Genomic DNA, 115343 nt, shown 5'->3' with positions numbered 1-115343 from the left:
TCATGCCGAAGCCCGTGATTTCGGCGTAGATCTTCGCACCGCGCGCTTTCGCGTGCTCGTACTCTTCGACCATCATCACGCCCGCGCCCTCGCCCAGCACGAAGCCGTCGCGGTCGCGATCCCACGGACGGCTCGCCGTCACCGGGTCGTCGTTACGCGTGGACAGCGCGGTCATCGCGGCGAAACCGCCGATGCCCAGCGGCGACACCGTCGCTTCGGCACCGCCGGCGAGCACGGCGTCCGCGTCGCCATACTGGATCATGCGCGCGGCCTGGCCAATGCAGTGCAGACCGGTCGTGCACGCCGTGACGATCGCGAGGTTCGGGCCCTTCAGGCCGTACTTGATCGACAGATGGCCGGAGATCATGTTGATGATCGAACCGGGCACGAAGAAAGGGGAAATCTTGCGCGGTCCACCCTGGAGCAGATCGGTCTGGGTGTCTTCGATCATCGGCAGGCCGCCGATACCCGAGCCGACCAGCACGCCGATGCGTTCAGCGTTCTCTTCGGTGACTTGCAGGCCGCTGTCTTCAAAGGCCTGAATGCCGGCGGCGAGACCGTAATGGATGAACGTGTCCATGCGGCGCGCTTCTTTGGCCGACAGGTACTTCTCGGTCTCGAAGTTTTTGACTTCGCCCGCAAAGCGCACCTTGTGGGCGCTTGCATCGAACTTCGTGATGTTAGCGATGCCCGAACGGCCCGCGACCAGATTCTCCCAACCTTCGGCAACAGTGTTGCCGACCGGCGAGATCAGGCCCAGACCGGTAATGACGACGCGACGACGACTCACGATACTCCCCTTCTTCTGCTGGGTCATACAAAACAAAAGCCACAGAGGCGACAGGGTCCGACCCTGTGCTCCCTGCGGCTGACAGGCGTGCCTGGCACCGGGAAACCGGTCGGCACCCCGGCCGGCCAGTGATCCGTGGGCCCTTAGGCCTTCTGGGCGGCCTGGATGTAATCGATGGCTTGTTGCACCGTGGTGATCTTCTCGGCTTCCTCGTCCGGGATTTCCGTCTCGAACTCTTCTTCCAGGGCCATCACCAGCTCGACCGTATCGAGCGAATCGGCGCCCAGGTCGTTCACGAAGCTGGATTCGTTCTTGATTTCGGCCTCGGCAACGCCAAGTTGTTCCGCGACGATCTTCTTGACGCGTTGCTCAATGTTATCCATTCAAACCCTCCGGGGTAGTTAGTTCAGACAAGTGCGCGCATTTTAACAGGTTTGCCGTGCAAAGTTAGCCTGCGCCAAATAATGTTCAACGCCGCGCAAAATCGCGCAATTCTATCGCAATTTGCGCGAACAACCATCAATTCATGAACATGCCGCCGTTCACGTGGAGCGTCGTGCCGGTGATGTAGCCGGCCTGCGGCGACGCGAGGAACGCCACGGCGTTCGCGATATCTTCCGGTGCGCCGAGGCGTCCCAGGGGAATCCGCGCCTTGAGCGCTTCATGCTGCGCTTCGCCGAGCGCCTTGGTCATGTCGGTGTCGATGAAGCCCGGCGCCACGCAGTTGACCGTGATGTTTCGGCTGCCGATCTCGGCGGCGAGCGAGCGCGACATGCCGGCAACGCCGGCCTTGGCGGCGGCGTAGTTCGCCTGCCCCGGGTTGCCGGCCGACCCAACCACCGACGTGACGTTGATGATGCGGCCGCTGCGGGCCTTCATCATCGGCTTGATCACGGCACGCGAGAGGCGGAAGATCGCCTTCAGGTTGGTGTCGATCACGTCGTCCCACTCGTCGTCCTTCATGCGCATCGCGAGGTTATCGCGCGTGATGCCGGCATTATTGACGAGGATGTCGAGCTTGCCGTGCTGCTTGAGAATGTCGTCGAGCGCGGCGGCCACGCCTTCGGCGTCGGTCACGTTCAGGACGATGCCCTTGCCGGCGAGGCCGGCTTCGGCGAAGTAGGCATCGATGCCCCGGGCGCCGCTTTCGCTTGTAGCCGTGCCCACGACCGTGGCGCCCTGACGGGCGAGTTCGAGGGCGATGGCGCGGCCGATGCCGCGCGAGGCGCCCGTCACCAGCGCCACGAGGTTGTCGAGTTGCTTGCTCATGTCAGAAATATCCTGTCTGTGACTTACGCCAGCTGGCCGCGCACGTCGGCGAGCGAGGCCGGATCGGTAATCGCCAGGCCGGTCAGATTGCCGTCGATACGCTTGGTCAGACCGGTCAGCACCTTGCCCGGGCCGCACTCCACCACTTGACTCACGCCTTGCGCCGCGAGCCACTTGACCGACTCGACCCAGCGCACCGGCGCAGCAGCCTGACGCACGAGGGCGTCCTTGATGCGCGCCACGTCCGTCTCCACGGCCACGTCGACGTTGTTGACGAGCGGGATCTGCGGTGCGCTGAACGTCACGTTCGCGAGGTACTCGCGCAGACGATCCGACGCAGGCTTGAGCAGCGACGAGTGGAACGGCGCCGACACCGGCAGCACGAGCGCGCGCTTGGCACCCGCCGCCTTGGCCAGTTCGCAGGCCTTCTCGACGCCGGCTTTCGCCCCGGCGATCACGACCTGTGCCGGCGCATTGAAGTTGACGGCTTCGACCACGCCCGCCGCCGACGCTTCGGCGCAGACGTTGCGAACCGTGTCGTCATCGAGCCCCAGGACGGCGGCCATGCCGCCCTGCCCGACCGGCACGGCGTCCTGCATGGCCTGCGCGCGAAAGCGCACGAGCGGCACGGCGTCCTTGAACGCGATCACGCCCGCTGCGACCAGCGCGGTGTACTCGCCCAGGCTGTGACCGGCCACGAACGCCGGCTTGGCGCCGCCCTCGGCAAGCCACGCGCGATACATCGCGTAGGCGGCCGTGAGCATCACCGGCTGCGTGTTGGTCGTCAGATTGAGGGCCTCGGCCGGGCCTGCCGCGATCAGCTGGGCCACGTCCTGCCCGAGGGCGTCCGAAGCCTCGGCCAGCGTCTCGCGCACGATGGCGTTGTCCGCAAAGGCGTCGAGCATGCCGACCGATTGGGAACCTTGTCCCGGGAAAACGAAAGCGAATGTCATGGCGCTGGTTTTACAGTCAATTTTTCAGAAACATGGCGGCGTGGTATCGCGCGTCGGTGTGATGCACCGGGGAGCTCCCCCGACACGTGGGCCGCGCCGCCATGCGCGGCGGGCGCCGCGTGGCGCTCAGGCGCCGGAACGCTTACATGCGGAACAACACCGCGCCCCACGTAAAGCCGCCGCCCACGCCTTCGATCATGACGTTCTGGCCCGGCTTGACGCGCCCGTCCCGCACGGCGACGTCGAGCGCGAGCGGAATCGAGGCGGCGGAGGTGTTGCCATGCTGGTCGACGGTGACGACCATCTTGTCTTCGGACAGCCCGAGCTTGCGGGCCGTGCTCGACATGATGCGCAGATTGGCCTGGTGCGGAATCAGCCAGTCGATCGCCGACTGCTCCAGCCCGGCCTTATCCAGGGCCTCTTGGGCCACTTTTTCCAGCACTTTGACGGCCAGCTTGAACACGGCCTGACCATCCATATAGAGGAACGCCTCACCGCGCACGGCGCCGGCGTCCACGTTGCCCGGCACGCACAGGATGTTCGCGTAGCTGCCGTCGGCGTGCAGGGCGCTCGACAGAATGCCCGGCTCGCCCGACGCCTGCAGCACGACCGCACCCGCGCCGTCGCCGAAAAGCACGCACGTGGTGCGATCGTTGAAGTCGAGAATGCGGGAGAACGTTTCGGCGCCGATGACGAGCACGTTCTTGTACGCGCCCGAGCGGATGAAGTTGTCCGCCGTGGCCATCGCGTAGGCGAAACCCGAGCAGACGGCCTGCACGTCGAACGCGGCACAGCCGTTGGTGATGCCGAGCTTGTTCTGCACGAGGCAGGCCGTGCTCGGGAAGACGAAATCGGGCGTCGAGGTCGCGACGATGATCAGGTCGACCTGCCCGGCCTCCAGTCCGGCCATCTCGAGCGCACGCTTGGCGGCCCCCACGGCCATGTCGCTGGTCGTCTGTTCCGGCGCGGCGAAATGGCGGGCCTTGATGCCGGTACGGGCAACGATCCACTCGTCGCTCGTTTCGATGCCGCGCGTGGCGAGCTCGTCGGCCAACTGCTGATTGGTCACGCGTCGTGCCGGCAGGTAGCTGCCGGTACCGACGACACGGGAATGAATCGCGGACTGGGTCATCTTATGATCGGTTAGCGCGCCGGGACGGGGCCGCCTGGCTCAGAGCGCCGGGATGGCGCTCACGGGCTTGGTGTCCTGGAGCTGGGTCTGATTCTCTTGCATGGCGTGCGACAGGCGCTCGAGCACGCCGTTGCGAACTGCATCATAGCCGCGTTTGATAGCCCATTCAAACGAATAGGCGTCTGCCGAGCCATGGCTCTTGATGACGAGCGCCCGCAGTCCGAGCAGCGCCGCACCGTTGTAGCGGCGGTGATCGACGCGGTGTTTGAAGCGCGTGAGAATCGGCAGCGCAACGACGGCGATCAGCTTGGTCCACCACGTGCGGGTGAATTCTTCGCGGATCATGTCGCCGAGCATCTGGGCAAGCCCTTCGGAGGTCTTGAGCGCGACGTTGCCCACGAATCCGTCGCACACGACGATGTCGGTCGTGCCGCGATAGATGTCGTTGCCCTCCACGTTGCCGTAGAAGTTCAGCGTGGAGCCGCGCAGCAGCTCGCCCGCCTGCTTGATGACGTCGTTGCCCTTGATCACTTCCTCGCCGATGTTGAGCAGGCCGATCGACGGCCGCTCCTTGCCGTCGACCGCCGCAACGAGCGCATGGCCCATCTCGGCGAATTGCAGCAGGTGGGTCGGCTCGCAATCCACGTTGGCGCCCAGATCGAGCATGGTGGTGTAGCCGCCCTTCTGATTGGGCAGCACCGTGGCGATGGCCGGGCGCTCGATGCCGGGCAGCGTTTTGAGCACATAGCGCGAGACGGCCATCAGCGCGCCGGTGTTGCCGGCGGACACGCAAGCCTGCGCGCGCGCGTCCTTGACCAGATTGAGCGCCACACGCATCGAGGAGTCTTTCTTCTTGCGCAGGGCGGTCTCGACCGAGTCGTCCATGGCGACGACTTCGCTCGCATTGACCACGGACAGCCGCGGGTGATCCGCCACGCGCAGCTTCGCGAGCTGTGCGTTGATGATCTCCTGCTGCCCGACCAGCACAAGTTCGACGTCGTCGGTGGATTGCACGAAGCGCACCGCGGCCGGCACCGTCACCGATGGGCCGTGATCTCCGCCCATGCAATCGATCGTCAGGGTGACTGTCATGTCGACGTGATTGGCTTGCGGTACAGGTAACAAAAAAAGCGGCAGGATGAGTGCCGCTTTTGCCACATCGGACGATCAAACAGCGCCATGATGGGCGCGTATCGCCTGTTGGGCCGAGTTAGTCGTTCTTGGTCTTGATGACCTTGCGACCACGGTAGAAACCGTTCGGCGAGATGTGGTGACGCAGGTGCGTCTCACCCGACGTCGGCTCGACGGCGGTCGCCGGCGCGGTCAGGAAATCGTGCGAACGGTGCATGCCGCGCTTCGACGGCGACTTCTTGTTCTGTTGAACGGCCATGATAACTCCTCAAAATATCGCGAAATTTTAACACAGTTCGAGCGCCGCCCTACGGTGTCGGCCTGCCGGCCCGCCCTGTGCGACTAACGCAAACATGTACTTTGGTGAGCCGGAAATCCGGCCGCACATTACTTTCCGTCCTTGTCCGGCGAGCGCTTGAGCGCTGCCAGCGCCGCGAACGGAGACGGCTTATCCTCTTCTTCGGGCGCGGGTTCCGGTTCGGCCAACCCGTCGCTGCCCGTGGCCAGGCTATCGTGAACACTCGGACAAACCTCGTGCTTGGGAACGATCGGCAGGGCCAACAGCAATTCTTCCTCGATCAGCTCGCGCAGATCGAAATGTTTCGAGCCGACCAGCGCCTCGAGCTCGTCTTCGTCGAGCGGGCGGGCTTCGGCCGCAGCCTCGTCGCGCACGATCTCGAAGGTCGTCTGCGAGTCGAGCGGCTCCTGGTACGGCGTGAGGCAACGCTGGCACTCGAGCCACATCGGCCCTTTGACCGAGAGCGTCAGGAACTGCGCCACCGCCGGCTTGCCGTCTGCGCGCAGCACCTGCTCTTCAGCGCCTTCGGCGCGCCAGTGAAACACGCCCCTCGCACGGTCGGACGCCGAGACTTCGGCGGGCACTTCGGTTACCATGCGCGGCAACGCCGCAAGTTGCACGTCGCCTTCCGCCACCCGGCCGGTACGCGCGAATTCGAACAGATCGACGATATATTCGCTCATCACGCTCATCCTTGCCTTGGCGCATCTGGCCGCGAATTTCACGCCCCGACTGGCTCGCCGCGCCTTGATCCGACGCCGTTTTCCGGCATTCGAACCCGTATCGCGCGAACCGGCGGGACCGAGCGCCAGATTGCAAAAGCCGTGAATTCTAAATAGTTTTTCGTTTCTCGTCAAACACTTAAACCGATGACCGCACAGCCCCTGCCATCGCTGATCCTGGCCTCCGGATCGCGCTATCGCCGCGAACTGCTCGAGCGCCTGCGCCTGCCGTTTACCGTCGTCGCCCCGGACATCGACGAGGCGCCCGCCGCCGGCGAAACCCCGCACGACACGTCGCTGCGTCTGGCGCGCCAGAAGGCGCGGGCCGTGGCCGAGCACCATCCCGAGGCCATCGTCATCGGCGCCGACCAGGTCGCCACATTCGAAGGACGCCAGATCGGCAAACCCGGCAACTTCGAGAACGCCATGTCGCAACTGCGCGACATGCGCGGCAAAGTCGTCGAATTTCACTCCGCACTTTGCGTGCACGACGCCCGCAACGGCAAGAGCCAGGCAAAGGACGTGGTCACGCGCGTGAAGTTTCGCGACCTGCCCGACGACGTGCTCGCCGCCTACCTGCACGCCGAGACGCCTTACGACTGCGCCGGCAGCGCCAAGTCCGAAGGGCTGGGCATCATGCTGCTGGAAACCATCGAGAACGACGACCCGACGGCCCTCATCGGCCTGCCGCTCATCGCCCTCACGACGATGTTGATGCAGGCAGGGGTTCGCCTACCCGGGCCGGGGCTGCCGGGAGGCCGGGCATGAGCGGCACGCTGTACCTGATTCCCAACACGCTCGGCGCGAACACCCGCGGCGGGTTGCCGGCCGTGCTGCCCGAGGACGTCCGCGCCGTGGCCGCGGGCCTGAAGTACTTCGTCGGCGAACAGGCCAAGAGCACGCGCGCGTTCCTGAAACTGGTCGGGGCCAGCACGCCGATTCAGGAAATCGATATCCGCGAGCTGAACGTCAATACGCCGCAGGCGGCCGTCGACGCCCTGCTCGCCCCCATTCTGGCCGGCGCAGATGGCGGCCTCGTGTCGGAAGCGGGTTGCCCTGCCGTCGCGGACCCCGGCGCGCTGCTGGTGCGCCGCGCGCACGAGAAAGGCGTGCGCGTCGTGCCGTTCGTCGGGCCGAGCTCCATTCTGCTGGCCCTGATGGCCAGCGGGCTGAACGGCCAGAGCTTCGCGTTTCACGGCTATGTGCCGACGGATGCCGGCGAACGCGCCAAGCGCCTGCGCGACCTGGAACAGCGCTCGCGCAAGGAAAAACAGACGCAGATCTTCATCGAGACGCCCTACCGCAACAAGGCCATGCTCGATGCGTTGCTGCAGCACTGCGACGCCTCCACGCTCCTGTGCGTGGCCGTCGACGTGACGCAAGACGGCGAGCAGATCGTCACCCATCGCGTCAAAGGTTGGCCGCAGGCGCGCGTCGAACTTCACAAACGGCCCGCGATCTTCCTGTTTCTCGCGCAATAATCGGCCAACGCGCCACTGCGCCGCCCTTCCGTGCTCGCGGCGACCGCCGCAAAACGAGACAGCGCCCCACGAAAATCGGAATTTCCGTGGGGCGCTGTCGTAACGCCTGCCGGTCGTCGCGATGCGACGCCGGTTACTTGAGCGTCAGGGCCGATCCCATCATCATCGTCTTCATGGCGGCTTCCCCGACGGCCGCGCCGAACCGGCGCGCAACGCGCTCGGGGAGGTTTTCCTTGACGGTGTAGTCGACCAGATCGGGGGCCTTGAGCACATCGCGCGCGACCGAATCGACAGTGCCGAGCCCGTCGGCCAAGCCGAGATCGACGGCGCGCTGGCCCGTCCAGAACAGGCCGCTGAAGAGGTCCGGATCGTCCTTGAGGCGATTGCCACGCCCCTTCTTCACGGCGCCGATGAACTGTTGATGCACCTGCTCGAGCATGTCGAGCGCGTAGGTCTTTTGCTGTTCGGTCTGCGGCGAGAACGGATCGAGGAAACCCTTGTTGCGCCCCGCCGTCAGCAGGCGACGCTCGACGCCGAGTTTGTCCATCAGCCCGGTGAAGCCGAAGCCGTCCATCAGAACGCCGATGGAGCCGACGATGCTCGCCTTGTCGACGTAGATCTTGTCGGCCGCCGCCGCCACGTAGTAACCGCCGGAGGCGCAGATCTCCTCGACCACGACATACAGCGGCTTCTTCGGGTATTTCGCTCGCAACCGCGCGATGTCGTCGTAGATCATGCCGGCCTGCACCGGACTCCCGCCGGGACTGTTGATGCGCAGGATCACGCCGGCGGCCGACGAATCCTCGAAAGCCGATTCCAGCGCCGAGTTGATTTTCGACGCGCTGGCCTGTCCATCCGGAGAGATCTCGCCCGTCAGCGTGACGAGCGCCGTGTGTTTGCCCGACGCGGAGCCGGTCGAGGTCGACGCGCCGTCGAAGTCGAAAATCGACCAGACGATAAGGGCGAAGATCGCCAGCGTCAGCAGTCGGAAGAAAATCTTCCAGCGGCGCGCGGCCCGCTGCTCGCGGATGCCGGCCATCAATACCTTCTCGAGCATCTCGCGCTCCCAGGGCTTCACCGCGTGGGGATCGCGACCGGCGACACCACCATTGCCCGCGGGCGGACGCCCACCGGGCGGCGGGAAACCAGGTTCGGTGCGAGACGAGTCGGGCGGCAGGGAGTCGGCCATACGTTATCCAGAAATACTTCGATGAATACTTCGACGATGAGCGAGCGATACACGCAGTATGGTGAGCGAGCCGTCAGCGCGCGGGTGTCGCCGGGTCCGGCGCCTCGATATGGGCGTCGGGCCACCAGACGACCATGGTCCCCGCGGGCTGCCCGTCATCGGCTTCGGCGGGCCGCTCTTCGACCCGCACCGGCCGCAGCGCCCCGCCGCGGCACGGGCCGCCGACGCAATGACCGGTATCCGGCTCGTAGGTCGCACCATGCGTGGCGCACATCAAGTATAAGCCCGACGTCTCGAAGAACTGCCCCTCCGACCAGTCCAGCTCCATGGGCACGTGCGCACATTGATTGAGGTAGCCGTAAACGCGCCCTTCGTAACGAATCACGAACGCGGGCGTCGGGTGCCCGCCCACGAGCACCTCGAAGCGCACGCCGCGGCCGCCGTCCTCAAGCGCGGCGCCCGGGCAGATGGGCTGCGGCGTGGCGGCGTCGCTCACACGCGCTCCAGCAACCATTCGCGCAACTCTCCCACGCTGTTCGCACAGTACGCCGGCTCGAGCGCCACGAGTTGCTCGCGGGGATGCGCGCCGCCGTAGGCCACGGCCACGCCGGCAGCCCCGGCGCTGCGCGCCATCTGCAGATCGTGCGTCGTGTCGCCGATCATGACCGTGCGGCGCAGGTCCTGGCCGAGCTCGCGCGTCAGTTCCTGCAGCATGGCCGGGTGCGGCTTGGAGAACGTCTCGTCCGCGCAACGCGTCGCGTCGAACATTCGCATGAGCCCCGCCGATTCGAGGGCCCGGTTCAGGCCGACGCGCGACTTGCCCGTCGCGACGGCCAGAAAACGGCCGCGCGAGCGTAACTCTTCGAGCAACTCCCGAATGCCGGCGAACAGCACCGTCTCCTTGTCGCCTATCAGATAGTGAAAACGATAGCGCTCGGACAGGCGCGGATAGTGCGCCGGGTCGAGCGAGGGCACCGCCATCTGGAGGGCGTCGCGCAATCCGAGCCCGATCACATGGCTGGCCAGCTCGTCGGTCGGCACGGGCAGGCCGAGATCGCGGCAGGCCGCCTGGATGCAACGGGTAATGGTGGGCGTCGAATCCATCAACGTCCCATCCCAGTCGAACACGACCAGATCGAATTCAGTGCTTGGCATCGCCTCAGGCGCCTCGAAGTTGATTCAGGAATTGCTCACATTCTGGCGGCAACGCCGCTTCCAGCGCAATTGGCGTGTCCAGCACGGGGTGCGTGAACCGCAGTCGCCACGCATGCAGGAACATGCGCTTGATGCCGGGCTTCGCCCCAGGGCGGGCGAGCGACTTGTTCAGCGTGAAGTCGCCATACTTGTCATCGCCCACGATAGGCGTGCCGCAATGCGCCAGATGAACGCGAATCTGATGGGTCCGCCCCGTTTTCAGTTCCGCTTCCAGCAAGGTATAGGGCGGCAACGTTTCCACCATGCGAAATACCGTATGTGACGCCTGGCCGTCTTCCTGCACACGCACACGCCGCTCCCCTTGCGCGGTGACATATTTATATAGGGGCGCCTTGACCGAGCGCTGGCGCTCGCGCCATGCCCCACTCACGCACGCGAGGTAGCGCTTGTCCATTCGGTTGTGGCGAATCTGCTCGTGCATGCCGACCAGGGCGGCGCGCTTCTTGGCAAGCAGCAGAATGCCCGACGTTTCCCGGTCGAGCCGATGCACGAGTTCCAGGAACTTCTGTTGCGGCATGGCCCGGCGCAGTTGCTCGATCACGCCAAACGACACCCCGCTGCCTCCATGCACGGCCACGCCGGCCGGCTTGTCGACCGCCAGCAGGTAGTCGTCCTCGAACAACACGGGGAATGTGGCAGCCGGCACATGGGCCGGGGCGTCGTCGGCGGCGGACGCCGCGACACGGACCGGCGGAATGCGGACGATATCGCCTAGGGCAAGTCGATAGGCGGCGTCTACTCGCCCTTTGTTCACGCGGACTTCGCCGCTACGCAGAATGCGATAGACGTGGCTTTTTGGTACTCCCTTGCACTCGCGCAGGAGAAAATTATCGATACGTTGCCCGGCCGAGCCGTCGTCGACCTCGACGAGCCGAACCTGCGGCGCCGACGCCGGCACAACCATTTTCTGCCGACTTTTGCCTAACTCATTCATTATGAATATAATTTGCCCAACAGAGATGGCGGTAGCGGGAATCATGCCAAATCCCCACCTCTGTCGGTGCATACCCCAAAACGGTATTTTACTTGCACCCCGGGCAGGCTGCTCGTCCGGTGACCCTGGAGCAGCGAGCGCACGCACGTCACGCAGCGTCGGCAGGAAGTTGGCCCACAGGCCGCTTCGGTCGCAACGCGCGGGACGCGGATAGAGTCGGTGGTTATAGAATTTTTTGGCGATCAGCCCGAACTCCATTGTTCGAGCTGATCGCTTTGTGAATATCGTTCGCGTAATAGTCGAGATTGAGGCGCCGCCACAAGAAGAATAAGTGTCGGCAGGCGCCCCGAGAAAATGTTGATGAAGTTTCTCGTCCAGTTTCTCCTGGTACGGACTGCAAGCCCGAAGTGATCCGCGCCGCGCCGGAGTTTTCCGGCACGTCGGCGAATCGGGGTGAGCGCGAAGACATATTCGCAGGCGCCTTTGCGTCCGTTGGCCTCATCGCCCGGACCCCCCGGCAATTCTTCCACTCCCGGCTCGAACCTCGCGTGTTGGATAACTCGAGTGATACGTGCCCGACGCACTGCGCATTGGCAGCTGCGGCGGGTGGGAGTCGTTTTCATGAAACGCATGTTGTTCAACGCCACGCAGCAGGAAGAGCTGCGCGTGGCCATCGTCGATGGGCAAAAACTCATCGACATCGATATCGAGACGGCCGGACGCGAGCAGCGTAAAGGCAATATCTACAAGGGTGTCATCACCCGTATCGAACCCTCTCTCGAAGCCTGCTTCGTCAACTACGGCGAAGGCCGCCACGGCTTTCTGCCATTCAAGGAAGTCGCCCGCGCGTACTTCCGCGACGGCGCCGATGTGCGCAATGCGCGCATCCAGGACGCCCTCTCCGAAGGCCAGGAACTCATCGTTCAGGTCGAAAAGGAAGAGCGCGGCAACAAGGGTGCAGCACTCACCACCTTCATTTCGCTGGCCGGCCGCTATCTGGTCCTGATGCCGAACAACCCGCGCGGCGGTGGCGTGTCGCGCCGCATCGAGGGCGAAGATCGTCAGGAACTGCGCGAAACCATGGCGCAGCTCGAACTGCCGGAAGGCATGAGCATCATCGCCCGCACCGCGGGTATCGGCCGCTCGGCCGAAGAACTGCAGTGGGACCTGAACTATCTGCTGCAACTGTGGCGCGCCATCGAAGGCGCCGCCCACAACATCGAACTGCCGCGCGACTCGGCGCTGATCTATCTCGAGTCGAGCCTCGTCATCCGCGCCATCCGCGACTATTTCCAGCCGGATATCGGTGAAATCCTCATCGATACGGAGGAAATCGCCGAGCAGGCACGCAACTTCATGCAGGTGGTCATGCCCGATCACCTCAACCGCGTGAAGCAATATCGCGACGACGTGCCGCTGTTCTCGCGTTTCCAGATCGAACACCAGATCGAGACGGCGTATTCGCGCCAGGTGCCGCTGCCCTCGGGCGGCGCGATCGTGATCGACCACACGGAAGCGCTCGTGTCGATCGACGTGAACTCGGCGCGCGCCACCAAGGGCGCCGACATCGAGGAAACCGCCCTGCGCACCAATCTGGAAGCGGCCGACGAGGTGGCACGCCAGTTGCGCCTGCGCGACCTGGGCGGCCTGATCGTGATCGACTTCATCGACATGGAGTCGGCCAAGAGCCAGCGCGAAGTCGAACAACGTGTGAAGGACGCGCTCAAGCACGACCGGGCGCGCGTCCAGATGGGCAAGATCTCGCGCTTCGGCCTGATGGAGCTCTCGCGCCAGCGCCTGCGTCCGTCGCTCTCGGAAGGCACGCACGTGACCTGCCCGCGCTGCAATGGCACCGGCCACATCCGCGACGCCGAATCGTCGGCGCTGCAAGTCCTGCGCATCATCCAGGAAGAAGCGATGAAGGAGCACACGGCAGCGATCCACTGCCAGGTGCCGGTCGAAGTCGCCGCGTTCCTGCTCAACGAAAAGCGCCAGGAAATCAACAAGATCGAAGCCCGCTTCAAGGTTGGCGTGCTGCTGATCCCGAACAAGCACCTCGAGACGCCGCATTACAAGCTCGAACGCCTGCGCTTCGACGATCCGCGCCTCGACGCGCCGAAGGCCAGCTACGCGCTCGCCGAGGAAGCCGCGCGTGCTTCGGAAGACGATCCGGCCGGCTACAGCAAGAAGAAGGAAGACGTCCGCCCGCGCCAGGAAGCTGCTGTGAAGGGCATCACGCCCGAGCAGCCGGCGCCGGCCGCCCAGCCGCGCGCCGAAGCGATCGTGCCGGCTGCGCCGGTGGCCGCACCGGCTCGCAGCGGGGGCTTCCTCGGTTTCGTGAAGCGTCTGCTCGGCCTCGAGCCGGCCGCACCGGCGCCGGTCAAGACCGAAGCGCCGGCCAAGCCGGCAGCGCGCGCGCCGCGTGAGCGCCACGAGCGTCCGCATCAACAGAACCGCAACCGCCGCGGCAATGCGCGTGACGAAAACAAGTCCGGCAAGGACAACGCCGGCCAGACCGCCCGTGAAGGACGCGACGGTCGCGAAGGCCGTGGCGCTCGTCCGGAGCGCGCGGAGCGCAATGAACGCAACGAGCCCCGTCAGGAAGGCCGCGACAAGCGCGAGCGCGACGACGCCCAACGCCAGGCCGCACAAGACGTGCGCACGGAGGAAGGCCGCGAGCCGCGCGAAGGTCGTGAGCGCGGCAGCCGCCGCGATCGCAACGAGCGTCGCGAACGCCGTCAGGCGGAAGGCGCCGAGGGGCAACAGGCAGCCCCGCAGCGCGCGGCGCAGCCGAGCGCACCGGTAGCCCCGCCGGCAGCCGCCCAGGATGATGCCGAGCAACAGGATCGTCTGACCGCGCAAATCGAAGGCGCACCGGCGGTGGGCCCCGAAGGCGAGACCGGCGAACAAGGCAGCGAGCAAGGGGGCGAAGAGCGCCGCCGCAGCCGCCGTCGCGGCCGTCGCGGCGGTCGTCGCGAACGCGAAGCCAACGAACAGCAACTGCATGCGGACGGCGAGCAAGGTGAAGGCATCGCCGCGGAAGGTAACGCCGAAGGCGCACGCCCGGTGCTGAGCGACGAAGCCGCCGAGAACGCCGCCGCCGACGCCCTGGCCCGCGCCGCCGCGCCGCTCGCCGCCGTGGCGGCGGCGTCGGCTGCATCGTCTTCGACGTCCTCCGCGTCGCCGGCCCAAAAGGTCGAGCCGACGGCGGCACCAGCCCAGGCCCCGCAGGCCACGGCTCAGGCGGCGCCGGTCGCCAAGGTCGTGGAAACCGCGCCTGCCGCCACGCCGGAAGTGCCGGCGCCGGTCGTTGCCGAGCCCATCGCTGCGGCGGCACCGGCGGCCGCGGTCACGCCGGTCACGCCGGTCACGCCGGTCACGCCGGCCCCGCTGGCGGGCGCAGACACCAGCGCCGCCCCTGTCGTGCCGCCGGTGAACGCACCGCTGCCGGCCGCCGCGCCGGTCCCGGCCCAGCCGACGATTCCCGCCGAAGCGTTGACGGAGATCGCTGCCACGGCCGCATCGTCGAGCGCTGTCGACAACGCACCGATGCAAGCGCCTTCGGCTCCGGTGGAGACGGCACAGCCGGCCACTACGGGTGCTCCGGAGACTACGGACGCTCCGTCCCCGGCAGCTCAGCCGGTCGACGCGGCAACGGCGCAGATCGCACAAACGCCGATCACGCCGATAGCGCCGATAACGTCGACGACGCCGACGACGCAGGCAGTCACCGCAGTGCCTGAAGCGGCAGCGGCTGCGACGGAAGTCGTTACGCAAAAGCCAGCGGCCGTGGCCGTCGAGCCCACGCTGGAGCGCAGCGCGCTGGAATCGACGCTCGCGAGCGTCGGTCTGGTGTGGGTCCACACCGACGCCGACAAACTTCGCGCCGCCAGGGAAGCGGCAGCGAAGGTCGTGCCGGCGCCGCGCGTGCCGCGCGAGCGCCGACCGGTCGCGCCGCTCAACAACGGCCCGATGGAGCAGGTGGAAACGCGCGCACCGTCGAATCACGCGGTCTGAGCAAGCGGCCTGACCATGCGGTTTGCCCGCGTGGTCTGACGCCGCCGCAGCCCTGCGGCGCCGGCTTCACGGCCGGCGTCCGCGGGATGCGACGCAGGAACGGAAAAGGAGGCTTCGGCCTCCTTTTTTGCTGCCTTGCCGCCGGCTTTCGGTCTCACGTCGGTGCGTGCGCAGCGCTCTCCGGCCTGCGTCCGCGTTTCGTTCGCAGGGGCATTCCACTGCCCCTCCGTTGTCCCTTCGTTGTCCCTTTCGTTGCCCCTTTCGCCCCCGCTTTTCCATCGCCTCTTCGTTTCGTCGCGCCATTCCATCGCGCCTTTCCATTGTTTTCGAGACGGAAAAACCGTCTGTGCGCCCGGCAACCCGCGTTGTCCCGACTTGTGCGCGCAGCCGCCTGCCCTTATCTTGACGCAACCGCTGTGCAGTACAGGCTTGACGCTTCGCAACGAACACATGGCTTCTCCCCGTGACCGATGACCGCGCAGACAGCGCTCGTACCGCCACGCGGCCGGCCCCGAATTCCCACGTCGGCGGCCGGCGGGCCAATTCGTTAGAATGGAGTCGCAAGCCACGCTCCCCGACATGACTGAAACGATCATCCGACTCACCGATCTGCGAAACGACGTCCGCTATGTGACGCAAACCCCGCAGATTCCCGCACAAGTGCGCGCCGCGACCGGGCATCTCGAAGATGCGCTCGCGCGGCCGTTGCACGATCTGCGCATCTCGGTGACCGATCGTTGCAACTTCCGCTGCGTCTATTGCATGCCGAAGGACGTCTTCGACAAGGACTACGCCTTCCTGCCGCAGTCGTCGCTGCTGTCCTTCGAAGAGATCGAGCGCACTGCGCGGCTGTTCGTCGAACACGGCGTGGAAAAGCTGCGTCTGACCGGCGGCGAGCCGCTCCTTCGCAAGCACATCGAGCGCCTGATCGAAATGCTCGCACGGCTGCGCACGCCGTCGGGCAAGCCGCTCGACATCACGCTCACGACCAATGGCTCGCTGCTGGCGCGTCGCGCGCAGTCGCTCAGGGACGCCGGCCTGACGCGCGTGACCGTCAGCCTGGACAGTCTCGACGACGCGATCTTCCGCCGGATGAACGACGTCGGCTTCCCGGTGGCCAAGGTGCTTGAAGGCATTGCCGAGGCGCAGCGTGTCGGCCTGGGACCGGTCAAAGTCAACATGGTCGTCAAACGCGGCACGAACGACAGCGATATCGTGCCGATGGCGCGACATTTCCACGGCAGCGGCGTGGTGCTTCGTTTCATCGAATACATGGACGTCGGCACATCGAATGGCTGGTGCATGGACGAGGTGCTGCCCTCGGCCGACGTCATTGCCCGCCTGAACGACGCCCTGCCCGTCGAGCCGCTCGAACCGAACTATCCGGGCGAGACGGCGCAACGCTGGCGATATCGCGACGGCGGTGGCGAAGTCGGCGTCATTTCGTCGGTCACACGCGCGTTTTGCGGCACTTGTTCGCGGGCGCGCCTGTCTACGGAAGGCAAGTTGTATCTGTGCCTGTTTGCCAGCTCCGGCTACGACTTGCGCACGCTGTTGCGCAACGGCGCGAGCGACGCGCAGATCTCGACGGTCATCGGCGACATCTGGCGAGGCCGCACCGATCGATACTCGGCCTTGCGCACCGCGGCCACCGGTCTGCCCGAGAATGCCCCACCGAAAGTGGAGATGTCCTATATCGGTGGGTGAGCACCCCGGACGGACACCCCTGACGGACACTCGGATGGTCGCCCCGAACGTTCGCCCATTGCGCCCCGACATCGACCTGCTTTCGCCCTTTCGAATTTCTTCACGACACATGATTTTTGCTGCCCCGGGCGCCGGTCGCGCCCGAGACTCCATCGCTGCTCCCCGACGCCTCGCCGCCGCCGGCCTTGGCGCGCTCGTCCTGTTGCTCACGAGCGTGGCCGCGCCCTCGCACGCCCGGGCCGATTGCGACACGTCGAACCGCGACATTGCGAACCATCTCATGACATACAGCGGCCAGCTTGGCGAGCGCAATCCGTTGCGCCTCGTGCTGCGCCCGAGCGCCGGGGGCAAGCTCGAAGGCCGCTACGCCAACGCCTCGTCGCTGAGCGATACGTACCTCACCGGCAAGCTCGAAAACAAGTCGCGCCTGCATCTGACGGAATTCGACGCGGGCGGCATGCCGCGCGCCACGTTCGACGGTGAATTCGCATCGGCGGGCGACGTCAATCGTCAACGCGGCGAGTCCACGAGTTGCGAGGTCATTTCCGGCCAATGGAAGGACCTGCGCACCGGTCGCACGGTGCCGTTCGAGCTATCGCTCGCGAGCGTTCAGAGCGGCAAGATCGACCACCTCTACGGCGTGGCCGGCGTGAACGACGACGAGACAGTCAATCGCGCCGCCACGCAATTCCGCAAGGGCGTGCTCGACGACCGGCGCGACGTGGTCGCACAATCGATCCGTTACCCGTTGCACGTCTCGTTACGCGGGAAGACGATCGTGCTTCGCAACCCGAAGTCGCTCCTCGCGCGTTACAACGAAATCTTCACCGACGGCTACGTGCGCACCATCGGTGCGGCAGTCCCGCGGCTGATGTTCGCGCGCGACCAAGGGGTGATGCTCGGCGACGGCGCCGTCTGGTTCGACGCCGCCGGGCGCGTCATCGCCCTGAATCGTTCCTGAGACGGGTGCCACCCGTCGCAGAACCCGACATCGCCCACGCGCCCATGCCCGCCCCCCTCATCCCCCGCGAAGCCATCACCGGTCTGATCCTTGCCGGCGGACGCGGGCAGCGCATGGGCGGACGCGACAAGGGCTTGCAAACGTTTGCCGGCCAGCCGTTGGTCGCGCATGTCGTGGCGCGCCTGCGCCCGCAGGTCGGCGCACTGCTCATCAGCGCAAATCGGAACGGCGATGCCTATGGCGCCTTCGGCGCCCCGGTCGTCGCGGACGAGACACAGGACTTCGCCGGGCCGCTGGCAGGCATGCTGGCAGGGTTGCGCGCGGCGAGAACCGATTACGTACTGACCGTGCCGTGCGATTCGCCCTATCTGCCCGAGGACCTCGGCGAGCGCCTCGCCGCCGCCCTCGGTGCGTCGGCGCGCGACGGCAGCGCGGCGCCCCTGCCCTGCGCAGCGGCCGCCTATGCCGCCACGGCACAGGGCCCGCATCCGGTCTTCGCCTTGCTGCACCGGTCGCTGGCGGACGACCTTGCCGCGACGCTGACGGGCGGAGAGCGTCGCGTCCGGGCGTGGCTGGCACGCCACAACGCCCTACAAGTTCACTTCGGTGACGAGCGTCCGTTTTACAATGTCAACACGCTGGACGACCTCCATTCCGACACGCCGCGCGCCCACTGACGTCCCAGGCGTCGACGCGGCCTGATCCGTCGCCATCGCTTTTACGGGATTCACGCCCGGTACTGCCGGATGACGACGCCACACCGATGACAACACTAGACGACGCCCTGGCCGGCTTGCCGGACTACGACCCTAACCACATGACGGTCGAACTGGCGCGCGCGATCATCGCGCGCACCGCGCGTGCGGTGTCCGCGATCGAGCGCGTGGCCGTGCGCGACGCGCTGGGTCGCGTGCTGGGCCGCGACGTCATTTCCCCACTGAACGTTCCCGCCTTCGAAAACGCCGCCATGGACGGCTACGCCTTCGCCGGCAGCGCATTGGCCGCCGGCGGCGACGTGCGGCTGCGCGTGGCAGGCCGCTCACTGGCTGGCCGCCCGTTCGATGGCGTGGCGGCCGCGGGCGAATGCGTTCGCATCATGACGGGCGCGCTGATGCCGGCCGGGTGCGACACGGTGATCCCGCAGGAGCAGGTGCGGCGCGCAGACGGCCCGGAATTCGTGACGTTCCCCGCGAGCGCCGTCACGCCGGGGCGCCACGTGCGCCACATCGGCGAGGACCTCGCGGCCGGGCATCCGGCGCTGCACGCGGGCAAGCGGTTGCGCCCGGCCGCACTCGGACTGTTGGCCTCGCTCGGCATCGCCGAAGTGCCGGTGCGCCGCCGCATTCGCGTGGCGTTCTTCTCGACGGGCGACGAACTGCGCTCGGTGGGCGAGCCGCTCGCCCCGGGCAATCTCTACGACAGCAACCGTTACACGCTGTACGGCATGCTGCAACGGCTCGGCGTGGAAGTGCTCGATCTCGGTGTCGTGGCCGACGATCCGCAGGCGATTGAAGACACGCTGCGCATGGCGTGCCGCGACGCCGATGCGGTCATCACCTCGGGCGGCGTGTCGGTCGGCGAGGCCGACTTCACGCGCGAGATGATGACGCGTCTGGGCAACGTGGTGTTCTGGAAGATGGCCATGCGCCCGGGGCGCCCGTTCGCGTTCGGCGAGCTCGAGTGCGACGGCCACCGTGCGCTGCTCTTCGGGCTGCCCGGCAATCCGGCGGCCGTGATGGCGTCGTTCTATCATCTGGTGCGCGACGGGCTCTTCGCGCTCATGGGCGCCGAGCCGCAAGCGATGCCGCGTCTGCCGGTCCCGACGACCACCGCCATTGCCAAGCGCCCGGGCCGTACCGAGTTCCTGCGCGCAATTCTCGCCGCAGACGGGCAAGGCCGCTGGCAGGTCACCGTCGCCGACGCACAAAGCGCCGGCATCCTGCGCACGATGAGCGAAGCGAATTGCTTCGTCACGCTCGACACCGCCCGCGCTGACGTGGCGGCCGGCGAGCTCGTGGACGTCATCGTGTTCGACGGTCTTGTCTGAGTTCCCGATCAAGCGAAGCAACGAAACAGCAATAAATCGCCGGCGTCGGGGCTTCGACGACTTCGGCACCCCACACATCGAAAGCACACGTCAATGACAACGAAAAAACAGATCACGTACATCAGTCCCGGCCAGACGGCCAAAGCGCTGGTACTGGTCTACCTCACCTTCAGTATTCCGCTGGTGCTGCTCGCCTTTCTGGCCGCGTTCATCCGCTACGGGGAGTTGCCTGGCCTCGCGTTCATTTCCGCGCTGGTGCTCAACGCCATCGTGGGCTTCGTACTTCTCTGGATCGCCTGTCACGCCTATAACTGGGTGGCCGAGCGATTCGGCGGCATCGAAGTCGCGCTGAGCGACGTCCCCGACGACGAATACTGATTCGCCCGAGATCGAGAGCCCATTTGCCGCCATGTCCCTGACCCTGCGAGTTGCCACGCCCGACGACGTCGGTGCGATCCACGGCCTGATGCGAGAGCTGGCCGTCTTCGAAAAATTGCTGGATATCTTCGAGGCCACGCCATCGAGCGTGCATGAGGCGCTGTTCGGCGACAAACCCGCTGCCGAATGCCTGCTGGCCGAATGGGATGGCCAGGCCGTCGGCTACGCCGTGTACTTCCACAACTTCTCGACCTTCCTCGCACGCCGTGGGCTGTATCTGGAAGACGTCTACGTGCAGCCGTCGATGCGGGGCAAGGGCGTGGGGCAGGCGCTCATGCGCAAGCTCGCCGGCATTGCGGTGGAGCGCGGTTGTGGACGGTTCGAATGGACGGTGCTCGACTGGAACCAGCCGGCGATCGATTTCTATACGTCGCAAGGCGCGACGGTGCTGCCGGACTGGCGCGTCGTGCGCATGGCCGGCGATGCGCTCCAGCGATTCGCCGGGAGTGGCAGCGCCCCGCGCTGATCCGAGGCGGCGTGCCAGCCGCTCAGGCTCCGTCGTCGGGGTCCAGATCGACGCCGAGCAGTTCGATCGCCTGCTCGCCGGGCAACGCCTCCACCGCCTTGAGCTGGCGCGCCATCGCGCGCGTGCGCACCTCCGCCTTGTCGATCGAGCGCGCCACCGTCTCGAGTTGTGACTTGGTCTTGGCCAGCACGTCGCCGAACTTGGTGAATTCGGTCTTTACCGCGCCGAGCACCTGCCACACTTCGCTCGAGCGGCGTTCGATGGCCAGCGTGCGAAACCCCATCTGCAGACTGTTGAGCAATGCCGTCAGCGTAGTCGGTCCGGCCACCGTCACGCGGTACTCTCGCTGAAGCAGGTCGGAGAGTCCCGGTCGGCGCAACACCTCCGCATAGAGACCTTCCGTCGGCAGGAACAACAAGGCGAAGTCGGTGGTGTGCGGTGGTGCCAGGTACTTTTCCGCGATGGTCTTGGCCTCGAGACGAATGCGCGTCTCCAGCGCCTTCGACGCCTCTTCCACCGCCACCGGATCGGCGCGCTCCTGCGCATCGATCAAGCGCTCGTAATCTTCGCGAGGGAACTTCGCGTCGATCGGCAGCCAGACCGGCGTGGCGCTGTCGCCGCTCTGCCCCGGCAGCGCGATGGCAAACTCCACGCGCTCGGCGCTGCCCGGCCGGGTCGCCACGTTCTTCGCGAACTGCTCCGGCGTCAGCAGTTGTTCGAGCAGCGCCTGTAACTGCACTTCGCCCCAGATGCCGCGCGTCTTCACATTCGTCAGCACACGCTTGAGGTCGCCGACGCCGGCCGCCAGCGTCTGCATCTCGCCAAGGCCGCGATGCACCTGCTCGAGCCGGTCGGACACGAGCTTGAACGACTCGCCGAGCCGCTGCTCGAGCGTGGCGTGCAGCTTCTCGTCGACGGTGCGGCGCATCTCCTCGAGCTTCGCCGCGTTATTGACCTCGATGTCCTTGAGTTTGTGCTCCAGTGTGGCGCGCACTTCGGCCAGGCGACGCTCATTGCCCTCCGCCAGTTGCGTGAGCTGCTGGTGCTGCGCTTCACCGAAACGGCGCAGCGTCGACGCCTGCTCTTCACGCATCTGCTGACCATTGAGCACCAGACTCTGACGCACGGCGTCGAGTTGTGCGGCGTTGGTCTCGGTGAGCTTGGCAAGTTGCTGCGCGAAGCCATCGATCTGGTTGTTCTGCACCGTGGCCACGCTCGTCATCTGCGCGGCCAGCGTCTGCTGAAACTGCGCCATCTGCGCGCTCTGCTCGCCGCGCCCCGCCCGGGCGGTATCCGCGAACTCCTGACGCAGGCCACGCTCCGTGCGCTCGACCGAACGCAGCAGGTCGTCGCGCAGGCTGGCGAGCGCGCCGACGAGAACAGCGTCTTCACCGCGCTGCCACACCCTCACCGCAATCGCGATCATGACCAACAGATTCAGCGCCGCCAGCGCCACCAGCACCATCTCCATCATCGCGTTGCGACTCCCTTCGATTCCCTGACTTGCCTTCCACGCTTTCCGCCCGTGCAGGCGCGCATAGTCATGACTTGCGCACCTCGGGATTGAGCAGGCACGGCGGCTTGCCGGCGGCGGCGCCGAAGCCCAGCGCCGCAATGAGGTTGTCCGCCGCGAGGCTTGCCATGCCGCGACGCGTGGCCGCGGAAGCGCTCGCGATATGCGGCGTGAGCACCACGTTCTTCACTTCGAGCAGACCGGGGTGAACCTTGGGCTCGCCCTCGAACACGTCGAGACCTGCCGCGGCAATCCGCTTGTCGGCGAGCGCCTGGGCCAGCGCGGCGTCGTCCACGATGCCGCCGCGTGCGAGGTTCACGAGCGTGGCCGTCGGTTTCATCATGGCCAGTTGCGCGGCACCGATCGTGTGATGCGTCGCGGCCGAATATGGCAGCACGAGGATCACGTGATCAGCGGTGCGCAGCAGCGTTTCCTTGTCGACGTAGCTCGCGTTGCACGCCGCTTCAGTGCCGGCGTCAAGACGCGAGCGGTTGTGATACACCACCCGCATGTTGAAGCCCTGCGCACGGCGCGCGATGGCCTGCCCGATGCGCCCCATGCCGATGATCCCGAGCGTGCTGCCATGCACGTCGGCGCCGAGAAACATGTCGTAGGCCCACTTGTCCCAATGCCCCTCGCGCAGCCAGCGCTCCGACTCGGTGACGCGACGCGCGGTGGCCATCAGCAGCGCCCAGCCGAAGTCGGCCGTCGTCTCGTTGAGTACGTCGGGCGTGTTCGTCGCCATGACGCCGGCCGCGGTCATCGCCGCGATGTCGAAGTTGTTGTAGCCCACCGCCATGTTCGCAACCACGCGCAGATGCGGCGCGCCGGCCAGCACCGATGCGTCGATGCGCTCGCTTGTCGTGGTGATGGCGCCGACCTTGTCGGCCAGACGGGCGCGCAGCTCATCGCTCGAATACACCGTATCGGCGTCGTTGCGCTCGACGTCGAAATACTGCGCCAGACGCTCGATCACGTCGGGAAAAATCGCTCGGGCTACCAGGATCTTCGGTTTCACCAGTTGTCTCGCAGAGGTCGGCCGCGTGGCAAAGTCGCGGCTCAGAAGAATATCAGGGTCGTCAGGACGAACAGCGGCAGCAGAATCGCGCCCGACCACAGCATATAACCAAAGAAGCTCGGCATGCGAATGCCGCGCTGCTCCGCAATGGCTTTGACCATGAAGTTCGGCGCGTTGCCGATGTACGTGTTGGCGCCCATGAACACCGCACCCGCCGAAATCGCCGCCAGCGTGGCCGCACCGGTCGTCATCAGCGTCGCCGCGTCGCCGCCGGCCGTATTGAAGAACACCAGGTACGTCGGCGCGTTGTCGAGGAACGACGAGAGCAGGCCGGTGGCCCAGAAGTACATGACGTTGTCGGGCGCACCGTCCGGCCCCGTGACGAGGCGAATCACCCAGCCGAGCGCGCCCGCTTCGCCGGCACGCAGGATCGCGACCACGGGAATGATCGTCAGGAAAATGCCGGCGAACAGCTTGGCGACTTCCTTCATCGGCTCCCAGTTGAAGCCGTTGCCCTCGCGTGCGGTGCGCGGCGTGATCGCCAGCGAAATCAGCGTGATCACGACGAGTCCGGCATCGCGCACGATGTTCTGCAGCGCCACCGGCGTTCCGAAGACGTCGAACGCCGCGTCGGGCTTCCAGACGCCGCTCATCAGTACCAGGCCCACTGCCGCGGCGAGCAGCACGAAATTGCGCTTGCCTTCCAGCCGCACGGGCGCCGTCTCGGTCGTCGTCTCGGACGCCCTATCGGACGCCGAACCGGACGCCGAATCGGGCGTCGGGTCCAGTTCGTCGGCCTGGCATTCGGTCTTCTGACGGAAGTAGTAGCTGTCGATGAGGAAGAACAGCACCAGCAGCACGGCGCAGATGAACAGCGTCTCCGGCCAGATGTGAAGTGTCGTCCAGAAGAAGTCGACGCCCTGCAGGAAGCCGAGGAACAGCGGCGGGTCGCCCAGCGGCGTGAGCGAGCCGCCCGCATTCGCCACGAGGAAGATGAAGAACACGACGACATGCACGTTGTGCCTGCGGTTGTCGTTCGCGCGGATCAGCGGACGAATCAACAGCATCGCGGCGCCGGTCGTCCCCATGATGCTCGCGAGCACCGTGCCCAGCGCAAGCAACCCCGTGTTGAGCCACGCCCCCCCGCGCAGGTTGCCGTGCACGCAAATGCCCCCGGCCGTGGTGAACAGCGCGGTAAGCAGGACGACGAACGGAATGTATTCGGCCACGACGGCATGCACCGCCCCGTGCCACGCCGCGCCCGCGCCGAATACGAGCGCGAACGGCAGCAGAAACGCCGCCGCCCAGAACGCCGCGATCTTGCCGAAATGATGGTGCCAGAATGCCGGCGCGAGCAGCGGCCCGAGCGCAATCGAAAGCAGCAACCCGGCGAACGGCACGCCCCACCAGGCGACGAGCTGAGCGCCGTCCGGTCCGGCAGCGAACGCTGCCGGGCTGACCGATAGCAGCCCTGCCGCGGCCAGCGCCCCGAAAATCCCCTTGTGCATCGTGTCTTGTTCCTGTTGATGGATGGTCGACTCCTTACGAGTCACCGCCCTCGCGAGAGTGCCCCCAACGCGCCGACCTTGGGATATTTCCCAAGTCACATCGGCATCATGCGAAAGACGCCCCCATGGCACAACGCCGGAACCGTTGCCCCACCCCGACGCGCTCAGGCCCCGTCGACGATGATCACGTGGACGCGATACGGCCCGTGCGCGCCCAGCACCAGCGTCTGCTCGATATCGGCGGTGCGCGACGGTCCGGCGATGAAGTTGGTCGCGCGCGAGAGCTGGCCGCGTTCGCTTCGCATGAGCGCGAATCCATCCTCATGGCCTGCGACGATGCGCGATGCCGGCACGACGGCGATGTGGGTTTCGGGCAGCAGCGTGGCCGAGGCAAAAGTCTGCGGCCCCGACATCATCATCAGCGCGCCGGTCTCGGCAATCGCGCAGAAGCAGCCCGTAATACCGACGAGATCCTCGCCATGCGGCTTGCGGAATTCGACTTGGCAGCCCGCGCCGGCCCAGTCGAGTTCCCGCAGCGTCGGCCAGGCGACGGCCCGCATGTCGAGCCCGTTGGCCTGCAGGTACGTTACCGCCGCGGCCGGCACGTCGCTCATCGCCGGCACGCGCGCGATCGTGCTCGACAGCGCTTGCGCCTTGCCGATGAACGTAGCGATCAGGTCCGCCGGCATTGCCGGGCGCGGGCCCTGCGGATGCCGCGCCAGATAGTCCTCGGCCGCCGCCACCTCGTTCGCGCGCGCGGCCTCGGGGCGATGCTGCGCGTGACGGATGCGGGCGAAGATGCGGTTGCGGGCGTCGGAGGTGTCCATGGGCTGCGTCCTGTGAAGCCGACGCGCCGGTCTGAGGCGGCGGCGTCTCGCTGTGTCGGGTTCGTCTCACGAAGCCGCCGGAGCGGCTCCGGCGGGTGATGGGCAATTATAGCGGCAGCCCCTCGCGCGGGGCGCGGCCGTCGCACACTATCGGAATGCTCCGGTGTCGCGCTCGGACAACGCGTCAGTGGTCCGCCGCCGGCTGCGGGGCGATCTCGAAGACCTGGCGCAGATAGGCGAGATAGGCGTCGTCGTCGCACATGTTCTTGCCGGGCGAATCCGAAAGCTTGGCCACCGGCTGACCATTGCACCGCACCATCTTGATGACGATCTGCAGCGGCTGGTAGCCCAGGTCGTTGGTGAGATTGGTCCCCACGCCGAAAGCCAGTCGGCAGCGATCGCGAAAGCGCTCGAACAACTGGAGTACCTTCGGAATGTCCAGGCCGTCCGAGAAGATCATGGTCTTGGTGTGCGCGTCGACGCGGTTCTGCGCATAGTGCTCGAGCAGCCGTTCTCCCCAGGCGAACGGGTCGCCGGAGTCGTGGCGCGCGCCATCGAAGAGCTTGCAGAAATACATGTCGAAGTCGCGAAGGAACGCGGACATGCCGTACACGTCCGACAGCGCGATGCCCAGGTCGCCGCGATACTCCTTCGCCCACGTCTCGAAGCCGAAGATCTGCGAGTCGCGCAGCCGCGGACCGAGCGCCTGACAGGCTTGCAGATACTCGTGCGCCATCGTGCCCAGCGGCGTGAGGCCGAGCTTCGCCGCGTAGTACACGTTGCTCGTGCCGGCGAACTGTTCGCCGAGTTCGTCGCGCAGCGTGAGAATCACCTCTTCGTGCCACTCCTTCGAGAAGCGGCGCCGCGTGCCGTAGTCGGCGATCTTGCAGTCGCGATAGTCGGCCGGCTCGGCGAGCATGCAGATCTTGTCCTTCAGGCGCTGACGCCCTTCCTCGTAAGCCGGCGTTCGCTGCGTATTGCGGAAGTAGACCTCGTTGACGATGGCCAGCACCGGGATCTCGAACAGGATCGTGTGCAGCCACGGCCCCTGGATCGTGATGTCGATCTCGCCGTTGCCCTTGGGCGACGGCTGCACGGTGATGTACTTCTCGTTCAGATGGAACAGGTCGAGAAAGTCGATGAAGTCGCTCTTGATGAAGCGCATCGCGCCGAGATAGCGCAGCTCCGATTCCGTGAAGCGCAATCCGCACAGCAGGCGGATTTCGTCGCGAATCTCGTCGACGTAAGGCGTGAGATCGACCCCTTCGGTGCGGCACTTGAAGCGGTACTCGACCTGAGCGGCGGGAAAATGATGCAGCACCACCTGCATCATCGTGAACTTGTAGAGATCGGTATCGAGCAGCGACGTAATGATCATGACGGCGAGCCCCGCGCGGGGCGCTTACAGCGATGTCCGATGGTACCGCAAAGCGGCGCGGGACATGAGGGCGCGAGGCCCGCGCGCCGCACGCGAAGCGGCGCGCCGCGGCGGGTTCGGGACGCGCCGGCTCCCTCACCGGCGGCGGCCGGCTGCGTTACAATACGCGTTTTAACGGCCGCTCGAAGCCGTTTCGCCCTACTCTGGAGTTGTTGGCATGACCCACGTTGTCACCGAAAGCTGCATCAAATGTAAATTCACCGACTGTGTGGACGTTTGCCCCGTGGACTGCTTCCGCGAGGGTCCGAACTTCCTCGCGATCGACCCGGACGAGTGCATCGATTGCGCCGTGTGCGTGGCCGAGTGCCCGGTGAATGCCATTTATGCCGAAGAGGACGTGCCGGGCGACCAGCAGGAATTCATCGCGCTCAATGCCGAGCTCTCGCCGAACTGGCCGAGCATCACCAAGACGAAGCCGGCCCTGCCCGATGCCGACCAGTGGAAGGACGTGACGGACAAGCTGCATCTGCTCGAGCGATGAGCCGCGAGCGGTAATCGCGCTCGGGGTGCAGAAAAAATGCGCGCCGAGTGTTGACAGTGAGCGAAAGCCGCCTCTATAATCGCTTTCTCTTTTGATCCCCGATAGCTCAGTCGGTAGAGCGCCGGACTGTTAATCCGTAGGTCCCTGGTTCGAGCCCAGGTCGGGGAGCCAAGAATACCGAAGCGACGGCCTCGCCCACGCGGGGCCTTTGTTTTAGTCGATGTGTTGCAACGGCAGCGCACGGCACGCAGGTTTGATCCTCGATAGCTCAGTCGGTAGAGCGCCGGACTGTTAATCCGTAGGTCCCTGGTTCGAGCCCAGGTCGAGGAGCCAAAACGCAAGAAGCCTCGCCAATCGGCGAGGCTTTTTTGTTTTTGCGGCATGACCGTCCGTTCACACTCTCGCGGCTTCACTCGCCAACGTCGCGACACTACCGCACGACGCCGGCGCGCGACCCTGACCCGCGACACCAACTCCCGGCGCCAATCCACGATACCAACTCGCGCCACTGACGCCCCGTCGCCATGAAAAAACGGGGCGCCGTCTCCGACACCCCGCGTCTTTTCCTGCCTCGGTTCCGGTGTCTTACACCGGCGTTACTCCCCCGCGGGCGCCCCGATCGCCACGGACGAAGCGCTCGTCGACGTTTCCGGGCGGTTCTGGTTCTCGATCCAGCGACGACGCATCGGCGCGAGCAGGAACTTCGCTGCCACGGCGGCCGTAATGCTGATCACGGCGGCGGCAATAAACACGCGGTCCCAGTGACCGCCCACGGCCAGCACCGACGCGAGCGGCACCAGCAGCGCTGCCGTGCCCTTGGCGGTGTACAGCGTGCCGGCGTTCGACGCCGCGTTCTTGCTGCCGAACGTGTCCGCGCACAGCGCCGGGAAGATCGAGAAGATCTCGCCCCAGCACAGGAACGTCATCGCCGCGAAGAACACGAACATGTACGGGTTCTGACCAAAGTGCATCAACCCCAGCATGGCCACGCCTTCCCCGAGGAAGATGATGAACATGGCGTTCTCACGGCCGATCTTGTCCGACACGAAACCGCACAGCGGGCGCGTAAAGCCGTTGCACAGGTTGTCGATCGACAGCGTCATCGTAAGCAGCGGCAGCGTGGCGCCGAAGAGCGTCATGGGCATCGATGCAATGCCGTAGTCCTTCGCGATCGGGCCGATTTGCGCCGTGGCCATCAGACCGCCGGCGGCCACCGCCACGAAACAGGCGTAGATGACCCAGAACACCGGCGTGCGAATCATCTGGCCCGAGGTGTAGTCGACCTTCGTTGCCAGGTTGCGGCGCGAGACGGTCACGCCCTTGGGCACACGCGGCTTGACCAGCATCAGCGCGAGCAGGAAGATCGCCACGCCCTGCACAATGCCGAAGTTGAAGAACGCCGCTTCGTAGCCCGACGAACGGATCATGTTGGCGATCGGAATGACCGTGATGGCCGCGCCGGCGCCGAAGCCCGCTGCCGTGAGGCCAGCCGCCAGACCGCGCTTGTCCGGAAACCACTTGAGCGCATTGCCCACGCACGTGCCGTAGACGCAGCCCGCGCCGATACCGGCGATGACCGCCGCCGTGTACAGCACGGCGAGCGTCTCGGCGTATGAGTACATGATCCACGACAGGGCGACGCACACCGCACCGCCCGCCACGACCGGGCGCGGACCGAAGCGATCGACGAGCCAGCCCTCGATCGGCACGAGCCACGTTTCCACCACGATGAAGATCGAGAACGCCACCTGAATGGCCGCGATGCCCCATTGGTGCTTCGCCTGCATCGGCTCGACGAACAACGTCCACGAATACTGCAGATTGGCCACCAGGCCCATACAGATGATGCCGATCACCAGTTGTGACCAGCGCCCTCCCAGAAAAGAGGTTTTCTCCTCCGGTTGTGCGGCTGCTTGCATGACTTGCCTCCTATTCCTGTCAGACGATTGGCGACGGCCCGCGCTTGATGTTTGCGGTGCTCGCCGTCATCGCGTCCCGACGCGCGCCCCGGCATGGGGATCTGCGCAGTACGGCACGCCTCCTGGCATTGCATGCGGCTCATGCTCGGCCGCTTGATCGCGGAGCGTCGCCTGGCGGCGCGCTCGCGGGGCTCGGGCCCCGGCTGGCTGACTCTCGGAAGCGCCAAAGGACACTTCCGGCCCCCGCTTCGGCGCGGCGACGCAGGCGTTACGCCCGCGCCGGCAAGTTGCCGGCTGCCGAAGGGTGACTGGAAAAACGAATTCGAGTGCGGACCGGTCTGCGGTGCCGCGCCATCGGCGACGACCTCGCGAGCCCTGTCCCGTCACTCAGGCGGGCGCGCCTCGCGGACGCGTGATCGCCGGATCGCCTGCCCGCGGCTGGCGGCAGGTAGATGAGGCTCGCCGCAGCGCCCCGGCCAATGCCGGTGACAACGGCGGCGGATGCGACTGGACAGCCGGTGCGAGGAAAACATCGCACGAAGACTGCCCGAAAAGAAATATGGACTTACCCAACTTGCGTCTCCGATGAGTGCGGCACGATGCCCGTCGCCCAAATTCTCAGGCGCCCGGCCATGCCTTCGTGCCACCTTGAATCTGATATACAAGATTCAATATATCGAATTAAGTATTTTTATGGTTCCAAAATTAGTCGATGGCCGGATGGCTGTCAACCCGAGAGCGCCCTGCCCCCTCATGGCGATCGGTGCCCGGCAGCGAGGATTGTCATCGCCGGAAGGTAAGCGCTCGATAACCCCCGGACCCAGGCACCACGGGCCGTTGCGGACGGTTGGAGATCGACAGGCTGGCGAGGCATGTCGCATGCGAGGTGACCTCGCGCGGTGCAGCGTCAGGGAAAACGATGACGTTTCGGGGACCTCGAGACAGGCGTGGCGGCGGGCTCGGATTGGGGTGCGGGCCCCGGGACTCTGGGGTGAGCCGCCGCAAGGACGCGCCGCCCGTGCGGACGAAAGCAGGTGGATCCCGCGGAGGAAGGAAAAAACGGGGGACGGGGGTGGAAGGGAGGAGGAGGAGAAAGGGCGACGGCGATGGCGACGGCGATGGCGACGGCGATGGCGACACCGCCCGCGCCTTACGCCGGGCCGACGTCGCCCGAGTTGTTGCGGATGAAGGCCAGATGCTCGCGCAGCGCGCGCTGTGCGCTCGCGGTGTCGTGCGAGGCCACGGCGTTGAAGATGCGGCGATGCTGATCGATGAGCTCGGCCAGATCGGCGCCGTGGCCGACGATGGCGCGATAGTTGTCCACCACCGAGCCGCGCAGCAATTCGAAGATGGCGTGCATCAGATGCACCAGCACGAGGTTGTGCGTCGCCTCGGCCAGCGCCAGGTGAAAGTGCGCGTCGAGTTCCGGCACGCGCGTGAGCAGCGACTGCCCGCGAGCAGCGCCCTCGCCGTCCAGACCGTCGCGACCGGCCGCGTAGGCCGTCTCGAGCGCTTCGAGCGCCTGCGCCAGACGCGTCACGTCCTCTGGCGTTGCACGCTCGGCCGCCAGTTCCACCGCCTTCGCTTCGAGGACCTCGCGCATTTCCAGGACGTCGTCGACCGTCTTGCTGTGCCGCGACATCAGTTGCGAGAGCGGCTCGGCCAGCAGCGGCTGGCTCGCGTTGGCGACCAGATACCCGCCGCCGGCGCGGCCGACGATCAGCCCGCGCGATTCCAGCCGTAACAGGGCCTCGCGCAACGAGGGTCGCGACACGCCCATCTGCTGCGCCAGATCGCGCTCGGACGGCAGCGCCGAGCCCGGCGCGAGCCGGCCCTCCACGACCATCGTCTCCAGTTGCTCGTAGACCATGTCGGACAGGCGCAGCCGCGGCGGGGGCGTAACCGGCGCGAAGCCGGCGGCGGCGCCGGGGGAGTCGCCGGTGGGGACGGACGCAGCGCAGGCCGAGGCCGATGAAGCGGACGAAGCGGAGGAAGCGGAGGAAGCGGACGATGGCAGGGTCGATGACATGGGCGGTGACATAGGCTTGGACGACTCGTTGGACGGCATGTCGGCTTGGGTTCTCGACGAAAAAGGACGGACGTCACGAAAAAGATAGACGTCACGATACAGGATGCGGCCGGCGCCGGGGCGCAGGGAGCACGCCCGGCGCTCGCCCTGTCGCGGGCGCATCGCTCCGAAATTAAGGGTTAACCCGGTAGTCGGAATCGGATCATTCCCTTTACGATGGCGTCATTCGATAACTGGTAGACTGGTCGACCAGTCTACCAGCAGACCAGTTAGTCTTCATTACACGTCAACCTCCGTCCGAGAGCAAGCCCGATGGCATCGAACGCCCCGCTTCCTGGTTCGTCCTCCGCTCGCACGCCGCGCCCGCACCTCGCGCCGGATGCGGGCCTGACCACCGTCACGGCGGGAGCGGCGAGAAGCCCCGTCCACGCCGACGAACCCCTGCTCGAGCCGGTGTTCGAGAGCGTCGACGAGACCACGCGCGCCGCCCGCCTCGCTGCCTTGCGGCGGGCCGCGCCGGACGCGCAGTGGCTCACGGACCGTGAGCAGATCACGCCCTACGAGTGCGACGGACTGGCGGCGTACCGCAAGCTGCCGCTGGCCGTGGTACTGCCGTCCGACGAGGATCAGGTCTGCCGCATCTTGCGCGCCTGCCGCGAACATAACGTGCCGGTGGTCCCGCGAGGCGCGGGCACCGGCCTGTCGGGCGGTGCCATGCCGATCACCGACGGCATCGTGCTCTCGCTCGCGAAGTTCAAGCGCATCCTCGAAGTCGACGCGTATGCGCGCACGGCCACCGTGCAGCCCGGCGTGCGCAATCTCGCCGTGTCCGAAGCCGCCGCGCCTTACGGCCTGTATTACGCACCGGACCCATCCTCGCAGATCGCGTGCACCATCGGCGGCAACGTGTCGGAGAACTCCGGCGGCGTGCACTGCCTGAAATACGGTCTCACCGTACACAACGTATTGCGCGTACGCGCCGTGACGATGGACGGCGACATCGTGGAATTCGGCTCGCACGCCCTCGACGCGCCCGGCCTCGACCTGCTCTCCGTATTCATCGGCAGCGAGGGGATGTTCTGCGTCGTCACGGAGATCACCGTGAAGCTCGTGCCCAAGCCGCAGGTGCAGCAAGTCATCATGGCGAGCTTCGACGACGTGGAAGCCGGCGGCAACGCCGTGGCCGCGATCATCGCCGCCGGCATTATCCCTGCCGGACTGGAGATGATGGACAAGCCCGCCACGCAAGCCGTCGAAGAATTCGTGCACGCCGGCTACGACCTCGATGCGGCGGCCATCCTGCTGTGCGAATCTGACGGCACCGCGGAAGAGGTGGCCGAGGAAATCGCGCGCGTCTCGGCGGTGTTGCGCGCCTCGGGGGCGACGCGCATTCAGGTGTCCGCGTCCGAAGCCGAACGGCTGCGTTTCTGGTCGGGTCGCAAGAACGCGTTTCCGGCCGCCGGACGCATCTCGCCGGACTACTACTGCATGGACGGCACCATTCCGCGCCGCACGATCGGCACGCTGCTCAAGCGCATCGAAGCCATGGAAGCGCAGTACGGCCTGCGCTGCATCAACGTCTTTCACGCGGGCGACGGCAACATGCATCCGCTCATTCTCTTCAACGGCAACGACCTCGATGAATGGCACCGCGCCGAAGCGTTCGGCAGCGACATCCTGGAGGCCTGCGTCGAGCTTGGCGGCACCGTCACGGGCGAGCACGGCGTGGGCATCGAGAAGATCAACTCGATGTGCGTGCAGTTCTCTCCCGAGGAGCGCGACGCGTTCTTCGGCGTGAAGCGCGCGTTCGATCCTGCCGGCCTGCTCAACGCCGACAAGGCGATTCCGACGCGCGCGCGCTGCGCCGAGTACGGCAAGATGCACGTGCGCGGCGGTCTGTTGCCTCATCCCGATCTGCCGAGGTTCTGATGTCGCAAGTCATGCACACCGCGCCGTCCGGCGCCAATGCCAACGTAGACGCTGGCGCCCAGGCGGCCGAGGCGGCCGAGGCGGCCCAGGTGGCCGAGGCGGCTCAAGCGACGCTCGCGCAGATTCGCGAGCGCGTGCTCGCGGCCACGGCCAGCGGCATGCCGCTCGACATCCAGGGCGGCGGCACCAAGCGCTGGTACGGGCAGGCGCCCGTGGGCGATCCGCTCGACGTGCGCGCCTATCGCGGCATCGTCTCTTACGATCCGGCGGAGCTCGTCATCACGGCACGCGCCGGCACCCCGCTCGCGCAAATCGAAGCGGCACTGGCCGAACGGGGCCAAATTCTGCCGTTCGAGCCGCCGCATTTCGGTCCCGGCGCCACGCTGGGCGGATGCATTGCCGCAGGACTTGCCGGCCCGCGCCGCCCGCACGTGGGCGCGCCGCGCGACTTCGTACTGGGCGCCGTCATGATGAACGGGCGCGGCCAGATCCTGCATTTCGGCGGACAGGTGATGAAGAACGTGGCCGGCTACGACGTCTCGCGTGTGCTGGCCGGCTCGCTCGGCACGCTCGGGGTGCTGCTCGAACTCTCGATCAAGGTGCTGCCGCGCCCCGTGGCCGAAGCGACGCTGCGCTACGACATGCCGCAGGCGCAGGCCATCGATCAGCTCAACCGCTGGGGCGGCCTGCCCCTGCCCCTCACGGGCTCGGCCTGGCATGACGGTGTGCTCAGCGTTCGCCTGGGCGGCGCCGCGGCAGCGGTCGAGGCCGCGCGCAAGACCATGGGCGGCGAGCACGTCGGCACGCTCGAAGCGCACGCCTATTGGGAGGCGCTGCGCGAGCATACGCACCCGTTCTTCGCCGCCGCACCGCTCGCCGGCGAAGGGCAGCCGCTGTGGCGCCTGTCGGTGCCGCCGACCACGCCCCCGCTCGCTCACGGCGACACGCACCTGATCGAATGGGGCGGCGCGCAGCGCTGGTGGATCACCCCCCGCGCGGCCGACGAAGTTCGCGCAATTGCCGCTTCGGCCGGCGGGCATGCTACGCTGTTCCGTCATGGCGACAAGACAGCCGGCGTCTTCACTTCGCAACCGGCCGCACTGCACGCTATCGGCGAACGCCTGCAGCAGGCTTTCGACCCGAGCCGCATCTTCAACCGCCATCGGCTGTACCGCTAAATTCGACGATGCAAACGAACCTCGCAGAATTTCTCCGCCAGACGCCGGACGGCGACGAAGCCGAAGCCATCCTTCGCAAATGCGTGCATTGCGGCTTCTGCACCGCCACGTGCCCCACCTACCAGTTGCTGGGCGACGAGCTCGACGGCCCGCGCGGGCGCATCTATCTCATCAAGCAAATGGTGGAAGGCCAGAGCGTCACGCGCGAGACGCAGCGTCACCTCGATCGCTGCCTGACTTGCCGCAGTTGCGAATCGACGTGCCCGTCCGGCGTGCAGTACGGACGCCTCGCGGAGATCGGTCGCCGCCACGTCGACGCCAAGGTCGGCCGACCCGCCGGCGAGCGCGCGCTGCGCTGGACGCTTGCCCGCGTGCTGCCCAACCGCGCCTTGTTCACGCCGGCGCTGCGTCTGGGGCAGCAGTTTCGCTCGGTCCTGCCGCGCGCGCTGCGCGAGAAGGTGCCGCATCGCCAGCGCTCGGGGGCTTGGCCGCACGCGAGGCACACGCGCCGCATGCTCATGCTCGAGGGCTGCGTGCAGCCGGCCATGCTGCCCAACGTCAACAAGGCGACCGCCCGCGTGCTCGATGCGCTGGGCATCGAACTGGTTCGCCCCGCGTCCGCGGGCTGCTGCGGCGCCATCCGCCTGCACCTGAACTATCACGACGACGGCCTGGACGACGCTCGCCGCAACATTGACGCCTGGTGGCCGGAAATCGAGGCCGGCGCGCAGGCCATCGTGATCAATGCATCGGGCTGCGGCGCGACGATCAAGGAATACGGTCATCTGCTGCGGCACGATCCGCAATACGCTGGCAAGGCGCAGCGCGTGTCGGAGCTGGCGCGCGACCTCGCCGAAGTGCTGCTCGACAACCTCGAAGCGCTCCAGCGGCGCGTACCGGCTCGCAAGACGGGCAAGATCGCGTATCACCCGCCATGCACGCTGCAGCATGGTCAGCAGCTCAAGGGCGTCGTGGAAAAGGTGCTGGCGTCGGTCGGTGTGAATGTCATGCTGCCTCAGGACAGCCACATCTGCTGCGGCTCGGCCGGCACGTATTCGATCACCCAGCCCGAGCTGTCGCACCAGTTGCGCGACGCCAAATGGAAATCGCTCGACGCGCTCGAGCCTGAACTGGTGGTCTCCGCCAACGTCGGCTGCATCTGTCATTTGCAGGCCACGACCAAGGGCGAGCATGCGCGCGATCACGCACCGGTCCAGCACTGGATCGAGCTGCTCGACCGGCTGATCGCCACGCCGGCCGCCAACTGAGCGACACTGCATTGATTGTCCCGGATCTCGGGACAATCAATCCCGGGTCCGCCCGTTTATCTGGACGATAGCGCTCCCTAGAATCGTCGGTAAGTCACCACGCCGCGCCGCGGCGCAGACGAACCTCACCCTGATTCCCTTGCCGGAGCCCGTCATGATCGATACCAAAACCGCCCCCTACGCCGCGCTGCTGCTGCGCGTGTCGCTCGGCATCCTCTTTCTTGCCCACCTGTCGCTGAAGGTGTTCGTCTTCACCGTACCGGGTTTCGTGGCGTTCTTCAGCTCGCTCGGCATGCCGCCGTTCCTCGCCTATGTCACCATGGCCGTCGAATTCGTCGGCGGCCTGATGCTGATCACCGGTTTCTATGCACGCTTTGCCGCGCTGCCGCTTGCGGTGCTGATGCTCGGCACCATCGTCAGCGTGCATGGCCATAATGGCTGGATGTTCGCGAACAAGGGCGGCGGCTGGGAATTCCCGGCGTTCTGGCTGGTGGCGCTGCTGGTCGTCGCACTGCTCGGCGACGGCGCCTGGTCGATTCGCCGAGCGCGCACGGCCTGACGCGCCCCATCTTCGCCGATACGGCGCGCAAATTCCTGGTACCCGGTGCTCACTGACGGCCCGGCACCCCCTTCATGCGACCTGATGCGGCTGAAGGACAGCCGCCGGAGAAACTGCCATGTCCGCCCTGCCGACTCTCTTCGTCTCTCACGGCTCGCCGCTGCTCGCCCTGGAACCTGGCCGTACCGGCCCACTGCTGACGGCGCTGGGGCGTGCGGTGCCGCGGCCGCGGGAGATTCTCGTCGTCTCCCCGCACTGGTCGACGCCGACGCCGCGCGTGGGCAATCTGGCGCAGCAGCGCACCATTCACGACTTCGGCGGTTTCCCGCGCGAACTCTATACGCTGCAATATCCGGCCGCGGGGGCCCCGGCGCTTGCCGGGCGCACGGTGCAATTGCTGCGCGACGCCGGCCTTGCCGCCAGCGTCGACGACCAATGGGGACTCGATCACGGCGCGTGGGTGCCGCTGCGCTACCTGTATCCCGATGCGGACGTGCCGGTCACGCAGTTGTCGCTGCAGCGCCATATGCGGCCGGAATACCACTATCGCGTCGGCCGGCAGCTCGCCTCGCTCGCGCAGGAGGGCGTGCTGATCGTCGCGTCGGGCAGCTTCACGCACAACCTTCAGGAAGTCTTCCGCGCGCCGGCGGAAGATCGTGAAGAAGCCCCGTATCTGGCGGAGTTCGCGGCGTGGTTCACCGAGCATCTCGCGGCGATGGATCTCGAGGCCCTGTTCGACTACCGCGCGCGCGCGCCGCATGCCGAACGCGCGCATCCCACCGACGAGCATCTGCTGCCGCTGTACATGGCGCTGGGCGCCTCGGATGACCCCGCCCGGCAGACGCACTTCGACACGGGCGCGACTTATGGCGCGCTGCGCATGGACGCCTTCGCGTTCGGCAGCGCCGCCCCGTCGCTCGTCGAGGTCGAGGCGCTGGCACAATGACGCCTGCAGCGGCCGGCGCGCGCCGGCCATCCCCCGTGTATTCCTGAGGAGCCTCGCCCCGGCATGAACAAACTTCGCGAGATCGAGTGCTTCATCGCCGTGGTCGAGTCGGGCAGTTTCGTCAAGGCCGCGAGCTCGCTCGGCATTTCGAAGACCGCCATCTCTCGCTATGTCGCCGATCTCGAGGCGCGTCTGGGCACGCGCCTGCTCCAGCGCACCACGCGACGCCTGTCGCTCACCGAACCGGGACAGCGTTATGTCGAGCGCTGCCGTCAGATCCTTGCCGAGCTGGACGAGGCCGATGCGATGGCCGGCGAGCAGGACGGGCAGCCGGCCGGCCCGCTGCGCGTCAATGCGCCGCATACGTTCGGCGTGCTGCATCTGGCGCCGCTCTGGCCCACGTTTCTGGGCCGCCACCCTCAGGTCTCGCTCGACATCACGCTGAGCGACCGCCTCGTGGACATCGTCGACGAAGGCTACGACCTCGCGATCCGCATCACGCGTCTGCCCGACTCCTCGCTCGTGCATCGCCGGCTCGCGGGCACGCGCATGGTGCTATGCGCGTCCCCCGAGTACCTCGCACGGCACGGCACGCCGCGGCATCCGAGCGAGCTCGCACACCACGACACCATCGGCTACAGCTACTTTTCGCACCGGCGGGAATGGCGCTTCGATGGCCCCGACGGACCTGTTTCCGTGCGCACCCGGGCGCGGCTCATCGCCGATAACGGCGATACGTGTCTGGCAGCCGCCCTGGCCGGCGCGGGCGTCATCCTGCAGCCGGCGTTTCTCGTGCAGGACGCCCTGCGCGACGGCCGGCTCGTCGAATTCCTGCCGCAATACACGCAGGGCGAGACCGGGATCTTCGTCGTCTATCCCACCCGCAAATACCTCAGCGCAAAAGTGCGAGCGCTCATCGATTTCCTCGTGGAAGCGTTCGCCGCCCCGCAATGGCGCACGCCCGAGCGGCGCTGACACCACTGACGCCACTGGCGCCGCCGTGCGGGCAGCCTGGCTTGCCCGCATCCGCGTCAAAACGCGCGTCGAACCGCACGCGAATAGCCGCAAACGGCGCCCAACACACCCTAACGTCACGGAGCATTCACGGCGTATTTATGGCGTGAGGCGAATGTCCCTTATACTGACGAGCCTGCTGTCCCATTTCACATATTTTGGAAAACTTCTTACTGATCGTCGCCGCGATTGCGCTGGTGTTGCTCAATGGCTTTTTCGTGGCGGCGGAATTCGGTCTCGTCAAACTGCGCCAGACGCGCGTTCATGTCATTGCCCGCCAACGCGGTTGGCGCGGTCGTATTCTGGCCAAGGTCCACGGCCAGCTCGACACCTACCTGTCGGCCTGCCAGCTCGGCATCACGCTCGCCTCGCTGGGACTGGGCTGGATCGGCGAACCGGCCTTCGCGCGCATTCTCACGCCGCTCTTCGAACTGGCCGGCGTGAGTTCCGCCGAGCTGATTCACGCACTCGCGTTCTTCATCGCGTTCTTCACGATCTCGTACCTGCACATCGTCGTGGGCGAGCTCGCGCCCAAGTCGATGGCGCTGCGCATGCCGGAGGCCATCTCGGTATGGACCGCCGCGCCGCTCTACGGCTTTTACTGGCTGATGTACCCAGCCATCTGGATCCTCAACCATAGCGCCAACCGGCTGTTGCGCTGGACTGGGCTCGATCCTTCGCACGGCGCCGACGCCCACTATTCGGCCGACGAAATCAAGCTCATCCTGCGTCGCGGCGCCACCAGCGAAAAGCTCTCGCGCGACGACTGGAACGTGGTGGCCTACGCCATCGACTTCAGCGACCTCACGGTCTCCGACCTGATGCGCCCGATGAGCGAGGTGGCCCCGTTTCGCCGCGGCGCCACGTTCGCGCAGAACATGGACACGGCCTATCGCCACCGTTACAGCCGCTACCCGTTCCTCGACCACGACGGCGAAACGGTGCTCGGCGTCGTCCACCTCAAGGACCTGTTCCTGGCCGAGCATCACGGGCAATCCATCGAAGACCTCGGTAGCATGGCGCGCCCGGTCGAGCGCGTGAAGCCCGACATGCCGGCACGCGAGCTGTTCAGCCGCTTCCGCCGCGGCGCGCCGCACTTTGCCATCGTCGGATGGCCGGACCAGAAGCCTATCGGCTTTCTCACGCTGGACAACCTGCTCTCGGCGCTGGTCGGCAAGATCCGCGACGAGTTCCGGCAGACCGAGGACGACTGGACCCGCATGGAAGACGGCACGCTCATCGGACGCGGCAGCCTGCCGATCCTCACGCTCGAGCGTGCACTGGGCCTCGACATTCCGAGCGAACACGCAGAATCCGTCGGGGGCCTGATCATGAACGCCCTCGGCTATCTCCCGCGCGAAGGTCAGAAGGTCGACTTCGAGGGCTTCTCGGTCGTCGTCAAGAAGATGCAGGGCCCACGGATCGTGCTCGTGCGCGTCTATCCCGAGAGCGTGCGTGAAACCCGTGACATGCAGTCGAAGGCGGCCCATGTGGCGGTGCAACAACGAGCGGACCGAGCAGACGATTGATTCCGGCCGTTTCGCTTGCCAAAATACGCACTATGCGCAACACGCCCGTGAGAGGCGGCGCATATCAGGCACGAGGCGCCTGACGAGCCGAGGGGCATGGCACGACAGTCCGTCGCAACAGAGCCACGGGAGGCGATGGTGGGCGACACGGGGAAGTTGTCACTCGATGCACTGATTGGCGTGTGCTACGACGGCGTGCTCGACGAGGCGTGCTGGGAACGGGCGCTGCGCGAGTTCAACCGCTGGGCGGGCGGCATGGGGTTCCACTCGGTCACGTGGGACCGCGCCCGCCACCGCGCCACGCGCGACTCCCATTCCCTGGACGCGTCACCCGCCATCGTTCGCGAGTTCGTCGAAAAGCTCGCACCAACCGACCCGCGCGTCGCCCTCATGCTGCGACTGCCAATGGGTCACGCCCTGCGCTGCCACCATCATCTGAGCGAGCGCTACGTGGCGCGCAGCGAGCTGTACAACGACTTCCTGATTCCTCACGGCGTGCGCTACACGTATGGTCTGCATCTCGATGGGGCAGACGGCACGAGCGAGTTGCTGGCAATCCTGCGCAGCCCCGATCAGCCGCCTTTCGAGGAAGCCGGGCACGTTCCCGAACTCGAGGTTCTCACGAAGCATCTCGCGCGGGCCGCCAGGCTGCGTGCGGGCGCGCGGCGTCTGCGCGCGCAGGCGGCGACCGGCCTGGCGGTGCTCGACCATCTCGACACGGCGGTCGTCATCACCGACGAGAGCGCGCACGTGCACTACCTGAACGCCGCGGCGCACGAACGGCTCGCGGCCATGCGCAACGTCGGCATTCGCGGCGGAAAATTCACGGCCGTGCTACCGGGCGACGAGCACGCGTTGAAGCGTCTGATCGGGAACGCGGCCGCGCGCATGCCGGTGGCCGGCAGCCATCGTCTGCACGGCGACAGCCAGCGGCACTGGGTGATCACGGCGCTGCCGCTGCGCGAGTCGCACCTGTGCGCCGCACCCTGGGAGCGGCCAATGGTCATGCTCACGCTCGGCGACCTGGACCGGCGTGTGACGCTCGGACCGTTCACGCTCAAGGTGCTGTTCGGGCTCTCCCCCGCCGAAGCGCGGCTCGCCCAGGCGCTGGCCGAAGGACGCGAGCTCACGCAATACGCGCAGGACGCCAACGTCGCCATCAACACGGCGCGCACGCAGTTGCGCCATATCTTCGACAAGACCGGTTGCCGCCGGCAAGCCGACCTGCTGCGGCTGCTGCAGGCGATTCCCGCACTGCGCATGCACTCGCCACGTTGAGCACCACCGGCGTCGGCGTCCCGTCCGCTGCCCCACGAAGCGCGCCGGAACAAAAAAGGCGACCCGAGGGTCGCCTTTGCTTGCCGATTCGTGGGCGCTCAGGCGCGCGCGAACGCCTTGCGGTTGAGTTCGAGCTGGGTGATGAGCTTCTGCAGGCGCGACTCCGCCATGCGCGTGAGCGCGATGAAACGGCACCCGACGTGGTATTCCACATCCTTCGCGAGCGGCACGGTGCGCACCGCACAGACTTCCAGGTCGACCTGGACGGTGCCGTAGTCGCGCAGCTCGATCTCGGCGTGCATGAGCATGGAGCCCTTCGGGATCTCGGCGGCGGCCGCGGCCTTCGTGCGCAAGCCCACGCCGCCCAGCGACAAGTCGAACACCGACAGGCGCATCGGCGTCTCGTCCGGGAATTTGACCGTGCACTGGTACGGGTCGAGGATCGGTGTCTTCACCCGGAAATAATCGCGGCGCTGCAAGCGCACGAGCGTTTCCGGATACGACGAATAGAACGCAGGATAGCCTTCGAACTCACGCTCTTGCACGTCGCCGATCGGAAAATGCACCTGAATGCCTTCCGGCACGCCGACGAACAGCGCGCGCTTGTTGGCCAGCAGCGCACGGTTTTCCGTCTCCACGCCGCCCCAATCGAAATAGAAACCGCGCGCCTGCGGGTCGACCTTGAGCAAACGGGTCACGAGCTGACGCTGCCCGTTCGCGAAGTACACGGTCATGAAGTCGCCGCGGGTGGCCAGATGACGCAGCACCCCGCCGATTTCCAGCGGGTTGCTGATGCGATACGAGTCGTGCAGTTGAGACTCTTCGTCCGACGGTGCCGGTGTCACCTGCGGTTCTGTCGTTTCCATACCTGATCTTCTATTTGTCCCCGTGACGGCCGCGCCTGGTCGCACGATCCGTACGCAATAAAGCCTTCGCGATGCACGCGCGGTGTTGCCATCGCCACATCGCGGCGCGAGTGCGCGCCCGCCGACGCTCGATCACCGTTGCACACCGGATCATGAACGTTAACGGTCGCCGGCCGGAAATATTGAGTGCCCGGCGCACGGACCTGCTGCTCCCCGTACCGTGCGCCACACCCGGGCGTTCGCCCCGCCCTTGTGACTTATCGTTTCAGACGTCGCAGGCGCGGGCCGATCAGCGATGCACCGCAGCCATCAACGCGCCGAAGCCCATGAACACGCCGCCGCTGATCCTGTTGAACGCCTTGAGCACGCGCGCCTCGCGCAGGTACGGCGCAATGCGCAGGCCGCCTGTCGCGTAGATCATGTACCAGCTCATCTCGATGACCGCGAACGTGCCGAGCAGGATCGAGAATTGCGGCAGCTTGGCGGCCGAAGGATCGATGAACTGCGGCAGGAAAGCGGCGGCGAAGAGGATGGCTTTCGGGTTGCTGGCGGCGACCAGAAACCCGGACTTGAACAGCTTGCCGAAGCTGGAATCGGCGGCGAGTGCGGGCGCGGCGAGGTTCGCGGCGGCCTCCTTCGTGTCCACCGGCGAGCGCCAGCTCTTGTAGCCCAGGTACACCAGATAGGCCGCGCCAATGTAGCGCAGCGTGTCGAACAGCATCGGCCACGCCTTCAGTACCGCGCCGAGGCCGGCAGCCGAAATCGACATCATGGCGATGAGCGCCGTCATGCAGCCGGCCATCGTGCCCAGCGCAGGGCGAAGCCCGTGTCGCGCGCCGTGCGTCATGACGAGCAGCATGTTGGGCCCGGGCGTCGCCGACACGAAGAATACGGTGACCACGAACAGCCACCAGGTTTGCAGGCTCATGATTGCCTCGAGAAAATGCCTACGCGAATCCGAACAGGCATTGTAGCGTCGAACCGCGACGGCGGCATCGTCCTCGTGTACGTCTCATGCGAATCAAAAATGCCGGAGAAAGGGGGAGGCCCGAAGCAAACGGGCCCGATGGCTTTCGCCATCGGGCCCGTTCATCGTGCGATGCCGGCCAGCCGGGAGGCTGGCGCGGCATGACAAGCGCTAATTACAGCGGCTTGATGTTCGCGGCTTGCTTGCCCTTCGGGCCAACCTTGACCTCGAACGACACGCGTTGGTTCTCTTGCAGCGACTTGAAGCCGTCAACCTTCACTTCCGAGAAGTGAGCGAACAGGTCTTCACCGCCGGCGTCCGGGGTGATGAAGCCGAAGCCCTTTGCGTCGTTGAACCACTTAACAATACCGGTTTCCATGTTTTTTCCTAATAAAACAATAGCCTGGGGTCGGAATGACCCCTCCAGCGCTGACAATCAAGGGAAAATGAAGGACTAGAAACCAGCGAGAAGCAGGAAAACTACGTCGGACAACAACTTCGCGGCTTGACAATCTGCAATTGGTTTTATACGTGTAGCACCGACGCTTGTCAACAGGGAAAATGCCGCAAAATACGTAACAATTTTCGCAAATAGCGGGGAATTCGGGCGCTCTTCATGTGTCCGACCGGCAATTCCTGCCCGTACAATGGGCGTTTTATCCCGCGCCCATGCCGTTATTGCGCGTTTTGGCTACGGTTTTGGCTCTTGCTTCGACTCGTGTTTCAGGGTTCCCCAAGCGGTTTTGCGCGGAATCCCCTCTGGACACCGACACGCCCCTCCGAGCCGCTATGCCGCTACGCCACTGGGCCTTCGATCTCCCTGACCTGCCTACGGATGGAGCCTGACCGCCTCATGCGACCTGCCGCGTCGCACCCCGCCTGTCCTTACCTTCACGCTCATGCACGCGCCGGCGCGCATGGCGCCCGGCGATCCGTCGCCCGCTGGCTCTCGCGCTGGCGGACGTATTCGCTCACGTTTGCCGTCTGCGCCACACTGGCGGCGTGCGCCGGCTCGCCCGCCTACGGCCCGGTGCCGGCCGGCAGCTACCGTGTCCAGTCCGGCGACACGCTCTATGGCATCGCCCGCGCCAACAACACGACCACGGCCGACCTGGTGCGCTGGAACGGTCTGACCGACCCCGACAAGATCGAAGTCGGTCAGGTGCTGCGCGTAGTGCCGCCTCCGGGTTCCGCGAGCGCGCCGGCGGCGGCGTCCGGCACGAGCCCGTCGGGCGGCGCCTCCCGATCGCGCCCCAGCGCCCGGCCGGCGCCGAAGAAGTCCGCTCCCGCGCCAGCGGCACCGCGTGTGGCCACCAACAAGATCCCGATGGTATGGCCGGCCGACGGCCCTGTGCTCGCCAACTTCAACGGCAGCAGCAACAAGGGCATCGACATCGGCGGCAAATCGGGCGATCCGGTGTATGCCGCGGCGGCGGGCAAGGTCGTCTACGCCGGCAGTGGCCTGCGCGGCTACGGCAATCTGGTGATGGTGCAACACGAGAACGGCTATCTCACCGCATACGCTCACAATCGCTCCCTGCTGGTCAAGGAAGGCGCGACGGTGAGCAAGGGGCAGAAGATCGCCGAGATGGGCGACACCGACTCGCACGGCACCGTAAAGCTGCACTTCGAGGTGCGACAGAAGGGCACGCCGTTCAATCCGCGCGACTTCCTGCCGTCGCGCTGATTTCGACGGCGCGAAAACCGCGCGCGAGACGCAAAACGGCAAGGCGCGAAGCCTTGCCGTTTTGCGTTGTGCCGCCAGCGATGGCCCGGATCAGGCCGAAGCCAGATACCCTTGCGCCAGTCCGTTCGAGCGCGCGTCGCCCCAGTCGCGATGCGCTCGCGGATCGGTCCACACGAGCAGATGCAGCGCCGCCAGAGCCCGCGGGTCGTTGAGCAGTTCCCATTTCTGCGTGTTGGTCAGCTTCGCCGGCCCCCTGAGCAGGGCCGCCTCCACGCGGCCCGCGCGCACGGCATCGCGCTTCGCATCGTCGAGCGTCGGCGCCACGCTGGCCGCGACGAGCGCATTGGCCATCGGATCGATCACCGCATCGACGAAATCGACGCGCCTGGGCGACTCGTCGGTGTACTTCTCCGTCATGCGCAGTTCCTTGGGCGGCCATGATTCCTCGGGAATCAGGAACAGGCGCGCGCGCTTGAGGGCGCGCCCGAGCGACACGCGGCTGGAGAACACCGACACCGGGATCGAAATCATCATCGAGCCGACGATCGGCATCAGCCACCAGATGAAGTCGGGGTTGAGCCAGTAGACGATGCCGCCCCACCCGAGCCCGATCAACGTCTGCAGACCGTGGCGACGAATCGCCTCGCCCCAGTGTGTCTGCGCATCCTCGCGCGGCGGCGACTTCCACTGAATCGCGATGCCCGTGAGCGCGGCCAGCACGAATTGCGTGTGAAACAGCATGCGCACGGGCGCGAGCAGCGCGGAGAACACCATTTCGATGAACATGCTCACCGTCACGGCCACCCAGCCGCCGAAACGCTTCGCGCCCTTCACCCAAATCAGCAGCACCGCCAGGATCTTCGGCAGGAAGAGCAACGTGGCGGTCGCCGAGAACAGGGCCAACGCCCGCTCGGGATGCCACTCGGGCCACACCGGGAACAACTGGCGCGGCGCCGTGAAGTACTCCGGCACCACCAGCGTGTGCTTGGCGAGCAGGCACGTGGAGAGGATCAGGAAGATGAACCACAGTGGCGCGGAGACGTAAGCCATCGCCCCGGTCACGAACACGGCGCGATGCACCGGGTGCATGCCCTCGGCCAGGAACAGCCGGAAGTTCATCAGATTGCCCTGACACCAGCGGCGGTCGCGCTTGAGCTCGTCGAGCAGGTTCGGCGGCATTTCCTCGTAGCTGCCGGGCAGGTCGTAGGCGATCCACACGCCCCAGCCCGCACGCCGCATGAGTGCGGCTTCGACGAAGTCGTGCGAGAGGATCGCACCGGAGAGCGCCCCCTTGCCGGGCAGCGGTGCGAGCGCGCAATGCGCCATGAAGGGCTTCATGCGGATGATCGCGTTGTGGCCCCAGTAGTGCGATTCGCCCAGTTGCCAGTAGTGCAGGCCGGCGGTGAACAGCGGACCGTACACGCGTCCGGCGAATTGCTGCAGGCGCGCGTAGAACGTCTCGCGCCCTGCCGCGAGCGGGGCGGTCTGAATGAGACCGGCGCTCGGATGGGCTTCCATCATGCGCACGAGCTTGGTCAGGCATTCGCCGCTCATCACGCTGTCGGCATCGAGCACGATCATGTAGCGGTATTCGCTGCCCCAGCGGCGACAGAAGTCGTCGAGGTTGCCGCTCTTGCGCTTGACGCGGCGCTTGCGGCGCCGATAAAAAATGCGCCCGAAGCCGCCGACCTCACGGCACAGCGCCTGCCAGGCGTCGACTTCGGCCGTGCAGTGATCGGCCTCGTTGGAGTCGGACAGGATGAAGAAGTCGAAGCGCTCGAGCGAGTCGGTCTTGGCGAGCGACTCGTAGGTCGCGCGCAGCCCGGCGAAGACGCGGCCGACGTCCTCGTTGCAGATCGGCATGACGATGGCCGTGCGCGCCTCGGGCTCGATCGGTGCATCGCCGGCCGCCATCTTGGAGATCATGTGGCGCTCGCCGCCGAACAGCAGAACGAAAAAGCCGAAGATGGCGGTCCAGAAACCCGCGGATACCCAACCGAAGAGCAGCACGAAGAGCACCAGCACGGCGAATTCGAGCGGATCGGCGCCGTGATACGGCAGCACGGAGGCCATGAAGTGCGTGGCCAGCGCCGTCTGCGCGATCATCAGCGCGAGCAGCATCCAGCGACGGCGGCGCCCCGCCTGCGACCACTGCCCCCTGGGGTCGGGCGCGTCGCGCACGAGCGGATCGGGATCGGCGCGGCCGGTCAGCTTGCGCCACAGGCGCGCGAGCGGGTTGAGCGACCAGGGCCGGGGAAGGAGCGACGTGCGGCGTACCGGCGGCGCGATGCGCAAGGTCTGCACGCCGCGCACTTCGGTGAGGCCTGCGGCCTCGGCCAGGGAACCGCCCTCGGTCAGGGCGAGGCGCGCAGGCTGCGAGGCGAGCACGGCGTCGCTGTCGGATTCGATTTCGGCGGCGTCATGCGTATGCCATGCCACGGTGGCCACGGGCGCCGCGGCTGCGGCGTCCGACACGGTCACGCCGGCGACGGGCTCGGGCGCCTCGGGCGCCTCGGGCATCTCGGGCATCTGGGACGCGCGCGCGCCCTCGCCCGTACCGTCGTTCGTCACGCGCGCGGCAAGCAGGCGCTGAAGGCGCGTGAGCACGTCCAGCGTATCCCCGCCGTCGCGCTTCGCTTGCGCGAGCAGCGCATGGCGTGTCTCTGCGGGCAGGGGCAACCGGTCGACATACAACTCGTCGACCGGAATATCGGAGCGCTCGCTCACTCGGGGGGTAACAGGTAGCTCCACGTTTCGGATAGGGTATTGCTGCCGTTGCGCAGGTAGGCGCGCATTTCGACGGGTTTCTCGGAATCGAGGCGGCGCATGCGAAGCATGACGCGATAGCCTCCCGTGACGTCATTGCGCTGCGTCTGCACTTCCAGGATCTTGCCGTTGCCGTCGATGGATACATTGCCTTCGACCTTGGCATCGTCCGGCAGTTTCTTGAGCGCCGGGCCCTCGAAATCGAGTGCAAACAGCAGACTGTCGTCTGGTTTCCCCCGGTAGCCGTGTCCTCGACGGCTTTGCGTCACCCACGCCGTGGGAGGGCGCTTGTCGTTGTCTTTCTGCCAGGACAGCTTGTACTCGAGCGAGTACGGCTGCTTGGGTTTGGGCGGCGAATCCGGCACCCAGTACGCGACGATATTGTCGTTCGTTTCGTCCGGGGTCGGGATCTGCACCAGCTCCACGCGGCCCTGTCCCCACTTGCCCTTGGGCTCGACCCAGGCGCTCGGGCGCAGTTCGTAGTGGTCGTCGAGGTCCTGGTAATCGGTGAAATCGCGATCGCGCTGGACCAGACCGAAACCGCTCGGATTCGACAACGCGAACGACGACACGAGCAAACGCTTCGGATTGACGAGCGGACGCCAGATCCATTCGCCGGTCCCCGACTGGATCGACAGGCCGTCCGAGTCGTGGACTTCAGGGCGATAGTCGGGCACCGCGGGCGGCTGGTTCTCGCCGAAGAAGAACATGCTGGTGAGCGGTGCGAGCCCGAGCTTGGTAACGTTCTCGCGCAGGAACAGTTCGGCCTTCACGTCCACGGTGGTGTCGACGCCGGGTCGCAACGTGAAGCGATACGCGCCGGTCGCGCGCGGCGAATCGAGCAGCGCGTAGATGGTCAGTTCCTTCGCACCGGGCGCCGGACGCTGGATCCAGAACTCGGTGAAACGCGGAAACTCCTCGCCCGAGTTCAGCGCGGTGTCCAGCGCGAGCCCGCGCGCGGACAGCCCATAGGTCTGGTTCTTGCCGAGCGCCCGGAAGTAGCTCGCGCCCAGAAAGACCATCACTTCGTCCTTGTACTTCGGCGTGTTGACCGGAAAGTGGATGCGAAAGCCGGCGAAGCCGAGCCCGCGCAGTTGCTTCTGGTCGACCTTGAGCGCGCCGAAGTCGAACATGTCGGGGCTGTAGCGCACTTCACGCGCGGTGTTGCCCACGAGTTCGTTGATTTTGACGGGACGGTCGTAATACGAGCCCTCGTGGAAGAACATCAGCTCGAACGGCAGCTTCTGCGCGCGCCACAGGGCCCGCTCCGGCTTGAAGCGGATGTTGCGGTAGCGGTCGTAGGAGAGATTCTGCAGGTCCTTGGGAAGATTCGGATCCTTGGGTTTGTAGCGATTGTTGGCGAGCGTGCGCGCCTGTTTGGCCACGTCGTCGAACGAGAAAGCATGCGCGGCGCCGCTGACGAGCGCGCAGGCGCTGAGCACACCGGCGAGCGCCAGGTGCAGGGCACGGTGGGAAGTCATGCGAGAAACCGCGTTGAGCAGGAATTCCATCGGCAAAGGGAATGGCGTGTAACGCGCGTGCTGACCGTAGCCAGCGTGCGCCGAACGCGCAATTTTACCCGTTCATTCCCTGATTGACTAAAGATGCATCGGCAAAACCTTCGAAGCAAGCGCTCACATTAACCCAATCCGCCGGCCCGACGCCGCCTGCGGCGCGTCACAAATTTGTGACGATTTGTGACCAAGGGGCAAAACGAGGGGAGAAACGGGGGAAAAAACGAGGGAAAAAACGAGCGGAAACGGCGAAAAAAGGATGGCTTTTAAGGATGGCTTTTGCAGGCTTGCCCCGGCTTTATCTTCCAGGTTGTGTCATTCCGGCGTCAGACACTCGCCTTGTTCGAACGACATTCGCGTCCGGCGAGCCCCACATGGGACGAGAGTCCGTGCCGATCGACGCAGCGCTTCGCGCCTCACCGATTTGCCAGCGCCAACATTGCCCCGAGCCCCATCAACGCCCCGCCGATGGCGCGCCTCACCAGACGCTGCCGACGCAACATCGCGGCACGCAACCAGCCCGCCGAAAACCCGAGCGCCACGAGGCTGAACCAGGCCCAATGCGCGAACGACATGAACGCGCCGTAGGCGGCGCCCAGTTGCCAACCCGTGCCCGCGTGCACGACTTGGGTGAACGTGCTCACCACGAACAAGGTGGTCTTCGGGTTCAAGGCGTTGGTAAGGAATCCGGCGCGAAATGCCCCCTTCGCCTCGCCCCGGCAAACCGCGCCTGCAGCGCCTGCAGCGCCTGCAGCGCCGCCCTGCGCTCCGGCGTCCTCCTCGGTCACGTCCAGCACCGACGAACGGTCGTGCCACGTCCGCCAGCCGATGTACACGAGGTATCCCGCCCCCACCCATTGGATCGCCGTGAACAACCATGGCACTTCGGCAATCAGCAGCCCCACACCCACCAACGTGTAGAAGACGTGCACCTGCACCCCCGCCGCAATACCCAAGGCCGCCCACAAACCCGCACGACGTCCGTGCCGCCAACTCGAACGCGTCACCATCGCGAAATCGGGTCCCGGGCTGATCACCGCCAATATCGTGATCGTCATTACCGCCAATAGCTCTTGCATGAGTTTTTCTCACCTTGTCCGGGAAGGCGCGGCGGCCTTTCCCGCTTTCACGCCATCCCACTTGCGCTTTTCATTTTCCGTCCGCCCGGTTGCGTATTTTCCATCGGCGCGCCCCGCGGCCAAAACGATCTTTTCGCAAGGGAATCCGTGATAATTTCTCACGCATGAACCGCCCACTCCCCCTCAACGCGCTCCATGTGTTCAATGTCGCCGCCAGCGAACTCAGCTTCGCCCGAGCCGCCGACCGCCTGTTCGTCACCCACGGCGCGGTCAGCCGCCAGATCCGCTCGCTCGAACTTGCCGTCGGCCTTCCCCTCTTCGAGCGCCGCAACCGCGCGGTCTTCCTCACGCCCGCCGGCGAACGCCTCCACGCCACCACGCGGCAAATCTTCGAACAGCTCGACTCGACGCTCGCCAGCCTCCAACCCGCCCGGCGGACCCAGCCGCTCGTCGTTTCGTGCGAGCCCACCCTTGCCATGCGCTGGCTCATCCCCCGCCTCGCCGCTTTCGCCGACGCTCATCCCGATATCGCCCTTCACCTGCACTCGGCCGGCGGCCCGCTCGATCTGGCGAGTGCAGGCGTCGACGTCGCCATCCGCCGCAACGACTTCTTCTGGGGTCACTCGCTGGTCGCCGAAACCCTCGCGGACGAATGGATCGGCCCGGTCGGGCTGCCCGCGACATTCGGCCGCGCGCAACTCCACACGCGAACCCGGCCTCACGCGTGGCAGGACTGGCAACGCGCCATGCAACGCGCCGGCGCTTCGCCTCACACACTGCCCCGCTTCGACGCGGGTGCAGCGCCGCCCCCGTTCGAGCACTTCTATCTGAGCCTGCAAGCCGCCGGCGCCGGACTGGGCGCCGCCATCGGATCGGTGTACATGGTCGGCGACGAACTGAGCGCCGGGCGCCTCACCGCTCCCCACGGCTTCGTGCGCGACGGCTCCGCATACGTCGCACTCGCGCGCGAACCGTTCGACCGGCATCCGGCCCGCGAGGCGCTGCTGAACTGGCTGAGGATTTCGCTGGCGGCGTCGGCACGCCCCTGGATCGGGACGCACGCCCCACAATGACCCGCCACGTGCGGCGAATGAAGAGAGATGGCGCCGCCTACACCTGACGCCTTACCGCCGTTCTTCGGGATTTTCGTTTTTGGCGGGCGCCGCCGCCGTTGTCGCCGTTGTCCCCGTTGCCCCCGCTTCCGGCGGCAATGGCGCGGGCGGCGGGCCGGCAGGTGCGCTGGCGGCATCCTCGACCGGCGCCACAGGCGGTCGGCCACCTGCCGAGAGCATTCGCACGCCGCGCCATTTACCCCAGCGGTAGTACGCGAGCGCCATCACGAGCGACACGGCGAAGCCAAGCGGGAAGCTCCACCAGATCGCCTCGGCGCCCCACGTTTTTTGCATTTGCCACGCGAACGGCAGCCGGATCACCCATTGCGACACGAACAGGATCACGAGCGGCGCCGTGACCGCGCCCGTCGCGCGCACCACGCCAAAGAGCACGATGGTCACGCCGAACAGCACAAATGACCACGCCACCACGGTGTTGATGTGTTGCGCCTGCGAGATGGCAAAGCCGTCGCCGGGCAGAAACGCATTCATGAACTGCCGGTTGAAGAGCAGAATCGCCGCGACGAGCACACCGGTCATGACGAAGTTCAGCCCCACGCCCACGCGTCCGATCCGTGAGACGCGCTCCCACAGTCCCGCCCCCACGTTCTGTGCCGTCATCGACGACACGCCCGCGCCGATGGCCAGCGCCGGCATCTGCACGTAAGTCCACAACTGCGACGCCACCCCGTAGGCGGCCGTCGTCTGCGACCCGTAGCCGTTGACGAAGCCCATCATCACCATCGCAGACGACGAGATCACCACCATCTGCAAGCCCATCGGCAGGCCCTTCACCACGATGAGCCGCAACAGCCCGGCGTCGATGCGCAGATAGCGCCAGTCCTTGCGCTGCAACCACAGCGGATCGCGCCGCCGGTAAAGGGTATACATCAGCGCGGCGAGGCTCAGCGTCTGCGCGATGAGCGTGGCGCCCGCCGAGCCCGCAATGCCGAATGGGGGCACCGGTCCCCACCCGAAGATGAAGAGCGGGTTGAGCGCGATGTCGAGGCCCACCGAGAGCAGCATGAAGCGAAACGGCGTGCGCGCGTCGCCCGCCCCGCGCAACGCCATCATCACGAAGTTGTAGAAGTACATCACCGGCAAGGCCACGAAGATGATGCGCAGGTACGAGACGGCGAACGCGCGCGCATCGCCCGGGGTGCCGAGCGCATCGAGCAGCTCCGGCGTGAAGACATAGCCGAATACGGCCACCGCCAGCGACATCAGCACGAAGAACGAGGCGCTCGTGCCGACGATGCGCTGCGTGAGCACGTGGTTCTTCGCGCCGATGGACTGGCCGATGAGGATGGTGTTGGCCATGCTGATGCCGAAGACCACGCCCAGCAGGAAGAACAGCAGGATGTTGGCGTTCGACGCCGCAGTCAGCGCCGACTCACCGAGGAAGTGGCCGATCCACATGGCGTTGATCGAGGCATTGAGCGACTGCAGCACGTTGCTGCCGAGCACGGGCAGCGAGAACCAGAACAGGGTCCTGCCGATCGGGCCGCGCGTGAGATCCCTTTGCGCCATGGCCGCTACTTCGCGTCGAGCTTCACGCCGGGCGCGGGCGTGGGCACGCTGCATCGATGGCCGCGCACGTTCTCGACAAAGTGCTGGATCAGCGGCAGTACCTTGGCTTCGACGTCGCCATGCCCGTAACCGAAGCCGGCGAAATTGAAGTGTGTCGCGCCATCGACCACCGCGAGCCAGTGGCAACCGGCCGGCAGATCGGCGTATGGGACGGTGCGCGTCTGCCATTTGCCATCGAGCGGCGCGTCGCGCGTGCCGGTCACGAGCAGCACGGGTTTTTGAATGCCGTGCCACGCCCCGGACGGAAAGACCGGGCCCGGACCCTGGGGCGAGAACGCGATATAGCCGTCGAAGCGATCGTCGCTGTCGAGCCCGAGCTTGTTCTTCGCGCCCGCCTCGATCATGACCGTCGCCGCCCCCATCGAATGACCGGCGAAGACCGCCGGTCCCGAACGGCACTGCGTTCGCGCCCAGCGCAGCGCAGCGCCCGTGTCTTCCAGCCGCTCGTCATACGCTTCGGGGTCCGTAGTGAGTGCCAGCAAACCATCGCGCAGCCCGCCGTTGCGCACACGGTCGCGTAACGAGTCACGGCCGCTTTCCTTGTGCGCCATCGTCACGGTCAGCCAACCGTATTGCGAGAGCGCGCGGCCCAGCCACGCGAGCGCGTCGCGGTCGTCGCCCGCGCCGGGGCTGAGCACCGCCACGCCATGGCAGGCCGACGGCGGCCGAAAAACATGGAGATTGACGTAGCCGCCGTCGCTGCGCAGCACACGTTGATCGGCGCCGGTTGGCGGTCGCGGCGAAGCGTTGGGTGAGGAGATGGCCGGTGCAGCCGATGCCCCGGAAGGCGCGGAAGGTGCGGAAGGCGTGGAACGGGAAGGTGCGGCGGCCGCCGGATTCCGCGCGGGCGTACCGGGCAAGGCTGTGTCGGCAGCCGAGGCGGGCGGCGTCAGGAGGATCAGTGCCGCGAGGCAGGCGAGCCTGATCGCGCCGGGGCTGCAGGCGCCGAGCGCGACGAGCTTCGTCCCGATCGATCGTCCCACGGCCCTGCGCGACAGTCCGAGCATCCGTTCTCCCTTGGTATCTGGCGGCCTGCAGCCAAGTCGGCCTGACGGCCAGGGACCGGTCTCGCGCCGAAGTCCCGCTGCGACATCACACGATGGATCATCTTAGCGCGGATTGCGAAGGAACTCGCATGATTTTTGCATCGACGACACCTGTCTCGCGGGCGCAACGCGCGCCACGGGCCGCGCACACGTCAGGCGCGCCGAGGACGCGCACCGCGTGTGTCGCGCGACAGTCCGAGCGCCGACGCATATCCCGCCGGATCGAAGCGCCAGGTCAGCACGAGCAGCGCCACGTTGAGCACGATCAGCCCGATCCATGCCGGCAGAAAACTGCCCGTCGCCGCTCGCGCCGCGCCGGCCGCGAACGGCGCCACGGCCGCAATGCAAAAGCCCACGCCCTGCATGAAGGCCGCCAGCGCCGCCGCGTGACGCGGTTGCGCATGATGGTCGAGCGCCAGCACCAGTCCCAGCGAGAACGTGCCGCCCAGTCCGAAGCCGATGCCGCCGATCCACCACCACGCGGCCGCCTGCGGCGCGACCACGAGGCCGACCACGCCGGCCAGTGTCGCGGCGAGCGCGAGCGTCAGCCAACGGCGGCGGTCGACATTGCGCCGCGCCAGCCACGGCAGCAGCAGCGCCGCGACGACCTGACATGCCGTGAGCCACGCGAGCAACGCACCGCTGTGCGTTGCGCTCATGCCGCGCTGCTGATAGAACGGCGGCAGCCACGCGACCATCGTCGTGTATGTGCAGTTGATGAGCCCGAAATACACCGCGAGCGTCCATGCCCGGTGCTTGCGCAGCAACGCGAGCATCGATGGCGCACCGCCCTCGGTGCGCTCGCTCGCATCGCGGCAGGCGGCGCGCAGATCCTCCGCCGTGGAAGGCGTCGGTGCGCGCGGCGGCGCCGCCATCGGCGAGAGCGACCGGAGCGGCGAGAGCGGCGCACGCCACCACGCCAGCGCGGCCGCGCCTACCACCGCGAGCCACACGCCCAGCCCGGCGCGCCAGTCGTCCGTCCGCGCGGCGACCCAGGGACTCACCGCGGCGCCGAGTCCTCCGCCGCCCATCAGCGCCGCCGAGTACAGCCCCATCATCGATGTCATGCGCGCCGCGCTGAAGTTCGCTTTCACCACACCCGGCAGCAACGCCTGGATGATCGCGATGCCGACACCGGAAGCCAGCGCGGTGCCGATCATCGTCGCGGTGTCGTCGGCGACGAAGCGCAGGCCGCACGCCAACGCCAGCGCCGCGAGGCCCAGCAGCACGCCGCGGCGCTCGCCGAACCGGCGAGTGAGCCCGCTCGCGGCGAACGCCCCCGCCCCCATGGCCAGCACGGGCAGCGACGTCAGCAACGCCGCCACGGGATATGTCATCCCGGTCGCCTCGCGGATCTGCGGCAGCAGCGGGCTGACGGACGTGAGCGTGGGCCGGAGCGTCAGCCCGACCGCAACGATGGCCAGCCAGAGCGTCATGCCGGCACACCCTCGCTCACCACGACGCGACCATTGGCCACCACCCAGCGCCGCGGCGCGCGCGTCACGACAGCCTGCGCGGCATTGACGGCGTCCACGAGCACGAGGTCGGCGCGCGCTCCGACTTGCAGGCCGTAGTGCTCGAAACCGCAGACCGCCGCGCCCTGGTGCGTCACGCAATCGAGCGCGATCTGCTCGAGTTCGTCGTCGCGGCGCAGGTTGTAGCGCAGTCCGATCATCATGGCGCGCTCGAGCATGTCGGGCGAGCCGTAAGGCGTCCACGTATCGCGAATGCCGTCGTTGCCGCCGGCGAGCGCCACGCCCGCACGCCGGCATGCCAGCAGCGGCGGCACCGTGCGCGACGGCGGCGCCGTGGTGACGAGCGCCACGCCCGCCTGCGCAAGACGCGCGAGCAGGGCCTGCGCGCGCGCCGCATCGAGCTCGCCCAGACAGAACGCATGCGACACCACGACCTTGCCCTGCATGCCCAGCGCCGCAATGCGCTCGAGCATGAGCTCGAACGTGAACACGCCCATCTCGCCCGGCTCGTGCAGATGGATGTCGACCGGGCAACCATGCTTGTCGGCGAGCGCGAACATCGCATCGAGCGACGCCTTCGGGTCACGGTCGATCGCGCACGGATCGAGCCAGCCGAGCACGTCGGCGCCGCGGGAGAGCGCCGCGTCGAGCAGCTCGAGGGTGCCGGCGCGGTCGAGCACGCCCGATTGCGGGAACGCCACGATCTGCATGTCGAGCGTATCGGCCAGCGTGTCGCGCGTGGCGAGCACCCCATCGAGATGGCGCAGGCCGGCGTCGGTGTCGATATCGACGTGCGTGCGCAAGCGCGTGGTGCCCGCGGCGAGGAACGCGCGCGCCAGCGCGAGCGACGCCGCACCGGCATCGTGTCCGCTTTGCGCGCGCCACTGGCGCTCGTTGTCGATGCGATCGACGAGCCGCGTGCCGCACGCGTTCACGTACCACGGCATGCCCCACACCGTCTTGTCCAAATGGGTGTGCGACTCCACGAGACCCGGCAGCAGCAGCGCGCCGCGCGCGTCGATCCGCCTAGCCGCGGCGTCCTTCGTCGCGGGCAGCGAGGCGCCCAGCGCGACGATGCGCCCCTGCGCGACGCGCACGTCCACCGGCGTGCCGTCGAGCGCGCGTGCATTGCGAATGTCCAGTGTTGTCATGCGTTCCTCAATTTCAATGTGCAGCGATGAATGCAACGGAAAAGGCAGAACGCCGCACGGGCGCGCGACGAGCTGCCATGCCGGTCAAGCGGCCGGGGCGCCTCAGGCGCCCTGCGCCAGCGACGCGGCGACGTTGCGCGAGCGCGTGAGCAGGCTCACCAGCACGAAGGTCGCGCCATTGACCGCAAGCGCCACCAATCCCATGTTGATCGACGCGAGCGTGGCCGACGCGCCCGGCAAGAGCGTGCGCAGGTTGACGTCGAAGCCGACTGCCGCCAGCAGTACGACGGCCCCCGCGCCGATGCCGGCAAACGCGCCGTACTTGTTGCCGAACGGACGCGGCAGCAGGCTCGCCACGAACGACGGGAACAACTGCGTGAGCAGGCTCGAGGCGAACAGCGCCAGCGCCACGAACGTCGCCCCGCCGCGCAGCACGAAGAACACTGCGACCAGCCCGAACAGCGGCAGCACGCGCTTGGCCAGCTTGCCGACGAACGCATCGCTCGCCTGCGGCGCAAAGCCGTCGCGGTAGATGTTCTTGGCGATCAGCGTGGACGCGTTGAGCAGGATCATCGAACCCGGCACGAGCGCGGTCAACACCCCGACGCCGCCGATCACGCCCACGAACCACGGCGAGAACGTCTGCTTGACGATGCGCAGCAGCGCGAGGTCCGAGTCGGCGCCCGCGAGTCCCGGCACTTGCAGAATCGCCGCGAAGCCCACGAAGAACATGAAGGCGATGACCATCTGATAGAGCGGCATCAGAATCGTGTTCTTGCGCACCGCGCTCTCGGTCTTGGCCGCGTACACCGACGTGAAGACATACGGGTACAGGTAGTAGCCGAGCGACGTGAGCAGGATCGTCGAGTTGTACCAGGACAGCGTCAGCCCGCTCGTGGGCATCTGCAGGAAGCCCGGGCGCGCCGCTTCGATGCGATCGAACATCTCGCCGAAGCCGCCGAAGTAGTGCAGCGGCAAATAGATGCCGAGGAAAACCGCAATCACGAGAATCAGGATGTCCTTGTAGATCGCAATGCTCGCCGAGCCGTGGATGCCCGAGACGGTGATGTAGAGCACCATCGCGATCGCCCCGCACCAGATCGCCAGGGCTGACGAAATCGTGCCGTAGGACGCCTCGGAGACGATGATGCCCAGCCCGCGCAACTGGATGATCAGCAACGCGCTCATGCCCAGCACGGCCACCACCGAGACGATTACGCCCATCGCCCGCGAGCGGTACGCCGTAGCGAAGAAATCGGAGAACGACACGCAACCGTGGCGCGTGGCATGACGCCATGCCGCCGGGAGCATCCAGTAGCCCAGCAGATAGGCGAGCGCACCGTAGGCGAGGATGTAGAACGCGGGCGGCCCCTTGCTGTAGGCCCAGCCGCTCGCGCCCAGAAACGTGAACGTCGAAAAGGCCTCCCCGGCCATCAGGAGAAAGACGAGCAGCGTGCCGAAGCCGCGGCCGCCCACAGCCCATTGCTCGAGACTCATCGTGCGCCCGCGACGCGCGCGCAGCCCGACGAAGAGCGCGAATGCCAGAAATGCCGCAATCACGGCGAGCGCGGCATTCATGATGCGCCCCCGTCGCGGTGGTCGGCGCGCGGCGCGTCGCGCGAACCGTCGAAGCGGAACATCACCACCATGACAAGCGAGGTCAGCAGCAACCAGGTGATGTTCCAGGTCATCAGGAACGGCAGCCCGGCGAGCCGGGTGCCGACGTGTTCGGCGAGCCAACCGCCGCCGTAGAAGGCCGCGGCAGGCAGCGCGGCCAGGCAATGTACGGGTTTCATGACGTCTCCAGACCCAAGGAATTCAAAAGGCGCCGCCCCCACCGGTATCACGGCGGGGGCGGCGCGGCCATGGCTTCGTCCACTTCGCGAGCGCCCGGTGTGGCTGGCAAGTCGCGTCGAATTGCCATATCATCAACCAAACACAACAAAATGGTTAACCATTTTTGTTGACCATTATCGGTAACGATTTGCCGGAATGCAAGGCCGGTGTGCCGGGAGGGAGGAAAACCGAGGGTTAACCGAGAGTTAACGGGAAGGAGAGCGCGGGAAGGAGAGCGCGGGAAGGAAGAGCGGGAAAAACGGGAAAGAACGGGGAGAGTGATGAAAGCGTGGCCGGGAGATTGGCGGGACGAATTGAAGCCAATCGGGACAAAAGCGAGACGAAAACAAGGCGAAGGCGCGATTCGAAGGCTGCCGCCTCGGACGGGTACAATGCGCCCCACGCCCATGTGAAACGGCACGAGACGCCGTCCGGCGCCGGCCAGACTGGCGGCGAGCGAACGGCGCTTGAGCGCCCCGCTGCCCGGGTTTCGCGGGGTGAACGATTTTCAGGGAGGTCAGGCTTGAGCCGCACCGCAGCACCGGCGTCGTCGCACGACGCTTTCCCCGCCGGCACCCCGTCCGGCGCAGATCCCGGGCCGGCGCGCCCCGAGCGGGGCGACGTCGCGCCGGGCAGCGCCGGCCAGCAGATCGAGGCGCGCGTCTACGCCGCCATCTCGCGGGCGCTGCTCTCCGGCAAGCTGCGCCCCGGCATGCCGCTGCGCGAGCGCAACCTCGCACAGGCGTTCGACTGCACCCGCGGCGCGGTGCGCAAGGTGCTCGCCAGACTGGGCTTCGAGGGCAAGCTCGTGCTCGAGCCCAACCGCGGGGCCTTCGTGCCGCAACCCTCGCTCGACGACATCCGCCAGACATACCGGGCGCGACGCGTGCTCGAGACTGGCGTGATCGCCAGCATTTGCGGCCGCCTGAGCGCAGACCAGCTCGCCATTCTGGACGATCACGTCGCCACGGAAGCGCGCTCGCATGCCGACGGCACGCACGAGCGGTCCATCCAGCTCGCGGGCGAGTTCCATCTCAAACTGATCGGCATGGCCGACAGCGCCGAGCTCGATGCCTTCGCGCGTGCGCTCGTCGCCAAGACCGAGCTCTACAAGGCGCTGTACGATCCGGCCGAATTCATGCATTGCGCGCCGACCGAGCACGCCCGGCTCGTGGGCCAGTTGCGCGAGGGCCGTACACCGGCCGCCACAGCGCTTGCCACCGCGCATCTCGACGAGCTCGAAGCTCGCGTGCTCAAGCGGGCCGCCGCCGCGGAGACGCCCGACTTTCGCGCCATCTTCGCCGAAGCGTTCGCGACAGGCGCGCCGCGCGCATGAGCCCGCCGCGCGCGAATCCGTTGTGTGTGAATGGGTGGTGTGAATGCGTCGCGCGTCAAGCCGACGCGGCATTCCCGCCACGGCTCAGGGGTCGCGTCGCACGCATTGCACAATCGGGGTATATTTCGCCTGTTTGCGACGGGCGCCACGCCCGATCCCCCTCGCCTGACGCATGAAGCCCGAAGGAAGCCCATGTCCCATCTGGTAGTCCACGGCGGCCAGCCGCTACGCGGCCGCATCACCCCCTCCGCCAACAAGAATGCCGTTCTCCCGGTGCTGTGCGCCACGCTGCTCACCGACCAGCCGGTGCGCCTCATCGGCGTGCCCGAGATCACCGACGTTCGCAAGATCCTCGACATCTTTCGCCAGCTCGGCAGCGACGTGAGCGTCGATTTCGACACCGGCACGCTCGAGCTCCACCATCGCAACACCAAATTCGACCCGCGCACCGACCATCTGCCGGAAGAGATGCGCTCGTCGATCATGCTGGTGCCGCCGCTGCTCGCGCGTTTCGGCGTGGCGCGCATCGAGGACAACATCAAGGGCTGCACGCTCGGCGTGCGTGAGATCGACCCGCACATCGAAGTGCTACGCCATTTCGGCGGACGCGTGGAGCGCACCGAAGGCTCGCTGCTCATCCATGCCGACGACGCGCGCCCCGCCATCCACCACTGGCTCGACTACGCGTCGGTGACCACCACGGAGAACTTCGTGCTGTGCGCGGCGAGCGCCAACGGCCGCTCGCAACTGAACAACGCCGCCTCCGAGCCGCACGTGCAGGAGTTCTGCCGCTTCATGCAGATGCTCGGCGTCCCCATCGAAGGCATTGGTACGTCGCAGCTCGCCATCGAGGGCGTGACACGCTTCGGCGGCGGCGAATTCCGCTTCGCGGAGGACTTCCACGAGATCACGACGTTTCTCGCGCTCGGCGCCATCACCGGGGGCGAAATCACGGTCAAGAACACGGCGCCCGAGCAGTTCCCGCTCATCGACCGCACGTTCGCCAAGTTCGGCGTGAAGGTCGAACACCGCGACGGCTGGTCCACCGCCACGGCGCAGGGCAAGCTCAAGGTGCAGACGCCGTTCACGCAGAACATTCTGACGAAGGTCGAAGCGGCGCCATGGCCGTACTTCCCGGTCGATCTGCTGCCGATCTTCATTGCGCTGGGCGTGAAGGCCGAAGGCAGCGCCATGTTCTGGAACAAGGTGTACGACGGCGCCATGGGCTGGTCGACCGAACTGTCGAAATTCGGCGCGCATGTCTTCCAGTCGGATCCGCATCGCCTCATCACCTTCGGCGGCGTGCCGCTCACGCCGGCCGTGGTGGAGAGCCCGTACATCATCCGCGTGGCGATCGCGTTGCTGATGGTGGCGGCCAGCATCGAAGGCCAGTCGACGATCAAGAACGCGCAGCCAATCCGACGTGCGCACCCACACTTCGTGGAAAACCTTTGCTCCGTGGGCGCGAACGTCGTCTGGTCGACGCCGGAATAGTCAGTCCCTGAGCGGCTCGTGCGCCGTCTCGCGTGCGGCGACGAGCGCAATCGCCGTGACGGCCAGCGCAGCCGTCACGTACAGCGACACGGACACCGTCGTGCCGTATTCCTTGTACAGACTCACGATGATGAGCGGCGCGAAGCCGCCGCCGAGTATGCCGGCGAGCGTGTAGGCCAGCGACGATCCGGCATAGCGCACACGCGTCGGGAACTGCTCCGTGACGAAAGCGGCCTGCGGCCCGTACATGATCGCGTGGATCACCAGACCGATGACCACCGACAGCACGATCAGCGCCGGGTTCGACGTGTCGAGCAGCACGAAGAATCCATAGGCCCAGATCGCCGCGCACAGTACGCCGAAGCCATACACCGGCCGGCGACCAAGCTTGTCGGAAAGCGCGCCGAACAGCGGCACGGTCAGCGCGTTGAACGCAGTACCGACGAGCACGGCGGTGAGCGCCAGCGGACGCGACAGATGCAGCGTGCCCGTCACGTAAGTCAGCGTGAATACCACCATCAACGCATAGAGCACGTCCGAGCCGATACGCGAGCCGCCGGCGATCAGCAGGTGGCGCCAGTGCGAACGGAACACGTCGGCGATCGGCATTTGCGCCTGACGATCCGAGTGCGCCATCTCTTCGAACAGGGGCGTTTCCTCGACGCCGCGTCGCACCCACAGACCGAACGCCACGAGCACGAGGCTCAACAGGAACGGCACGCGCCAGCCCCACGACAGGAAGTCGTCGGGCGAAATCGACAGCGTGATGAGCGCGATGAGGCCCGTGGCGAGCAGCGTGCCGAAAGACGGGCCGACCTGCGTCCACGACGCATTCAGGCCGCGCTTGCGCTGATCGCCGTGCTCGACCGAGAGCAGTACCGCACCGGCCCATTCGCCGCCGAGGGCAACGCCCTGCACGAACCGCAGCGCCACGAGCAGCACCGGACTCCAGATGCCGATGGCCGCATACGTCGGCAGCAGCCCCATGAGGCCCGTGGTCACGCCCATGACCACGAGCGTCAGCACGAGCACGGCGCGCCTGCCGATCTTGTCGCCCAGGTTGCCGAACACGAAGCCGCCGAGCGGGCGCGAGACGTAGCCGACGGCGTATGTCGAGAGCGCCAGGATCGTGCCGGCCAGCGGGTCGACCGACGGGAAGAACAGGCGGTTGAACACCAGCGCGGCGAGTGTGTTGTAGACGGTGAAGTCGTACCACTCGAGCGTGGTGCCGACCATGCTGGCCGTGGCGAGGCGCCCTTTCTTCGAGCGCTGCGCGTGCGCGGTGGCGGCGGTGGCGGCGGTGGCGGCGGTGGCGGCGGTGGCGCGCGTATTGGAATAGGTCGTCATGGATGTCTCCAGTGAGTCCGTGAGTTCCGAGGGAAGGGAAGAACGCAGAACGGGGGAACGGGGGAACGGGGCGAGGACCGGGGTCAGTCGCCGTTGGCGCCAAGACGCCACAGCATTGCGAAGCGGGTCACTTCCGCAGCCGGCACGCCATGCGCCGCGGCAAGCGCTTCGGCAGCCGTGCGCACGGCGTCGGGGTCCGTCCCCTCGATGAGCACCACGGCGTCGGCAGGGGGCGGGAGAGCATCCGCTGCCGTGAGAGAGACCGACAGCGCGGGCACCGTCACTTGCAGGGTGGCGCGCACGACTGCGTCGGCCTGCGCGATTTCCGCGAGCTGAGCGTCGAGGCGCGGGCGCGCCTGCTGCACGGTCGTCTCCGGCAGCACGAAGGCAGCCAGCATGCCGCCCTGCCCTTCGCCGGCTTCCACGTCGAGCGTGCCGACGCGGCGCTGCGTGTGCCGCATGCGCGAGAAGTTGCGCAGTGACCATTCCGTCTGATGCGTGAAGGCGCGCGTGTACGGCTCGCTGGTGAAGACGCCGGCGTCCTGCGTGCAGTAGAGCGCGAGGTACGGACGCGCCGTGTCGTGCAGCGCCTTGAAACGACGGGCGAACCGGAAGCCGGGAATCGCCACACGTTCCTGCATGTGTTCGCGGTCGTACCAGCGATTGAAATCGGCTTCGAAGGCCGGATCGATATTCGTCCAGATACAGAGTTGGGCGCGCGGGAGGGTTGCAGTCATGAGCAGTCCATCGGTTTCGAACAATCGGGAGACCGGCCGGTGCTCGAGGCGCGAGGCTCGGCCGTCCGGGCGAGTGTGCAAAACGAGGGAAAACGCGTCCAACAAGAAATCAAATTCGCCGCGACAGCAAATTCTTATGACTGCCGCCAAACCCTTGCATGACGGGCTCAACGACCGTATTGGGCCCGGCGCGGGCGGGATTGCGCGACGCCGTGGCGCGGAAATACGTCGGGCCGCTCAGGACTCGCCGTCACCCCACGCGGGCGCGGTCATGGCGGCCGCGGGCGGAATCGCAATGTCCGGGCCCATATTGAGCGCGAACTCGCTGGCGGTGCGTTGCGCAAGGCGTGCAACGTTCTCGGCGAGCAAGGCGCCGGTGCGAAACGAGCCGACGAGCGGCAGATTAGGGAAGTTCGCATTCACGCGCAGCAGGTGCAGGCTATGCTCGCCGAGTTCGCGCTGGATGATGGCCGGCGGCAGGATGGCGACGCCGAAGCCGTCGGCCACGAGGCGGATGATCGCCGCGACCGAGGTCATGCAATTGACGCGCACGGGCCGTTCGGCGGCGACCGAGAACATGCGCTCGAGGGTCTTGTGCGGGCCGGAATGGCGCGAGAAGCTGACCAGCGGATAGGCCGCCAGGTCTGCCACGTCCAGCGTCTCGCCTTCGAGATTCAGCTTGGGGCTCGCCACCCAGCGCATCGGAAATTCCGCGAGCACCACGTTTTCGATTCCTGTGCCGTTCTGTATGTCCGTCTGCAACACGAGGTCGAGCGAGCCGGCTTCGAGTTGCTTGCACAGGTTGATGGTCGTCTCGCTGGTGACCTCGATCTCGAGTTGCGGATATTCACGGTGAATGCGAGCGGCCAGATCAGGAAACCAACTATGCACGATCGACTCGACCACGCCGATCTTGAGCACGCCCGGCGGCATGTCCGGGTCGCTCAGTTCGCGCTTCATCTCCTGGCCGAGCATCACGATGCGCTCGGCATACGCCAGCGCTTTTTGCCCCGCCGCGGTAAGCGTCACCTCGCGGGCGCTGCGATCGAACAGGCGCACCCCGAAACTCTGCTCGAGCGACGCGATGCGACTGGACACCCCCGCCTGCGTGGTGTGCAGACGCTCGGCCGTCAGCCGGAAATTGCGAAGCTTGGCGAGCCAGACGAAGGTTTCGAGAAAGCGCAGATTCATGCGGGATAACAGCGGAGCATGCCCGGGAGTCGTCCATTCTAGCGGGAACGAAAAACGCAACCCCGCGCTTGCAGCGTATGGGTGAGCGGTCACGCTGTTACGTCCGGACGCTCCCGCCGTGTTTCGCGATGTTTCGCGATGTTTCGTTTCCGTAACGTTTTCGCCCGCCCACTCCTTCGACGCCATGCGCCGAACTCCTTAGAAATCAAGCGGTTGATCGTGCCGAACGCTCTGGCACGGGATTTGCACATACTTGGCCAACGGCCCCGTCGAGGCCGGAGGGCCGAATCCTTGGAGACCGTCATGGCAACCGCCCATTTCCGCCGACCGCATCCGACAGTGGAACTCGCGCGCTGCGTGTTCCGGCAGCACTACATCCGCATCATGCAGGCCGACCAGCCCGGCAGCTACGCGGTGCTCGTGGACATTTGGCCGATGGACGGCCGCACGTTCTCCAGCATCGATCAGGCCAAACACGCGGCAATGCTGTTCATCCGCGACATGGAAAACGAGTGAGTCCACACCGGCGACGCTCGCGCCAGCGGCGCTGGCGCGCAGCGTGCGCCCCCAAAAGACGAGACCGATGAAACCTCACCACACCCACCTCGGCGTCGAACGCCACGCCCGATCCGTCCTGGCGCATGCGGCCACGCGCGAGGAAGTCGTGCTCGATCCCACGAGCGACCCCTATGCGCGTGTCGCGGTCGAGGCCTATGCCGAAGCGTGCGCTCACGACCAGCCTTGGCTTGCCGAAGCGCTGCAGCGCCAGTACCGGCTCGCGGGCGGTACACCGTCGAGCGCCGCGGCACTCTGGCGGGCGTTTCACGCAGCGCAACGACAGGCAAGAGAAAGCGATTCGTATGACGAGGCGGCGTGGACTCACGTGGCACTGCATCTGTGCGGCGTGCTGGGGGCGATGAATCTCTAGCCGGCCCTGGCGCGCGGCGCAAGCGGCGTTGTTGCCGAAGATTCACAAAAGCGCGGCGAGTGAGGCATTTCTGGCATACTTCGTGCAAAGTAAATTACGAAGTTTGCACCTCGCCCAATGAGCAAGTTTCCCGCGCCGGTTCGATGTCTGAACCGGCACCTCATCGCCAGTATTTTCGGCACGCTGATCCTGTTATTTCCCGCCGCCGCGCTGGTTGTGCCGCGCGGAGGAAACACGGTGATGTTTCTGACCGTGGCGCTGGCGGCCGCCGTGCTGTGGGCGGACCGTCGATGGGGTGAGATCCGAACGCTCGTCAGCGCCGACCTTGGCGTTCGCGTGCTCGTCATTTCGCTGGTCTTGCCGTTTTTCGGCGTCCTGCTGACCGAGACACTCCACGGAAAAGTCGTCTCGAATACCCTTGATTCTCCCGTTCGTTTCCTGCTTGCCGTCATCGTATTTTTCGGACTGCGCCGGCTCGCCGACGCCATACCCAAGTGGGTCGATCTCACGTTCGGCGTGGGTGCCGTCAGTGCGGCGGCCATGGCGTTGTATTCGACGGCCGACCTTCTCGCACCGCGCGCTGGAAGCACGTTCCTGAATCCGATTCACTTCGGCGACATCGCGCTATTGCTCGGCATCCTCTCGGTAGTATCGATTCACTGGCTCTCCCATGACAGGCCGTGGACCGTGGCGTTCAAGCTCCTCGGTGGCGCTGCCGGTTGCTATGCCTCCGTGGCAAGTCAATCGCGAGGCGGATGGATCGCCTTGCCCTGCCTGCTCGTGGTTTGGCTGCTGTGGCGCAGGCATCCGATGAGCATGGCGCGCCGGGTGACGATCGCCGCTGTCGCCATCGTTCTGCTCGCGAGCGCTTTCACGTCGCGGACTGTTCGCGAGCGGTTTGTCTCCGTCCAGACCGACCTCACCAGCCTGTCCGCGGGGCATCCGGATACGTCTACCGGCATTCGACTCGAATTGTGGAAGGCCGCCGGCCAGCTCATTGCGGACCATCCGATCCTCGGCCTCGGCGCTCATGGCTATCGCGACGCCATGCCCACGATGGCCAAGGAAGGCGTGCTCACGCCCACTGCGGCCGACTACGGCATGGGCGAAGTCCACAATCAGGTGCTGGCGTATTTTGTCGACTACGGACTGCCCGGCCTGCTGGCGATCCTTGCCGTCTATGTCGGCCCGGCCTGCTTCTTCATCCGTGCGGCCAGGCTCACCCACAGCCCGCGAGCCCACCGAGCGGCGCTCATGGGGCTGATGACCGCCGTCGCCTTCGCCATCTTCGGGTTGACCGTCGAGACGTTCAATCTAAAGGTGACGGTGGCCTTTTACGCGACCATGCTGGCATTATTCGCAGCATTCGCCTGTCCCGCCGTCCCCGACGACGCCTCGCCGCCCGCCTCACGTCAACGCTAGAACCAGAGCATGCTGAGCATCCTGATCCCCACCTGGAACAACCTGCCGTTCCTCAAGCTGTGCATCGATAGCGTTCGCCGCCATTCGCGCGAGGCGCACGAGATCCTCGTTCATGTGAACGACGGCAGCGACGGCACGCTCGACTGGGTGCGCGAGCAGGGGCTGCGCCACACGCACAGCCGCGGCAACGTCGGGGTATGCCTCGCGCTCAACCAGCTCGCACCGCTCGCGTCGCACGATCAGTTGCTCTTCCTGAACGACGACATGTTCGTCACCCCCGGCTGGGACACCGCGCTGACAGACGCCGCACGCGCGCTCGACACGCCCGTGTACTACCTGTCGTCGGTGATGATCGAGCCGAATGCCGGCGTCAGCAAGCAGGTGGTCTCGCGGGACTTCGGCACGACGGTCGAAACGTTCGACGAGGCAGGACTGCTCGCCTTTGCCGCGTCGCTCGGGCGCGGCGATGTGAATGGCGTACCAACGCAGCCCACGCTCGTGAGTCGCAGTCTGTGGCATCTGGTGGGGGGGTACAGCATCGAATTCGGCCCGGGCATGAGCAGCGACGACGACTTCCTCATGAAGCTATGGCTGGTCGGCTGCCGCACGTTCCGCATCGTCGGCAAGAGCGTGGTTTATCACTTTGGCTGCCGCTCCACCGGCCGCGTCGTGAAAAACCGCGGCAGCCGCGAATTCCTCATGAAATGGGGCATGACGCAGGCCGAGTTCAAGCGCGACTACCTCGAACTGGCGGGCACGCCGGCCGGCAACGCGCTGCCCAACGTCCCCCAGCCGAGCGGCAAAAGCCGCATCAAGCGCGCGCTGCACGGCAGCAAACCCTACCCGCTCGAAGACCTCGCGCGTTGGGACGCCAACGTGCCCGACCACCTAGAACTGGACTGACGCGCGCCGCGTCCCCCGTTCGCCGACCGGCAGCGGTCGGCCGCCCCTCAGTTGCCCCTGAGCCGTCTCGCTTCACGGCATCGCGGAAATGTCCGGAATGTCCGGAATGTCGGGAATGTCGCCACGTAGGGAACGCAGGGAACGTCAACGGCGTGGATGGCGAATCCTCGCCCAGGCGTGCTCGAGACGCTGCACCGCACGATGATCGTGATGTTGCGTCCACCACCGTCCGACTTCCCAGACCATTCCGGCCAGCAGGGCGATGAGCGCGAGCGCGCCGATCGTGTACCAGATTTCACCGAATGAGGTTGCCATGTTGGCCTCCCGAAAATGCTTCACGGAGGCCCGCCGGCCGTCCGTGATTGCATTCTAGGCGAGACTGCCCGGCTTTCCCGCCGGATCTACCCTCGGGTCGGCATCACAGCTGCCCCATCATGAGTTGCACGCCGAGGCTGCTCACCGACACCGCGGCCCATACGCCCAGCCCCAGCAGGATCGGCCGCACGCCTGTCGACGCCATCCGGCGCAGGTTCGACGACAGGCCGATGGCCGTGAGCGCCACGATGATCAGGAACTCGGCGGCGTCATGAATCCACGGCTGCAGGGCAGCCGGCACGAACCCGGCGGTGCGCACGCCCGAGGCGATGAGAAAGCCCAGGATGAACCACGGGAAGATGCGGGCGAGGCTGAAATTGCCCGCGCCGGCGCGCTTGGCGCGGTAAGCGACGATCGCGGCCAGCGTCAGGCAGATCGGAATGATCAGCGTGGCGCGAGTGAGCTTGACGATGGTCGCGTAATCGCCGGCCGCCTTGCTGTAGCTATAGCCAGCCGCGACCACCGACGACGTGTCGTTGATGGCCGTGCCCGCCCACATGCCGAAGCCGAGATCCGACAGATTGAGCATGTGGCCGAGCATCGGGAACAGCAGTACGGCTGCAATGTTGAACAGGAAGATGGTCGAGATCGCGAAGGCGGTCTCGTGATCGTCCGGCTTCACGATCGGCGTGACGGCCGCGATGGCGGAGCCGCCGCAAATGGCCGTTCCTACGCCGATGAGCAGCCTGAGTTTGTCGCCCACGCCCAGCAGACGTCCCAGCCCCCACGCCGACAGGCCGGCCGCGGTGATCGTGACGGCCGTCACGGCCAGCGACTCGAGCCCGGTGTGCGCCACTTGCGACAGGCTCAGACCGAAGCCGAGCGCGATGATCGACCATTGCAGCACGTACTTCGAGGCGAATTTGATGCCGGCCTCGTAGCGCGCACCGGGCGAGAAGATATTGCGAACGAGAATGCCGAGGAGGATGCCGAACACCGGGCCGCCCACCAGCGGCATCTGGCGACCGAGCAACAACGCGACGAACGCAATGGCGGTCGAGAGCAGCAGACCCGCCCACGGATTGTGCTGATCCGGCACCAGCGTGTCGGGCCGACTGGCCGCGCCAGGGCGGGCGGTGTGGGTTTTGGTTGTCATGGCAGGCACTCCGATGGAATGACTGCAAGTCTAAAAACTCCGTTTCAATAATAAAAATCGTTATATCGGATACAAAACATCCAGAAATTGGATAATTTGCATCCTCTCGAGGACGCTTGCCGTAACGCACTGAGTTCGTCCTCCCTCCCCGGTGCGCATCGCCCGCTACACTGTGTCCGATCCGCAAAAGAAATCGTCAGGATTCCCCTCAGGAGACAGTGCCATGTCGCAAGCCGCCGACAACGCCGATAGCGCCCACAACGCCGACAACGTCCCACTGCGCGCCCAGTGGTATTTCGATTTCGCCTCCCCGTTCTCGTATCTTCAGTTCGAGCGGTTCCACACGCTGCCGCCCGACCTCGACATCGAGCTCAAGCCGATCGTACTCGGCGCGATCCTCGCGCACCTGCAGACGCAGGGGCCGGCGGAGACGCCGTACAAGCGCCTCTTCACCTACCGCATGGCGCAGTTTCGCGCCGAGCAGGACGGCATTCCCTATCGCATGCCGCCCGTGCATCCATTTCATCCGATTCGCGTGCTGCGGCTGGCCGTCGCGCTGGGCGCCACGCGCGACGTCGTGCGAGCAATCTTCCGCTTCATCTGGGCCGAGGGGCGCGACGTCACCGACGCCGGCGAATGGCAGGTGTTGAGCGAGCGGCTGGGCCTGTCGGGCGACGATGCCATTGCGCGGGCGGAGGCGCCCGAAGTGAAGGCCGCGCTGCGCGAGAACACCGAGCGCGCCATCGCGTCGGGCGTCTTCGGTGTGCCGACCTTCGCTCACGACGGGCAACTGTACTGGGGCGACGACGCCACGGACATGTTCCGGCATTGCCTCGCGCATCCTGACTGGCTGCGCTCGCCCGAGGTCGCGCGCCTGGAGCGCGTGACGGTCGGTGTGCGACGCGAGCGCTGAGCCCCGCGTCGTGCTCACGTCGTGCTCACGCCGTGGGCACGCGAATCATTTCGCCCCGCCGAGCACGAGCGGCAGCGGCACCGCCTCGGCCATCGCCGCGTAACCGGCGTCGCTCGGATGCGTGCCGTCGCCGCTGTCCAGGCGCGGCAGCATGCGTGTGGGCTGGGCCGGGTCGCGCAGCGCCGCGTCGAAGTCGATCACACCGTCGAACGCGCCGCCGGCACGCACCCATTGATTGACGGCCTCGCGCACGGCTTCGCGCTCGGGCGGGAGCTTGCCCGGCGCAATGGTCGTCCCGAGGATCCGGATGCCGCGCGCGCGCGCCGCCGCGATCAGCGACTGGTAGCCCGCGATCATTTCCTGCGCGGTGACGATCACGTGCGGCACGTCGCAATCGAGCCCGGCGTGCGGCGGCACATACCCGAAGTTGATGTCGTTGATGCCGATCTGCACGATCACCGTGCGCACGCCGGGCTGCTCGAGCGCATCGCGCCGAAAGCGCGCGACCAGGCGCTCGCCGTAGCAGGCCGAGTCGTGCAGCAGGCGATTGCCGCTGATGCCCAGATTGAGCACGGCGACGTCGCGACGGCCCGCGCTTTCGAGGCGCCGGGCCAGCACGTCCGGCCAGCGGCGATTCGCGTTGAGCGTGCTGCGCATGCCGTCGGTGATCGAGTCGCCGATCGCGACGATGGCCTGCGCAGGCGTGTCGGGCACCACGCTCACGCCCGCGAGCCAGAGCGTGTTGGTAAAGCGTGTCGGGAAGCGCGATGCCTTCGCCTCGTCGACGAAGTCGCCCGCGACGCTCAGAAATGCGCTCTGCTGCGCGATCTTGTGCCATGTCGTCGGTGAGCGCGCCTCGCGGGTGAAGAGGCTGATGGCAAGCGGGGCGCCGGCGCGCACGGCGAACGGCAGCGGATCGCTGTCCATCGACGCCCCCGGCGCGATCCGGGCCACCGGTTGACCGTTGAAAGTGAGTGGCCGCGCCGTCGCGGCGTCGATGGCGGCGCCGCGCAACGACAGCGCCACGCCCGCGCGCTCGATGACGAGCGGCTGAGTGCCGTAGGCGTTGCTCAGGCGCACCCGCATCTCGTTGCCTGCGAGCGTCGGGTAGACGATCTGGCGCACGGTCCGACCGCCCGCGGCCGGCGCCCGGTTGAACGACGGGGCGGCCGGATGCTGCGCCACGGCCTGCGGCGCCGTGGCCCACGTGCCCACGCGCGCATTCTCGGCGAGCGCCGCGGGCGTCATGCCCGCCGCGGCCGCGCACAGGACCCAGGCCAGTGTCAGGGACAGGGCGCGGCGCAAGGGCCGCTGGCCAAGGGCCGCGCAGAACCGGCAGCGCCGGAAAAGCGAGGAGAGCGGGGAGAGCCGGGAGAGCCGGGAAATCAAGGACATCGGGAATGTCGGGGCCGTCGGGAGCATTGCGACAAGAAGAGGCAGTTGCGCCGAAAACCTCCGGCGACAGCCGACATTGTGCCTGATCGCAGCGTGCGGCAAGCACCCGCCGCGCCGTTGCTGCCCCGTGTCGCGCGGGCTGGGCGGAGGCGGGCGGGGCCGGGCCGTGGGTGGCGGGACGTCAGCGCGTCGAGATCACGATCGCCACGCGGCGATTCTGCGCGCGTCCGGCCGGCGTGCTGTTATCGGCCACCGGATTGCGTTTGCCTGCACCGATCGTCTGGATTCCGGCGCGACGCATGCCGGCGTCGACCAGCACTTCGGCCACGGCCTCGGCGCGACGCGCCGAGAGCTGCTCATTGTAGACGTCGCTGCCCACGGAGTCCGTATAGCCGTACACGCGCACGTCATTCAGTCCGACTTTCACCAGCGTGCGGCCGATGCGAGTGACGGTCTGGCGCGCGGCATCGCGCACCACGAACTTGTCGGTATCGAACAGGACGGTGTCGGCCATGCCGAACTCCCAGCCCTCGTCAGTCTCGACGAAGCCCTCCGCCTTGAGAGCGGCGATCTGTTCGGCGCTCAGGCCGTGGACGGGAGTGGTCTGGCAGCCGGCCAGTGCGCCGAGCCCCACGAGGCAGGCAAGTGCCACGAAGCGGCGCGCCCGGATTTCCAGGCGGGCGAGTCGGCCGACGACGGGCACAACGCCGCGCACCACGAGGCGCACCAGGAAGCGCACCACGAGGCTCATAACAAGGTGCAAAGCGCGCGCGGCTGGCGTGCGATGCAGGCGGTGAGTGTCAACAGCGAAGTCCACGGTAAGTCCCCATTGCAATGTGTGATCCGGTCGTCATTTATAGTTATGGTGATACTCGATCTGGCTGCCGCGCGAGGCCTCATGCGAGCCAACCGAGGTCACGCGAGTTCATGCCAGTTCATGCGAGATGCTTTGCGACGTGCCAGGTGCCGACGCCGGCCCGCTTGGCCTGATACATGGCGGCATCGGCCGTGCGCAACAGTCCCGGCGCATCGTTCGCGTGATTCGGATACAACGCCACGCCGATACTCATCGACGTGGTGACCTCGCTGCCGTCGGGCAGCGGGATCGGCTTTTCCATTGCCGCGAGCAGGCTTTGGGCGAGCCGCACGGCGTTCGACGTCTGGCGCACGCCGGGCAGCATCACGGCGAACTCGTCGCCGCCGAGCCGGGCCACCAGATCGCCTTCGCGCAGCGGCTGGCGCAGACGCTCGGCGATCGCCACGAGCACCGCATCGCCCGCATTGTGGCCCAGCCGATCGTTGATCTCCTTGAACCGGTCGCTGTCGAGGTACAGCAGCGCGACGTGCGTGCCGAGTTCATGGGCGTCGCTCAGCGCCTGGGCAAGACGCGCCTCGAAGTACCCGCGATTCGGCAATCCGGTCAACGGATCGTGATTGGCCTGATGCGCGAGCGTGGCGTTTTGCGCCCGAAGATGGTTCTGCCACCCCTCGAACTCGTCGAGCAGGGCGTTGAAGTCGTCGCCCAGTTCCTTGAGTTCGGCCAGCGGCGTGGGCGCCACGCGCTGATGGAACGCACGCTCGCGGCGCACGGCATGCGCGACTTCCGCCAGCGCACGCAACGGCTTGACGATGTCGCGGTGCATCCGCTTGGCAAGCACGTTCGCCACCGCGAACGTTACCAGCAGACACGCGAGTACGCCACCCACGCCGCTCAATAGGAATACGAAGAACTGGTGCCCCTGCCCCTGCACTTCGATCTGGCCGACGATCTTGCCGTCGTGGCGGATCGGCAGCGTGACCGGTCCGGGCAGGGCAATGTCGGCAACGGTTCGTTCCACGCGTGCGAGCGTGCCGCCGTCCGGTCGCCGCCACAGGGCGAATTGCGCGCCGTGGGCGTCGAGAACCCGCACCTGCACCACGTCTTCCTCGTTGGCGATAACGGCAATGCCCTCCTGCGCGGCAACGCGATCGCCGAACACCACGGCCGCCTCGGCCGTGTAGGCGAGCGAGCGGCCGAGCAGCAACAAATTGTTCTCGGCGTAGGCGCGCAGCGCGATCCAGGCCACGAGCGTGAGCGAGACGGCGGCCAGTACCACCGCGGAGACGGCCAGGCGCAGGTGCGTGCGTCGCAGCACGCCTTGCAATGAAGGACGGCGACGGCGACGCGGCGATGGCGCCCCCGGCATGGCCGCGTGGCTGTCGAGCGGCGGCGTGGCGGCCTGGCGCGACGCGCTGCTCGAGGCAGCGGACGCCGTCTCGCCGGCCGAACCGGGTGCGCCGGACGCATTGGATACACCGGGTGCGCCGGGCCGCGCCTCGGAGGCGAGCGGCGTCAGAAGGCCGGCCATCGAAGCGCCGGGGCCGGGGGGCAGAGTGGGGGTTGGGGGGCGTTGGGTCGTCATGGTGTCCCCGGTTTTCGCGCCAGCTTCAGCACGTTGGGGTGGACACGAACGCCGCTGCGCGCGACGGTGTCGAGGTTGATGTCGAAAGTCACCCGGTCGGGATCGACGTTCAGGCAGAACATCGTGCCGTGTGTGCACGAGTCATTGCGCTCGCTGATCGTCAGCATGGGGTGACCGGCGATGCTGGCAAGCACGTGCCGGCGTTCGGAGTCGCTCAGGGCGCCGAGATACAACGCGTCGCACGACGAAGCCATCGCGGGGTCGGCGACCGACATGCGCAGCGCTTCGACCGGCAAGCCGGTGCTGGGCAATGGTCCTGCGAGCAGCTCGCGTGCGTAATCGGTGCTGCCGCTCACGCAAAGGCGAACCTTGGCGGGAGCGGTCGGCCAGCGGGTGTAGCTGATGATGCCGAGCACCACCTGCCGCACGTTGGCCTCGCGCGTGAGATTCGCTGCCGGCGCGGCCGGCGAGCCCGACACTGCCGCCTGCGCCGTCTGCGCCGTCTGCGCCACGGCTGGCCCGACGGCAATCAGCGCTCCGGTGTACAGCGCAACGCAGGCGAGCGCGAGACGCACGTGCACGCGAGGACGCAGCCGGCGCTCCCGCCGGTCACGTCCCGCCATGCTGCTCGCCGATGTCCAGACGCAATGCAACGCTGTTTTCCTTTGCCGAAATTGCCGATATTGCCGGGTGCACACCGCCATGCCGGACCGAGGTACTGCGCGGGGCCCCCGCTCGAGTCAGGGCGCATCATACCGAAGGGCTCGCTCGCCGGCCATATGGGCAAGCCGCCGCCAAGACGCCATTGCTCCGTGCACGACTCGTCGCCGCGGTCGACTCCCCCATCATTTTCGACAGGCCGCGCAGTGTGTCGGAACAACGCACAGCATGCGCGAGACGAGACGTTTGGGAAAGCCCTCCCGCCCCCGCGTTTTCCCTTGTCCACAGCACTTTCCGACGTGGCACAATGGTGCGCATAACCTTTTGAAAAACAAGAGAAACCGAGCGCGCCGATCGCTCGATTTTCGAGATAAGCAGGGCGACGCCAGGGAGGTGTTGCATGACGTGCCGAAACCCCGCTGCGGGCGGCTTTCGGGGCGCGCGCGCATGAACGAGCCCGTGCCTCGTCGGGCACCCGACGTTCAAGCCGAATTGAGTCGCGCCGCGCTCGACAGCGCACCCTACGCCATGTTCGTCTGCAACGACGACGGCATGCTCGAGCGCGCGAACGCGGCGTTCACAAGACTCACGGGCCACCCGCCCGGCGACCTGCTGGGCAAGCGCAGCTTTCTGTCGCTGCTCGACCCGTCCGAACTGGCGCGCCGCCGCCTGCCCGCGCTGGCCAGCCTGTCGTCCGGCGAACCGGTGCCTTACGACGACGAATGGCATCTGCTCACGCGCACGCGCAGCTGGCTGCCCGTGCGCGTGGCCTTGTCCTGCGTCGAGCATGTGCCGGGCGAGCGGCGCTGGGTCGGCATCGTGCTCGATCTCTCGCAGCACGTCGAAGTGGCATCACGGCTTTGGTATGTCACCCATCACGACCCGGTCACGCGCCTGCCCAACCAGACGCTGCTCAACGAACGGCTCGAGCTAGCGATTCACCGGTGCGCTCGCCAGCAAGCCGGCCTGAGCGTGATGCTCATCGAGCTCGATCACCTTCGCCGGCTGCGCAGCACCTTCGGGCCGCCCGCGGCCGAGCTTGCACTGCGCATTGCCGCGGAGCGTCTGCGCGAGGCGGCCGGTCCGGAAGACGTCCTGGCCTGCCTGGGCGGCAGCCAGTTCGTGATCGTTACCAACGAGACGGGCGACGCGGCGCGCATGCTGGCGTCCAGGCTGCAGACGCGGCTCGCGCAATGGGCCGACGTCGACCATAGCGCCGTGACGCTCGACGCGAGCATCGGTGCGGTAAGCTATCCCGCGCACGGCAACACGCCGCAAACGCTGCTGCGCCGCGCGAACGTGGCGCTGTCCATCGCCATCGCAAACGGCGGCGGCCTGCGCTTTTTCAGCAGCGAGATGGACGCGCAGACGAAACGCCGCAACGAACTCGAGAGCCTGTTGCGCGTGGCCGTGCACGAACAGCCGCACACGCAGTTGCGTCTCGTCTATCAGCCGCAGGTGAGCTTGCCCGACGGTGAAATCCGCAGCGTGGAGACCTTGCTGCGCTGGCGCCATCCGGTCATCGGCGCGGTCGGCCCGGCCGAGTTCATTCCCATTGCCGAGACTTCCGGCATGATCGTCACGCTCGGCGAATGGGTGATGCAGACCGCGTGCCGTGAAGCGAGCCGCCTGCTGCGCCGCTGCGGGCGTTTGCCGCGCATCTCGGTGAACGTCTCGGCGCAGCAGTTCGCACGGCAGGATGTCGCAGCCATGGTCGAGCGCGCCTTGCGCACGCACGCACTGGAGCCCTCCCATCTCGAGATAGAGATCACGGAGACGGTGCTGCTCGGCGATTCGAGCGCCGCCCTCGGCTGCCTGCGCTCGCTGCACGACCTCGGTGTGGAGATCGCCGTGGACGACTTCGGCACCGGCTACGCGAGCCTTGCCTACCTGACGCGTTTTCCCGTCAACCGCCTGAAGACCGATCAAAGCTTCGTGCGCGACATGCTCACACATGCGCCGAGCCAGGCCATCGTGAGCGCGGTCATCGCCATGGCGCATTCGCTCGGCCTGCGCGTGACGGCAGAGGGCGTGGAGACGCAGGCGCAGGCGCAGCGCCTTGCCGAACTCGGTTGCGACGAGGCGCAGGGTTACTGGTTCGCGCGGCCCGTCGACATGCACGGGCTCTATCACATCGTGGCGCCGCTCGGCAGCGGGGCCCGCCGCTGAGGCCGGCGCCGGCCCTGGGCCCTTCCCTCCCCCTTCCCCTTCCCCTTCCCTTTCCCTTCCCTTTCCCTTTGGGCACCACGATGTTCGCGCCGTGACATGGCCCAGGCCGAACGTCGATTCTTGGCGCTACCGGACGGGACATCGGCTCAATAAGCTGAACGCCTTGAGCCTATGTCCCTGCGGAGAATCCCATGCTGCCCTTGCCCAAGTCACCCCGCTCGAGTCCATCATCGTCGACGCCGGCGGCGCATCGCTTTGCCGGCACTCTCGCGGCGCTCGGCGTCGCGGCGCTCGGTCTGGCGCTCACGCCGCCCGCGCAGCGCGCACTGCCCGGCTGGCTCGACGCACTGTGCAGCGTTGCCACGAGCGCGAATCAGGCGCTCGTACAACGCTTTGCCGAGCCGCTGCCGGCGCCGTCCGCGAAGTCTTCGTCGCCGTCGCCGCTCTCGGCGTCACCCGCGCCGTCGCGAGCTGCCGACGCTCGGCTCGCCGCGATGGCGAGCACCTCGGGCGGTGACGGCGCCGCGGCCCGTCCGGCAACGGTGCTCAAGCCGCTGTCGTGCGAACCGTTGGCGAACGCGCCGGGCAAGTCGGTGACCACGGCGATCGTCGAGTTTGCGCCGCTCGCCTACGCGCCTGCGCACCGCCATCCCGGGGCGGTAACGGCGGTGGTGCTCGAGGGCACGATTCGATCGCAGCTCAATGCCGAGCCCGTCCACACCTATACCGCCAACCAGACCTGGTTCGAGCCGCCGGGCACGCTGCACACGCTGACGGAAAACCCCGACCCCACGCGTCGCGCGCGTCTGCTGGCGTTTTTCGTCACCGAGGAAAACTGCGGGCCGCTGACGATCTACGAGCCATCCGCGCGTCCGTCCTGAGCCCGGCGCAAGACGGCGACCAAGTCATGCGCGCGGCAATTCGCGTCTTGCAATTCACCTCTTGCAATTCCTGCCTCCGGCGCCGCATTTTCCGGCGGTACGGCGCGTGAGGACTCGCGCTCGACGGTAGAACGCGGTATGGTACGTCGCGAAGGGAATCCCCCGAACGACGTTGCAACGAGGAATATCGCCATGAAAACCAAAGCCGCCATTGCGTGGGAAGCGGGCAAGCCCCTGACCATCGAAGAAGTCGACCTGGAAGGGCCGCGCGCCGGCGAGGTGCTGATCGAGGTCAAAGCGACCGGCATCTGCCATACGGACTACTACACGCTTTCCGGCGCGGATCCGGAAGGAATTTTCCCGGCCATCCTCGGCCATGAGGGCGCGGGCGTGGTGGTGGACGTCGGCCCCGGCGTCACCACGGTGCAGAAGGACGATCACGTCATTCCGCTGTACACGCCCGAGTGCCGCCAGTGCAAGTTCTGCCTGTCGCGCAAGACCAACCTGTGCCAGGCCATCCGCAGTACGCAAGGCCGCGGCCTGATGCCCGACGCCACCTCGCGCTTCTCGCTAGGCGGCAAGCCCATCTTCCACTACATGGGCACGTCCACCTTCTCGAACTACATCGTCGTGCCCGAAATCGCCGTGGCGAAGGTGCGCTCCGATGCGCCGTTCGACAAGGTCTGCTACATCGGTTGCGGCGTGACCACCGGCGTGGGCGCGGTCGTCTATTCGGCCAAGGTCGAAGCGGGCGCTAACGTCGTGGTGTTCGGCCTGGGCGGCATCGGTCTGAACGTGATCCAGGGCGCCAGGATGGTCGGCGCCGACAAGATCATCGGCATCGACATCAATCCGGGCCGCGTCGAACTCGCGAAGAAGTTCGGCATGACGCACTTCATCAACCCGAAGGAAGTCGAGAACGTCGTCGACACCATCGTGCAGCTGACCGACGGCGGCGCCGATTACTCGTTCGAGTGCATCGGCAACGTCACGACCATGCGTCAGGCGCTGGAGTGCTGCCACAAGGGCTGGGGCCAGTCGTTCATCATCGGTGTGGCGGCGGCCGGGCAGGAGATCAGCACGCGTCCGTTCCAGCTGGTGACCGGTCGCGAGTGGAAGGGTTCGGCCTTCGGCGGAGCGCGCGGGCGTACCGACGTGCCGAAGATCGTCGACTGGTACATGGAAGGCAAGATCAACATCGACGACCTCATCACGCACACACTGCGACTCGACCAGATCAACGAAGGCTTCGATCTGATGAAGCGCGGCGAGTCCATCCGCTCGGTCGTGCTGTATTGACCGCGGCGCAATGAAGGCATGGCGGCGTGGCGCCCGCGCCGCCTGAAGTCGCCCGGGTGACGGAAGTCACGGATGCCCGGGTGCGGTCACAGACGCCAATATTCCTGTCGCGTTTCGTTACACGATACTGAAAACTCACCATGGCGGGCGTCGGTCGAACCGGACATCAAGACTTCGGCCGGGTTGCCGCGGCGTGACGGTAACGCCGTTGCGCCGCACCGCCGACACAGGGAGACCGACATGAACCATTGGACCTTGTCACGCGTCCTCGCCGGCGCCGTCGCCATGGCGGCGATGGCAATGACGGCTGCGCCGGAGGTGGCGTGTGCGCAGTCGGGCCAAGCGGTGATCAACTCGGCGGCCAACGTGCGCGCGGGCCCGGCGACCGACTATCCCGTCGTGGCGCAAGCCGCAGCCGGCATGCCGGTGACCGTATATGGCTGCCTGTCTGGCTACACATGGTGCGACATCGGCTTGCCGGGCACGCGCGGCTGGATCTATGCCGGGTTGCTGAGCTACCCGTATCAGGGCAGTCCGGTGCCGGTGCTCAACTACGGCACGATGATCGGGTTGCCGATCGTCACCTTCTCCATCGGCGCGTATTGGGGCAGCTATTACCGCAATCGTCCGTGGTATCACGACCAGCGGTACTGGCACCGTCCCCCGCCGGGGCCGCGTCCGCCGCACTGGGGCGGACCGGGACCGAGGCCGCCGGGCCACTACCCGGGACCGGGCCCCCGTCCGCCCGGCGCAGGCCACGGGCCAGGACCGAGGCCACCGGGTCACGGCGCAGGTCCGGCGCCTCGGCCGCCCGGCCACGGCGCGGGTCCGGGACCGGGGCGCCCCCCTGGCCATGGCGCCGGCCCGAGGCCTGGCGGACATAGTGGTGGACACGGGGGCCGTGGCGACCATGGCGGTGGTCATGGTGGTGGTCATGGCGGTGGTCATGGCCCTCGGCCGGGCAACGGCCCGGGCGGCCCGAACCGATGAGACGCCCGCGTCCAACAAGGGACAAGCAAGGGACAAGCAAAGGACAAGCCGCGGAAGCGGGCGGTGGTCGAGGGCGACGGAGCGATGCGCGGGTAGCGGTTTCAGGGGGTGCCGCCGCGACGTCCTGTACGACCGGCACAGCCAATACAGCGAATATGGCGGATATGGCGGATATGGCGGATATGGCCGATACAGCGCATATGGCCCCAAATTCAGCGCCCGCTGCACGTGCATCCGCAAAAGCGCTTAAAATGTGTGCAATTCCGGCCAGGCGGAGGCGCCGACCAGGCGCCGATGGCCGGACCGCAGGACAGCGAGCCATGGCCCGGGCGACGCGCACGAGTTCGCGTGCCGGGCATTCAGCATCAATCAAGACCATTCAGCAGACCTTTCTCCGGTGTGCCGACGCGTAGACGCGACGGTCACGACAGTCCGGCAGGATCCTCCGTAAGTCTCGATCGTGTTCGTCCCGCCCCGGCGTGTCATCCGCACGCCGTGGTTGCCTATCGCCATGGCGCGGCCAGCACGCCTGCCGCGTCGGCGCATGGACGAAGCTCGCCTTCCTGCGGCGATCCGCCAGGCATGGGAACGAGCGGCCACAAGCCCGGGGTGCCCTTGCAGCCAGGTCGCGGGATACGTCTCCCGTGAGTTTCCCCGTGGCGCGCATGACGTGAGCGCCAGCGGCATACGTTGCAGGAACCTTTTGCAGGTCATGAGTCTTTTTCGCACTAAAAACATCGAAAGCATGCTGGTTGCCAGCCGTACCGGCAGCCTGCGCAAAGTGCTGGGCCCCGTCGATCTCGTCCTGATGGGCATCGGCGCCATCATCGGCACCGGCATCTTCGTGCTCACCGGCACCGGCGCCCTCACCGCCGGCCCCGCCCTCACCCTTTCCTTCGTCATCGCGGCCACCGCATGCGGCTTCGCCGCCCTGTGTTACGCCGAATTCGCTTCGACGATTCCCGTCTCCGGCTCCATCTACACCTACAGCTACGCCACGCTCGGCGAGATCGTCGCGTGGGTCATCGGATGGGACCTGATGCTCGAGTACGGGCTGGCGTCGTCGGCCGTCTCCGTGGGCTGGTCCGGGTATTTTCAGTCGCTTGCCGCCGGCTTCGGCCTGCATCTGCCCAGTGCCATCACCGCGGCGCCCGGCAGCGTGCCGGGCGAGACCACCTTCATCAACCTGCCCGCCGTCGTGATCATGCTGCTCATCACATGGGTGCTGTCTTACGGCGTGCGCGAGTCCGCTCGCATCAACAACCTCATGGTCGCCGTCAAGATCGGCGTAGTGCTGCTGTTCATCGCGGTGGGCGTATGGCACGTCAAGCCAGCCAACTGGACGCCGTTCATGCCGTTCGGCACCAGCGGCATGTTCAATGCCGCGGCGCTCGTCTTCTTTGCGTTCATCGGCTTCGACGCTGTCACGTCCGCCGCCGAGGAGGTGCGCAATCCGGGGCGGGACCTGCCCATCGGCATCATCGGCTCGCTCATCGTCTGCACGCTGTTGTACGTCGCCGTGGCCGCCATCATGACCGGCATCGTGCCGTTTGCCCACTTTGCGGGCATCGATCATCCCGTCTCGCTCGCGCTGCAGTACGCCGGGCAGAACTGGGTGGCGGGCTTCGTCGACCTGGGCGCCATCCTCGGTATGACCACCGTGATCCTCGTGATGACCTACGGGCAGACGCGCATCACCTACGCCATGTCTCGCGACGGACTGCTGCCGCCCATGCTCTCGAGCATCCATCCGACACACAAGACGCCGTTCGCCGGCACATGGATCATCGGCGTGGTCTTTGCCGTCATCGCCGGCTTCGTGCCGCTGGGCGTGCTCGCCGAACTCATCAACATCGGCACCCTGTCGGCGTTCGCGCTCGTGTCGGTCGCCGTGCTGGTGCTGCGCCGCACGCGTCCCGACCTGCCGCGCGCGTTCCGGGTGCCGGGCGCGCCCGTCGTGCCCCTCGTCTCCGCCGGTCTTTGCCTGTTCCTGATGGCGCACCTGCAAGCGGCCACGTGGATTGCGTTCATTGTGTGGCTCGCCATCGGCATGGTCGTCTACTTTACCTACGCGCGCCGCAACGCGCTGCTGCACAAGCGGGACGACGCGCGGAAGGCGCCGACCGCCGAGCAATCCCTGCCCTAACGCACCTCACCTGCCGGCCTCGCGCCCCGGCGCGAGAGCGCGTATAGTCCGGCACAGGCACGCGCCGCAACGCCGTGCGTCCCGTTGCGGCGCATGCCCACCCGCCTCCATGGCGGGCGGGGTGTTCCCGCATCCCGCAAGTCGTTGACCGCGGTTTCCTTGTTTGAGTGGCTTCACATCCCTGCAAAGGAAAAAAAGAACATGCGCCGCCATGCCCTGCTCGTCGCACCCGCCGCGCTCGCCGCTTTCGCTGCGGGCTTCCTCGCTTCCCATTTCCTGCCGAGCGCGAACGCGCAGGCCACGGCCCTCACGGCGCAGATCATCGACGTCGGCGCCATGACCGACGATCAGATCGGCAAGCTCGTGCCCAATGTCGGCACGCTGCGCACGAAGACACTCGTTGCCACCCCCAACGGCACTGTCGCCGTGCAAAGCGGCAACGTGCCGCGGCACACGCATCAGGAGGCGGACGAGATTCAATACGTGATTTCCGGCAGCGGCACCTTCTGGCTGGGCGACCAGCAGCGCGAAGTGCATCCGGGCGACCTGATCGTGATCCCCCGCGGGACCGTGCATGCCGGCTCGCAGAACACGAGCGGCGAATTCAAGGTGCTCGCGATCAAGCTGCCGCCGCAAGCCCCGAACGATATCCAGTTCGTGAAGTGACCGACGCCGTGCGACTCAGCCGAAATTTCGGTTGAGCCACACCGCCCCGTAGCCGAGCGCGAACATCGTGAGCAGCAACGGCACGGAAATGCGCAGCACCTGAATGGCGAGCGGACGCGGCGGCAGGCTGTGGTCCTGCGGCATGCGTCCCGCCTCGTGCAGCGCGCCGGTGCACAACGCGGCCGCCACGGCGCTCACGAACACCCAGAACGTCTGGTTGTAGAGCAACGCGACGAGCAGCAGCGTCAACGCGACGTTGCGACCGTGATAGATGAGATTGACGGCGGTACGAAAGGCTTGCGGCGACATATTCGTAGCGCGCCGGTGCCTGCGGCGAAGCCGGTCCGGCGCGAAGGTACTTGTTGTTCGTCCCTGGATGGGCAATGCGCCGGCGGCGCATCGCGACCCTCGAAAGCGCTGTGAAGGCACCCAAGCTTAATCAGGCTTAACGGCTTTCGCCAGCGCAGTCTTTAACTTGTGAGATGCCGGCCGCATGCCGGCGTCGCACTGGTCGCAAGCCAGTCAGCCGCAATCCCGCCGCAGGTCAGCGGCGTGTCGCGAAGGCGCGCGGCATCAACCCATGCCTTTGGGGCCATGCCGGGCGACAGACGAATGCGGTATGCTCGCTCGCATGACCTTCCCCGCTCCGTTGCCAGCCCCCTTGCCGACTCATTTCCCGGACTCCGCCGACACCGGGCGCGCGTCCGGGCGTGGCGTGTACGTCATCGTCGCGCACCCGCGCTGGCGCGACTCGCGCGTCAACCGGCGGCTCCTCGCCGCGGCCCGCAGCATCGCCGGCGTCGACGTGAACGACCTCTATTCGACCTACCCCGACTTCAGCATCGACGTGGCCGCCGAGCAGCGACGCGCGGCACACGCCGACCTGATCGTGCTCGTGCACCCGATCTACTGGTACAGCATGCCGCCGCTGCAAAAACTCTGGCTCGATGAAGTGCTGTCCTGGGGGTGGGCTTACGGCCACGGCGGCCACGCCCTCGCCCACAAGGACCTCTGGCTCGTGGCAAGCACGGGCGGGCCGCAGGCGAGCTACCGCCCCGAGGGCTACAACCGGCACGACTTCGCGGACTTCCTGCCGCCATATGAGCAGACGGCGCGGCTGTGCGGCATGCGGTTCCTGGCGCCGCACGTCTTCCATGGCGCGCGCCGCAGTGACGACGCCGCGCTCGACGCCCACGTGAGCGAGTTCGCCGGACGGCTCGCCACCTATCCGCAATGGCCAGAGCTGATCTCGATGGCCGAGGCCCCCGAGTGCGAAGACATTCCCGTGGCGGACCGTCCGCGCTGCCAGACCGGCGTTGCCGACGCGGTGGCCGCCTCGCCGTCCGGGGACCAGGAAACCCACGCCGGGAGGCATGCCTGATGGAACACGTTCCCGCCTGGTTGCTGGCCAGCCTCATCTATCTCGCGGCGGCCGTGATCGTCGTGCCGCTTTCCCGGGCGTTGGGCCTGGGTGCGATCATCGGCTACCTCGCGGCGGGGATTGCCATCGGCCCGTGGGGACTCGGCCTCGTCTCGCGCGTGGAAGACGTGCTGCATTTCGCCGAGTTCGGCGTGGTGCTCATGCTCTTTCTCGTCGGCCTCGAACTGGAGCCACGACGCCTCTGGAACCTGCGCCGGCCGATTTTCGGCTGGGGCTCGGCCCAGGTGCTCGGTTGCGCCGTGCTGCTGTTTGCAGCCGGCGTCGTGCTCGGCGCGCCGTGGCGCATCGCGCTGGTGGCCGCGCTCGGCCTGGCGTTGTCGTCGACCGCCATTGCGTTGCAGGTCATGGCCGAGCGCAATCTGCTCGCCACCCCGAGCGGGCAGGCCGGCTTCTCGATCCTGCTGTTTCAGGACGTGGCCGCCATCCCCATCCTCGCGCTGCTGCCGCTGCTCGCCGACTCGGTCGACAGCCATGTGATGACCGGTGCCGAGCGCGCCTTTGAAGCGCTGAAAATCGTCGGCGTGATCGCGGCCATCATTCTGGGCGGGCGGCTCGCCCTGCGCCCGCTGCTGCGCTGGATCGCGAACAGCCGCACACCGGAGATCTTCACGGCCGCGTCGCTGTTGCTGGTCGTCGCGATTGCCGCACTCATGCAGTGGGTTGGCCTGTCGATGGCGCTCGGCGCCTTCCTCGCCGGCGTGCTGCTCGCCGAAAGCGAATACCGGCGCGAGCTGGAAACCGACATCGAGCCGTTCAAGGGGCTGCTGCTCGGCCTGTTCTTCATTGCCGTGGGCATGAGCATCGACTTTGGCGTACTGCTCACGCAGCCGCTGCGCATGATCGCCGTGGTCGTGGGCTTCATGCTGGTGAAGGGACTGGCCATCTACGGCCTGGCGCGCATGATGCGGCTGCCGTATCAGGAGCGGCCGATCTTCACGCTGCTGCTCGCCCAGGGCGGCGAATTCGCATTCGTGGTGTTTCAGGCGGCCGGCCCGCAGGTGCTGCCGCCGGCCGTGTCATCGTTTCTGATCGGTGCGGTGGCGCTGTCGATGCTCGTCTCGCCGCTGCTGCTCGTGGCCATCGACAAGTGGCTGCTGCCGCGCTACAGCCTCAAGGGCTCGCCTCGCATGAAGGAGATCTCCGAGCCGCAATCGGCCAGTGTCGTGATCTGCGGCTTTGGCCGCTACGGGCAGATCGTCGGCCGGGCGCTGGTGCCCCAAGGCGTGTCGATCACGGTGCTCGACCATGACCCGGACACCATCGAGAGCCTGCGCCAGATCGGCTTTCGCGTCTTCTACGGCGACGCCACGCGGCTCGATCTGCTGCGCATCGCCGGCGTGGCGAGCGCGCGCGCCGTGGTGGTGGCCGTGGACGACGTGGACCAGTCGCTGGAAATCGTGGACCTGATGCGCGAGAACTTCCCACACGTGCCTATCGTCGCGCGGGCGCGCAACGTCGGCCATCTGTTCCAGTTGCGCGATCGCGGCGTGCAGCACATCGAGCGCGAAGTCTTCGAGTCGTCGTTGCGCAGCGCCCGCTCGGTGCTCGAAGCGCTCGGCTGGCCGGCAGCCGAGGCGCGCGAGGCGACGATGGCGTTTCGCCGCGCCAACCTCCAACTGACCGACGAAATGTATCCGTCGTACCAGGACCGCAACAAGATGATCGCGACAGCGAAGGAGGGCCGCCGCCAGTTCGAAGAGCAAATGAAGCGCGAACGGGAACAGCGCCATGCGCAACGGCAGGTCACGTTCGGGTGGGACGACGACGGCGCGCCGGACGCCACGCCGATACCCCCGTCGGCCGCCGGGACCTCGCGAGACTCACAGACCCGGCCGGGCTCGCACGACGCGTCCGGAAACGAGCCCGGCGCCTGACGACGCCGTCCTCGCACGCGGGGCGAACTGTTTTGCCGTCCGAAACAAATCTTCGACAAACACCCGTGCGAGCTCGCCGGCTCACATGGCCCGGGCGAACCCGTCGAATGGACGGAAATGGCCGTCTGCCGGCACGGTCGCGTCGGCGCGCAGACGCGCCTCGGCCTCGGCGCCCGCCAGGCCGCGATAGTACAGATGCACGGCGATGGCCGCCGAATAGCGGCGGATTTCGACCAGCGTGAGGTGCGCGTGCTCGGCCGACGTGAACATCAGATAGGGCGACTCCTGCTCGATCAGGCCCGCGACCTGATGCAGCCCGTGGCGATGCAGCACTTCGGTGAGTTCGTCGCGGCTGCGGTGCGTGTTCGCATCGGTGGCCGGGTACATCATGCGCAGCAGCGCGAGCGGATGCTCGGCGCAGGCCATCGAGAGCGCCTGCGCGACAGCGTGACTGTCGAGCGCCGTGGCCACGGCGTCACCTTCGGGACGATGCTGCGGAAAGAGTTGCTCAAGGGTCAGCGTCATGATGAGTCCAGTGCAAGAAGGCTGCAAAACTGCGACAGCGGACTCCACAGTCTAGTGAGTCGGAAACGCCCGATAAACGCCGCGGCGTGAAGACCTGCGTTGCGCGCGCCGCAACAATTACCAAATATTTCGCGCCTCCTCGGCCTCGCGCCGGTTGTCTCCGGCACTCCCCTTGCTCCCCTCGCTCCTGACCGCCGGCCCGCCCCACGCGCCATTCTCATCGTGCATTACGCAGTTTTACTCAATGTGCCGAAGGCAGCCCGCATGCGAGAATTCCGCGATTAACATGTTAACTATAAGGAAGAGGCAGTCGTGATCAAAGGTATTTCCCGTTTCTTCACTCAGGTCGTGCATCGGTTTCTGCCCGATCCGCTCATCTTCGCAATCTTCCTCACCGTCATCACGTTCGCGCTCGCGCTGGGCTTCACGCCCAAGACGCCGGGCGAACTCGTGCTGCTCTGGGGCTCGGGCTTCTGGAATCTGCTCGCATTCTCGATGCAGATGGCAATGATTCTGGTGACCGGTCACGCGCTGGCCAGCTCCGCACCGATGAAACGTGCGATGGCCGCGCTGGCCGGCGCGGCGCGCTCCCCCGCGCAGGCCACGATGATGGTGGCGCTGCTCGCCGGTGTGGCGTGCGCCATCAACTGGGGCTTCGGCCTCGTGCTCGGCGCGATGTTCGCGCGCGAAGTCGCGCGCCGCGTCAGGGGCACCGACTATCGGCTGCTCGTCGCCTGCGCCTACATGGGCTTTCTCACGTGGCACGGCGGGCTCTCGGGCTCGGTGCCGCTCGTCGCCGCCACGCACGGCAATCCGATGGAAAAGGTAGTGGGCCTGATTCCGGTCTCGCAGACGCTGTTCACCGGCTATAACGCCTTCATCACGATTGGCCTGATCGTGATGCTGCCGCTGCTCGCGCGCGCGATGATGCCGCGCCCGAACGAGGTCGTCTCGATCGACCCGAAGCTGCTCGTCGACGAGCCGACGCACGAGCGCGTGCTCGGCCCCGACGCGACGATCGCCGAGAAGCTCGAGGAAAGCCGCCTGCTCTCGCTGCTGGTGTTCGCGCTCATCGCCGCCTACCTCGTGATTCGCACGCTCACGAAAGGCTTCACGCTCGACATCGACACCGTGAACCTCGCGTTCCTCGGTATCGGCATCTTGCTGCACCGCACGCCGATGGCCTATGCTCGCGCCGTCGCGAACGCCGCGCGCGGTGCATCCGGCATCATGATCCAGTTCCCCTTCTATGCCGGCATCCAGGCGACGATGGACCACTCGGGCCTCGCGGGCGTCATCACGAACTGGTTCATCGAAATCGCCAACGTGCATACGTTCCCGCTGCTCGCCTTCCTCAGCTCGGCCGTGATCAACTTCGCCGTGCCCTCGGGCGGCGGCCACTGGGTGGTGCAGGGCCCCTTCGTCATGCCTGCCGCACAGGCGCTCGGCGCCGACATGGGCAAGGCCGCCATGGCCATCGCCTACGGCGAAGCCTGGACGAACATGGCGCAGCCGTTCTGGGCGCTGCCGGCGCTGGCGATTGCCGGCCTCGGCGTGCGCGACATCATGGGCTATTGCGTGACGGCGCTGCTCTTCTCGGGGGTGATCTTCGTGGCCGGGATGTACCTGTTCTGACGGCGCCCAGGGCCGCACGAAGAGGTTTCGCGCGGCCCGCCTGCACGGCGCGCCCGTATCGCTTGGTGATATGATTTTTGCCGACACCGACAAGACTCATCACTGATGCGATATCCCGAAACGATGTCCGACACGCTGGCAGTTGCCGTCACCGAAGCCGATCATGTCATGCGCCACTGGCAATACGATGTCGATGGCCAGATCCGGATTGGTTCGGAGTCCCATAAGCGCATGTTTTGCCACATGCTGCTCGAGTCGCATAATCCATACAAGCCTGCGATCATCGACTGGCCCGTGTTGCCGCCCGACGCGCTCAAGCGCCTGACAGCCCTGCCCATCTGGGACATCGCGGTGCAAACGGAAGGTCGCGCGTCGATTCGTGTCGCCACTTACGCCGCAACGGTGCAGGACCCGCTGTTGCGCAAGGCCATCGCCATGGACGCCGACGAAGAGGCCCGTCACAAGGTGGTCCTGTCCCGACTCGTCGAGGCGTATGGCATCGAGCTGGCCCCGGAGCCCGCCTACCCCGCTCCCAGGGACGCCGAATGGGCGTGGATGAAAACCGGCTTCAGCGAGTGCATCGACAGCTTCGTGGCCTTTGGCCTGTTCCGCTCGGCACAGCGTTCCGGCTACTTCCCCGAGGCGCTCGTGGAAACCTTCGAGCCGGTCATCCAGGAAGAAGCACGCCACATCCTGTTCTTTACCAACTGGGTCGCATGGCACCGCCATAATCTGCCGCGCTGGAAGCGGCCGTGGTTCTATGCGCGCGTCGTGGCCGTGTGGATCACGCTGGTGTGGGAGCGCCTGGCGATCGCGCGCGGCATTGACACCGACGGCGTGGCGCGAGACTCCAACTTCCTCGTAACGGGCACGGCGGACATCGGCGAGTCGCTCAAGCCGCGCGAACTGATCAAGCTGTGCCTGGAAGAAGATGCGCGCCGCATGGACGGCTACGACAAACGCCTGCTTCGTCCAACCTTCGTGCCGAAACTCGCGCGTCTCGCGCTGCGCTTCATGCGACGCTGAACCGCCTTGGCGCCTTGCCGTCTCGGCGCCTCACGGAACACGCACAAAAAAACCGCCCCGGACTCACGTTCGGGGCGGTTTTTCATGCGATCGGACGCCGGTGGCGTCCATCATCCGATCAGCTGCCTTGGCTCACGTCCAGCTCACCGGCAGCGCGAGCGCGGGCCAGTTCCTGCTTCACGTGCGCGCGCGACACGCTCGGGCCTTGCGAGGCGACGATCGGATAGTCGAGGTCGTTCTGCGCCATCAGGCCTTGCGCGCGCGCCTGCGCCAGTTCGGTCTTCACTTCGGCGCGGCTCTTCGCCGGCCCCGAAGCGACGTACACGGGATAGTCGGCGTCGCCGTGGGGGATCAGGCCTTGCGCGCGAGCCTGCGCCAGGCCGGAGAGCACGGCGGCACGGGTGAGCGGCTGACCCTGCGAGGCAACCTCGGGATAGCGGTTGCCGTTTTCCGCGGCGAAGCTGCCGGCGGCACCCAACGAAGCCACGGTTGCGATAAGCGCGACTCGGGCAACCCGGGCGATTGCGATGTTCTTGCGGTTCATTTTCCTGACTCCTGTCAAGTTGCGACGACTATGTTTTGAATTGCGCCGTCGATGGAAGGAAGTCTAGGACTGGCCGTTGCAATGAAAAACGCGATATTCGTCCACGAACTATTGCGTTTTTCGATGAGAATCGAAGTCCCTAATGAAAGCAGCAGAGGCGTGCATTCCGGGTACATTCCCCGGCGGCATTCCGGAGCGTGAGAACGCCGCGGCGCGCCGGTGCAACGACGCGCCGCGGCATGGACGGAACGCCCGTTGGCGCGCAGGCCCGTTCAGTCGACGAGCGATGCGCCCAGAGCGTCGAGCAGGAAGTTCGAGCCGCGCTCGCGCGAGCCGGCGTCGTCGTAGCCATCGAAGAAGGCTCCCTGCTCGGTCATGATGACGTGCGTGCCGCCATCGCGCGGCTTGAGTTCGAACGTTGCCAGCGACGCCGAGATCTTGCGCTCGTCCAGGTGCATTTCGTATGCGTAGACAACCCGCGCGTCGGGGACGACGTCGAAGTACACCGCGTCGAACGTCGACACCATGCCGCTCGTCCAGCGCGCGCGGGCCCGCTCTCTTCCGCCGGGCCGCACATCCATCGACCGCTCGATCAGCGTGAGGCCGTCGCCGCGCGCGAACCAGCGATCCTTGGCTTCACGCTCGGTCAGCGCGCGGAACACCCGCGACGGCGAAGCCGGATACTGGCGCTCGATCCGGAAGCTGCCGTGCACCACGCTTCGCTGCGAGGGCGCGTCAAGCTCGCGCAGCACCTCGCGACCGAGCTTGTCGAGCGTCTGCTTCCAGCCTTCGCTGGCGCCTTCGGGCATCCAGGCGTAGGCGGGGTCGTGAACGGTATAGCGTTGCTCGACTTCCAACCGGGTGCCGTCGCCGGCGTCGGCGAACGTCGCCGTCGTCAACGCGCCGAACAGCGCGTGTCCTTTCACGTCGCTGACGTTCATCTCGATCACGAGCCGTTTGAGCTCGTCGATCTCGACGAAGCGGCCGCGAATCCAGTGCGACTCGCCTTCGGGCGACTGCATGCGCAGCTCGAACACACCGCCCTCGCGGGGCTCGACCGTGGCTTCGGGCACGGTATAGCCGAGCGGACAGAACCAGCGCTTGACGGCGTCCGTCGTCGTCCACGCACGAAATACGGTCTCGCGCCTGGCAGGGTATGTCCGGCCGATGCTCAACGGGCGCGGCGAGCCGCCGGCCTTTGCTTCACTTGTCGTCCTCATGAACCTCTCCTTCGGGCGGCAGGCTGGCCAGATACTCGCCCAATCGGTCGAGATGGCCCTCCCACTCGTGACGGCGCTGGTTGATCCATCGCTCTGCGAGGCTCAGCGCCTGGGGTTCGATCCGGCACGTGCGCACACGGCCGGTCTTTTCGGTACGCACCAGCCCGGCGCTCTCCAGCACGGACAGGTGCTGCATGACCGCCTGCAACGACATCGACAGCGGCTGCGCGAGCGCACTCACGGACGCAGGCCCCTGCGCGAGCCGCACGAGCATCGCGCGGCGCGACGTGTCAGCCAGTGCCTGGAAGGTCAGATCGAGGGCGTCGTCATGGTCAAGCATGTACTTGAGTATATAGATTCGAAAAAGTAAAGCAAGGACTTTAGTATCAGGAGCCTCAGGTGACGATGTGGTGGTCGTGCGGCCGCACCTGGGCCGTGTGCTGGCGATGGAGGATTTCGCGCAGCGACTGCTCGATGGTTTCCGTCATGGCGTCGAGCGCGAGGTCGTTGGCTTCCATGCCGAACGGCTCCTCGATCTCGGCGCTTACCGCTTCGAGCGCGAAGAACGTGTACGAAATGAAGGCGACGATCACCGGCGTCATCGGGCCGATGGAGTCGACCAGTCCGAACGGCAGCAGCACGCTGTAGAGATACGTCACTCGATGCAGGATCACGCCATACGTGAACGGAATCGGCGTGGTCGCGATCCGCTCACAGCCGCCGATGGCCTCGCCCATACGATCGAGGTGCATCTCCATGACCTGCGCGAGCGGCGCGTCGATCTGGCCCTCGAGCCGCCGCTCGCGCAGCCATTCGCCGGCAAGCAGCAGCAGCGCGATCGGCTTGAACCGCTTGCGCGCGAGGCACGCCACGTCCTCGGGCGAAAGCAAGCGCTCGAAGTCGGCGCGGGCGTCGGTGCCTCGCAGTTGATGACGCATGCCGTGCACGAACGCAATCAGGTACGCGACGAAGCGTGGCGAATCGGACGTGTCGGCGATCAACGTCATCGACTGACGCGCCAGCGCCCGCGTCTCGTTTAGCACGCTGCCCCAGAGCACGCGCGCTTCCCAATAGCGGGCATAGCTCGTGGTATTGCGAAAGCCGAGAAAGATCGCGAGCGTGATGCCGATGAGCGAGAACGGCACGAACGTGAGCGGAATCTTCCATTCGAAGATGCGCCCGTGCGCGACACTCACGAGAATCGAAATGATCGTGGTGAAGATGAGCTGCGGGGCGATCTTGGGCAGGATCGAGCCGCGCACGACGAAAAGCATGCGCAGCCAGTGCAGATTAGGGCGGACGATCATGATGACGAGAGGCTCGCGAAGCAAGCGAAGACAGGCCGTTGGCGGGAGCCGCGACCCGCGCCGTTGCGCCGCGATGATACGCCCATATCGACGGGTTTGAAATGGCCGCGGCCAATGTCGTGCGCCACCGCGCACTGCCGAATGCCGCCGACCGCCACCCAATGCCGCCGCCCCGCCCTGCGGAGCTCGACTGAACGAAACGCCCGTGGGCCGCGAGGCCGACGGGCGTGCGCCCTTCCTTCCTTCGCGAAGACCCGCGCGGCCTACTTCACTTCGAGCGCCTGCGCGAGCGTGACCGGGTCCTGGAAGATGCTCGAGAAGTCGAGCGCGCCGTGTCCGTTGGCGCGATGCACTTCGAAGATACGCCGTGCCAGATCGCCGAGCGGCGTGGCGACGTCGCTCGCCTGTGCCGCCCCGTGCGCGAGGCGCAGGTCCTTGGCCATCAGATCGGTGGCGAAGCCGCCGGTGTAACCGCGCGAGGACGCCGCGTTCTCCATCACGCCCGGGCACGGATTGTAGACTTCGAGCGTCCAGTTGCGCCCCGAGCTCTGCTGCATGACCGCCGAGAGCACCTTCGGATCGAGACCGTTGGCGATGCCCAGGCGCAAGGCTTCGCTCGTGCCCGCCATCAGGATGCCCAGCAGCATGTTGTTGCAAAGCTTGAGCGTCTGCCCCGCGCCGAGCGGACCACCGTGGTGAATGGCCCGGCCCATGCTGCCCAGCAGAGGCCGCATGCGCTCGACGAGCGCGGCGTCACCGCCAACCATGAACGTGAGCGTGCCGGCCGCCGCGCCGGCCGTGCCGCCCGAGACCGGCGCGTCGAGCAGCAGCGTGCCCGGCCGTGCGAGCGTGGCGATCTGGCGCGGAATCTCCGGCGGCACCGTGCTGCTGTCGATCAGCACAGCGTCGGCCGGCGCGTTGGCGAGCACGCCCGCCTCGCCGCTGTACGCCGTCAGCACGTGCTCGCCGGCCGGCAGCATCGTGATGACGACCTGCGCGTCGCGCACGGCGTCGGCGATCGATGCGCAGACCGTGCCGCCGGCACAGGCGAGCCGCTCGAGCGCGGCGGCGGACAGGTCGAAGCCGCGCACCGCATGCCCGGCACGAACCAGATTGGCCGCCATCGGGCCGCCCATGTTGCCCAGGCCAATGAACGCGACGCGCAGGGCGCCTTGTTGTGTTTCACTTGCCATCGTCTGTCTCCCGAGAAGGCGCGTTACTTCAGCGTGATCGTCGTGTTCACGCCGGCAGGCCCGGTGCCGCGCGCTTGCCAACGCGCGGTGACGGTCTTGGTCTGCGTCCAGAAGAGGATCGCCTGCTTGCCGTTCGGGCCGAGGTCACCGAGCTTCGACGCGCGCGAGCCCGTGAAGCTGAACCATGCCACCGGCACCGGAATCGGCAAGTTGATGCCGACCTGGCCGACGTCGATCTCGTTCTGGAACTGACGCGCGGCGCCGCCGTCCTGCGTGAACAGCGCCACGCCGTTGCCGTTCGGGTTGGCGTTGACGAAGGCAATCGCCTCCTCGAGCGTGTCGACGCCCGTCATGCACAACACCGGTCCGAAGATCTCTTCGCGGTAGATCGACATGTCGGCCGTCACGCCGTCGAAAATCGTCGGACCGACGAAATTGCCTTCCGGCGCTTCCTTCACCGCATGGCCGCGACCGTCGAGCAACAGCTTCGCGCCCTCCTCCACGCCGGCGCCGATGAGCTTCTCGATGCGCGCGCGCGCCTGCTTCGACACCACCGGCCCCAGATCGGCCTTGCGATCCGTACCCGGGCCGACCTTCAACGCACGGGCGCGCTCCACGAGCTCCGGCACCCACTCGCGCGCCTCGCCCACGAGCACCGCGACGGACGTGGCCATGCACCGCTGCCCAGCCGCGCCGAACGCCGCGCCCAGCAGATGGTTGATGGCCTGCTCGCGGTCCGCGTCCGGCAGGATCACGCAGTGGTTCTTCGCGCCCATCATGGCCTGACAGCGCTTGCCGGCATCCGACGCGCGACGATAGATGTGCGTGCCGACGTGCGTCGATCCGATGAACGAGATGGCCTTGATATCGGGGTGATCGCAGATGGCATTCGCAATGTCGGGGCCGCCGTGCACGACGTTGAGCACGCCAGGCGGCAGGCCGGCCTCGAGCGCCAGCTCGGCCAGACGCAGCGACGCGCTCGGGTCCTGCTCCGACGGCTTGAGCACGAACGTGTTACCGGTGGCGACCGCCAGTGGAAACATGAAGCACGGCAGCATCACCGGGAAGTTGAACGCGGTGATGCCCGCGCACACGCCGAGCGGCTCGATGAGCGTGTACACGTCCACGCCGCCCGCGGCGTTCTGCGCATACTCGCCCAGTTGCAACGACGCGATCGAGCAGGCGTGCTCCACGACTTCGAGGCCGCGTCCGACTTCGCCCTCGGCATCGGGCAGCGTCTTGCCGTGTTCGCGGGTGATCAGTTCAGCCAGTTCGCCCGTGTGATCGCGCAGCAGTTGCTGAAAGCGCAGCATCACGCGCATGCGGTTCGCCTGTGACGTGTTGCGCCACGTCTTGTAGGCGGCCTTCGCCGAGGCCACGGCGGCGTCGAGCTCGTCGGTCGTGGCGAACGGCACGCGCGCGACCACTTCCTGAGTGGCCGGATTGACGACGTCGCGCCACTGCGTCGACTTCGACTCGACGCGTTTGCCGTCGATGAGCAGCGGAATGGTGGGTAGGGACATGACACGCTCTCCTGATCGAACGAATACGGGGATTCGGGGTTGTCGGTAATCGGTTTCGCTGGGTGGCGGTGCCGCCCGCCCGGGGGGAGCAAAGGCAGGCGGCGGCGCCGGCACTTCAAAGATAGGCAATCGGCGCGAGCCCTGCTGCCGCGCTCACTTCGGCCGCGCTCACTTCGGCCGCGTTCACTTCGACCGCACTCCTCACTTCGCCGCCGCACTCGTCTTCACGAGCGCGCAGGTGGACTTCGAGAGCGGCTGGAACGCTTCGGTCGCCGGCACCGTGCCGACCTTGGTGTAGTAGTCCCACGGGCCCTTGGACTCGGCCGGCGACTTCACGCGGAACAGATACATGTCGTGAATCACGCGACCGTCGGGGCGGATCGAGGCGTTGTGCATGATCGGATCGCGAATCGGCATTTCGCGCATCTTTTGTGCGACGGTCCTGGCATCGACGCTCTTGGTCGCCGCCACGGCGCGCAGGTAATGCAGCACGCTCGAATACACGCCGGCCTGTACCATCGTCGGCTTCAGGTCCTTGTACTTCTTCTGGAAGCGGGCCGACCAGGCGCGCGAGGCGTCGTCGTAGTCCCAATAAAAGCCGTCCGTGAACATCAGGCCCTGAGCCGTGTTCAGCCCGAGCGCATGGACGTCGGAGAGGAACACCAGCAAGGCGGCAAGCTTCTGGCCGCGCTGCACGATGCCGAATTCGCGCGCCTGCTTGAGCACGTTCACGGTGTCCTGACCGCCGTTGGCGAGCGCCACGACCTGCGCCTTCGAGCTTTGCGCCTGCAGCAGGAACGACGCGTAGTCAGACGCATTGAGCGGATGGCGCGACTGCCCGACCACCGTGCCGCCAAGCGCCTTCACGTTATCGGCGGCGTCCTTCTCCAGCGAATGGCCGAAGGCGTAGTCCACGGTGATGAAGTACCACGACTTGCCGCCGTTCGCGACAATGGCGCGCGCCGTGGCGGCGGATTGCGAATACGTGTCGAACATCCAGTGAAAGCCGGTCGGGGAGCAGTCTTCGTTGGTCAGACGCGTGGTCGCGGGGCCGGAGAACAGTGCGATCTTCTGCTTGTCCATGGCCAGCTTCTGCACGGCGAGCGCCGCCGCGGAGTTGGTCAGGTCGGCGATTGCGTCGACGTTGTCGCGATCGAACCACTCGCGCGCCTTGTTGGCGGCGACGTCGGCCTTGTTCTGGTTGTCGGCCGAGACCAGCTCGATCTTCATGCCCTTGCACTCGGCGGCCAGGCAGTCGTCGATGGCCATCTGCGCCGCGACGACCGAGCCCGCACCGCCCATCGCCGAATACGTCCCCGACATGTCCGTGAGCACCGCCACCTTCACCGGACGATCCGGCAACTGCGCCATGCCGCTTGCCGACATCACCCCCAAGCCCGCGCCGAGTCCCAGCGCGAGCAGCCACGGCTTGATCTTCATCGCTTTGTCTCCTTCAGGTCCTTTCAGGTCTCTTATGCTTTCGTCGCCATCGTCTATGCGCGGCGCTCATAAATTGTATTTGTGCGAATTTGCTTTACATAGCGCAAATGTGCATCTAATTTGTGCACAAATGCACATAGGAGACCGGGCGATGACCCGCAAGACAACAACGCGGCCGGCGAGCGCGATGGGCGCGGCCGGCAGTTCGAACGGCCTGGGCGCCGAGCCGCGCCCGGACTGGGACGACCTTCGCTACTTTCTCGAAGTGGCGCGCACGCAGCGCGTGAGTGCGGCGTCGCAGCGGCTCGGCGTGGACCACACGACCGTCTCACGGCGCGTGCGCGCGCTGGAGCAGGCGCTCGGCACGCTGCTCTTCGACAAGTCTCGCAACGCGGGTTACGCGCTCACGCCCGAGGGCCAGCAACTGCTCGTCCATGCCGAGCAGATGGAGAGCACGCTGCAGTCCGCCTGCGAACAGGTCGCCGGGCTGGGGCAGACGCTTTCCGGCCACGTTCGCATCGGCTCGACGGAGGCCTTCGGCACTTATTTCGTCACGCCGGTGCTCTCGCGTTTTCAGCGGGAGTACCCCGCCATCGACTTCGACGTGCTTCCCGTGCCGCGCTTCGTGAGTCTGTCCAAGCGCGAGGCCGATCTGGCCATCACCATCGAGCGCCCGCAGCGCGGCCCATACGTGTGCAGCAAGCTGTGCGACTATCGCCTGCAGCTCTACGCCACGCCGGGCTATCTCGCGCAGTACGGTGACGTGCGCGCGTTCGCCGATCTCGCCGGGCGGCGCTTCATCAGCTATGTGGACGAGCTTTCGTTCAGCAACGAGCTGCGGTATCTGGAAGACGTGGTACCCGGCTGCGACGTGGTGCTGCGCAGCACGAGCGTTATCGCGCAATACCAGGCCGCGCTGCAGGGCGAAGCGCTCGCGATCCTGCCGTGCTTCATGGCCGCGCAGGACCCCCGCCTCGTGCCGCTGCTCGCCGACGAGGTGGTCGTCACGCGCAGCTTCTGGATCTACTGCCACGAAGAGCTGCGCACGCTCAAGCGAATAACGGTGCTGTGGGATTACCTGCGCGACGCCGCCCAACGCAACGACGCGCTGCTGCAAGGCCGCGCCGGGCAGCTGACGTGGGACTGATCAGCGAATCTTGCGCTGCTCGTTGTCGATGACGGTGGGAATCGCCGCGCGCATCGCCTCGATGAACCGTCGCAGGCGCGCGGGATAGTACTTCGCGTATGGGTAGATGATGTACATCGGCAACGCCGTCGTGCGCCATTGCGGGACAAGCTGGACCAGCCGGCCCTGCGCAACGTCCTCCGCCATCACCCACGACGAGCAGACGCCAACGCCCAGACCTCGCAATGCGGCACTGCGCAATGCATACAGGTTGTCGGTACTCATGCGTGGATCGAATGTCACGCGCACGGTTTCGTGTGTCGTCTGGTGCGTGAGCGTGATCTCGTTGCGATAGAAGGTAGTGAGCGAGAGCCACGGCAGCGAGGCCAGCTCGGACGGATGCTCCGGCGCCGCCCTGCCAGCCAGCAGCGCCGGCGACGCCGCCACGATACGCGGCACGTCGGTAAGGGAGATCGCCACGTTGGCGCCATCGCGCAATTCGCCCACGTGGATGGCACAGTCGATGCCTTCGGCAATGAAGTCGGGCTCCCGGTCCTGAAGGAACCAGTGGACCTTCATGCCGGTATAGCGTTCCAGAAAATCCGCGAGCGGCCCGATCAGCATTTCCTGCCCGAAGGCGTGCGGGGCGAGCACGCGCAGCGTGCCTTCGGGGTCGTCGCCCGTGCCGCGCAGGTCCGCTTCGAAGGCTTCCCAGTTCGTCACCAGTTCCTTCGCGCGCGCAAAGCAACGTTCGCCGTCCTCGGTGAGTTTCATGTGGTGCGTGGAACGTTGCAGCAGGCGCAGCCCGAGCGAGCGTTCGAGCATCTGCAGACGCCGGCTGACGGTGGGCTGCGTGGTGCCCAGCAGCGCCGCGGCCGCCGAGAGGCTGCCCGCCTCCACGATGCGCACGAACGTCTGCATCAGCTCGACGCGATCGGCGCCGGCGCCGCGGACGGTGCCGGCTTCCCGGCTGTCCGGGACGTCCACGGATACGGCCAGAGGGCGGCGATGAGGATCTGTCATACGTCTCACGTATAAAGGTTGTACGGATTATAGGTCTACCGCTGCACCGCACCAAGCGAGACACTACGCCCCGTACTTTCCTATTGGAGCCTCCCGCATGAGTTCCGCTCAGCTTTCCACCGCCGGTCAGGCCGCAACGCGGCCGCAGCCGGCGCTTTCCGCCCGTCTGATCCTGCTGCTCGCCACCGGCACGGGACTGACCGTGGCGTCGCTGTACTACGCCCAACCGATGCTCGGCATCATGACCGACGACATCCATGCGGCCAATACGACTGTCGGCTGGGTGCCGACGCTCACCCAGCTCGGCTACGCGCTGGGCATCCTGTTGCTGGTGCCGCTGGGCGACATCATCGACCGCCGTCGCATCGTGCTGGTCAAGGGCGCGATTCTGACACTCGCGCTGCTCGTTGCCGCCGTCTCTCCGGGGATCGGCACATTGCTCGTCGCGAGCCTGGCGATCGGACTGACCGCGACGATGGCGCAGGACATCGTGCCGGCAGCGGCGTCGATCGCACCGGAGTCGATTCGCGGACGTGTCGTCGGCACCGTGATGACCGGCCTGCTGCTGGGCATTCTGCTCTCGCGGGTGGTGTCGGGCTTTGTCGCGGAGAACTTCGGTTGGCGCGCGATGTATGTCGTCGCCGCAGTCAGCGTGGCCGCGTTCGGCGTGGTGGCATGGCGCAGCCTGCCTTCGTTCCATCCCACCACACAGATGAGCTACGGCCAGTTGATCGGCTCGATCGCGAGCCTGTGGAAGCGCCACCCGGCCTTGCGTCGTGCGGCATTCGCGCAGGGACTGCTGTCGGTGGGTTTTAGCGCGTTCTGGTCCACGCTGGCGGTGATGCTGCACGAAGCGCCGTTCCACCTTGGCGCGGCCGCTGCCGGGGCCTTTGGCCTGGCGGGTGCGGCCGGTGCGCTCGGCGCGCCGCTGGCCGGGCGTATCGCCGATCGCAAGGGTCCGCAGATCGTGACGCGTCTCGGCGCCGGCCTGGTTGCGGTCTCGTTTGCCGCGATGCTGCTCGCGCCGATGCTCGGCGCCCGTGCGCAGTTGTGGCTCATCGGGCTGGCCGCCATTGGCTTCGACCTGGGCGTGCAGGTGGCGCTGGTGTCGCACCAGACCATCGTCTACGGCATCGAGCCGGCCGCTCGCAGCCGCCTGAATGCCGTGCTCTTCGTCGGCGTGTTCATCGGCATGTCGATCGGAGCATTGCTCGGCGCGCAGGCCCTGGCGCACTGGGGCTGGACGGGCGTCGCGTCGCTCGCCACGCTGGCCGCGCTGGGCGCGCTCACCGTGCGGATGTGGCCCGGTACGAGCGCCGCGCACTGATAGCCGCTTCGGCGCGCGGACAAGAAGCCGCCTCCCTCGGGAGGCGGCCATTTTTTTGCCCGACGTGCCGCGACGCTCAGTTGGCCGACTTCGCCGCCCCCTCCTGCGCGCGCTCGAACAGTTCTTGGGCGTCGATGCCATCGAGCGAGAGGCCAAAGCGCTCGCTCAGCACCTGCGCGAGTTGCGCGGCCGAGGCAATCCCGGTCTCGGCGACGATCTCTCCATGCGGTGAGCGCTCGATCAGCCGCGTGTCGAGCAGCGCGATGCGTCCTTGCGGCAGCACGCGGCAGGCCATCAGGTGCTGCCGGAAAATCGACTCGGGCGCGCTCGACGTGTACCAGTTGCCCAGCTTGTAGTCGATCCACTCGGCAGGGCGCGGCGTGAAGCGATAGACCGGCAGCCACTTTCCGGACGACTGCACGCTCAGACGGTACTCGCTCACGGGCGCGTCGTCCCCGGTGCGCACGGTGTCGAGCTGCAGCGTCTCGAGCGCGGTCGACTGTGGTTGCGTCGAGTGCAGGCGCAGTGGGGAAGTCAGCGTGACCGAGCCGAAGCCGACGTCGACCAGCCACGCCTGGCCGTCGAGGTCGACGCGCAGCAGCATGTGCGTGAGCGGCGCTTCAGCGTCGAAGGTTCGCCCCCATGCCACGCGGCCGATGAGCGGCGTCACCCGAAAGCCGAGATGCGCGAGGACGTTCGCAAACAGTGTGTTGTGCTCGAAGCAGTAGCCGCCGCGCTCCCGGTCCACCAGCTTGGCCGCGACCGAGGGCAGATCGACCTCGACCGGGCGGCCCCGGATCGGGTCGAGATTCTCGAACGGGATGGCGCGCGGGTGGAGTGCGTGCACGGCGCGCAGGACGTCGAGCGTCGCGGCACGCGGGCCGGTGTAGCCGATGCGCTGAAAATAGCGCTCCGGATCGAAGGGACGGGACATGGCGGGCAGCCTTTCACGGAGTGCGGACATACGCAGAGCCCATACGTTAGCGCATTAGCGCGATGCGCGGGCAAAGCCCCGCGGCTGCCCGCGGGATTGCCGCACGGCGTCCGGCGGGCGAAGGCGGCCGGGGCAAGGCCCCAAGACTGGCGGCAGGCGCACACACGCGCACACACGCGCACACTCACCGCATCGTTACGCCGTTGCGCAGCCTGCGGCATGCGGTGGCGATCAGTCCTCGGCTTCGCAGAAACGAATGTGGTTGTTGAACGGATCGGTCACCGTCATCTGCTTGCCCCAGTCGAGTTCTTCGATGCCGGGGTTCATGTTCGGGTAACGCTTGCCGCTCAGCTCGCGCTGATAAGCCTCCACGCCGCGCATGTACACGAACGTCGTGGCGCCCGGGCTGGCGTCGCCGAAATGGCCGGACAGATGCAGTGTCATGCCGGCGCGCGAAACCTGGCAATACAGCGGTAGACCATCGGCGAAGCGATGCTCCCAGTCGAGCTGGAAGCCGAGAAAGTCCACGTAGAATTCGCGCGCCTTGGCTTCGTCGAAGATGCGGTGAATTGGCGCGACGGTGTCGAACGCGATGCCGTCGTTCGCCGCGCAGGCGAGTTTTGCGGCGAGCACGTTCCAGTCCGCAAAGCCGAACTGCGCGGCTACGGACTCGAGTGCCTGTGCATGAGAGATGCCGATACCCTCGCGCGCGAGACGTTCGCGCAGGGATTTGGCCATGATTTTGGCGTCGAGATAGGTTCGCATGTTTGCCATCCTTGGTTACGTTCGGCGACGACGGATACGATCAGTGCTCGCGTTGCTGATGCGCGTCGCCTGCTAAACGGGACGGACATGCGACCTGCGATGCTTTCACCGTGCCCGGCAAGCGGGTGCGAGCGGCAGGCAGCATCGGCCTTGGCCGCGATTCTAGCAGCAGGCGCGGCCGGCGCCGCGACACTGCGCGATACCGCCCGGACGCCCCAACGCGACGCCCCAATGCGATGCCCCAACGCGATGCCAAAATGCGATGGCTGCACGCCGAATTCCGCATTGGCCGCGGCCACCGCGCACCGGTATAGTGGCGCAGGCCGAACGGCGCTGCATGCGCCGCTTACCGTTCCGATGGAGTCCGCCTTTCATGATCGATGCCGAGCGCGTAATGCAGGCGCTGGCCGCGCGCCACATTAGCCCCGACGCCCGTCAACGCGACGCCCTGGCCGCCCTCTCTGCCCTTTCCGCGCTCTCTGCGCTCTCTGCCCTGGCCCGCCTGGGCGCTTCCAGCGGCAAATGCGACGGCGAACGCGACGGCGAACGCGGCGGCAACTACGGCGGCGTCTATTGCCACGGCTTGCCCGGACGCGGCAAGAGCCTCATCGTCGACACGGCGTTTGCCGTGGCGGCATGCGAGAAGCGTCGCGTGCATTTTCACGAATTCCTGCGCGACGTCCACCGTCAGCTCGTGCGCGAGCCGAAGTGCGACGATCGCCTTGCTGCCGTCTTCCATCGCTGGCTCAGTGGTGTCGAACTGCTCTGCTTCGACGAATTCCATGTGCACGACATCGCCGACGCTTTGCTCATCGGCCGCTTTCTCGACATCGCACTCTCGCGCGGCGTGCGGCTGGTGCTCACATCGAACTATGCGCCGCAGCAATTGCTGCCCGACCCCGAATTCCACGCGCGTTTCGAGCCGACGATCTCCGTGATCCTGCAACGCTTTGCCATCGTCCATTTCGACGGCGCCACCGACTATCGGACCGGCGGCGAGCCCGCGCAGCTACCGCGCTGGATCGCGCCGCTCGAACTCGCCCGTGAGGCGCTGCCCGAACACTATGCCGCGATCGAGGGCATGCCGGCGGGCGCCCCCACGGAGGTCTCGCTCGCCGGCCGCGCCCTGTGGGCACGCAGCGCGGGCGAGCGAGTGCTATGGGCCGACTTCGACGCGCTGTGTGTGGCACACCGCTCGCATCTCGACTACCTCGCGCTGGCGCAACGGTGGTCGGCGCTCATCGTCGACGAACTGCGTGTCGAGCGATTGCGGCGTCCTGATACGCTGCAGCGTTTTCTCTGGCTGGTGGACATCTGCTACGACCGTCAGTGCTCCTTGCTGATCGCCTCGGACGCGCCGCTCATCCCCGCCCTGGACGCGCTGAGCGATCGGCGCGATCTGTCGCGCACGATCAGCCGTCTCGCCGAGATGGGTTCGCGCGATTACGAACGCCGCACGCTCGTGCTCCCGCGCTGAGAACGCGGTTTGCCCCGCATCGCGATCCACCCGCCCTGTGCCAGAGCACCGAAATTCCGAAACCGGGTACATCCATGGCGCGCAAGCACGGCGAAGCGTTCGAACGGCTCGGACACGCAGGCGGTGGTGTCGCCGCCAAAATGCCCGCCCCACGTCGTTAATCCATTAAATAATTCCGGGCGGTTGCCGTTATGCCTCTAGCGGTTTGGCCGAAATTTGCAGACCGAAGGCGCTTTTTTACGTCAAACCCTCGCCACCGCGACGGATGTCGTCGGCCATGAACGCGCGGGGGTGTCGTTACCGAGAGACAGCGAAAAATATGAAACTGAGCATTCGATATGCCATTGCGGCGGCATGGCTTTGCACCCTCCTGGCCGGCTGCGAAGACTCGGAAATTGGCAAGGTCAAAGCTGCCGACCTTCCTGGGGACCGGACGCAGACCTACGGCTCGGCACTGTCGGAGCGTGGGGCTTGCAAACGCGTCAGTTGGAAAACATTCAAGGACGAACGCAACCGATCCGCGGTGGAATACCGCTGCGAGCTCAATGACGCGGTTTCCGAGTTGAACAAGGTCCGCGACGCGCAAATCGAAGACATCAACGGCTATCTGAAGGCCGCTACCGAAAACCTGAGCAGCGCCATTGACGGCACCGCCGGAGATGCCGCCCGTTACGCCAGGCTTCTGGACGAAAAGAAGGCGGAGCTCCAGCAAATCGACGAGAAGATCCAGGCGCAGACTGCCGGCATGGATGGCCCGGAAGCGTTGCGAGCGCAGCAGGTGCTCGGCGATGCCCGCGCCTATGCCGCCTCTCAGGTGCAGCGCTATCAGGCCGAACTGGACAAGGCGAACGCCGGTGAGACCGCGGCGTCGTTGAAAGGCTCGTTGAAGCGCTACCAGGACCAATACGCCAACAGCATTGCGAACCTCCACAGAAAGTACGATGGCGTGAAGTCGGTGACGGAAGTGATCCAGTGGGTTGTGAAGGACAGCGACGTGTTTCCTCTCTATTTTGGTTTCGATATCGATTCGGACCTAGGGAAGCAGCGTACCGACATATCGGCCCAATTCGCGGCACACCTGCGGCAGATCGTCAGGAACCGCGGTCAGGCGTATGTGGCCCTCGTCGCCCCGACCGTGCTTGCCGGTGTTCCCGCCACCACCGACAAAGTGCCGGCGCCGACGCCTGTCACGGGCACGAATTCGGGGACGGCGGTGGCCGGCCAGGCATGCTACGACGCGAAGCTCAAGGAGTTCCGAAGCGCGATGGGAGAGGAAGCGCCGGTCAGCAACGACATGATGAACGAGTGGCGAGGCCAGTGCGGGATCGCGCCCGCCTGAACGGGCTACGGGCCGGCCGCCTCTGCCATAGCGCCGGCCATCGCCCGCTGCCGAAGCGGTGCGGGCCGCCGACGGCGGGTCGCGCGGCACATGCGTTGCGCGCGCGACGGTCGCACCTTCCGAATTCCCTGTCTCCCGACATCGGGAATTCGGTTGCCCGTCGCGCGCAAGCCGTTTTGTTCTGGTGTTTGACCGGCGCGTGCTAGCATGAGGCAAAAGAGGTAGGAGTTTGTCACATGCCAACACAGATGTATAAGCAATACGGGAAGCGAACGTATACGATTCGAGTCGCGCCCAACGGGGTTTCGGGCTGGAGAGCCGTAGCATCGGTCGGCCATATGGAAGGCGGCGTGTTCTTCACCGACTTTTCCAAAATCACCGGCCTTTCGGGATATTCGGCAGACGACGCATGGGTCCGGGCCGAAGCGCAAGTCCTGACATTCATCGACAAGATCGACAGCTAGCCGGTTGCCCGCGGTTTGTTCGCCTTTAGTCCGCCTTAGTCCGCCTTATTCGGTCTTTAGGCGGCCTTTAGTCAGCCTTTAGTCGACCTTTATGCCGCGTTTATTCGGCAGTTGGCCGCCATTTGTCTGCCGGTTATCGGCCAATCATCGGCCGTCTACCCGCCGTTTTGCGCGAGCACATTGAGGCAAACGGCACGTCGTCCCGAAATCGCCCGCGGGTTTCGAGCGGTTTCGACACTTGCGAGAGCGTGGTATGAATCACGAAATTGACAGCGTGGAACAGCTCGAAGCGATTTACGGCGAACCGAGCGAACGCGCGCTGTGGAAGGAACTGAATTACCTCAACGAAGACTATCAGGCCTTCGTGAAGGCAAGCCCTTTCGTGGTACTGGCGTCCGTCGGTGATCGAGGTACCGATTGCTCTCCGAAAGGGGATCCGGCGGGATTCGTTCAAATCCTGGACGAAAGAACGCTCGTGATTCCGGATCGGCCGGGCAATAACCGCATCGACAACCTTCGCAACATCATTGCCGACCCGCGCGTCTCACTGCTCTTTCTGATTCCGGGTGTTGGCGAGACGCTGCGCGTCAACGGACGCGCGCGCATCTGCGTCGATCCCGCCTTGGTTTCCCGCTTCGAAATCCACGGCAAATTGCCGAGAACGGTTATCGTGGTCTCGGTCGACAGCGTGTATTTCCATTGCGCCAAAGCGATCGTCCGTTCCCGGCTTTGGGACAAGGAAACCCAGATTCCCCGCGACGCGCTGCCCAGCACAGGCGCAATGCACCGACGCCTGAGCGGCGGCCATTTCGATGGGGACGCCTACGATCGAAATCTGCCGCAGCATACGGCGGACGGGTTGTATTGAGGGGCAGGCAAGGCGGGCGAGTAGCGCGCAGCCCCCGCCCGGACAGGCCGCCCGGCTCATGGCCGAGCGGTCTCGTCGCACTGCCGTGCCCCGCACCACGGCCGCGCGTTCAATGACAGGCGCCCGTCAGTAGCCGGCAGCCAGGCCGTCCCCGCGCGGGTCCGCCGCACCGCGCAACACGCCGGTGGAGGCATCGACCTGAATCACGCCGGCGTGTCCCATCGTATCGGTGAATTTCTCGACAACCTTTACCGGATGACCGCGGCGCTTGAGTTCGTCTGCGACCGTTGCCGGGACGCGCGACTCGATCTTGAGATCGTTCGATGAGACGCCCCACGTCCGGCCGTACAGCCACCGCGGGGCGTTGATCGCATCTTGCGGCGACATCCCGAAGTCGACCATGCGCGTGACGATCGCCGCCTGCGTCTGCGGCTGGCCCTCGCCGCCCATCGTTCCGTAGACGAGGAAAGGTTTGCCGTCCTTGAGCAACATTGCCGGATTGAGCGTATGGAAGGTTCGCTTGTTCGGCGCGAGATGGTTGACGTGGTTCGGATCGAGCGAGAAGAACGAGCCGCGGTTTTGCAACAACACTCCCGTGCCTGCAGGCACGATGCCGGAGCCGAAGTCGTAGTAGATGCTCTGGATCAGCGAGACGGCGTTGCCATCGTTGTCGACGACACCGAACCATACGGTGTCCCCCGTCGGGTCCATCGGCCTTACGTCGTTGTCGGCCTTGCGCATATCAATGCGCGCGGCCTGCGCCTTCGCGTGCCGCACGGACAACAAGTCGGCCAGGGGTATCCTGACGAAGTCGGGGTCGGAGAGATATTTGTCCCGGTCCGCGAACGCCTGCTTGGTCGCCTCGACAAGCAGATGGTAGTAGTCGGCGAACCCTTCGCCCAGCGACTTCACATCGTATTGATTGAGGATGTTGAGAATCTCGAGCGAAGCGAAGCCCTGCGTGTTGGGCGGGAAATTGTAGACTTGGAAACCGCGGTACGTTACCGAAATGGGTTGAACCCAGTCCGCATGATGCTTCGCGAAGTCGCGGCGCGTGAGCATGCCCCCGTTCGCCTGCAGTTCCGTGACGATCTTCTCGGCGATTTCGCCTTTGTAGAACGCGTCGGCGCCGTTATCGGCGATGAGCGTCAGCGAGCGCGCCAGATCGGGCTGTTTCAGGATGTCACCGACTCGATACGGCGAGCCGTCGGGTCTGAGAAACGTCCGCCGGAAGCCCTCGAACTGTTGGAGATTGCGATACACCTTGTCGGAGACGTCGACGTTGACGGCTTCCCACTTCGCGACGGAAGGTGTGACGACGAAACCGTCTCTGGCATAGGTGATGGCGTCGCGCAGCAGATCCTTCCACGGCAGGCTCCGGCGCATTGTCTCGTGCGCGTATCGGTATGCCTCACTCCATCCGGACACGGCGCCGGGGACCGTATTGACCGAAAGATAGCCGCGGGAAGGAATCGTGCCCAGCCCCTTGTCCCGATAGAACTTGATGGTGGCGTTTTCGCCCGCCCGGCCGCTTGCGTTCAATGCGCGAAGTTCTTTCGTTCTGGCGTTGTAAATCAGCCAGAAATTATCGCCGCCGATAGTATTCATCTGCGGATAGACGACGGCGATGGTCGATGCGACGGCTATCGCTGCATCGACGGCATTCCCTCCTCGCCGGAGCACATCAAGACCGGCTTGCGTGGCGAGGTAGTTTGACGAAGTGACCATGCCATTTGTCGCCATCGGGTTTGTGCATTGGGCCGGTGTCTCGCAATACGCCCCGGTCGACTCGGCCGCGCCGGCCGCCGCACAGAACGTCAAGGCCCCCACCGCCATCCAGGTGCGCGCGTACAGAAAAATGCCGTCCATTTACGTCCCCCCTTTTTTAAATTGCTATTGCTGGATAAACCATCTCCTTTGCAAAACGGGGTTAGATATATCAGACTAAAAACCCAAAGAAATCCGCAAAGCTACGCGACATCTCTACGCAAAAACACTTATCGCAGGCGCATATCAGCAAAGCGCATTTATGAGGTGATTTCGTTCGAAATCTGTGATGCGAGAAACGACATTGACAAAAATCCGTTGTGGAAAGTCGTTAAACCGGCGGAAATGAAATGGAAGGGCTGACCAGATTCCCGCGCCTAGTACGGCGGTCCGATCACATTCCTGATGGAAAGCGAGTTGTGGCCTCGCGTGATGCGAATCGGGGCGATGTCTGTCTTAGACGTTCCGCCGATCCCGGCTCTTCACGTTTGCGGCGAAATCCACGACAAACAAACGCATGGTTAATGCTGAAATCGCTTATATCGCAGGCTACTGGGAGGCGTGACCAAGAAAGCCTGAACACCGCCTGAAACCAGACCGAGGGAATCGCAAAAAGCGCGTGCGATGGAAATCGGTCCCCGAACTCTCATCCCAAAATCGCACCTGACAACGCCACGCACGGATTGCCAAACACGCCCAACCCCGCGTAAAATAGCGCTCTTCGCGGGCGTCGTATAATGGTAATACCCTAGCTTCCCAAGGCTCGAACCATAACGACGCGGCGTGAAACTCCGCGTCGTTGCGCTCCAGCTTTCATCCCAACCTCCATGATTTCTTCATGGGGCGTCACCAGAAGTACTCCCACCGTTTTTCGTCGGCTAAAGAGAATCACAGAGCGATTGAAGTTCCGATGGCGTGTGCCGTTAATCGTTATGTTGAACTGAACTCTCATCAAGAGGTGCTATGACATATAACGAGGCGAAGGCAGTGATTTTCCGCAACTTGCTCATTGGCACAACGTTAGGTGGCATCGGGACACTTTCAACGTTCATTTCAATGCTCAAATGGGTGTACGTCGGCGATGCCATGAGCGGAGCGGCAGTTTTCGCTCGCGGGCTGAAAGGTCTAATCTGGGCGTTTTATAGCTGGAGTACGCCTTACTTGGAGACGTTGTGGAAGTACTCGCCCGTACCAACGCAGGAAGAATACCTAAGCTCACGGAACCTATTCGTTATCGTGATCTATTTGGTTGGTATATTCGGTCTGAGCCAAGTCCGCCGAGCATTTGATCTCATGAGTACGCTGTCTCGGATTCGGAAGGGCTACCAGGAATATCAGATTGCGTCATCGCTAGCCGGTCGTACTGTTCCCATGAAGATGGATACTGACGTCGAAGTACCAACCGTCAAGCCAAACCGATGGACGCTAATTCACTCCCTCTACCTCGCGCCTTTCATCGTAGGCATCGCTTTGCTAATCGCAGGGAAAGTATTCCATTTAACCTGAGCCGCCTTGAACTGTCGCGCCGCCATAAGAAAAAGGCTCCAAAGAAGGAGCCCTGATAATGCGCATATCGGGATTCGATGGTTGACGCTTGTACCCATGCTGCATCGTAGTAATCAACCGTTCCTATCACGTGCAAAACTTCTGCCCAACAGCCTCCGGGGGTCAACAATTTTGGGGGGAATTCGATGCAAAAAATAGGCTGGCCGATGATTGAATTCGGTAGCCTTCGTAATTGATCCGTTGGAATGGTGGGCTAGTTCTTGCTCACACCGATGATATAGGCTTTAAATTTTCTCGCCCTCACGTCGGCCTCAGCTATTTCGTCAAAAATCTCGACGTCACCGAACGAACGCAAGCGAGAAATATCAGCGGAAGGAATCCGGTTGTTCGTGCCATATTGGCATCCTAAAACCCAGAAGTAGAGCTTGTATCCGCTGTCGCGCAAGGATTGAAGAACAGCGGCTGTATCCTTTTCAGGATCGTCAAAGTCAGGACAGACTGCCGCCAGAATTTGAGGCCAACGGTCAGGGTGCATCGCCTTCATCCGCTTAACGAAGCCCTCTGGTTGGTCATCGTTGGACATGCGCCGGATGAAGTATTCAATGCCATCAATTTTCGTTCGACGCACACGATGCGAACCATGAGTCAAGGCGCAAAGTGTTTGAGATTTCCCCCAGTTCGAATGGCCTACAACAAAGACAACCTTTGGCTTTGACAATGGCGCCTCCCGTAGCAAGGTCTAACTAGTTATGTAGACAGCACCGGCCGTTCTCGTGATGTCAGCCAATCTAGCCAGAGTACCTGAAACCGGCGATACGTCAACTTCCGTATCTGGTCATTCGGATCAACGACCACGTTAAGCAGCAACTGCCACGCCAAACCAACCACGGAATCCGAACACACGGGGAAGCTCATCGATCATACCGCCGCTTGATCATCTGGTAGTAGGTGCTCGCCCCGTCCTTCGAAAGCCCAGCCACCGCGACGAACTGCTCGATGATCTCCTTCCGCGTCACCTGCTTGCGACGCATCATCCGCTTGTAGATTTCCGTCGCGATCTGCATCTTCGTCTTGCCCTCGGCCTCCGCGTACCCCGTCACGGTATCGCCGACAACCCCGCAATCACGCCCCTCACCTCGTCGTGCGTCGTCCATCTGGTCGTCCATGACATCTCCTGTTTACGTGACCAGATCACGATCCAACATCTCTCCCGCCCTTGACAACCACCCTGCGGGATAACGAGAAGAGAGAATATTAATAATTAATCAATGAGTTATTTCACCCTGCTGGGGCAAAATGGGTGCCCAAATACACGGGGAACACGAGGTTTCGACACCAGAATCGGTCAACCTAATTTGTTGTCAATAGGCAGACTGCAAATAAAACTGAAAATATTTCTGATTTTTTCCGATACCGAAAATACACGTTTACAGCTTATAAATTCCGTTCCCGTCCTTTGGGGTCTCCGCGTAACGACCCGACCTCACGAATCGCTAATTATTCGGTAATACCCGGTTCCCGACGATTCTTTCACTTCTCTGAAAACCCCTCTCTCTCCACGGAATTTCCTGCGTTAGACAACAAATTCCCTCATTCATAGAATCGGCTGGTCATTTCAATTAACGACCAACCAATACAAATTCTATGAATCTCCACATCCCCAACCACGACGCACCGCCCCCCTCCATCATTCGCCGTAGGCGGCGCATGAATCCGCGCCTTCGGACGCGCAGCCGTCTTTACGCCCGCCCGCAAAGCGCGTCGCGAGGTCAATAACATGAACGGCTCGTCGGCTAGCTTCGTTCGGTGCAAGGTGCGCGTACCGCTGCGTCATCTTGGGGTCCGAGTGACCAAGCAACACGGACACCTCGTACAGGCTGATGCCGGAACGTGCCAGCTTGCTCGCGAATGTGTGACGCAAAGTGTGCACGGTCACGCGACCGCCGCGCTCCTTGACGACCTTCGGGTCGTTGAGGCCAGCACGTTCAACGGCCTTCAATATCGCCTTCGTGCAGTAGCCACGGGCTTCCCCTTGCTTATTTTCGAAGACGTGACGCTGCCCTGTACTCCTGACGGCAGCGCGTCGCGACATCACCTCGAACAACCGTTCGGGCATGTACACCACACTCTCATTCTTCACTTTGGACCGGTAGAGGTTGATCGATCGCTCTTCGAGATTGATGGCCGACCAAGGAATGTTCGCTGCCTCCGAGTATCTGCACCCCGTATCCAACAGGAAGACCGTCAGGTCGTAGTTGTCCTGAATCATGCGAACCATCGCGGGAGTGTGCAGCTTTTCAGCGATGCGCTCGCTGAGCAGCATTTGGGGATCCAGCGCCGCCAGCAATGCCGCCTCTTCCTTCTGGTCAAGGTATCGCAACCGGGACTGGGTGCGGATTGTCGGGAAGATCACCTCTCGATTTACGCGGTATCCAAGGCGTCCCATCTCGTTCATGGACGCTCGGATCAAGCCCAACTCGTGTTTGATCGTCTGGGGAGCGCTGCCTTCAATCTTTCGCGCCTGAACAATACGCTCCACGTCCCGGGTCGTCAGTTCATGAAGCATGAGCGTGCGGGGCAACCCGAAGCACGGCTTGATACCGCCGTTACGCGGAACTCGCTTCTCGCCGAAGACCTTTCGGTGGTAGCTGCCCATGATCTCCGAGAACGGTTTATCCCTTCGACTCTCGATGTACCGGGTTATCGCCGTATTCAGGCTGATCTCATCCGCGTGACCGAGAAACTCACGGGCGTGCGCTTTTGCGCGCATGTCTCGTTCCACCTGCGCCGCGGCCGTCTTATTCGTCGTTCCGGTCGAACCAAGGTATCGCTTACCTCGAAGCTGAAAACTGTAAAACCAGTTTTTGCTATTCGGTCTCTTGTGCAGGCCCATCGTCAGTCTCCCAATCCGGGGGACACCGTACGCCAGACCTCGCACTTGGACCACAAATTTCTAACCACTATGGAGGTGTATCGAAAACACTTTTAGCCAACCGAAGCAAACCCGAATGACTCGTCCCGGAGCGCAACCATGCGCCTCAAGCATCGCTATCAAGCAACTCACCTCAAACCAATCAAACATGAAAATTTCTATCAACAAACACATCATCAACAAGAGTAAAACTGGCTGGAACCAGCCGTGGAATACCGTCGACTGTTCTGTCGCACAGCTCGCAGACCATGTGAAGCAGGGCTACGCGTTCTCCTACGCCTACTCCGACGAAGTGCGCGATTCAGATAATTTTCTGCAAGCGGATTATCTGATGGTCGACATCGACTTCGAAAGCAAATTGACCTCGCTGACGATTCAAGCCGCGCTCGACTCAGACTTCGTCAAGAATTTCGCGGGCCTTGTATACACGACGGCAAGTCACACGGACGAAGAGCACCACTTCCGCCTGATTTTCCCGCTTGAGGAACCGATCATCGACGCGGCAGCACTCAAGCTCGCTACGAACGGTCTGATTCGCAAGTTCGGCGGCGACCGTGCGTGCACTGACGCGGCTCGGGTTAGCTTCGGCAATACGGACGCTCAGACTTGGATCATCGGCAATCACTTGCCGAGCGACGAGGTTAAGACGCTGCTTGCTCCAGGCAACGACCTTGTCGCAATTCGTGCAGCAAAAATCAAGAATGAGTACGGGCGTGATCGCCGCGGACAAACGGTGCGATCGAACGTCAAGTTGTCCCCCAATCAGCTGCTGTCCACGGCGAGCGGGGGCGCTATTGCCCTCAAACATGCGCGGAGGATGACAAAGGTTCACTGCCCCGTCCACATTGACAACAATCCGAGCGCCTTCGTCGTGCGTAGTTCGATCGGTGGCGTCGGCGTGCGTTGCCATGCTTGCAGTTGCACGTACTGGGCTGACCGCTCTGAGACGGAGTTTGACCTTGGTCGTTTCGACCAGATTATTAACGCACGGATTCTGCCGCCGATCACGTCTCTTCCACCTGTCCAGTTCGCAAATGCGGTGAGTTCCGTTTTCGATATGGGAATACCCGATGATCCGTACACCCTCACGCTGAACTTCCTCACGAACGATCTGAAGGAATTCTCCACCCGCACCTGTACGCCATATTTGCAGAAACCGGACTTCCTTCTCCCCGGCAGCATCCTCATCCGCAGCCCTAAGGGATCGGGAAAGACCCAGTTGCTTCAGGAAATCGTCGCGACCGCGAAGAATGAGAACAAGTCTGTTCTCGTTGTGGGCCATCGAACGACGCTCTTGCAGGGACTGGCGCAACGTCTTGGAATCGACTGCTATATTGAGGACGGGGTCGACCTTGAGGAGGAGAGTGACGAATCCCCCACGCCAAGGAAGGGACGCAAGCAACGCCGCCCGTCGGCATACTTCGCAATTTGCGCAGATAGCATCGACCGTCGCATGAACACGGAGATCATGCGCTATGACATCGTCATCATCGACGAGGCGGAGCAAGTGTTGGGTCACATCTTTGACTCCGACACGATGCGAAAAGATCGGGTTTCGACGTTCGATAAGCTGCGTTACTTCATCCGGAACGCGAAGTTCCGCTATTACCTTGATGCCGATCTGAATCTGCCAACGCTCATGTTCGCCAAGTTGATTGGCTCAGTGTATCCAGACGACGTTACGACCCTCGTCGTGAATGATCCCATGCCTTTGCAGCAGGAAGTTCCTCTCTACCAAAGCCGCTACCAACTCATTTCACAAATGATGGCGGCGGTGGAGCAGAAAAAGCGCGTCTATATCTGCACCAACTCCCGCCGCGAAGCGCTGACGTTGGCAGAGGTGATCAACCACGAATTCGATGGTCAGCGGCGTGTCATGACCATCACCTCCGATAATTCTAAGACTCCTGAGGTAGCTGCGTTTCTGCGTGACATCAAGAACGAGTATTTGAAATACGATGTGCTGATCGCCTCCCCATCTATCGGTACGGGTGTTGATATCACGTTTGATGAAAACGCCGAGATGGTCGATGCCGTATTCGGGATCTTTCACCCTCAAGTGAATACGCACTTCGACATTGATCAACAAATCTGTCGCGTCCGGCACCCGAAGGAGGTTCACGTCTGGATCTCAAACGAGCGCTTCCATGTCGAGACCGATATTGAGATGATCAAACACGATATCGTGCAGTTCGAACAAGGGATGAGTCATTTCGGCAAGCTCGACGACTCGACTGGAATCATGAGTCCGCGTCATGACGAACCGTTTGTCCACATCTACGCTCACATCCTGGCGTACAAGCGCGCGTCGCTGAACAACCTTCGTGCCAACTGGACGAAATTGCGCGAAGCGAACGGCTGGACGGTTAAGCTTATCGAGAAGGACAGCGAGGCGATCAAGATCGCAAAGTCGATTGACGATAGCGCCCGCGACCGTCAGCACGACCGCGAGGTAAACATGGTTCTCAATGCAGACAAAATCAACGAGCACACGGCGGCAGTTTTGCGGAAGCTGCGCGAGTCCAGCACGATCTCGCCCGAAGAACAGGCCATGATTGACCGGTATTACGCTGAAGACTTTTTCTGTGAAGACATCACGTACGAGAACGTGAGTCTTTTTGACAAGGGGGCACTCCGCGACAAGTTCGCTCGATTTGAGGGTTTGCTCGAACTCTCAGGCGAAAAGCCAACGTACGCGAAATCGATCAACGAGCAAGGCACCTCCTTTAATAGACGGCAGGCTGAACTCATCGCTTCGTTGCTGAGCGCGGCAGGGATTTACTCGCAAACGGGCGGCCGGTTCGACGCTGGAATTACCTATACCTCGCATAACCTCAAAGCATTTAGCGAGATGTGTATTGATCGCAAGTCGGAAATCGAACAGATTCTCCCCGGAATCAGAATCCGAGCCAAACTGATGAAGAATCCGATGCAACAACTTGGAGAGTTTCTGAAATACATCGGATTGACGCATGATCGTGTGGAAACTACGCGCAAAAACGGTGAAAGGACCATCTATCACTACCGGCTGGACCGCGAATCCGTCGAACGGCTTATGTCCATTCGCAGCGCTCGCGAGGCGGCAATGCGCAAGAAGATCCAACAGATCATCGATAGCGAGAATTTCTCGGAGGACGAGATGAAGCTCGCTTTGAAAAAGATCGAAGAGAAGAGGGTCGCGAAAGGGTTGAGCGTCAACACGCTTCCGAGCAAGAAGAAGCGTAAGTAGTCCATCACCCCATGCTGATACCGTGGGACCTGCTGACGGTCCTTCGGACCAAGACAGTGAAAACAAGTGGATGGCGTTCTCGCCATCCACTTGTTTGCCCGGATCCTGCGCTTTTCTATGCGGGGATTTCCGGGATCACGTCTTTTATTGATCCGGCCCCTGTGAACTTGTATCAAGCTGCATAGCGAACAGGGCCGTGCTCGAAATACTTGCGAATTCGTTCGGGCTGGCGTTG

At 65.4% G+C, this 115343-nt stretch carries 102 protein-coding genes and 2 tRNA genes (1 of these 104 running past the window's edge); 47 read left to right on the top strand and 57 right to left on the bottom strand.

Going from position 1 to position 115343, the window contains the following annotated elements:
- The 8 genes from fabF to CDN36_RS14485 form a co-directional block, all read right to left on the bottom strand.
- Positions 1-790: the 5' portion of a beta-ketoacyl-ACP synthase II gene (fabF, locus tag CDN36_RS14520; RefSeq protein WP_287497082.1), read on the bottom strand. It extends 449 nt beyond the left edge of the window; only the first 790 of its 1239 coding nucleotides appear in the window; it begins with the start codon at positions 788-790; its stop codon lies beyond the left edge, outside the window.
- A 143-nt stretch (positions 791-933) separates the two neighbouring features.
- A complete protein-coding gene (gene acpP, locus CDN36_RS14515) occupies positions 934-1173 on the bottom strand; it encodes an acyl carrier protein (protein ID WP_150554577.1) in 240 nt (79 codons plus the stop codon).
- A gap of 136 nt (positions 1174-1309) precedes the next feature.
- A complete protein-coding gene (gene fabG / locus CDN36_RS14510) occupies positions 1310-2059 on the bottom strand; it encodes a 3-oxoacyl-ACP reductase FabG (RefSeq protein WP_287497081.1) in 750 nt (249 codons plus the stop codon).
- Positions 2060-2082: 23 nt separating this feature from the next.
- Positions 2083-3012 (bottom strand): ACP S-malonyltransferase, encoded by a 930-nt coding sequence (gene fabD, locus CDN36_RS14505; protein ID WP_150554579.1) that lies wholly within the window; start codon positions 3010-3012, stop codon positions 2083-2085.
- 142 nt (positions 3013-3154) lie between these two features.
- A complete protein-coding gene (locus tag CDN36_RS14500; protein WP_287497080.1) occupies positions 3155-4144 on the bottom strand; it encodes a beta-ketoacyl-ACP synthase III in 990 nt (329 codons plus the stop codon).
- Positions 4145-4183: 39 nt separating this feature from the next.
- Positions 4184-5236 (bottom strand): phosphate acyltransferase PlsX, encoded by a 1053-nt coding sequence (plsX, locus tag CDN36_RS14495; RefSeq protein WP_150554581.1) that lies wholly within the window; start codon positions 5234-5236, stop codon positions 4184-4186.
- Between the two features lie 118 nt (positions 5237-5354).
- Positions 5355-5534 carry a 50S ribosomal protein L32 gene (gene rpmF, locus CDN36_RS14490; RefSeq protein WP_039405487.1) on the bottom strand — a complete coding sequence of 60 codons (180 nt, stop codon included), beginning with the start codon at positions 5532-5534 and terminating at the stop codon, positions 5355-5357.
- Positions 5535-5662: 128 nt separating this feature from the next.
- Positions 5663-6265: a DUF177 domain-containing protein gene (locus CDN36_RS14485; RefSeq protein WP_150554582.1), complete on the bottom strand. Its 603-nt coding sequence runs from the start codon at positions 6263-6265 to the stop codon at positions 5663-5665.
- Positions 6266-6442: 177 nt separating this feature from the next.
- On the opposite strand from CDN36_RS14485, the gene CDN36_RS14480 reads away from it, so the two are divergent.
- The gene (locus CDN36_RS14480; RefSeq protein ID WP_287497079.1) at positions 6443-7063 is read left to right on the top strand and encodes a Maf family nucleotide pyrophosphatase; all 621 of its coding nucleotides are present in this window, start codon (positions 6443-6445) and stop codon (positions 7061-7063) included.
- A complete protein-coding gene (locus tag CDN36_RS14475) occupies positions 7060-7776 on the top strand; it encodes an SAM-dependent methyltransferase (RefSeq protein WP_150554584.1) in 717 nt (238 codons plus the stop codon). The genes CDN36_RS14480 and CDN36_RS14475 overlap by 4 nt, the downstream gene beginning before the upstream one ends.
- A gap of 133 nt (positions 7777-7909) precedes the next feature.
- On the opposite strand, the gene CDN36_RS14470 is transcribed toward CDN36_RS14475, so the two are convergent.
- From CDN36_RS14470 to CDN36_RS14450, 5 genes are all read right to left on the bottom strand, one after another.
- Positions 7910-8965 (bottom strand): S49 family peptidase, encoded by a 1056-nt coding sequence (locus CDN36_RS14470; RefSeq protein WP_150554585.1) that lies wholly within the window; start codon positions 8963-8965, stop codon positions 7910-7912.
- A gap of 73 nt (positions 8966-9038) precedes the next feature.
- On the bottom strand, positions 9039-9461 hold the full coding sequence (locus CDN36_RS14465) for a Rieske (2Fe-2S) protein (protein WP_370749817.1): 423 nt from the start codon (positions 9459-9461) through the stop codon (positions 9039-9041).
- The gene (locus tag CDN36_RS14460) at positions 9458-10120 is read right to left on the bottom strand and encodes an HAD-IA family hydrolase (protein ID WP_150554587.1); all 663 of its coding nucleotides are present in this window, start codon (positions 10118-10120) and stop codon (positions 9458-9460) included. Before CDN36_RS14460 ends, CDN36_RS14465 begins: the two co-directional genes overlap by 4 nt.
- Positions 10121-10124: 4 nt before the next feature.
- The gene (locus tag CDN36_RS14455) at positions 10125-11114 is read right to left on the bottom strand and encodes an RluA family pseudouridine synthase (RefSeq protein ID WP_150554826.1); all 990 of its coding nucleotides are present in this window, start codon (positions 11112-11114) and stop codon (positions 10125-10127) included.
- Positions 11115-11356: 242 nt separating this feature from the next.
- Positions 11357-11644: a hypothetical protein gene (locus CDN36_RS14450; protein ID WP_150554588.1), complete on the bottom strand. Its 288-nt coding sequence runs from the start codon at positions 11642-11644 to the stop codon at positions 11357-11359.
- A gap of 91 nt (positions 11645-11735) precedes the next feature.
- Here CDN36_RS14450 and CDN36_RS14445 point away from each other — a divergent pair, with 91 nt between their 5' ends.
- The 7 genes from CDN36_RS14445 to CDN36_RS14415 all read left to right on the top strand — a co-directional run bounded on the left by CDN36_RS14445 (position 11736) and on the right by CDN36_RS14415 (position 20750).
- Positions 11736-15131, top strand: coding sequence for an Rne/Rng family ribonuclease (locus CDN36_RS14445; RefSeq protein ID WP_287497078.1), 3396 nt, complete (start codon positions 11736-11738; stop codon positions 15129-15131).
- A gap of 579 nt (positions 15132-15710) precedes the next feature.
- Entirely contained in the window at positions 15711-16838 is a 1128-nt protein-coding gene (gene moaA / locus CDN36_RS14440; protein ID WP_287497077.1) for a GTP 3',8-cyclase MoaA, read from the top strand.
- A 109-nt stretch (positions 16839-16947) separates the two neighbouring features.
- Positions 16948-17799, top strand: coding sequence for a hypothetical protein (locus tag CDN36_RS14435; RefSeq protein ID WP_150554591.1), 852 nt, complete (start codon positions 16948-16950; stop codon positions 17797-17799).
- A gap of 44 nt (positions 17800-17843) precedes the next feature.
- Positions 17844-18476: a molybdenum cofactor guanylyltransferase MobA gene (mobA, locus tag CDN36_RS14430; protein WP_287497076.1), complete on the top strand. Its 633-nt coding sequence runs from the start codon at positions 17844-17846 to the stop codon at positions 18474-18476.
- Between the two features lie 86 nt (positions 18477-18562).
- Entirely contained in the window at positions 18563-19846 is a 1284-nt protein-coding gene (gene moeA, locus CDN36_RS14425; protein ID WP_287497075.1) for a molybdopterin molybdotransferase MoeA, read from the top strand.
- Positions 19847-19939: 93 nt separating this feature from the next.
- Entirely contained in the window at positions 19940-20224 is a 285-nt protein-coding gene (locus CDN36_RS14420) for a hypothetical protein (RefSeq protein ID WP_150554594.1), read from the top strand.
- Positions 20225-20255: 31 nt separating this feature from the next.
- Positions 20256-20750: a GNAT family N-acetyltransferase gene (locus CDN36_RS14415; protein ID WP_287497074.1), complete on the top strand. Its 495-nt coding sequence runs from the start codon at positions 20256-20258 to the stop codon at positions 20748-20750.
- A gap of 22 nt (positions 20751-20772) precedes the next feature.
- Here CDN36_RS14415 and CDN36_RS14410 read toward each other — a convergent pair whose 3' ends face one another.
- The 5 genes from CDN36_RS14410 to pncB form a co-directional block, all read right to left on the bottom strand.
- A complete protein-coding gene (locus tag CDN36_RS14410; protein WP_287497099.1) occupies positions 20773-22221 on the bottom strand; it encodes a DNA recombination protein RmuC in 1449 nt (482 codons plus the stop codon).
- 70 nt (positions 22222-22291) lie between these two features.
- Positions 22292-23281, bottom strand: coding sequence for a 2-hydroxyacid dehydrogenase (locus CDN36_RS14405; RefSeq protein WP_287497073.1), 990 nt, complete (start codon positions 23279-23281; stop codon positions 22292-22294).
- A gap of 41 nt (positions 23282-23322) precedes the next feature.
- Positions 23323-24789 (bottom strand): sodium:proton antiporter, encoded by a 1467-nt coding sequence (locus CDN36_RS14400; RefSeq protein ID WP_287497072.1) that lies wholly within the window; start codon positions 24787-24789, stop codon positions 23323-23325.
- A 164-nt stretch (positions 24790-24953) separates the two neighbouring features.
- A complete protein-coding gene (locus CDN36_RS14395) occupies positions 24954-25616 on the bottom strand; it encodes a LutC/YkgG family protein (RefSeq protein ID WP_150554598.1) in 663 nt (220 codons plus the stop codon).
- 184 nt (positions 25617-25800) lie between these two features.
- Positions 25801-26994 (bottom strand): nicotinate phosphoribosyltransferase, encoded by a 1194-nt coding sequence (gene pncB / locus CDN36_RS14390; protein WP_150554599.1) that lies wholly within the window; start codon positions 26992-26994, stop codon positions 25801-25803.
- Between the two features lie 217 nt (positions 26995-27211).
- Here pncB and fdxA point away from each other — a divergent pair, with 217 nt between their 5' ends.
- From fdxA to CDN36_RS14375, 3 genes are all read left to right on the top strand, one after another.
- Positions 27212-27535 (top strand): ferredoxin FdxA, encoded by a 324-nt coding sequence (gene fdxA / locus CDN36_RS14385; RefSeq protein ID WP_150554600.1) that lies wholly within the window; start codon positions 27212-27214, stop codon positions 27533-27535.
- A 95-nt stretch (positions 27536-27630) separates the two neighbouring features.
- Positions 27631-27706, top strand: a tRNA-Asn gene (locus CDN36_RS14380).
- Between the two features lie 86 nt (positions 27707-27792).
- Positions 27793-27868, top strand: a tRNA-Asn gene (locus CDN36_RS14375).
- 263 nt (positions 27869-28131) lie between these two features.
- On the opposite strand, the gene oxlT is transcribed toward CDN36_RS14375, so the two are convergent.
- A complete protein-coding gene (oxlT, locus tag CDN36_RS14370) occupies positions 28132-29454 on the bottom strand; it encodes an oxalate/formate MFS antiporter (RefSeq protein WP_287497071.1) in 1323 nt (440 codons plus the stop codon).
- Between the two features lie 1150 nt (positions 29455-30604).
- Positions 30605-31483: a FadR/GntR family transcriptional regulator gene (locus CDN36_RS14365; protein WP_287497070.1), complete on the bottom strand. Its 879-nt coding sequence runs from the start codon at positions 31481-31483 to the stop codon at positions 30605-30607.
- Between the two features lie 312 nt (positions 31484-31795).
- On the opposite strand from CDN36_RS14365, the gene CDN36_RS14360 reads away from it, so the two are divergent.
- The 8 genes from CDN36_RS14360 (at position 31796) to CDN36_RS14325 (ending at position 41184) form a co-directional block, all read left to right on the top strand.
- The gene (locus CDN36_RS14360) at positions 31796-33412 is read left to right on the top strand and encodes an FAD-linked oxidase C-terminal domain-containing protein (RefSeq protein WP_287497069.1); all 1617 of its coding nucleotides are present in this window, start codon (positions 31796-31798) and stop codon (positions 33410-33412) included.
- Positions 33412-34590, top strand: a complete 1179-nt coding sequence (gene glcE / locus CDN36_RS14355) for a glycolate oxidase subunit GlcE (protein ID WP_287497068.1) — start codon at positions 33412-33414, stop codon at positions 34588-34590. The genes CDN36_RS14360 and glcE overlap by 1 nt, the downstream gene beginning before the upstream one ends.
- Before the next feature lie 8 nt (positions 34591-34598).
- On the top strand, positions 34599-35858 hold the full coding sequence (glcF, locus tag CDN36_RS14350; RefSeq protein WP_287497067.1) for a glycolate oxidase subunit GlcF: 1260 nt from the start codon (positions 34599-34601) through the stop codon (positions 35856-35858).
- A 154-nt stretch (positions 35859-36012) separates the two neighbouring features.
- A complete protein-coding gene (locus tag CDN36_RS14345; RefSeq protein WP_150554604.1) occupies positions 36013-36417 on the top strand; it encodes a DoxX family protein in 405 nt (134 codons plus the stop codon).
- A gap of 118 nt (positions 36418-36535) precedes the next feature.
- Positions 36536-37363, top strand: a complete 828-nt coding sequence (locus tag CDN36_RS14340; protein ID WP_287497066.1) for a dioxygenase family protein — start codon at positions 36536-36538, stop codon at positions 37361-37363.
- Between the two features lie 63 nt (positions 37364-37426).
- On the top strand, positions 37427-38338 hold the full coding sequence (locus CDN36_RS14335; RefSeq protein WP_287497065.1) for a LysR family transcriptional regulator: 912 nt from the start codon (positions 37427-37429) through the stop codon (positions 38336-38338).
- A gap of 197 nt (positions 38339-38535) precedes the next feature.
- The gene (locus tag CDN36_RS14330) at positions 38536-39906 is read left to right on the top strand and encodes a hemolysin family protein (protein ID WP_287497064.1); all 1371 of its coding nucleotides are present in this window, start codon (positions 38536-38538) and stop codon (positions 39904-39906) included.
- A gap of 96 nt (positions 39907-40002) precedes the next feature.
- Complete coding sequence (locus tag CDN36_RS14325) at positions 40003-41184, top strand: helix-turn-helix transcriptional regulator (protein ID WP_287497063.1); 1182 nt, start codon at positions 40003-40005, stop codon at positions 41182-41184.
- A gap of 98 nt (positions 41185-41282) precedes the next feature.
- Here the strand turns inward: CDN36_RS14325 and CDN36_RS14320 are convergent, their stop codons facing one another.
- The 3 genes from CDN36_RS14320 to CDN36_RS14310 all read right to left on the bottom strand — a co-directional run bounded on the left by CDN36_RS14320 (position 41283) and on the right by CDN36_RS14310 (position 43396).
- Positions 41283-42050, bottom strand: a complete 768-nt coding sequence (locus tag CDN36_RS14320) for a flagellar brake protein (RefSeq protein WP_150554609.1) — start codon at positions 42048-42050, stop codon at positions 41283-41285.
- 289 nt (positions 42051-42339) lie between these two features.
- Positions 42340-42978, bottom strand: coding sequence for a LysE family translocator (locus CDN36_RS14315; protein ID WP_287497062.1), 639 nt, complete (start codon positions 42976-42978; stop codon positions 42340-42342).
- A 214-nt stretch (positions 42979-43192) separates the two neighbouring features.
- Positions 43193-43396 carry a cold-shock protein gene (locus CDN36_RS14310; protein ID WP_023594378.1) on the bottom strand — a complete coding sequence of 68 codons (204 nt, stop codon included), beginning with the start codon at positions 43394-43396 and terminating at the stop codon, positions 43193-43195.
- 474 nt (positions 43397-43870) lie between these two features.
- Here CDN36_RS14310 and CDN36_RS14305 point away from each other — a divergent pair, with 474 nt between their 5' ends.
- Complete coding sequence (locus tag CDN36_RS14305; protein ID WP_287497061.1) at positions 43871-44704, top strand: peptidoglycan DD-metalloendopeptidase family protein; 834 nt, start codon at positions 43871-43873, stop codon at positions 44702-44704.
- A 90-nt stretch (positions 44705-44794) separates the two neighbouring features.
- Here CDN36_RS14305 and mdoH read toward each other — a convergent pair whose 3' ends face one another.
- The 3 genes from mdoH to CDN36_RS14290 all read right to left on the bottom strand — a co-directional run bounded on the left by mdoH (position 44795) and on the right by CDN36_RS14290 (position 50063).
- Complete coding sequence (gene mdoH / locus CDN36_RS14300) at positions 44795-47233, bottom strand: glucans biosynthesis glucosyltransferase MdoH (RefSeq protein WP_287497098.1); 2439 nt, start codon at positions 47231-47233, stop codon at positions 44795-44797.
- Positions 47234-47427: 194 nt separating this feature from the next.
- Positions 47428-48951 carry a glucan biosynthesis protein G gene (locus CDN36_RS14295; RefSeq protein ID WP_150554612.1) on the bottom strand — a complete coding sequence of 508 codons (1524 nt, stop codon included), beginning with the start codon at positions 48949-48951 and terminating at the stop codon, positions 47428-47430.
- A gap of 449 nt (positions 48952-49400) precedes the next feature.
- Positions 49401-50063 carry a LysE family translocator gene (locus CDN36_RS14290; RefSeq protein ID WP_287497060.1) on the bottom strand — a complete coding sequence of 221 codons (663 nt, stop codon included), beginning with the start codon at positions 50061-50063 and terminating at the stop codon, positions 49401-49403.
- Positions 50064-50227: 164 nt separating this feature from the next.
- On the opposite strand from CDN36_RS14290, the gene CDN36_RS14285 reads away from it, so the two are divergent.
- A complete protein-coding gene (locus tag CDN36_RS14285; protein ID WP_287497097.1) occupies positions 50228-51136 on the top strand; it encodes a LysR family transcriptional regulator in 909 nt (302 codons plus the stop codon).
- Between the two features lie 51 nt (positions 51137-51187).
- Here CDN36_RS14285 and CDN36_RS14280 read toward each other — a convergent pair whose 3' ends face one another.
- From CDN36_RS14280 to CDN36_RS14255, 6 genes are all read right to left on the bottom strand, one after another.
- On the bottom strand, positions 51188-52705 hold the full coding sequence (locus CDN36_RS14280) for an MATE family efflux transporter (protein ID WP_287497059.1): 1518 nt from the start codon (positions 52703-52705) through the stop codon (positions 51188-51190).
- Between the two features lie 5 nt (positions 52706-52710).
- Positions 52711-53475, bottom strand: a complete 765-nt coding sequence (locus tag CDN36_RS14275; protein ID WP_287497058.1) for an alpha/beta hydrolase family protein — start codon at positions 53473-53475, stop codon at positions 52711-52713.
- Positions 53476-53963: 488 nt separating this feature from the next.
- Positions 53964-55247 (bottom strand): MFS transporter, encoded by a 1284-nt coding sequence (locus CDN36_RS14270; protein ID WP_287497057.1) that lies wholly within the window; start codon positions 55245-55247, stop codon positions 53964-53966.
- Complete coding sequence (locus tag CDN36_RS14265; protein WP_287497056.1) at positions 55244-56437, bottom strand: amidohydrolase family protein; 1194 nt, start codon at positions 56435-56437, stop codon at positions 55244-55246. The genes CDN36_RS14270 and CDN36_RS14265 overlap by 4 nt, the downstream gene beginning before the upstream one ends.
- 102 nt (positions 56438-56539) lie before the next feature.
- A complete protein-coding gene (locus CDN36_RS14260; protein ID WP_287497055.1) occupies positions 56540-58015 on the bottom strand; it encodes a sodium:solute symporter family protein in 1476 nt (491 codons plus the stop codon).
- Entirely contained in the window at positions 58012-58233 is a 222-nt protein-coding gene (locus CDN36_RS14255) for a DUF3311 domain-containing protein (RefSeq protein WP_287497054.1), read from the bottom strand. Before CDN36_RS14255 ends, CDN36_RS14260 begins: the two co-directional genes overlap by 4 nt.
- A gap of 563 nt (positions 58234-58796) precedes the next feature.
- On the opposite strand from CDN36_RS14255, the gene CDN36_RS14250 reads away from it, so the two are divergent.
- Positions 58797-59609 (top strand): GntR family transcriptional regulator, encoded by an 813-nt coding sequence (locus CDN36_RS14250; RefSeq protein ID WP_241013910.1) that lies wholly within the window; start codon positions 58797-58799, stop codon positions 59607-59609.
- 192 nt (positions 59610-59801) lie between these two features.
- A complete protein-coding gene (locus tag CDN36_RS14245; RefSeq protein ID WP_287497053.1) occupies positions 59802-61103 on the top strand; it encodes a UDP-N-acetylglucosamine 1-carboxyvinyltransferase in 1302 nt (433 codons plus the stop codon).
- Here CDN36_RS14245 and CDN36_RS14240 read toward each other — a convergent pair whose 3' ends face one another.
- The 3 genes from CDN36_RS14240 to CDN36_RS14230 all read right to left on the bottom strand — a co-directional run bounded on the left by CDN36_RS14240 (position 61104) and on the right by CDN36_RS14230 (position 64378).
- Positions 61104-62450 (bottom strand): MFS transporter, encoded by a 1347-nt coding sequence (locus tag CDN36_RS14240; RefSeq protein WP_287497052.1) that lies wholly within the window; start codon positions 62448-62450, stop codon positions 61104-61106. It abuts the gene before it with no gap.
- 83 nt (positions 62451-62533) lie between these two features.
- Entirely contained in the window at positions 62534-63187 is a 654-nt protein-coding gene (locus CDN36_RS14235) for a DUF4286 family protein (protein WP_287497051.1), read from the bottom strand.
- Between the two features lie 237 nt (positions 63188-63424).
- A complete protein-coding gene (locus CDN36_RS14230; RefSeq protein ID WP_150554623.1) occupies positions 63425-64378 on the bottom strand; it encodes a LysR family transcriptional regulator in 954 nt (317 codons plus the stop codon).
- A 303-nt stretch (positions 64379-64681) separates the two neighbouring features.
- Here CDN36_RS14230 and CDN36_RS14225 point away from each other — a divergent pair, with 303 nt between their 5' ends.
- The 4 genes from CDN36_RS14225 (at position 64682) to CDN36_RS14210 (ending at position 67631) form a co-directional block, all read left to right on the top strand.
- Positions 64682-64894 (top strand): hypothetical protein, encoded by a 213-nt coding sequence (locus tag CDN36_RS14225; protein ID WP_150554624.1) that lies wholly within the window; start codon positions 64682-64684, stop codon positions 64892-64894.
- Between the two features lie 67 nt (positions 64895-64961).
- Entirely contained in the window at positions 64962-65306 is a 345-nt protein-coding gene (locus CDN36_RS14220) for a hypothetical protein (RefSeq protein WP_287497050.1), read from the top strand.
- A gap of 117 nt (positions 65307-65423) precedes the next feature.
- Complete coding sequence (locus CDN36_RS14215; protein ID WP_287497049.1) at positions 65424-66728, top strand: O-antigen ligase family protein; 1305 nt, start codon at positions 65424-65426, stop codon at positions 66726-66728.
- A 9-nt stretch (positions 66729-66737) separates the two neighbouring features.
- Complete coding sequence (locus CDN36_RS14210; RefSeq protein WP_150554627.1) at positions 66738-67631, top strand: glycosyltransferase family 2 protein; 894 nt, start codon at positions 66738-66740, stop codon at positions 67629-67631.
- Between the two features lie 144 nt (positions 67632-67775).
- Here CDN36_RS14210 and CDN36_RS14205 read toward each other — a convergent pair whose 3' ends face one another.
- Complete coding sequence (locus CDN36_RS14205) at positions 67776-67946, bottom strand: hypothetical protein (RefSeq protein WP_174966276.1); 171 nt, start codon at positions 67944-67946, stop codon at positions 67776-67778.
- Between the two features lie 103 nt (positions 67947-68049).
- Positions 68050-69102, bottom strand: a complete 1053-nt coding sequence (locus CDN36_RS14200; protein ID WP_206111653.1) for a YeiH family protein — start codon at positions 69100-69102, stop codon at positions 68050-68052.
- Between the two features lie 223 nt (positions 69103-69325).
- On the opposite strand from CDN36_RS14200, the gene CDN36_RS14195 reads away from it, so the two are divergent.
- Positions 69326-70015, top strand: coding sequence for a 2-hydroxychromene-2-carboxylate isomerase (locus CDN36_RS14195; RefSeq protein WP_287497048.1), 690 nt, complete (start codon positions 69326-69328; stop codon positions 70013-70015).
- Between the two features lie 45 nt (positions 70016-70060).
- Here CDN36_RS14195 and CDN36_RS14190 read toward each other — a convergent pair whose 3' ends face one another.
- The 4 genes from CDN36_RS14190 to yfiR all read right to left on the bottom strand — a co-directional run bounded on the left by CDN36_RS14190 (position 70061) and on the right by yfiR (position 74435).
- Positions 70061-71263 carry an SGNH/GDSL hydrolase family protein gene (locus tag CDN36_RS14190; protein WP_502920367.1) on the bottom strand — a complete coding sequence of 401 codons (1203 nt, stop codon included), beginning with the start codon at positions 71261-71263 and terminating at the stop codon, positions 70061-70063.
- 328 nt (positions 71264-71591) lie between these two features.
- The gene (gene yfiB / locus CDN36_RS14185) at positions 71592-72161 is read right to left on the bottom strand and encodes an outer membrane lipoprotein YfiB (protein ID WP_287497046.1); all 570 of its coding nucleotides are present in this window, start codon (positions 72159-72161) and stop codon (positions 71592-71594) included.
- Between the two features lie 184 nt (positions 72162-72345).
- The gene (gene dgcN / locus CDN36_RS14180; RefSeq protein WP_287497096.1) at positions 72346-73596 is read right to left on the bottom strand and encodes a diguanylate cyclase DgcN/YfiN; all 1251 of its coding nucleotides are present in this window, start codon (positions 73594-73596) and stop codon (positions 72346-72348) included.
- A gap of 212 nt (positions 73597-73808) precedes the next feature.
- Positions 73809-74435, bottom strand: a complete 627-nt coding sequence (yfiR, locus tag CDN36_RS14175) for a regulatory sequestration protein YfiR (RefSeq protein WP_287497045.1) — start codon at positions 74433-74435, stop codon at positions 73809-73811.
- A gap of 484 nt (positions 74436-74919) precedes the next feature.
- On the opposite strand from yfiR, the gene CDN36_RS14170 reads away from it, so the two are divergent.
- The 6 genes from CDN36_RS14170 to CDN36_RS14145 all read left to right on the top strand — a co-directional run bounded on the left by CDN36_RS14170 (position 74920) and on the right by CDN36_RS14145 (position 82623).
- Positions 74920-76641: a putative bifunctional diguanylate cyclase/phosphodiesterase gene (locus tag CDN36_RS14170; protein ID WP_287497044.1), complete on the top strand. Its 1722-nt coding sequence runs from the start codon at positions 74920-74922 to the stop codon at positions 76639-76641.
- 191 nt (positions 76642-76832) lie between these two features.
- Positions 76833-77522, top strand: a complete 690-nt coding sequence (locus CDN36_RS14165) for a cupin domain-containing protein (protein ID WP_287497043.1) — start codon at positions 76833-76835, stop codon at positions 77520-77522.
- A 192-nt stretch (positions 77523-77714) separates the two neighbouring features.
- Complete coding sequence (locus CDN36_RS14160; protein WP_150554630.1) at positions 77715-78821, top strand: S-(hydroxymethyl)glutathione dehydrogenase/class III alcohol dehydrogenase; 1107 nt, start codon at positions 77715-77717, stop codon at positions 78819-78821.
- A 240-nt stretch (positions 78822-79061) separates the two neighbouring features.
- Positions 79062-79811, top strand: coding sequence for an SH3 domain-containing protein (locus CDN36_RS14155; protein WP_287497042.1), 750 nt, complete (start codon positions 79062-79064; stop codon positions 79809-79811).
- Positions 79812-80523: 712 nt separating this feature from the next.
- On the top strand, positions 80524-81957 hold the full coding sequence (gene bcaP, locus CDN36_RS14150) for a branched-chain amino acid transporter BcaP (protein ID WP_287497041.1): 1434 nt from the start codon (positions 80524-80526) through the stop codon (positions 81955-81957).
- 201 nt (positions 81958-82158) lie between these two features.
- The gene (locus tag CDN36_RS14145) at positions 82159-82623 is read left to right on the top strand and encodes a cupin domain-containing protein (RefSeq protein ID WP_150554633.1); all 465 of its coding nucleotides are present in this window, start codon (positions 82159-82161) and stop codon (positions 82621-82623) included.
- Between the two features lie 15 nt (positions 82624-82638).
- Here the strand turns inward: CDN36_RS14145 and CDN36_RS14140 are convergent, their stop codons facing one another.
- Complete coding sequence (locus CDN36_RS14140) at positions 82639-82932, bottom strand: hypothetical protein (protein ID WP_287497040.1); 294 nt, start codon at positions 82930-82932, stop codon at positions 82639-82641.
- A gap of 310 nt (positions 82933-83242) precedes the next feature.
- Here CDN36_RS14140 and kefF point away from each other — a divergent pair, with 310 nt between their 5' ends.
- Both kefF and kefC read left to right on the top strand, forming a co-directional pair.
- On the top strand, positions 83243-84004 hold the full coding sequence (kefF, locus tag CDN36_RS14135) for a glutathione-regulated potassium-efflux system oxidoreductase KefF (protein ID WP_287497039.1): 762 nt from the start codon (positions 83243-83245) through the stop codon (positions 84002-84004).
- Positions 84004-85938, top strand: a complete 1935-nt coding sequence (kefC, locus tag CDN36_RS14130) for a glutathione-regulated potassium-efflux system protein KefC (protein WP_287497038.1) — start codon at positions 84004-84006, stop codon at positions 85936-85938. Before kefF ends, kefC begins: the two co-directional genes overlap by 1 nt.
- A gap of 81 nt (positions 85939-86019) precedes the next feature.
- On the opposite strand, the gene CDN36_RS14125 is transcribed toward kefC, so the two are convergent.
- A complete protein-coding gene (locus tag CDN36_RS14125; RefSeq protein ID WP_287497037.1) occupies positions 86020-86463 on the bottom strand; it encodes a hypothetical protein in 444 nt (147 codons plus the stop codon).
- Between the two features lie 312 nt (positions 86464-86775).
- Between CDN36_RS14125 and CDN36_RS14120 the strand changes: the two genes are divergently transcribed.
- Positions 86776-88098 carry a TIGR00366 family protein gene (locus tag CDN36_RS14120; RefSeq protein WP_150554637.1) on the top strand — a complete coding sequence of 441 codons (1323 nt, stop codon included), beginning with the start codon at positions 86776-86778 and terminating at the stop codon, positions 88096-88098.
- A 123-nt stretch (positions 88099-88221) separates the two neighbouring features.
- Complete coding sequence (locus CDN36_RS14115) at positions 88222-89124, top strand: ferritin-like domain-containing protein (RefSeq protein WP_287497095.1); 903 nt, start codon at positions 88222-88224, stop codon at positions 89122-89124.
- Between the two features lie 118 nt (positions 89125-89242).
- On the opposite strand, the gene CDN36_RS14110 is transcribed toward CDN36_RS14115, so the two are convergent.
- The 7 genes from CDN36_RS14110 to CDN36_RS14080 all read right to left on the bottom strand — a co-directional run bounded on the left by CDN36_RS14110 (position 89243) and on the right by CDN36_RS14080 (position 96351).
- Positions 89243-89668 carry a DUF4148 domain-containing protein gene (locus CDN36_RS14110; protein WP_150554638.1) on the bottom strand — a complete coding sequence of 142 codons (426 nt, stop codon included), beginning with the start codon at positions 89666-89668 and terminating at the stop codon, positions 89243-89245.
- 272 nt (positions 89669-89940) lie between these two features.
- Positions 89941-90888: an SRPBCC family protein gene (locus CDN36_RS14105; protein WP_287497036.1), complete on the bottom strand. Its 948-nt coding sequence runs from the start codon at positions 90886-90888 to the stop codon at positions 89941-89943.
- Positions 90872-91228 carry an ArsR/SmtB family transcription factor gene (locus tag CDN36_RS14100; protein ID WP_150554640.1) on the bottom strand — a complete coding sequence of 119 codons (357 nt, stop codon included), beginning with the start codon at positions 91226-91228 and terminating at the stop codon, positions 90872-90874. Before CDN36_RS14100 ends, CDN36_RS14105 begins: the two co-directional genes overlap by 17 nt.
- 55 nt (positions 91229-91283) lie before the next feature.
- A complete protein-coding gene (locus tag CDN36_RS14095) occupies positions 91284-92195 on the bottom strand; it encodes a bestrophin family protein (protein WP_287497035.1) in 912 nt (303 codons plus the stop codon).
- A 263-nt stretch (positions 92196-92458) separates the two neighbouring features.
- Positions 92459-93388: a 3-hydroxyisobutyrate dehydrogenase gene (gene mmsB / locus CDN36_RS14090; RefSeq protein WP_150554642.1), complete on the bottom strand. Its 930-nt coding sequence runs from the start codon at positions 93386-93388 to the stop codon at positions 92459-92461.
- Between the two features lie 23 nt (positions 93389-93411).
- Entirely contained in the window at positions 93412-94911 is a 1500-nt protein-coding gene (locus tag CDN36_RS14085; protein WP_287497034.1) for a CoA-acylating methylmalonate-semialdehyde dehydrogenase, read from the bottom strand.
- A gap of 201 nt (positions 94912-95112) precedes the next feature.
- Entirely contained in the window at positions 95113-96351 is a 1239-nt protein-coding gene (locus tag CDN36_RS14080) for an ABC transporter substrate-binding protein (protein WP_502920365.1), read from the bottom strand.
- Between the two features lie 187 nt (positions 96352-96538).
- On the opposite strand from CDN36_RS14080, the gene CDN36_RS14075 reads away from it, so the two are divergent.
- Positions 96539-97498 (top strand): LysR family transcriptional regulator, encoded by a 960-nt coding sequence (locus tag CDN36_RS14075; protein ID WP_287497093.1) that lies wholly within the window; start codon positions 96539-96541, stop codon positions 97496-97498.
- Here CDN36_RS14075 and CDN36_RS14070 read toward each other — a convergent pair whose 3' ends face one another.
- On the bottom strand, positions 97499-98398 hold the full coding sequence (locus CDN36_RS14070) for a LysR family transcriptional regulator (RefSeq protein WP_287497092.1): 900 nt from the start codon (positions 98396-98398) through the stop codon (positions 97499-97501).
- Positions 98399-98597: 199 nt separating this feature from the next.
- On the opposite strand from CDN36_RS14070, the gene CDN36_RS14065 reads away from it, so the two are divergent.
- Positions 98598-99827, top strand: coding sequence for an MFS transporter (locus CDN36_RS14065; RefSeq protein ID WP_287497033.1), 1230 nt, complete (start codon positions 98598-98600; stop codon positions 99825-99827).
- 76 nt (positions 99828-99903) lie between these two features.
- Here the strand turns inward: CDN36_RS14065 and CDN36_RS14060 are convergent, their stop codons facing one another.
- The gene (locus CDN36_RS14060) at positions 99904-100761 is read right to left on the bottom strand and encodes an arylamine N-acetyltransferase family protein (RefSeq protein ID WP_287497032.1); all 858 of its coding nucleotides are present in this window, start codon (positions 100759-100761) and stop codon (positions 99904-99906) included.
- Between the two features lie 231 nt (positions 100762-100992).
- Complete coding sequence (locus CDN36_RS14055) at positions 100993-101526, bottom strand: glyoxalase superfamily protein (protein ID WP_150554646.1); 534 nt, start codon at positions 101524-101526, stop codon at positions 100993-100995.
- A 373-nt stretch (positions 101527-101899) separates the two neighbouring features.
- Here CDN36_RS14055 and zapE point away from each other — a divergent pair, with 373 nt between their 5' ends.
- From zapE to CDN36_RS14030, 4 genes are all read left to right on the top strand, one after another.
- A complete protein-coding gene (gene zapE, locus CDN36_RS14045; protein WP_287497031.1) occupies positions 101900-103003 on the top strand; it encodes a cell division protein ZapE in 1104 nt (367 codons plus the stop codon).
- Between the two features lie 319 nt (positions 103004-103322).
- The gene (locus CDN36_RS14040) at positions 103323-104342 is read left to right on the top strand and encodes a hypothetical protein (RefSeq protein ID WP_287497030.1); all 1020 of its coding nucleotides are present in this window, start codon (positions 103323-103325) and stop codon (positions 104340-104342) included.
- Between the two features lie 236 nt (positions 104343-104578).
- Positions 104579-104806 carry a hypothetical protein gene (locus tag CDN36_RS14035; RefSeq protein ID WP_147284595.1) on the top strand — a complete coding sequence of 76 codons (228 nt, stop codon included), beginning with the start codon at positions 104579-104581 and terminating at the stop codon, positions 104804-104806.
- Between the two features lie 253 nt (positions 104807-105059).
- Positions 105060-105674, top strand: coding sequence for a pyridoxamine 5'-phosphate oxidase family protein (locus CDN36_RS14030; protein WP_287497029.1), 615 nt, complete (start codon positions 105060-105062; stop codon positions 105672-105674).
- A gap of 126 nt (positions 105675-105800) precedes the next feature.
- Here the strand turns inward: CDN36_RS14030 and ggt are convergent, their stop codons facing one another.
- On the bottom strand, positions 105801-107402 hold the full coding sequence (gene ggt / locus CDN36_RS14025) for a gamma-glutamyltransferase (protein WP_502920364.1): 1602 nt from the start codon (positions 107400-107402) through the stop codon (positions 105801-105803).
- 1002 nt (positions 107403-108404) lie between these two features.
- Here ggt and CDN36_RS14020 point away from each other — a divergent pair.
- Positions 108405-108947, top strand: coding sequence for a YniB family protein (locus tag CDN36_RS14020; protein WP_287497028.1), 543 nt, complete (start codon positions 108405-108407; stop codon positions 108945-108947).
- 253 nt (positions 108948-109200) lie between these two features.
- On the opposite strand, the gene CDN36_RS14015 is transcribed toward CDN36_RS14020, so the two are convergent.
- The 3 genes from CDN36_RS14015 to CDN36_RS14005 form a co-directional block, all read right to left on the bottom strand.
- Positions 109201-109665, bottom strand: coding sequence for a hypothetical protein (locus CDN36_RS14015; protein ID WP_287497027.1), 465 nt, complete (start codon positions 109663-109665; stop codon positions 109201-109203).
- Between the two features lie 193 nt (positions 109666-109858).
- Positions 109859-110113 carry a hypothetical protein gene (locus CDN36_RS14010; protein WP_287497026.1) on the bottom strand — a complete coding sequence of 85 codons (255 nt, stop codon included), beginning with the start codon at positions 110111-110113 and terminating at the stop codon, positions 109859-109861.
- A gap of 521 nt (positions 110114-110634) precedes the next feature.
- Positions 110635-111840: a tyrosine-type recombinase/integrase gene (locus tag CDN36_RS14005; protein WP_287497025.1), complete on the bottom strand. Its 1206-nt coding sequence runs from the start codon at positions 111838-111840 to the stop codon at positions 110635-110637.
- A 187-nt stretch (positions 111841-112027) separates the two neighbouring features.
- Between CDN36_RS14005 and CDN36_RS14000 the strand changes: the two genes are divergently transcribed.
- Positions 112028-115108, top strand: coding sequence for a plasmid replication protein, CyRepA1 family (locus CDN36_RS14000; RefSeq protein ID WP_287497024.1), 3081 nt, complete (start codon positions 112028-112030; stop codon positions 115106-115108).
- Positions 115109-115343 lie beyond the last annotated feature (235 nt).

This window comes from Pandoraea sp. CB10b_02, assembly GCF_002216225.1.
GTDB lineage: Bacteria > Pseudomonadota > Gammaproteobacteria > Burkholderiales > Burkholderiaceae > Pandoraea > Pandoraea nosoerga.
The sequence above is the reverse complement of the archived record's forward strand: the minus strand, read 5'-3'. Positions and strand labels throughout refer to the sequence as shown.

Coding starts and splice junctions, on each gene's coding strand:
- CDN36_RS14195 (WP_287497048.1), top strand. CDS start 69,326: ATGTCGCAAGCCGCCGACAACGCCGATAGCGCCCACAACGCCGACAAC.
- ggt (WP_502920364.1), bottom strand. CDS start 107,402: ATGGTCACTTCGTCAAACTACCTCGCCACGCAAGCCGGTCTTGATGTG.
- CDN36_RS14040 (WP_287497030.1), top strand. CDS start 103,323: ATGAAACTGAGCATTCGATATGCCATTGCGGCGGCATGGCTTTGCACC.
- fabG (WP_287497081.1), bottom strand. CDS start 2,059: ATGAGCAAGCAACTCGACAACCTCGTGGCGCTGGTGACGGGCGCCTCG.
- CDN36_RS14285 (WP_287497097.1), top strand. CDS start 50,228: ATGAACCGCCCACTCCCCCTCAACGCGCTCCATGTGTTCAATGTCGCC.
- CDN36_RS14210 (WP_150554627.1), top strand. CDS start 66,738: ATGCTGAGCATCCTGATCCCCACCTGGAACAACCTGCCGTTCCTCAAG.
- yfiR (WP_287497045.1), bottom strand. CDS start 74,435: ATGGCGGGACGTGACCGGCGGGAGCGCCGGCTGCGTCCTCGCGTGCAC.
- CDN36_RS14325 (WP_287497063.1), top strand. CDS start 40,003: ATGGCACGACAGTCCGTCGCAACAGAGCCACGGGAGGCGATGGTGGGC.
- CDN36_RS14485 (WP_150554582.1), bottom strand. CDS start 6,265: ATGAGCGTGATGAGCGAATATATCGTCGATCTGTTCGAATTCGCGCGT.
- CDN36_RS14290 (WP_287497060.1), bottom strand. CDS start 50,063: ATGCAAGAGCTATTGGCGGTAATGACGATCACGATATTGGCGGTGATC.
- CDN36_RS14075 (WP_287497093.1), top strand. CDS start 96,539: ATGGGCGCGGCCGGCAGTTCGAACGGCCTGGGCGCCGAGCCGCGCCCG.
- mmsB (WP_150554642.1), bottom strand. CDS start 93,388: ATGGCAAGTGAAACACAACAAGGCGCCCTGCGCGTCGCGTTCATTGGC.
- CDN36_RS14240 (WP_287497052.1), bottom strand. CDS start 62,450: ATGACGACCTATTCCAATACGCGCGCCACCGCCGCCACCGCCGCCACC.
- fabD (WP_150554579.1), bottom strand. CDS start 3,012: ATGACATTCGCTTTCGTTTTCCCGGGACAAGGTTCCCAATCGGTCGGC.
- CDN36_RS14500 (WP_287497080.1), bottom strand. CDS start 4,144: ATGACCCAGTCCGCGATTCATTCCCGTGTCGTCGGTACCGGCAGCTAC.
- CDN36_RS14220 (WP_287497050.1), top strand. CDS start 64,962: ATGAAACCTCACCACACCCACCTCGGCGTCGAACGCCACGCCCGATCC.
- CDN36_RS14460 (WP_150554587.1), bottom strand. CDS start 10,120: ATGCCAAGCACTGAATTCGATCTGGTCGTGTTCGACTGGGATGGGACG.
- plsX (WP_150554581.1), bottom strand. CDS start 5,236: ATGACAGTCACCCTGACGATCGATTGCATGGGCGGAGATCACGGCCCA.
- CDN36_RS14165 (WP_287497043.1), top strand. CDS start 76,833: ATGCTGCCCTTGCCCAAGTCACCCCGCTCGAGTCCATCATCGTCGACG.
- CDN36_RS14245 (WP_287497053.1), top strand. CDS start 59,802: ATGTCCCATCTGGTAGTCCACGGCGGCCAGCCGCTACGCGGCCGCATC.
- zapE (WP_287497031.1), top strand. CDS start 101,900: ATGATCGATGCCGAGCGCGTAATGCAGGCGCTGGCCGCGCGCCACATT.
- kefC (WP_287497038.1), top strand. CDS start 84,004: ATGGAACACGTTCCCGCCTGGTTGCTGGCCAGCCTCATCTATCTCGCG.
- CDN36_RS14215 (WP_287497049.1), top strand. CDS start 65,424: ATGAGCAAGTTTCCCGCGCCGGTTCGATGTCTGAACCGGCACCTCATC.
- CDN36_RS14085 (WP_287497034.1), bottom strand. CDS start 94,911: ATGTCCCTACCCACCATTCCGCTGCTCATCGACGGCAAACGCGTCGAG.
- CDN36_RS14225 (WP_150554624.1), top strand. CDS start 64,682: ATGGCAACCGCCCATTTCCGCCGACCGCATCCGACAGTGGAACTCGCG.
- dgcN (WP_287497096.1), bottom strand. CDS start 73,596: ATGCCGGGGGCGCCATCGCCGCGTCGCCGTCGCCGTCCTTCATTGCAA.
- yfiB (WP_287497046.1), bottom strand. CDS start 72,161: ATGAGCCTCGTGGTGCGCTTCCTGGTGCGCCTCGTGGTGCGCGGCGTT.
- CDN36_RS14010 (WP_287497026.1), bottom strand. CDS start 110,113: ATGGACGACCAGATGGACGACGCACGACGAGGTGAGGGGCGTGATTGC.
- CDN36_RS14360 (WP_287497069.1), top strand. CDS start 31,796: ATGGCATCGAACGCCCCGCTTCCTGGTTCGTCCTCCGCTCGCACGCCG.
- CDN36_RS14445 (WP_287497078.1), top strand. CDS start 11,736: ATGAAACGCATGTTGTTCAACGCCACGCAGCAGGAAGAGCTGCGCGTG.
- CDN36_RS14315 (WP_287497062.1), bottom strand. CDS start 42,978: ATGAGCCTGCAAACCTGGTGGCTGTTCGTGGTCACCGTATTCTTCGTG.
- CDN36_RS14115 (WP_287497095.1), top strand. CDS start 88,222: ATGTCCGACACGCTGGCAGTTGCCGTCACCGAAGCCGATCATGTCATG.
- CDN36_RS14020 (WP_287497028.1), top strand. CDS start 108,405: ATGACATATAACGAGGCGAAGGCAGTGATTTTCCGCAACTTGCTCATT.
- CDN36_RS14035 (WP_147284595.1), top strand. CDS start 104,579: ATGCCAACACAGATGTATAAGCAATACGGGAAGCGAACGTATACGATT.
- CDN36_RS14125 (WP_287497037.1), bottom strand. CDS start 86,463: ATGACGCTGACCCTTGAGCAACTCTTTCCGCAGCATCGTCCCGAAGGT.
- CDN36_RS14395 (WP_150554598.1), bottom strand. CDS start 25,616: ATGGACACCTCCGACGCCCGCAACCGCATCTTCGCCCGCATCCGTCAC.
- CDN36_RS14310 (WP_023594378.1), bottom strand. CDS start 43,396: ATGGAAACCGGTATTGTTAAGTGGTTCAACGACGCAAAGGGCTTCGGC.
- mdoH (WP_287497098.1), bottom strand. CDS start 47,233: ATGCCCGAGATGCCCGAGGCGCCCGAGGCGCCCGAGCCCGTCGCCGGC.
- CDN36_RS14420 (WP_150554594.1), top strand. CDS start 19,940: ATGACAACGAAAAAACAGATCACGTACATCAGTCCCGGCCAGACGGCC.
- CDN36_RS14415 (WP_287497074.1), top strand. CDS start 20,256: ATGTCCCTGACCCTGCGAGTTGCCACGCCCGACGACGTCGGTGCGATC.
- CDN36_RS14265 (WP_287497056.1), bottom strand. CDS start 56,437: ATGACAACACTGGACATTCGCAATGCACGCGCGCTCGACGGCACGCCG.
- CDN36_RS14455 (WP_150554826.1), bottom strand. CDS start 11,114: ATGAATGAGTTAGGCAAAAGTCGGCAGAAAATGGTTGTGCCGGCGTCG.
- CDN36_RS14100 (WP_150554640.1), bottom strand. CDS start 91,228: ATGCTTGACCATGACGACGCCCTCGATCTGACCTTCCAGGCACTGGCT.
- CDN36_RS14070 (WP_287497092.1), bottom strand. CDS start 98,398: ATGCAGACGTTCGTGCGCATCGTGGAGGCGGGCAGCCTCTCGGCGGCC.
- CDN36_RS14345 (WP_150554604.1), top strand. CDS start 36,013: ATGATCGATACCAAAACCGCCCCCTACGCCGCGCTGCTGCTGCGCGTG.
- CDN36_RS14365 (WP_287497070.1), bottom strand. CDS start 31,483: ATGTCATCGACCCTGCCATCGTCCGCTTCCTCCGCTTCCTCCGCTTCG.
- CDN36_RS14340 (WP_287497066.1), top strand. CDS start 36,536: ATGTCCGCCCTGCCGACTCTCTTCGTCTCTCACGGCTCGCCGCTGCTC.
- CDN36_RS14005 (WP_287497025.1), bottom strand. CDS start 111,840: ATGGGCCTGCACAAGAGACCGAATAGCAAAAACTGGTTTTACAGTTTT.
- kefF (WP_287497039.1), top strand. CDS start 83,243: ATGCTCGCTCGCATGACCTTCCCCGCTCCGTTGCCAGCCCCCTTGCCG.
- glcE (WP_287497068.1), top strand. CDS start 33,412: ATGTCGCAAGTCATGCACACCGCGCCGTCCGGCGCCAATGCCAACGTA.
- CDN36_RS14060 (WP_287497032.1), bottom strand. CDS start 100,761: ATGTCCCGTCCCTTCGATCCGGAGCGCTATTTTCAGCGCATCGGCTAC.
- oxlT (WP_287497071.1), bottom strand. CDS start 29,454: ATGCAAGCAGCCGCACAACCGGAGGAGAAAACCTCTTTTCTGGGAGGG.
- glcF (WP_287497067.1), top strand. CDS start 34,599: ATGCAAACGAACCTCGCAGAATTTCTCCGCCAGACGCCGGACGGCGAC.
- CDN36_RS14065 (WP_287497033.1), top strand. CDS start 98,598: ATGAGTTCCGCTCAGCTTTCCACCGCCGGTCAGGCCGCAACGCGGCCG.
- CDN36_RS14200 (WP_206111653.1), bottom strand. CDS start 69,102: ATGACAACCAAAACCCACACCGCCCGCCCTGGCGCGGCCAGTCGGCCC.
- CDN36_RS14140 (WP_287497040.1), bottom strand. CDS start 82,932: ATGTCGCCGCAAGCCTTTCGTACCGCCGTCAATCTCATCTATCACGGT.
- CDN36_RS14335 (WP_287497065.1), top strand. CDS start 37,427: ATGAACAAACTTCGCGAGATCGAGTGCTTCATCGCCGTGGTCGAGTCG.
- CDN36_RS14305 (WP_287497061.1), top strand. CDS start 43,871: ATGCGACCTGCCGCGTCGCACCCCGCCTGTCCTTACCTTCACGCTCAT.
- CDN36_RS14190 (WP_502920367.1), bottom strand. CDS start 71,263: ATGACGCCCGCGGCGCTCGCCGAGAATGCGCGCGTGGGCACGTGGGCC.
- CDN36_RS14295 (WP_150554612.1), bottom strand. CDS start 48,951: ATGACTTCCCACCGTGCCCTGCACCTGGCGCTCGCCGGTGTGCTCAGC.
- CDN36_RS14230 (WP_150554623.1), bottom strand. CDS start 64,378: ATGAATCTGCGCTTTCTCGAAACCTTCGTCTGGCTCGCCAAGCTTCGC.
- CDN36_RS14110 (WP_150554638.1), bottom strand. CDS start 89,668: ATGAACCGCAAGAACATCGCAATCGCCCGGGTTGCCCGAGTCGCGCTT.
- CDN36_RS14000 (WP_287497024.1), top strand. CDS start 112,028: ATGAAAATTTCTATCAACAAACACATCATCAACAAGAGTAAAACTGGC.
- CDN36_RS14055 (WP_150554646.1), bottom strand. CDS start 101,526: ATGCGAACCTATCTCGACGCCAAAATCATGGCCAAATCCCTGCGCGAA.
- CDN36_RS14435 (WP_150554591.1), top strand. CDS start 16,948: ATGATTTTTGCTGCCCCGGGCGCCGGTCGCGCCCGAGACTCCATCGCT.
- CDN36_RS14205 (WP_174966276.1), bottom strand. CDS start 67,946: ATGGCAACCTCATTCGGTGAAATCTGGTACACGATCGGCGCGCTCGCG.
- CDN36_RS14030 (WP_287497029.1), top strand. CDS start 105,060: ATGAATCACGAAATTGACAGCGTGGAACAGCTCGAAGCGATTTACGGC.
- CDN36_RS14410 (WP_287497099.1), bottom strand. CDS start 22,221: ATGGAGATGGTGCTGGTGGCGCTGGCGGCGCTGAATCTGTTGGTCATG.
- CDN36_RS14170 (WP_287497044.1), top strand. CDS start 74,920: ATGAACGAGCCCGTGCCTCGTCGGGCACCCGACGTTCAAGCCGAATTG.
- moaA (WP_287497077.1), top strand. CDS start 15,711: ATGACTGAAACGATCATCCGACTCACCGATCTGCGAAACGACGTCCGC.
- CDN36_RS14270 (WP_287497057.1), bottom strand. CDS start 55,247: ATGACGCTCTGGCTGGCCATCGTTGCGGTCGGGCTGACGCTCCGGCCC.
- CDN36_RS14260 (WP_287497055.1), bottom strand. CDS start 58,015: ATGAATGCCGCGCTCGCCGTGATTGCGGCATTTCTGGCATTCGCGCTC.
- CDN36_RS14105 (WP_287497036.1), bottom strand. CDS start 90,888: ATGAGGACGACAAGTGAAGCAAAGGCCGGCGGCTCGCCGCGCCCGTTG.
- CDN36_RS14235 (WP_287497051.1), bottom strand. CDS start 63,187: ATGACTGCAACCCTCCCGCGCGCCCAACTCTGTATCTGGACGAATATC.
- CDN36_RS14320 (WP_150554609.1), bottom strand. CDS start 42,050: ATGGAAACGACAGAACCGCAGGTGACACCGGCACCGTCGGACGAAGAG.
- CDN36_RS14095 (WP_287497035.1), bottom strand. CDS start 92,195: ATGATCGTCCGCCCTAATCTGCACTGGCTGCGCATGCTTTTCGTCGTG.
- CDN36_RS14470 (WP_150554585.1), bottom strand. CDS start 8,965: ATGGCCGACTCCCTGCCGCCCGACTCGTCTCGCACCGAACCTGGTTTC.
- CDN36_RS14475 (WP_150554584.1), top strand. CDS start 7,060: ATGAGCGGCACGCTGTACCTGATTCCCAACACGCTCGGCGCGAACACC.
- fdxA (WP_150554600.1), top strand. CDS start 27,212: ATGACCCACGTTGTCACCGAAAGCTGCATCAAATGTAAATTCACCGAC.
- acpP (WP_150554577.1), bottom strand. CDS start 1,173: ATGGATAACATTGAGCAACGCGTCAAGAAGATCGTCGCGGAACAACTT.
- moeA (WP_287497075.1), top strand. CDS start 18,563: ATGACAACACTAGACGACGCCCTGGCCGGCTTGCCGGACTACGACCCT.
- CDN36_RS14080 (WP_502920365.1), bottom strand. CDS start 96,351: ATGAAGATCAAGCCGTGGCTGCTCGCGCTGGGACTCGGCGCGGGCTTG.
- mobA (WP_287497076.1), top strand. CDS start 17,844: ATGCCCGCCCCCCTCATCCCCCGCGAAGCCATCACCGGTCTGATCCTT.
- CDN36_RS14155 (WP_287497042.1), top strand. CDS start 79,062: ATGAACCATTGGACCTTGTCACGCGTCCTCGCCGGCGCCGTCGCCATG.
- bcaP (WP_287497041.1), top strand. CDS start 80,524: ATGAGTCTTTTTCGCACTAAAAACATCGAAAGCATGCTGGTTGCCAGC.
- CDN36_RS14400 (WP_287497072.1), bottom strand. CDS start 24,789: ATGCACAAGGGGATTTTCGGGGCGCTGGCCGCGGCAGGGCTGCTATCG.
- rpmF (WP_039405487.1), bottom strand. CDS start 5,534: ATGGCCGTTCAACAGAACAAGAAGTCGCCGTCGAAGCGCGGCATGCAC.
- CDN36_RS14160 (WP_150554630.1), top strand. CDS start 77,715: ATGAAAACCAAAGCCGCCATTGCGTGGGAAGCGGGCAAGCCCCTGACC.
- CDN36_RS14145 (WP_150554633.1), top strand. CDS start 82,159: ATGCGCCGCCATGCCCTGCTCGTCGCACCCGCCGCGCTCGCCGCTTTC.
- CDN36_RS14255 (WP_287497054.1), bottom strand. CDS start 58,233: ATGAAACCCGTACATTGCCTGGCCGCGCTGCCTGCCGCGGCCTTCTAC.
- CDN36_RS14480 (WP_287497079.1), top strand. CDS start 6,443: ATGACCGCACAGCCCCTGCCATCGCTGATCCTGGCCTCCGGATCGCGC.
- pncB (WP_150554599.1), bottom strand. CDS start 26,994: ATGATCATTACGTCGCTGCTCGATACCGATCTCTACAAGTTCACGATG.
- CDN36_RS14280 (WP_287497059.1), bottom strand. CDS start 52,705: ATGGCGCAAAGGGATCTCACGCGCGGCCCGATCGGCAGGACCCTGTTC.